General features: G+C 71.3%; 106 protein-coding genes and 4 pseudogenes (1 of these 110 running past the window's edge). 53 read left to right on the top strand and 57 right to left on the bottom strand.

Annotation, left to right across the window (positions count from 1 at the left end):
- Positions 1-5,836: the 3' portion of a type I polyketide synthase gene (locus AAW14_RS04430; protein ID WP_322741007.1), read on the top strand. 668 nt of this gene lie to the left of the window's left edge; the window shows 5,836 of its 6,504 coding nt (coding positions 669-6,504); the start codon falls outside the window, past its left edge; its stop codon occupies positions 5,834-5,836.
- On the opposite strand, the gene AAW14_RS04425 is transcribed toward AAW14_RS04430, so the two are convergent.
- Positions 5,831-6,967 carry a PP2C family protein-serine/threonine phosphatase gene (locus AAW14_RS04425; protein WP_265560101.1) on the bottom strand — a complete coding sequence of 379 codons (1,137 nt, stop codon included), beginning with the start codon at positions 6,965-6,967 and terminating at the stop codon, positions 5,831-5,833. The genes AAW14_RS04430 and AAW14_RS04425 overlap by 6 nt on opposite strands.
- A 208-nt stretch (positions 6,968-7,175) precedes the next feature.
- On the opposite strand from AAW14_RS04425, the gene AAW14_RS04420 reads away from it, so the two are divergent.
- Entirely contained in the window at positions 7,176-7,772 is a 597-nt protein-coding gene (locus tag AAW14_RS04420; RefSeq protein ID WP_265560099.1) for a hypothetical protein, read from the top strand.
- 168 nt (positions 7,773-7,940) lie between these two features.
- On the opposite strand, the gene AAW14_RS04415 is transcribed toward AAW14_RS04420, so the two are convergent.
- A complete protein-coding gene (locus tag AAW14_RS04415; protein WP_265560097.1) occupies positions 7,941-8,867 on the bottom strand; it encodes an MBL fold metallo-hydrolase in 927 nt (308 codons plus the stop codon).
- A gap of 165 nt (positions 8,868-9,032) precedes the next feature.
- On the opposite strand from AAW14_RS04415, the gene AAW14_RS04410 reads away from it, so the two are divergent.
- On the top strand, positions 9,033-9,599 hold the full coding sequence (locus tag AAW14_RS04410) for a TetR/AcrR family transcriptional regulator (protein ID WP_265560094.1): 567 nt from the start codon (positions 9,033-9,035) through the stop codon (positions 9,597-9,599).
- 111 nt (positions 9,600-9,710) lie between these two features.
- Here the strand turns inward: AAW14_RS04410 and AAW14_RS04405 are convergent, their stop codons facing one another.
- Positions 9,711-10,679: a pyridoxal-phosphate dependent enzyme gene (locus AAW14_RS04405; protein WP_265560093.1), complete on the bottom strand. Its 969-nt coding sequence runs from the start codon at positions 10,677-10,679 to the stop codon at positions 9,711-9,713.
- Positions 10,680-10,897: 218 nt separating this feature from the next.
- Here AAW14_RS04405 and AAW14_RS04400 point away from each other — a divergent pair, with 218 nt between their 5' ends.
- On the top strand, positions 10,898-11,623 hold the full coding sequence (locus tag AAW14_RS04400; RefSeq protein ID WP_265560091.1) for a helix-turn-helix transcriptional regulator: 726 nt from the start codon (positions 10,898-10,900) through the stop codon (positions 11,621-11,623).
- 22 nt (positions 11,624-11,645) lie between these two features.
- Here AAW14_RS04400 and AAW14_RS04395 read toward each other — a convergent pair whose 3' ends face one another.
- From AAW14_RS04395 to AAW14_RS04385, 3 genes are all read right to left on the bottom strand, one after another.
- Positions 11,646-14,555 carry an ATP-binding protein gene (locus AAW14_RS04395; protein ID WP_265560089.1) on the bottom strand — a complete coding sequence of 970 codons (2,910 nt, stop codon included), beginning with the start codon at positions 14,553-14,555 and terminating at the stop codon, positions 11,646-11,648.
- 188 nt (positions 14,556-14,743) lie between these two features.
- On the bottom strand, positions 14,744-15,754 hold the full coding sequence (locus tag AAW14_RS04390) for a (-)-alpha-amorphene synthase (RefSeq protein WP_265560087.1): 1,011 nt from the start codon (positions 15,752-15,754) through the stop codon (positions 14,744-14,746).
- 42 nt (positions 15,755-15,796) lie between these two features.
- Entirely contained in the window at positions 15,797-17,179 is a 1,383-nt protein-coding gene (locus tag AAW14_RS04385; RefSeq protein ID WP_265560085.1) for a cytochrome P450, read from the bottom strand.
- Positions 17,180-17,576: 397 nt separating this feature from the next.
- Here AAW14_RS04385 and AAW14_RS04380 point away from each other — a divergent pair, with 397 nt between their 5' ends.
- Positions 17,577-18,251 carry a lytic transglycosylase domain-containing protein gene (locus tag AAW14_RS04380; protein WP_265560083.1) on the top strand — a complete coding sequence of 225 codons (675 nt, stop codon included), beginning with the start codon at positions 17,577-17,579 and terminating at the stop codon, positions 18,249-18,251.
- Positions 18,252-18,302: 51 nt separating this feature from the next.
- Here AAW14_RS04380 and AAW14_RS04375 read toward each other — a convergent pair whose 3' ends face one another.
- On the bottom strand, positions 18,303-19,094 hold the full coding sequence (locus tag AAW14_RS04375; protein ID WP_265560081.1) for a DUF429 domain-containing protein: 792 nt from the start codon (positions 19,092-19,094) through the stop codon (positions 18,303-18,305).
- A 454-nt stretch (positions 19,095-19,548) separates the two neighbouring features.
- Here AAW14_RS04375 and AAW14_RS04370 point away from each other — a divergent pair, with 454 nt between their 5' ends.
- Positions 19,549-19,956, top strand: a complete 408-nt coding sequence (locus AAW14_RS04370) for a cupin domain-containing protein (RefSeq protein ID WP_265560080.1) — start codon at positions 19,549-19,551, stop codon at positions 19,954-19,956.
- Between the two features lie 77 nt (positions 19,957-20,033).
- Positions 20,034-21,050 (top strand): zinc-dependent alcohol dehydrogenase family protein, encoded by a 1,017-nt coding sequence (locus tag AAW14_RS04365; protein ID WP_265560079.1) that lies wholly within the window; start codon positions 20,034-20,036, stop codon positions 21,048-21,050.
- Positions 21,051-21,066: 16 nt separating this feature from the next.
- Here the strand turns inward: AAW14_RS04365 and AAW14_RS04360 are convergent.
- From AAW14_RS04360 to AAW14_RS04350, 3 genes and pseudogenes are all read right to left on the bottom strand, one after another.
- Positions 21,067-21,156 (bottom strand): annotated as a pseudogene (locus AAW14_RS04360) (3-ketoacyl-ACP reductase); the annotation flags it as partial.
- A gap of 253 nt (positions 21,157-21,409) precedes the next feature.
- Positions 21,410-22,924, bottom strand: coding sequence for a glycerol kinase GlpK (glpK, locus tag AAW14_RS04355; protein ID WP_265560077.1), 1,515 nt, complete (start codon positions 22,922-22,924; stop codon positions 21,410-21,412).
- 41 nt (positions 22,925-22,965) lie between these two features.
- Positions 22,966-23,733, bottom strand: coding sequence for an IclR family transcriptional regulator (locus AAW14_RS04350; RefSeq protein WP_265560075.1), 768 nt, complete (start codon positions 23,731-23,733; stop codon positions 22,966-22,968).
- A gap of 147 nt (positions 23,734-23,880) precedes the next feature.
- Here AAW14_RS04350 and AAW14_RS04345 point away from each other — a divergent pair, with 147 nt between their 5' ends.
- Complete coding sequence (locus tag AAW14_RS04345; protein ID WP_265560072.1) at positions 23,881-24,309, top strand: ATP-binding protein; 429 nt, start codon at positions 23,881-23,883, stop codon at positions 24,307-24,309.
- A 244-nt stretch (positions 24,310-24,553) separates the two neighbouring features.
- On the opposite strand, the gene AAW14_RS04340 is transcribed toward AAW14_RS04345, so the two are convergent.
- A complete protein-coding gene (locus tag AAW14_RS04340; protein ID WP_265560071.1) occupies positions 24,554-25,501 on the bottom strand; it encodes a hypothetical protein in 948 nt (315 codons plus the stop codon).
- 418 nt (positions 25,502-25,919) lie between these two features.
- Entirely contained in the window at positions 25,920-26,552 is a 633-nt protein-coding gene (locus AAW14_RS04335; protein WP_265560069.1) for a hypothetical protein, read from the bottom strand.
- Between the two features lie 324 nt (positions 26,553-26,876).
- On the opposite strand from AAW14_RS04335, the gene AAW14_RS04330 reads away from it, so the two are divergent.
- The gene (locus AAW14_RS04330) at positions 26,877-27,164 is read left to right on the top strand and encodes a hypothetical protein (protein WP_265560067.1); all 288 of its coding nucleotides are present in this window, start codon (positions 26,877-26,879) and stop codon (positions 27,162-27,164) included.
- Between the two features lie 290 nt (positions 27,165-27,454).
- On the opposite strand, the gene AAW14_RS04325 is transcribed toward AAW14_RS04330, so the two are convergent.
- Complete coding sequence (locus AAW14_RS04325; RefSeq protein WP_265560065.1) at positions 27,455-27,922, bottom strand: hypothetical protein; 468 nt, start codon at positions 27,920-27,922, stop codon at positions 27,455-27,457.
- 120 nt (positions 27,923-28,042) lie between these two features.
- On the opposite strand from AAW14_RS04325, the gene AAW14_RS04320 reads away from it, so the two are divergent.
- Both AAW14_RS04320 and AAW14_RS04315 read left to right on the top strand, forming a co-directional pair.
- Positions 28,043-28,738 (top strand): hypothetical protein, encoded by a 696-nt coding sequence (locus AAW14_RS04320; protein ID WP_265560063.1) that lies wholly within the window; start codon positions 28,043-28,045, stop codon positions 28,736-28,738.
- Between the two features lie 331 nt (positions 28,739-29,069).
- Positions 29,070-29,915: a DMT family transporter gene (locus tag AAW14_RS04315; RefSeq protein WP_265560393.1), complete on the top strand. Its 846-nt coding sequence runs from the start codon at positions 29,070-29,072 to the stop codon at positions 29,913-29,915.
- A gap of 201 nt (positions 29,916-30,116) precedes the next feature.
- Here the strand turns inward: AAW14_RS04315 and AAW14_RS04310 are convergent, their stop codons facing one another.
- Positions 30,117-31,865: a glycoside hydrolase family 15 protein gene (locus AAW14_RS04310; protein WP_265560060.1), complete on the bottom strand. Its 1,749-nt coding sequence runs from the start codon at positions 31,863-31,865 to the stop codon at positions 30,117-30,119.
- Positions 31,866-32,307: 442 nt separating this feature from the next.
- Here AAW14_RS04310 and AAW14_RS04305 point away from each other — a divergent pair, with 442 nt between their 5' ends.
- The 4 genes from AAW14_RS04305 to AAW14_RS04290 all read left to right on the top strand — a co-directional run bounded on the left by AAW14_RS04305 (position 32,308) and on the right by AAW14_RS04290 (position 36,275).
- Complete coding sequence (locus tag AAW14_RS04305; RefSeq protein ID WP_265560058.1) at positions 32,308-33,270, top strand: NAD-dependent epimerase/dehydratase family protein; 963 nt, start codon at positions 32,308-32,310, stop codon at positions 33,268-33,270.
- Between the two features lie 160 nt (positions 33,271-33,430).
- Complete coding sequence (locus AAW14_RS04300) at positions 33,431-34,045, top strand: hypothetical protein (RefSeq protein ID WP_265560056.1); 615 nt, start codon at positions 33,431-33,433, stop codon at positions 34,043-34,045.
- Positions 34,042-35,007 (top strand): glycosyltransferase, encoded by a 966-nt coding sequence (locus AAW14_RS04295; protein ID WP_265560054.1) that lies wholly within the window; start codon positions 34,042-34,044, stop codon positions 35,005-35,007. Before AAW14_RS04300 ends, AAW14_RS04295 begins: the two co-directional genes overlap by 4 nt.
- The gene (locus AAW14_RS04290) at positions 35,004-36,275 is read left to right on the top strand and encodes a glycosyltransferase (RefSeq protein WP_265560052.1); all 1,272 of its coding nucleotides are present in this window, start codon (positions 35,004-35,006) and stop codon (positions 36,273-36,275) included. The genes AAW14_RS04295 and AAW14_RS04290 overlap by 4 nt, the downstream gene beginning before the upstream one ends.
- A gap of 52 nt (positions 36,276-36,327) precedes the next feature.
- Here AAW14_RS04290 and AAW14_RS04285 read toward each other — a convergent pair whose 3' ends face one another.
- Positions 36,328-36,849, bottom strand: coding sequence for a hypothetical protein (locus AAW14_RS04285; RefSeq protein ID WP_265560050.1), 522 nt, complete (start codon positions 36,847-36,849; stop codon positions 36,328-36,330).
- Positions 36,850-37,114: 265 nt separating this feature from the next.
- On the opposite strand from AAW14_RS04285, the gene AAW14_RS04280 reads away from it, so the two are divergent.
- From AAW14_RS04280 to AAW14_RS04255, 6 genes are all read left to right on the top strand, one after another.
- Entirely contained in the window at positions 37,115-38,527 is a 1,413-nt protein-coding gene (locus AAW14_RS04280) for a cytochrome ubiquinol oxidase subunit I (RefSeq protein ID WP_265560048.1), read from the top strand.
- Positions 38,528-38,584: 57 nt separating this feature from the next.
- Positions 38,585-39,601 (top strand): cytochrome d ubiquinol oxidase subunit II, encoded by a 1,017-nt coding sequence (locus tag AAW14_RS04275; protein WP_265560046.1) that lies wholly within the window; start codon positions 38,585-38,587, stop codon positions 39,599-39,601.
- Positions 39,602-39,677: 76 nt separating this feature from the next.
- Positions 39,678-40,241, top strand: coding sequence for a hemerythrin domain-containing protein (locus AAW14_RS04270; RefSeq protein ID WP_265560044.1), 564 nt, complete (start codon positions 39,678-39,680; stop codon positions 40,239-40,241).
- A gap of 364 nt (positions 40,242-40,605) precedes the next feature.
- Positions 40,606-41,487 (top strand): fructosamine kinase family protein, encoded by an 882-nt coding sequence (locus AAW14_RS04265; protein WP_265560042.1) that lies wholly within the window; start codon positions 40,606-40,608, stop codon positions 41,485-41,487.
- A 94-nt stretch (positions 41,488-41,581) separates the two neighbouring features.
- Positions 41,582-42,373 (top strand): N-formylglutamate amidohydrolase, encoded by a 792-nt coding sequence (locus AAW14_RS04260; RefSeq protein WP_265560040.1) that lies wholly within the window; start codon positions 41,582-41,584, stop codon positions 42,371-42,373.
- A 313-nt stretch (positions 42,374-42,686) separates the two neighbouring features.
- On the top strand, positions 42,687-42,893 hold the full coding sequence (locus tag AAW14_RS04255) for a hypothetical protein (RefSeq protein WP_265560038.1): 207 nt from the start codon (positions 42,687-42,689) through the stop codon (positions 42,891-42,893).
- Positions 42,894-42,998: 105 nt separating this feature from the next.
- Here AAW14_RS04255 and AAW14_RS04250 read toward each other — a convergent pair whose 3' ends face one another.
- Positions 42,999-43,265, bottom strand: a complete 267-nt coding sequence (locus AAW14_RS04250) for a DUF5133 domain-containing protein (protein WP_265560036.1) — start codon at positions 43,263-43,265, stop codon at positions 42,999-43,001.
- Positions 43,266-43,640: 375 nt separating this feature from the next.
- Here AAW14_RS04250 and AAW14_RS04245 point away from each other — a divergent pair, with 375 nt between their 5' ends.
- Positions 43,641-44,843 carry a hypothetical protein gene (locus AAW14_RS04245; RefSeq protein ID WP_265560034.1) on the top strand — a complete coding sequence of 401 codons (1,203 nt, stop codon included), beginning with the start codon at positions 43,641-43,643 and terminating at the stop codon, positions 44,841-44,843.
- 354 nt (positions 44,844-45,197) lie between these two features.
- Entirely contained in the window at positions 45,198-45,575 is a 378-nt protein-coding gene (locus tag AAW14_RS04240) for an STAS domain-containing protein (RefSeq protein WP_265560032.1), read from the top strand.
- 280 nt (positions 45,576-45,855) lie between these two features.
- Here the strand turns inward: AAW14_RS04240 and AAW14_RS04235 are convergent, their stop codons facing one another.
- Entirely contained in the window at positions 45,856-46,287 is a 432-nt protein-coding gene (locus tag AAW14_RS04235; RefSeq protein WP_265560030.1) for a MarR family winged helix-turn-helix transcriptional regulator, read from the bottom strand.
- Positions 46,288-46,485: 198 nt separating this feature from the next.
- Here AAW14_RS04235 and AAW14_RS04230 point away from each other — a divergent pair, with 198 nt between their 5' ends.
- The 6 genes from AAW14_RS04230 to AAW14_RS04205 all read left to right on the top strand — a co-directional run bounded on the left by AAW14_RS04230 (position 46,486) and on the right by AAW14_RS04205 (position 52,437).
- Positions 46,486-47,652: a PP2C family protein-serine/threonine phosphatase gene (locus tag AAW14_RS04230; protein ID WP_265560028.1), complete on the top strand. Its 1,167-nt coding sequence runs from the start codon at positions 46,486-46,488 to the stop codon at positions 47,650-47,652.
- A gap of 211 nt (positions 47,653-47,863) precedes the next feature.
- Entirely contained in the window at positions 47,864-48,763 is a 900-nt protein-coding gene (locus tag AAW14_RS04225) for an STAS domain-containing protein (protein ID WP_265560026.1), read from the top strand.
- Positions 48,760-49,179, top strand: a complete 420-nt coding sequence (locus tag AAW14_RS04220; protein WP_265560024.1) for an STAS domain-containing protein — start codon at positions 48,760-48,762, stop codon at positions 49,177-49,179. Before AAW14_RS04225 ends, AAW14_RS04220 begins: the two co-directional genes overlap by 4 nt.
- A 47-nt stretch (positions 49,180-49,226) precedes the next feature.
- Positions 49,227-49,622, top strand: coding sequence for an anti-sigma regulatory factor (locus AAW14_RS04215; RefSeq protein WP_265560391.1), 396 nt, complete (start codon positions 49,227-49,229; stop codon positions 49,620-49,622).
- A complete protein-coding gene (locus AAW14_RS04210; protein WP_265560022.1) occupies positions 49,619-50,689 on the top strand; it encodes an ATP-binding SpoIIE family protein phosphatase in 1,071 nt (356 codons plus the stop codon). The genes AAW14_RS04215 and AAW14_RS04210 overlap by 4 nt, the downstream gene beginning before the upstream one ends.
- A complete protein-coding gene (locus AAW14_RS04205; protein ID WP_265560020.1) occupies positions 50,686-52,437 on the top strand; it encodes a PP2C family protein-serine/threonine phosphatase in 1,752 nt (583 codons plus the stop codon). Before AAW14_RS04210 ends, AAW14_RS04205 begins: the two co-directional genes overlap by 4 nt.
- Before the next feature lie 43 nt (positions 52,438-52,480).
- Here AAW14_RS04205 and AAW14_RS04200 read toward each other — a convergent pair whose 3' ends face one another.
- Positions 52,481-52,954, bottom strand: a complete 474-nt coding sequence (locus tag AAW14_RS04200) for a MarR family winged helix-turn-helix transcriptional regulator (RefSeq protein WP_265560018.1) — start codon at positions 52,952-52,954, stop codon at positions 52,481-52,483.
- 310 nt (positions 52,955-53,264) lie between these two features.
- Here AAW14_RS04200 and AAW14_RS04195 point away from each other — a divergent pair, with 310 nt between their 5' ends.
- Entirely contained in the window at positions 53,265-53,696 is a 432-nt protein-coding gene (locus tag AAW14_RS04195; RefSeq protein WP_265560016.1) for an ATP-binding protein, read from the top strand.
- Positions 53,697-53,732: 36 nt separating this feature from the next.
- Here AAW14_RS04195 and AAW14_RS04190 read toward each other — a convergent pair whose 3' ends face one another.
- The 4 genes from AAW14_RS04190 to AAW14_RS04175 all read right to left on the bottom strand — a co-directional run bounded on the left by AAW14_RS04190 (position 53,733) and on the right by AAW14_RS04175 (position 55,836).
- A complete protein-coding gene (locus AAW14_RS04190) occupies positions 53,733-53,990 on the bottom strand; it encodes a hypothetical protein (RefSeq protein WP_265560014.1) in 258 nt (85 codons plus the stop codon).
- Positions 53,991-54,058: 68 nt separating this feature from the next.
- Positions 54,059-54,664, bottom strand: a complete 606-nt coding sequence (locus AAW14_RS04185) for an ATP-binding protein (protein WP_322741006.1) — start codon at positions 54,662-54,664, stop codon at positions 54,059-54,061.
- A gap of 261 nt (positions 54,665-54,925) precedes the next feature.
- Positions 54,926-55,288 carry a PRC-barrel domain containing protein gene (locus AAW14_RS04180; protein WP_265560012.1) on the bottom strand — a complete coding sequence of 121 codons (363 nt, stop codon included), beginning with the start codon at positions 55,286-55,288 and terminating at the stop codon, positions 54,926-54,928.
- A gap of 74 nt (positions 55,289-55,362) precedes the next feature.
- Complete coding sequence (locus AAW14_RS04175; protein ID WP_265560010.1) at positions 55,363-55,836, bottom strand: hypothetical protein; 474 nt, start codon at positions 55,834-55,836, stop codon at positions 55,363-55,365.
- Positions 55,837-56,134: 298 nt separating this feature from the next.
- On the opposite strand from AAW14_RS04175, the gene AAW14_RS04170 reads away from it, so the two are divergent.
- Both AAW14_RS04170 and AAW14_RS04165 read left to right on the top strand, forming a co-directional pair.
- Positions 56,135-56,365 carry a DUF397 domain-containing protein gene (locus AAW14_RS04170; protein ID WP_265560008.1) on the top strand — a complete coding sequence of 77 codons (231 nt, stop codon included), beginning with the start codon at positions 56,135-56,137 and terminating at the stop codon, positions 56,363-56,365.
- Between the two features lie 99 nt (positions 56,366-56,464).
- Entirely contained in the window at positions 56,465-57,385 is a 921-nt protein-coding gene (locus tag AAW14_RS04165; protein WP_265560387.1) for a helix-turn-helix domain-containing protein, read from the top strand.
- A gap of 14 nt (positions 57,386-57,399) precedes the next feature.
- Here the strand turns inward: AAW14_RS04165 and AAW14_RS04160 are convergent, their stop codons facing one another.
- Positions 57,400-58,218 (bottom strand): SAM-dependent methyltransferase, encoded by an 819-nt coding sequence (locus AAW14_RS04160; RefSeq protein WP_265560005.1) that lies wholly within the window; start codon positions 58,216-58,218, stop codon positions 57,400-57,402.
- A 438-nt stretch (positions 58,219-58,656) separates the two neighbouring features.
- Between AAW14_RS04160 and AAW14_RS04155 the strand changes: the two genes are divergently transcribed.
- Complete coding sequence (locus tag AAW14_RS04155) at positions 58,657-59,037, top strand: DoxX family protein (RefSeq protein WP_265560003.1); 381 nt, start codon at positions 58,657-58,659, stop codon at positions 59,035-59,037.
- Positions 59,034-59,501: a peroxiredoxin gene (locus tag AAW14_RS04150; RefSeq protein ID WP_265560001.1), complete on the top strand. Its 468-nt coding sequence runs from the start codon at positions 59,034-59,036 to the stop codon at positions 59,499-59,501. Before AAW14_RS04155 ends, AAW14_RS04150 begins: the two co-directional genes overlap by 4 nt.
- 99 nt (positions 59,502-59,600) lie before the next feature.
- Here AAW14_RS04150 and AAW14_RS04145 read toward each other — a convergent pair whose 3' ends face one another.
- From AAW14_RS04145 to AAW14_RS04120, 6 genes are all read right to left on the bottom strand, one after another.
- Positions 59,601-60,116 (bottom strand): YceI family protein, encoded by a 516-nt coding sequence (locus AAW14_RS04145; RefSeq protein WP_265559998.1) that lies wholly within the window; start codon positions 60,114-60,116, stop codon positions 59,601-59,603.
- 225 nt (positions 60,117-60,341) lie between these two features.
- Positions 60,342-60,992 carry a DUF4360 domain-containing protein gene (locus tag AAW14_RS04140; RefSeq protein WP_265559996.1) on the bottom strand — a complete coding sequence of 217 codons (651 nt, stop codon included), beginning with the start codon at positions 60,990-60,992 and terminating at the stop codon, positions 60,342-60,344.
- A gap of 412 nt (positions 60,993-61,404) precedes the next feature.
- On the bottom strand, positions 61,405-62,079 hold the full coding sequence (locus tag AAW14_RS04135) for a hypothetical protein (protein WP_265559993.1): 675 nt from the start codon (positions 62,077-62,079) through the stop codon (positions 61,405-61,407).
- A gap of 141 nt (positions 62,080-62,220) precedes the next feature.
- Positions 62,221-64,113, bottom strand: coding sequence for a hypothetical protein (locus AAW14_RS04130; protein ID WP_265559991.1), 1,893 nt, complete (start codon positions 64,111-64,113; stop codon positions 62,221-62,223).
- Positions 64,114-64,194: 81 nt separating this feature from the next.
- On the bottom strand, positions 64,195-64,413 hold the full coding sequence (locus AAW14_RS04125) for a hypothetical protein (RefSeq protein ID WP_265559989.1): 219 nt from the start codon (positions 64,411-64,413) through the stop codon (positions 64,195-64,197).
- A gap of 205 nt (positions 64,414-64,618) precedes the next feature.
- Positions 64,619-64,834 carry a hypothetical protein gene (locus tag AAW14_RS04120; protein WP_265559987.1) on the bottom strand — a complete coding sequence of 72 codons (216 nt, stop codon included), beginning with the start codon at positions 64,832-64,834 and terminating at the stop codon, positions 64,619-64,621.
- 231 nt (positions 64,835-65,065) lie between these two features.
- Between AAW14_RS04120 and AAW14_RS04115 the strand changes: the two genes are divergently transcribed.
- Positions 65,066-65,458, top strand: coding sequence for a transcriptional regulator (locus AAW14_RS04115; RefSeq protein ID WP_265559985.1), 393 nt, complete (start codon positions 65,066-65,068; stop codon positions 65,456-65,458).
- A 150-nt stretch (positions 65,459-65,608) separates the two neighbouring features.
- Positions 65,609-65,869: a hypothetical protein gene (locus tag AAW14_RS04110; protein WP_265559983.1), complete on the top strand. Its 261-nt coding sequence runs from the start codon at positions 65,609-65,611 to the stop codon at positions 65,867-65,869.
- A gap of 420 nt (positions 65,870-66,289) precedes the next feature.
- On the opposite strand, the gene AAW14_RS04105 is transcribed toward AAW14_RS04110, so the two are convergent.
- On the bottom strand, positions 66,290-66,820 hold the full coding sequence (locus AAW14_RS04105; RefSeq protein ID WP_265559981.1) for a hypothetical protein: 531 nt from the start codon (positions 66,818-66,820) through the stop codon (positions 66,290-66,292).
- Between the two features lie 249 nt (positions 66,821-67,069).
- Here AAW14_RS04105 and AAW14_RS04100 point away from each other — a divergent pair, with 249 nt between their 5' ends.
- Entirely contained in the window at positions 67,070-67,570 is a 501-nt protein-coding gene (locus AAW14_RS04100) for a hypothetical protein (RefSeq protein ID WP_265559978.1), read from the top strand.
- Positions 67,571-67,614: 44 nt separating this feature from the next.
- On the opposite strand, the pseudogene AAW14_RS04095 reads toward AAW14_RS04100, so the two are convergent.
- Positions 67,615-68,519: pseudogene (locus AAW14_RS04095) on the bottom strand (LysR family transcriptional regulator).
- 115 nt (positions 68,520-68,634) lie between these two features.
- Between AAW14_RS04095 and AAW14_RS04090 the strand changes: the two are divergent.
- Both AAW14_RS04090 and AAW14_RS04085 read left to right on the top strand, forming a co-directional pair.
- Positions 68,635-68,853 carry a hypothetical protein gene (locus AAW14_RS04090; protein ID WP_265559976.1) on the top strand — a complete coding sequence of 73 codons (219 nt, stop codon included), beginning with the start codon at positions 68,635-68,637 and terminating at the stop codon, positions 68,851-68,853.
- A 158-nt stretch (positions 68,854-69,011) separates the two neighbouring features.
- Positions 69,012-70,742: a phospholipid carrier-dependent glycosyltransferase gene (locus AAW14_RS04085; RefSeq protein WP_416223253.1), complete on the top strand. Its 1,731-nt coding sequence runs from the start codon at positions 69,012-69,014 to the stop codon at positions 70,740-70,742.
- 1 nt (position 70,743) lies between these two features.
- On the opposite strand, the gene AAW14_RS04080 is transcribed toward AAW14_RS04085, so the two are convergent.
- Positions 70,744-72,168, bottom strand: coding sequence for a M1 family metallopeptidase (locus tag AAW14_RS04080; protein ID WP_265559974.1), 1,425 nt, complete (start codon positions 72,166-72,168; stop codon positions 70,744-70,746).
- 416 nt (positions 72,169-72,584) lie between these two features.
- On the opposite strand from AAW14_RS04080, the gene AAW14_RS04075 reads away from it, so the two are divergent.
- Positions 72,585-73,550 (top strand): ATP-dependent DNA ligase, encoded by a 966-nt coding sequence (locus tag AAW14_RS04075; protein ID WP_265559971.1) that lies wholly within the window; start codon positions 72,585-72,587, stop codon positions 73,548-73,550.
- A gap of 52 nt (positions 73,551-73,602) precedes the next feature.
- Here AAW14_RS04075 and AAW14_RS04070 read toward each other — a convergent pair whose 3' ends face one another.
- The 3 genes from AAW14_RS04070 to AAW14_RS04060 form a co-directional block, all read right to left on the bottom strand.
- Positions 73,603-73,974 carry a DUF6479 family protein gene (locus AAW14_RS04070; protein ID WP_265559970.1) on the bottom strand — a complete coding sequence of 124 codons (372 nt, stop codon included), beginning with the start codon at positions 73,972-73,974 and terminating at the stop codon, positions 73,603-73,605.
- Between the two features lie 83 nt (positions 73,975-74,057).
- Positions 74,058-75,371: an MFS transporter gene (locus AAW14_RS04065; protein ID WP_265559968.1), complete on the bottom strand. Its 1,314-nt coding sequence runs from the start codon at positions 75,369-75,371 to the stop codon at positions 74,058-74,060.
- Between the two features lie 111 nt (positions 75,372-75,482).
- Entirely contained in the window at positions 75,483-76,094 is a 612-nt protein-coding gene (locus AAW14_RS04060; protein WP_265559966.1) for a LysE/ArgO family amino acid transporter, read from the bottom strand.
- Positions 76,095-76,164: 70 nt separating this feature from the next.
- Here AAW14_RS04060 and AAW14_RS04055 point away from each other — a divergent pair, with 70 nt between their 5' ends.
- Positions 76,165-77,082, top strand: coding sequence for a LysR family transcriptional regulator ArgP (locus AAW14_RS04055; protein ID WP_265559964.1), 918 nt, complete (start codon positions 76,165-76,167; stop codon positions 77,080-77,082).
- Positions 77,083-77,294: 212 nt separating this feature from the next.
- Here AAW14_RS04055 and AAW14_RS04050 read toward each other — a convergent pair whose 3' ends face one another.
- Positions 77,295-78,782, bottom strand: coding sequence for an FGGY-family carbohydrate kinase (locus AAW14_RS04050; protein WP_265559961.1), 1,488 nt, complete (start codon positions 78,780-78,782; stop codon positions 77,295-77,297).
- 260 nt (positions 78,783-79,042) lie between these two features.
- Between AAW14_RS04050 and AAW14_RS04045 the strand changes: the two genes are divergently transcribed.
- Positions 79,043-79,717 carry an AIM24 family protein gene (locus AAW14_RS04045; protein WP_265559959.1) on the top strand — a complete coding sequence of 225 codons (675 nt, stop codon included), beginning with the start codon at positions 79,043-79,045 and terminating at the stop codon, positions 79,715-79,717.
- A gap of 63 nt (positions 79,718-79,780) precedes the next feature.
- Here the strand turns inward: AAW14_RS04045 and AAW14_RS04040 are convergent, their stop codons facing one another.
- The 3 genes from AAW14_RS04040 to AAW14_RS04030 form a co-directional block, all read right to left on the bottom strand.
- A complete protein-coding gene (locus AAW14_RS04040) occupies positions 79,781-81,559 on the bottom strand; it encodes a M4 family metallopeptidase (RefSeq protein ID WP_265559958.1) in 1,779 nt (592 codons plus the stop codon).
- A gap of 332 nt (positions 81,560-81,891) precedes the next feature.
- Positions 81,892-82,926, bottom strand: coding sequence for a polyprenyl synthetase family protein (locus AAW14_RS04035; RefSeq protein WP_265559956.1), 1,035 nt, complete (start codon positions 82,924-82,926; stop codon positions 81,892-81,894).
- A complete protein-coding gene (locus tag AAW14_RS04030) occupies positions 82,923-83,969 on the bottom strand; it encodes a tetratricopeptide repeat protein (RefSeq protein WP_265559954.1) in 1,047 nt (348 codons plus the stop codon). Before AAW14_RS04030 ends, AAW14_RS04035 begins: the two co-directional genes overlap by 4 nt.
- A gap of 364 nt (positions 83,970-84,333) precedes the next feature.
- Between AAW14_RS04030 and AAW14_RS04025 the strand changes: the two genes are divergently transcribed.
- On the top strand, positions 84,334-84,960 hold the full coding sequence (locus tag AAW14_RS04025; RefSeq protein ID WP_265559952.1) for an alpha-ketoglutarate-dependent dioxygenase AlkB: 627 nt from the start codon (positions 84,334-84,336) through the stop codon (positions 84,958-84,960).
- Positions 84,961-84,966: 6 nt separating this feature from the next.
- Here the strand turns inward: AAW14_RS04025 and AAW14_RS04020 are convergent, their stop codons facing one another.
- Positions 84,967-85,608 carry a TetR family transcriptional regulator gene (locus AAW14_RS04020; protein ID WP_416223257.1) on the bottom strand — a complete coding sequence of 214 codons (642 nt, stop codon included), beginning with the start codon at positions 85,606-85,608 and terminating at the stop codon, positions 84,967-84,969.
- A 188-nt stretch (positions 85,609-85,796) separates the two neighbouring features.
- Complete coding sequence (locus tag AAW14_RS04015) at positions 85,797-87,347, bottom strand: MFS transporter (protein WP_416223252.1); 1,551 nt, start codon at positions 87,345-87,347, stop codon at positions 85,797-85,799.
- Positions 87,348-87,714: 367 nt separating this feature from the next.
- Between AAW14_RS04015 and melC1 the strand changes: the two genes are divergently transcribed.
- Together melC1 and melC2 are read left to right on the top strand one after the other, a co-directional pair.
- Positions 87,715-88,116, top strand: coding sequence for an apotyrosinase chaperone MelC1 (gene melC1, locus AAW14_RS04010; RefSeq protein ID WP_265559950.1), 402 nt, complete (start codon positions 87,715-87,717; stop codon positions 88,114-88,116).
- Between the two features lie 34 nt (positions 88,117-88,150).
- Positions 88,151-88,975 (top strand): tyrosinase MelC2, encoded by an 825-nt coding sequence (gene melC2, locus AAW14_RS04005; RefSeq protein ID WP_265559949.1) that lies wholly within the window; start codon positions 88,151-88,153, stop codon positions 88,973-88,975.
- Between the two features lie 72 nt (positions 88,976-89,047).
- Here the strand turns inward: melC2 and AAW14_RS04000 are convergent, their stop codons facing one another.
- The 6 genes from AAW14_RS04000 to AAW14_RS03975 form a co-directional block, all read right to left on the bottom strand.
- On the bottom strand, positions 89,048-90,286 hold the full coding sequence (locus AAW14_RS04000; protein WP_265559947.1) for a cytochrome P450: 1,239 nt from the start codon (positions 90,284-90,286) through the stop codon (positions 89,048-89,050).
- Positions 90,287-90,343: 57 nt separating this feature from the next.
- Positions 90,344-91,738, bottom strand: coding sequence for an NAD(P)/FAD-dependent oxidoreductase (locus AAW14_RS03995; protein WP_265559945.1), 1,395 nt, complete (start codon positions 91,736-91,738; stop codon positions 90,344-90,346).
- Entirely contained in the window at positions 91,728-91,973 is a 246-nt protein-coding gene (locus AAW14_RS03990; RefSeq protein ID WP_265559943.1) for a ferredoxin, read from the bottom strand. Before AAW14_RS03990 ends, AAW14_RS03995 begins: the two co-directional genes overlap by 11 nt.
- Before the next feature lie 171 nt (positions 91,974-92,144).
- On the bottom strand, positions 92,145-92,822 hold the full coding sequence (locus AAW14_RS03985; protein ID WP_265559941.1) for a hypothetical protein: 678 nt from the start codon (positions 92,820-92,822) through the stop codon (positions 92,145-92,147).
- 248 nt (positions 92,823-93,070) lie between these two features.
- Positions 93,071-93,757 carry a ribonuclease H family protein gene (locus AAW14_RS03980; RefSeq protein ID WP_265559939.1) on the bottom strand — a complete coding sequence of 229 codons (687 nt, stop codon included), beginning with the start codon at positions 93,755-93,757 and terminating at the stop codon, positions 93,071-93,073.
- An 87-nt stretch (positions 93,758-93,844) separates the two neighbouring features.
- The gene (locus tag AAW14_RS03975; RefSeq protein WP_265559937.1) at positions 93,845-94,642 is read right to left on the bottom strand and encodes a VOC family protein; all 798 of its coding nucleotides are present in this window, start codon (positions 94,640-94,642) and stop codon (positions 93,845-93,847) included.
- A 137-nt stretch (positions 94,643-94,779) separates the two neighbouring features.
- Between AAW14_RS03975 and AAW14_RS03970 the strand changes: the two genes are divergently transcribed.
- Both AAW14_RS03970 and AAW14_RS03965 read left to right on the top strand, forming a co-directional pair.
- The gene (locus AAW14_RS03970) at positions 94,780-95,784 is read left to right on the top strand and encodes a zinc-binding alcohol dehydrogenase family protein (protein WP_265559935.1); all 1,005 of its coding nucleotides are present in this window, start codon (positions 94,780-94,782) and stop codon (positions 95,782-95,784) included.
- 82 nt (positions 95,785-95,866) lie between these two features.
- The gene (locus AAW14_RS03965) at positions 95,867-97,075 is read left to right on the top strand and encodes a SpoIIE family protein phosphatase (RefSeq protein WP_265559933.1); all 1,209 of its coding nucleotides are present in this window, start codon (positions 95,867-95,869) and stop codon (positions 97,073-97,075) included.
- Positions 97,076-97,099: 24 nt separating this feature from the next.
- Here AAW14_RS03965 and AAW14_RS03960 read toward each other — a convergent pair whose 3' ends face one another.
- Complete coding sequence (locus tag AAW14_RS03960; RefSeq protein WP_265559931.1) at positions 97,100-97,963, bottom strand: Cof-type HAD-IIB family hydrolase; 864 nt, start codon at positions 97,961-97,963, stop codon at positions 97,100-97,102.
- A gap of 445 nt (positions 97,964-98,408) precedes the next feature.
- Here AAW14_RS03960 and AAW14_RS03955 point away from each other — a divergent pair, with 445 nt between their 5' ends.
- Positions 98,409-98,597, top strand: a complete 189-nt coding sequence (locus AAW14_RS03955) for a hypothetical protein (RefSeq protein ID WP_265559929.1) — start codon at positions 98,409-98,411, stop codon at positions 98,595-98,597.
- Positions 98,598-98,732: 135 nt separating this feature from the next.
- Here the strand turns inward: AAW14_RS03955 and AAW14_RS03950 are convergent, their stop codons facing one another.
- Complete coding sequence (locus tag AAW14_RS03950; protein WP_265559927.1) at positions 98,733-99,167, bottom strand: protease inhibitor; 435 nt, start codon at positions 99,165-99,167, stop codon at positions 98,733-98,735.
- A gap of 373 nt (positions 99,168-99,540) precedes the next feature.
- Here AAW14_RS03950 and AAW14_RS03945 point away from each other — a divergent pair, with 373 nt between their 5' ends.
- The gene (locus tag AAW14_RS03945) at positions 99,541-100,086 is read left to right on the top strand and encodes a hypothetical protein (protein WP_265559925.1); all 546 of its coding nucleotides are present in this window, start codon (positions 99,541-99,543) and stop codon (positions 100,084-100,086) included.
- Between the two features lie 277 nt (positions 100,087-100,363).
- On the opposite strand, the gene grpE is transcribed toward AAW14_RS03945, so the two are convergent.
- Together grpE and dnaK are read right to left on the bottom strand one after the other, a co-directional pair.
- Positions 100,364-100,825: a nucleotide exchange factor GrpE gene (gene grpE, locus AAW14_RS03940; RefSeq protein WP_265559923.1), complete on the bottom strand. Its 462-nt coding sequence runs from the start codon at positions 100,823-100,825 to the stop codon at positions 100,364-100,366.
- On the bottom strand, positions 100,822-102,687 hold the full coding sequence (gene dnaK, locus AAW14_RS03935) for a molecular chaperone DnaK (RefSeq protein ID WP_265559921.1): 1,866 nt from the start codon (positions 102,685-102,687) through the stop codon (positions 100,822-100,824). The genes grpE and dnaK overlap by 4 nt, the downstream gene beginning before the upstream one ends.
- A 127-nt stretch (positions 102,688-102,814) precedes the next feature.
- Between dnaK and AAW14_RS03930 the strand changes: the two are divergent.
- Together AAW14_RS03930 and AAW14_RS03925 are read left to right on the top strand one after the other, a co-directional pair.
- Positions 102,815-103,379 (top strand): annotated as a pseudogene (locus AAW14_RS03930) (cytosine permease); the annotation flags it as partial.
- A complete protein-coding gene (locus tag AAW14_RS03925) occupies positions 103,379-104,059 on the top strand; it encodes a cyclase family protein (protein WP_265559920.1) in 681 nt (226 codons plus the stop codon). The pseudogene AAW14_RS03930 and the gene AAW14_RS03925, both read left to right, overlap by 1 nt.
- Before the next feature lie 30 nt (positions 104,060-104,089).
- On the opposite strand, the gene AAW14_RS03920 is transcribed toward AAW14_RS03925, so the two are convergent.
- On the bottom strand, positions 104,090-105,259 hold the full coding sequence (locus tag AAW14_RS03920) for a PucR family transcriptional regulator (RefSeq protein ID WP_265559918.1): 1,170 nt from the start codon (positions 105,257-105,259) through the stop codon (positions 104,090-104,092).
- A 114-nt stretch (positions 105,260-105,373) separates the two neighbouring features.
- On the opposite strand from AAW14_RS03920, the gene AAW14_RS03915 reads away from it, so the two are divergent.
- Together AAW14_RS03915 and AAW14_RS03910 are read left to right on the top strand one after the other, a co-directional pair.
- Positions 105,374-106,543, top strand: coding sequence for a lactate 2-monooxygenase (locus tag AAW14_RS03915; protein WP_265559916.1), 1,170 nt, complete (start codon positions 105,374-105,376; stop codon positions 106,541-106,543).
- Positions 106,540-107,517, top strand: coding sequence for a 2-hydroxyacid dehydrogenase (locus AAW14_RS03910; protein WP_265559913.1), 978 nt, complete (start codon positions 106,540-106,542; stop codon positions 107,515-107,517). The genes AAW14_RS03915 and AAW14_RS03910 overlap by 4 nt, the downstream gene beginning before the upstream one ends.
- Positions 107,518-107,550: 33 nt before the next feature.
- Here the strand turns inward: AAW14_RS03910 and AAW14_RS03905 are convergent, their stop codons facing one another.
- The 5 genes and pseudogenes from AAW14_RS03905 to AAW14_RS03885 form a co-directional block, all read right to left on the bottom strand.
- Positions 107,551-109,386: an RICIN domain-containing protein gene (locus tag AAW14_RS03905; protein WP_265559911.1), complete on the bottom strand. Its 1,836-nt coding sequence runs from the start codon at positions 109,384-109,386 to the stop codon at positions 107,551-107,553.
- A 457-nt stretch (positions 109,387-109,843) separates the two neighbouring features.
- Positions 109,844-110,221: a toxin Doc gene (locus AAW14_RS03900; RefSeq protein ID WP_265559910.1), complete on the bottom strand. Its 378-nt coding sequence runs from the start codon at positions 110,219-110,221 to the stop codon at positions 109,844-109,846.
- 3 nt (positions 110,222-110,224) lie between these two features.
- Complete coding sequence (locus tag AAW14_RS03895; RefSeq protein WP_265559909.1) at positions 110,225-110,470, bottom strand: hypothetical protein; 246 nt, start codon at positions 110,468-110,470, stop codon at positions 110,225-110,227.
- Positions 110,471-110,564: 94 nt separating this feature from the next.
- Positions 110,565-110,797: pseudogene (locus AAW14_RS03890) on the bottom strand (hypothetical protein); the annotation flags it as partial.
- Between the two features lie 45 nt (positions 110,798-110,842).
- The coding region (locus AAW14_RS03885) for an RICIN domain-containing protein (protein ID WP_265559907.1) at positions 110,843-111,764 on the bottom strand (922 nt) is incomplete at its 5' end.

Below are 111,764 nucleotides of genomic sequence, written 5' to 3'. Positions count from 1 at the left end.
ACCGACCGGGCGCTGCCGCGCGTTCGATGCGCAGGCCGACGGCTTCGTACGCGGTGAGGGCTGCGCGGTCGTCGTCCTGAAGCGACTGCGTGACGCCGTGCGGGACGGCGACCGGATATGGGCCGTGGTCCGGGGCTCGGCCGTGAACCAGGACGGCCGGTCCGACGGTCTGGCCGCACCGTCGGCGGCGGCCCAGGAGGCGCTGCTCCGGCAGGCTCTCGCCCGTGCCGGGGTCGATCCCGGGGAGATGGGCATGCTCGAGGCGCACGGCACGGGCACACCGGTCGGCGATCCGGTGGAGTTCACGAGTCTGGCCCGTGTTTACGGGCAGGGCCGGGACCGCTGCGCGCTGGGCTCGGTGAAGACCAATCTGGGGCATCTGGAACCCGCCGCGGGCGTCACCGGTCTGATGAAGGCGGTGCTGTGCCTGCACCAGGGTGTCGTCCCGCCGAGTCTGCACTTCACCCGCTGGAACACGGACATCAGCCCCGAGGGCACTCGGTTCTTCGTGCCCGACCGGCCCACGGACTGGCCCGCGCGGACCCCGTCCCGGCTGGCCGCCGTCTCCTCGTTCGGTTTCTCCGGCACGAACGCCCATGTGGTGCTGGAACAGGCGCCTGCCTCGGCCGTACGCCGCCTGCCGGGTCCGCGCCCGTCCCGGCCGCGGCCCATGGCCGCGCAATCGTATGTCCTGCTGGTGCCGGCGGGCTCCGCGGACGCCCTGCCCACGGCGGCGCGGCGGCTCGCGGACTGGCTGGAGGGCGACGGCGCGAGCGTGCCGCTCGAGGACGTCGCGCACACCCTTGCGCTGCGTCGCCCGGCGGGACTCGGGCGGCTCGGCGCCGTGGCGTCCTCGCGCCCGTCCCTCGTACGTGACCTGCGGTCGTACGCCGCCGGGCAGGTGGTGCCGGGCGTGGTGTCGGGGACCGTGGCGCCCGGGGTGTGCAGGCGCCCGGTGTGGGTCTTCTCGGGGCAGGGTTCTCAGTGGCCGGGCATGGCCCGCGGGTTCCTCGCGCATGAACCGGCCTTCGCCGCCGCCCTGTCCGAAGTGGATCAGCTGATCGCCGCCGAGGCCGGCTTCTCCGTACTGGACGTCGTGCGGGAGGGCCGGGCCGTGACCGGGTGCGGACGGGTGCAACCGGTGCTGTTCGCCCTGCAGACCGCGCTGGCCGCGACGTGGCGGGCCTACGGTGTGGAGCCCGCCGGGGTCATGGGCCACTCGATGGGCGAGGTCGCCGCCGCCGTCGTCGCGGGGGCGCTCTCCCTGCGGGACGGCGTCCAGGTGATCTGCCGAAGGTCCGCCCTGCTGACGCGGATCGCGGGCGCCGGCGCGATGGCGACCGTGGCGCTGGGCCGCGCCGAGGTGGAGGCGGAGCTGGAGGCCGCCGGCGCCGGGGCATCGGTCTCCGTCGCGGTCCTGGCCGCGCCCGGCTCGACCGTCGTCGCCGGGGACACGGCCGTCGTGGAGCGGCTGGTCGAGCGCTGGGACGCGCGGGGCGTTCCCGCTCGCACGGTCGCCGTGGATGTGGCCTCGCACTCCCCCCAGGTGGAGCCGCTCCTGGGCGAACTCGCCGCGAAACTCGCCGATCTGACGCCCGGTCCGCCCCTCGTTCCGTTCTATTCCACCGTCCTCGACGACCCGCGTCTGACACCGGCCTTCGACGCCGGGTACTGGTGCCGCAATCTGCGCCGCCCGGTGCGGTTCGCGGACGCCGTGCGTGCGGCCGTCGAGGACAGGCACACGGTGTATGTGGAGGTCTCCCCACATCCGGTGATCACCCAGTCCGTCACCGGCAGCCTGCGGGGTCTGGTCGACGACCCCGTCGTGCTGCCGACCCTGCGGCGCGGAGAGAACGAGCAGCTCACCTTCCGCACCCAGCTCGCCGCCCTGCACTGTTCGGGCGTACGCGTCGACTGGGCCGCTCTGTATGGCGGCGGGGCCCTGGCCGATGTGCCCACCATCGCCTTCGACCGCAAACGGCACTGGGTCGAACCGGCCGACCGCCCCGAGGGCGGCCGGTCCCCCGGGGCGGCCGGTGTCCCCGCGAACTCGACGGTGGACGGCGGGAGTTCACTGCCCGGAATCCATGGAAAGGTGCCGGGGCGTCCCGTCCGGCACACCTGGCGCGGAGAAGCCGGGACCCGGGCCCATCCATGGCTGGCCGACCACCGGGTGAACAACGCGGTGGTCCTTCCGGGAGCCGCCTACTGTGCTCTCGCCCTGAGCGCTGCGTGTCAGGCCTTCAACGCGGCGCCGCGCGATGTGGAGGTCCGTGACGTCGTCTTTCATGAACTGCTTCATCTGGGCGGCGACCGAGAGATCACCATGACGGCGGACCTGACCGCCCAGCACCGCGCCACCTGCGAGATCTTTGCGCGCGCCGACGCCGATGCCGATCGCGCCGAGGGCGGAGACAACGGCCGCGGCGACACCGACGAGAGGGCGTGGGTGCTGCACGCCAGTGCCACCCTGACTCCGGGCGGAGCACCGCGGAAGCCCGCGCCCGTCCCCCTGCACGCCCTGGTCACGGAACACCCCGTCGCCCTGCCGACCGCCACCTTGTACCAGCGTCTGCGCTCGCGCGGCCTCTACCACGGGGCCGCCTTCGCGGGGCTGAGCGATGTGCGTCTTTCGGCCGCCGGTGACAGCGTCTGGGCGCGGGTGGCGGTCCCGGCAGCGGCGGGCGCCACTCCGGGCTCCCTGTGCGTCCATCCCGTCCTCGTGGACCTGTGCGCCCAGTTGGCGGTGGCTTCGCCGGCCCGCGAGGAGGCGGCGAGCGGCCTGATCCTCCCGGTGGGCGCGGGGTCGCTGAGGATCTACGGAGATCCCGCCGCGGCCGTCCAGGGCCACGCGAGGATCAGGCGGGACCAGCCCGGTGGCATCACCGCGGACGTCCGGCTACTGACCGCCGACGGACATACCGTGATCGCCCTGAACGGCCTGCGGCTGCTGCACCGTGAAGTCACCGAGGGGGCCGACGTCGACCGGTGGTTCTACGCCGTCGACTGGCAGCCCCTGCCTCTCGCCGCAGCGGCGCCTGCCCGGGCGGTGGCCACCGCGCAGGCCGGTCCCTGGTTGGTGGTGGGCGAGCGCGGGGCCCACGCGAAGGTGCTCGCCGAGGCTCTGCGCGCGGCCGGGGCCACCGCCCGGGCGCTGGTCCTCCCGGAGAACGAGCACCGTGTTCCCGCACTGCGGGCCCACCTTGCCGAGCGGGAACTGAGGGATCCGCCGGGCGCCGTGGTGTTCCTGTGCGCGCCGACCGGCGTGCCCGAGAGGTCCGCCGCCGCGGTGCCCGCCTCCCTGGGAGCGACCGGTGCCGGTGAGCGTGTGGCCGACCCCACGGTGGACGCCCTGGAACGCACACGGCGCCTCCTGGGTGTCGTCCAGGCGGTCGCGGACTGCTCCCCCTCGCCCAGGCTGCACGTCGTCACGCGGGGCGCCCGCGCGGTCGAGCCGGGCGAGACGGGCGACCCCGCCCAGGGCCCGGTCCGCGGCCTGGTTCGCGTGCTGGCCCACGAGCACCCGGAGTTGCGTCCCGTACTCCTCGACCTGGGAGGGTCCGACGACGACCTGCGGCAGACAGCCGGGCTGCTGCTGAGCGGCGCCCCCGGGGACGAGATGACGGTGCGCGGTGCGGATCGCCGCATGGCCCGGCTCGTCCCCGCCTCGCTGACGGCCGCCGAACGCCTGACCGCGACCGCCCTCACCGTGCACTACGGGGAGGACCGCTTCCGGCTCCGTGCGGGCCGGACCGGGGACCTGGGTTCCCTGCGGCTCGTGGCGACGGAGCGGCGCGCTCCGGGCCCCGGCGAGGTGGAGCTTCGGGTACGCGCGGCCGGAGTGAACTTCCGTGACGTCCTCACCGTCATGGGACTCCTGCCGACCACCGGCCGGTGCGCGGGCGGCGGTGACCGTATCGGTTTCGAGTGCACGGGGACGGTGACCGCCACCGGCCCCGGCGTCGAGCACGTCCGCCCCGGGGACACCGTCCTGGCCGTCGATCTCGCAGGCGGTGCCTTCGGCTCGTTCACGACGGTCCGCGCCGACTTGGTGGTCCCCGTGCCGTCCGGTGTGGACGCCGTCGCCGCGGCGGCGGTCCCGACAGCGTACCTCACGGCCTGGTACGCGCTGCGTCATGTGGCGCGACTCGCCGAGGGCGAACGCATACTGGTCCACTCCGCCACCGGTGGCACGGGCCTGGCCGCAATCGCCGTGGCCCGCTACCTGGGGGCCGAGATACTCGCCACGGCCGGCAACGACGAGAAGCGCGGCTATCTGCGTGGCATGGGCATCCGGCACGTCATGGACTCCCGCTCACTGGATTTCGCCGAGCAGGCGCGCGAGGCGACCGGCGGCAAGGGCGTGGACGTCGTCCTCAACTCGCTCTCGGGTCCGGCGATCCGCGCGGGTCTGGAGGCGTTGCGTCCCTTCGGCCGGTTCGTCGAGCTGGGTGTCCGTGACATCCTCGCCGACACCTCGCTCGGTCTCGGGCCGTTCCGGCACAACGTCACCTTCAGCAGTGTCGACCTCATCCAGCTCCAGCAGAACCGCCCGAGGGTCTTCCAGGACCTCCTGGGCGAGGTCATGGACCTTTTCGCCGCTGGGCACCTCAAGGCGCTGCCGTACCGGGAGTTCCCGCTGGCCGAGGCCACGGACGCGTTCCGTCTCATGGCGGGCGCCGGTCACATCGGCAAGCTCGTACTGACCGTGCCCGCGAGAGGGGAGACGGCCGCCGTGCGCGCCGAGCCGCCCTCGCCGGTCCGTTCCGACGGGTCGTACGTCGTCGTCGGGGGCCTGGGCGGCGTGGGTCTGGCCACGGCGGCCCGGCTGGCCGAACTGGGCGCCGGACACATCGTCCTCAACGGCCGTACGAAGCCGGGCGGAGCCGCCGATGCAGCGCTGGCACGACTGCGTGACGCGGGCGCCCGCATCACCGTCGAGCTGGGGGACGCCTCCCGGCCCGGGGTGGCCGAACGGCTCGTGTCCACCGCGACGGCGGGCGGGCTGCCGTTGCGGGGAGTGGTGCACTCGGCGATGGTCCTGGACGACGCCGTGCTCACCAACATCACCGACGAGCAGCTGGAGCGTGTCTGGCGGCCCAAGGTGACGGCGGCATGGCGGCTCCATGAGGCCCTTGGGGACCACGCACCGGACTGGTTCGTGCTCCACTCCTCGATGGCTTCGCTGCTGGGCAACCCGGGCCAGGGCGCGTACGCGGCCGCCAACGCCTGGCTGGACGCGTTCGCCGCGTGGCGAACCGGCCTGGGGCTGCCCACGCTGGCCGTCAACTGGGGGCCGTGGGGACAGGTCGGTGCCGCGACCGACTTCGCCGGGCGCGGCTACGAGACCATCTCCACCAAGGACGGCCTGCGCGCCCTCGAGGTTCTGCTCACCCACCGGCGGGTGGTGACCGGTGTACTGCCCGGCCGGCCGGAGACATGGATCCTGCCCAAGGTCCGCAGTGCCCCCTTCTTCGCGAGCCTCGTGGCAGGCCAGGAGGGTCCGGGCGCCGCATCACCGAAAGGCGAACACGCCACCGGATCCGACATCCGTGCACGCCTGGCGGGACTTGACTCCCCGCTCGCCCGGCGGACGGCCCTGGAGGCCTATCTCGCAGAACAGATGGGCGCGGTCCTGCAGTTCGGGAGCGCACGGCTGGACCCGCAGACACCGCTGCGCAGTCTCGGCTTCGACTCGCTGCTCTCCATGGAACTGCGTACCCGCCTGGAGGCGGCACTGGGCGTCAAGCTCGCCGGCGACTTCGTCTGGAGGCACCCCACGATCGCCGCGCTCGCGACCGGTTTGGCCCAGAAGATGGGGGTGGACCTGTCATGAGGAACCGCGCCCGGCCGTCGGGAGGTCGCCGGGACGGTGTCCGATCGCGACGGCCGCGGCGTCGTCGGAGAGCCTGCCCTGTGCGTGGGCGATCAGGTCGTCGCCCAGGTGTTGCAGCACCTGCCCCGGGGGCTCGGTGCTCCAGGCGGCCGCGCGGAGCGAAAGCGGGTAGAAGTCGCCTTCCGGACTACGCGCCTCCAGTACGCCGTCGGTGTAGAGGAGCAGCACGTCGGAGGTGCGGAAGTCGAAGGATTCGACCGTGTACTCGTCTGCGGTCAGTCCTGCCAGGCCGAGGGGCGGGGCGATCCATTCGACGGGAAGCGTCTCGGCATGACCGTGGTCGAGGAGCAGCGGAGGCGGGTGACCGCAGGTGACGATGTGGACCACGGATTCCTGGTCGGGGATGTCCAGGATCAGGGCAGTGGCGAAGGCCTCGTCGGTGTCGGGGGCCTGGTGCGGCTGCCATTGTCTGCGGTCCCAGCGCATGGCGCCGTCCAGATGGACGGCGAGTCTGGGCAGTGTGGGCTGGCGGTGGGAGGCGGCGCGGAAGGCTCCCAGCAGGAGGGACGCGTGACTGATCGCGGGCAGCCCCTTGCCCCGGACATCGGCGATGAGCAGCCGGGTGCTGTGCGAGGTACGGGCCGCCGCGAAGAGGTCCCCGCCCATGGAGGCCTCGTCCTGGGCGGCGAAATAGAGCGAGGCGATCTCCAGGGTGCCGCTGCGCTGGGGCAGCGGGGGGAACAGCACCTCCTGAACGGCTTGGGCAACGGATCGACTCTGGGTCAACTGATGTTCGTGTCTGTCCCTGAACAGGCAGAACGCGACGATCATGGCCGAGACGAGTATCAGAGCGGCGATCTGCGCCTGCAGGTTCTCCGTGGTCAGTACGCCTCGTGCCGCTCCGATGGCTATTTGGCCTCCGACGGCGAGGAAGCCGATCAGAGTCGTCAGCCGCGGTCCGGCGAAGGCCGAGGTGATGGCGGGTGCAGCGACCAGCAGGGGGCCCAGATGGATGTCCGGCGGTGCCAGGACGTCCACCGTGCAGACGGCGGCGATCAGCCCCAGCGGGATCAGCACAAATGCCCGCCCGGACCTCGGACCCCGCAGGTCGAGCAGCTCACCGAGGGTCACACGCCATGATCTCACGTCCGGCCGTTCGCCCGGCAGGGTGATCCGTCCCGGGTTCCTCCCGGAGTTTCGAAGAAAGCCGCGCGGACTCTGCGGCGGACGTCACCAGGTCGGCCCTATTTCTGATGTCGCTGCCCGGTTTTCCGTGCGGCGTTCGGATTCTCCGGTACAACAAACGCTCGAGAAACGCCATGACACTCCAGGAGAATTCATGAGAATCGGCCGCGCAGGCAAGGCACTGCTCGTGATCGGGACGACGACGGCCGCGATCTCCCTACCGGAGGCCGCCGTTGCCTCCGCCAAGCCGGGTGCCGTCCCCACGCCCGCCGTGACCTGCTCGGTGTCCGGCACGGCCTCTTTCAGCAACACCGGCGAGCCGCAGCAGGGAATCAACTATGTGCCGCGGAACGTGACGGTCGCGGGATTCGCCACGGCCCAATCCTGTGTGGACTCGCGCGGTGACAAGACGGCGACAGACGGGCACTCGGTCATCGGATACACGGACAGGTTCTCGGGGTCCTTCCCCAGCAGTTCGTGCGTGTCCGCCGGCGGCACTCTGAGCCTCGCGATCACCTGGATCCTTGACAACGGCAGCACGAGGACGACCAGGGTTCTGGAGAACTTCCAGCGGGGGAACATCTTCGAGGACCTGCCTGGCGCCGGTATCGCGACGAAGGGCCTTTTCGCCGGGGCGCTCTTCGAGAGCAACGCGTTCCTCGACAACCCTGTCAGCCACGCCCTCGAGTGCGCCACCGACGCGGGAGTGACGGACACCGGCTTCACATCCACCATCACGGTCCTGCAGTAGGAACCGGCAGGCCGTGAATTGGACGGCTCGGCGGCGAGGCGCCTGCCGCCGTCGGCACGGCGGCGGACAGGCTCTCCCAGGCCCGTTGAACCACCTCCTCGCTCCCGGCCGCGGCCTGTGACGTACATCTGCCCGGAATGTCAGAACGGCCTCCGCGGAGAGGTGAGTTCAGCGCGGGAGAACCCGCCGCACGGCGGGGACGGGCGAAAGCCGGTAGGTGTTCTCGTGCCTGATCACGCGGCCTGCGGTGGGCGGCGGGAAGTGGGTGCCCAGCACGAGGGTGTGCGTGTCGGCGAGGGAGCCGAGCAGGGCACGGCGTGTTGCCTCCGACTCTGCGGGGTCGATGTCGACGCAGCTGCCGATGGCGGGGTCGGCGAGCTGGACGGGGTGGTGGATGCAGTCGCCGGTGATCAGCCCCGATTCACCGTGGCTGCTGATCCGGACGGCGATGTGGCCCGGGGTGTGGCCGGGGGTCGGGATCAGACGCAGACCGGGAGCGATGTCGGCGCCCTCGGCCGGTACGTCGACGAGGTCGAGCAGACCCGCGTCCTCGAGGGGGTCCACGGAGTCTCGGAACATCTGCCTGCGCGGCTCGTCCATGTCGTGCCCGGCCCAGAACTCCCGCTCGGTGCGGGAGATGACATGGCGGGCGTTGGGGAAGGTGGGGACCCAGGCACCGTGCTGTTTCCGCGTGTTCCAGCCGACGTGGTCGGTGTGCAGATGCGTCAGGACGACCAGGTCGACGGAGTCCGGGGGGAATCCGGCGGTGGCGAGGCGCTCGAGGTAGTCGGTCCGCAGGTTGTGCCAGGCGGGGTTGGCCCGTGTCTTGCCGTTGCCGATGCCGGTGTCGACGAGAACGCGCAGCCCGCCGGCCGACAGGGCGAAGCTGTGGCTGTCGATGCGCAGGACGCCTTCGGGGTCGGCGAAGTCGGGGCGCAGCCAGTCCTGTCGTGCGACCACGTCCTTGGTCGCGCCGGGCAGCAGCCAGGGCCCGGTCGCGGGCGGCAGCGGGACCTCGTCGATGCGGTGGATGATGATGTCACCCACGGTCCAGGAGGGGCTGGCGGTGGGTTCTTCGCCCGATGACGCGTGCACGGTCCGTCGTTCCCTTCGGTCTGTCCGGCGGATGCGGTAGCCCGCCACCAAACGCAACTCGTTTGCTTTAAGTCATCGTAGGACTTGAGGTCAACTAAAGCAAAGCATTAGCTTTTGCACGCCCGAGCGGCCCTTGAAGCTACAGATTTGCTTTAAGCTGGAGGCATGAGCCGTAAGCCGATGGTGCGCCCCGGGGGCCGAAGCGCCAGGGTGCAGGCCTCGGTGCACGCCGCCGTACGCGAACTCGAGGCGGAACAGGGCCGCGAGGCACTGACCGTGCCCCTGGTGGCCGCCCGCGCCGGGGTCACCCCCTCCACGATCTACCGCCGCTGGGGCGACCTTCAGGAGCTGCTGTCCGACGTGGCGGTCGAGCGTCTGCGGCCCGAGGCGCCACCGGAGGACCGGGGCGACCTGGCGTCCGATCTTCAGGCCTGGGCCGAGCAGTTCCTCGAGGAGATGGCCTCTCCCCCGGGCCGCGCCTACATCCGAGACGCCCTTCTCGGGGACCCGGACGGCAGCAATGCCGGACGGTGCTCCGCCTACGCGGCCGAGCAGGTCGACGTCATCCTGGCCCGGGCGGTGGACCGCGGGGAGAGGGCACCCGAGGTCGAGGCGGTCATGGACCGCGTCGTCGCTCCCCTGATGTACCGCATCCTCTTCCGCCCGGACCGCCTGGACGCCGCATTCGCGCGCGGGCTGGTGGCCGGGCTCCTCGACTCCCCGGTCCGGTGACCCGGTGAGCACCCGGGCATGTGCCGCCGTGCGGGAGATGCCCGAGCGGTTGGCTTCGGGCGGGCACCGGCAGGCCGGACTCGTACCGGTGCCCCGTCCGGTGACGCGCCGTCAGCCATGGAGCATCTCGGCGAACCGCTCGGCACCGATGTTGCCCCCGGAGACGATGACGCCGATCCTGCGCGGCCCACGGTCGATCCGGTGGGCCAGCAGTGCGGCCAGGGCGGTCGCGCCACTGGGCTCGACGACGATCTTCAGGCGTTCGAAGGCGAACCGCATGGCATCACGGATCTGGTCGTCACCGACGAGGGCGATCTCGTCCACGAGCCGCTGATTGACGGAGAAGGTGAGCTCGCCGGGGATGTCCGCGGCCTGACCGTCGGCGATGGTGCGGGGCACGGGGATGGAGACGCGTCGCCCGGCCTCCAGGGACCGCTTGGTGTCGTCGCCGTTCTCGGGCTCGACACCGATGACCCGCATCGCGGGGAGGAGCCCCTTCGCGGCCGTTGCCGTACCGGCGATCAGGCCGCCGCCGCCGACCGGCACCACCACGGCGTCCAGGTCACCGGCCTCCTCCAGCAGTTCGAGGGCGGCCGTGCCCTGTCCGGCGATCACATGCGGGTGCTCGTACGGAGGCACGAGCGCCAGGCCGCGCTCGGCCGCGAGCGCCTCCCCGATCGCCACCCGGTCGCCGGTGTAGCGGTCGTAGGTGAGGATCTCCGCCCCGTAACCGGCCGTCGCCTCCCTCTTCGAGCGCGGAGTGTCCTCCGGCATGAGGATCACGGCGGTGGTGCCGAGCTCCCTGGCGGCCAGGGCGACCGCCTGCGCGTGGTTGCCGGAGGAGTACGCGGCGATTCCCTTCGCCAACTGCTCGGCGGACAGCCGGGAAGCGGCGTTGTACGCCCCGCGGAACTTGAAGGCGCCTATCCGCTGGAAGTTCTCACATTTCAGGAAGACCTCCGCGCCGACCAGGTCGTCCAGGGTGCGCGACCGCAGGACGGGAGTGCGGTGGGCCACCCCCTTGATCCGCGCGGCAGCGTCACGGACGTCCTCCAGGGTGACGAGCGGGGTGTCGGTCATGTACCTACTCCGTTCTGGGTGCTGCCTTCGGTCCGGCGGATGTCTCTTTGGAATTATTGTCTACACCCTATACTCAGAGTCCAGACCCTGAGCCGATTGCTTCGACGTCCTCGGAGGCGGGCCGATGACCCACGTACGGACAGACCTGAGCCGCGTCGACGGCGTTGCCGAGATCGAGGCTGCGGCCGGGTTGCGCGACGAACCGCAAGGGGCGTGACATGCCGGCCGACGAGCAGGACACCATCCTCGCCGCGCTCACTCCGGTGATCGACGGGATCGCGGCGACCCTCGGATCCTTCTGCGAAGTGGTGATCCATGACTTCCGGCGCCCCGAGCGCTCCGTCGTCGCCCTCGCGGGCTCGGTCACCGGGCGCGGAGTCGGCGGGTCGATGAGCGAGATCGGTATGAAGCTCCTTGCGGCCGGTGACCAGGCGCGCGACGAACTCAACTACATCACCCGCACACAGGACGGGAAGATGGTCAAATCCTCGACGATGGTGCTCCGCGATTCGAGCGGTACGGTGTTCGGCGCCCTGTGCATCAACCTCGACGTCACCGCCGTGAACCAGGTGCATGCCCTGACCGGGGAGATGGCCGGTGTCTCCGCTGCCGCCACGGCCCTGCCGACCACGACCTTCGGCGACGACATCGGCGCGGTCCTGGACGCCATCGTCGACGCCCGCCAGCTGCGCGAGAACAAACCCTGGTCCCAACTCAGCCGCGCCGAACGGCTGGAGCTCTTCCGCGACCTCGACCGACGCGGTGTGTTCGCCGTGCGCGGCGCCGTCCAGCAGGTCGCGTCCCGACTCGGTATCTCCCGCGCCTCCGCCTACAACTACCTCGCCGCGGCCCGCACCGCCGACGACGACGGCGGCTCCGGCTCCGGCTCCGGCTCCGGCTCCGGCTCCGGCTCCGGCTCCGGCTCCGCAGGAGATGCTCCGTGAGAACTCCCGGCACGGGCAGGGGTCATGGCAGAGGGCGGGGAAAGGTTTCCAGGGCTCTGGCGAGGCCGACGGCATCGGTGCCGACCTTGCGGTAGACGGAGGACAGGAGCTGCCTCACGCCTTGCTCGGTGAGGCGCAGTTCCGTCGCGATCGCCGCCGACCGGCCGCCCTTGGCGGACATCTCGGCGGCTCTGCGTTCATGGGCGGTGAGTGTGTCCGTCTGCGCGTAGCGCAGCGGCAGTGGCCGCAGCCCGGCCGCGGAGAGTTCCTCCCTGGCGCGCGCGGCCAGGCCCTCGGCGCCGCAGTGCACGGCGACTTCCAGGCCCCGGTAGAGCCGGTCGGCGGCATCCTGCGGCTGGCCGTTCCGGGACAGCGCGGCGCCGTGGCCGACGAGGGCACGGGCCAGTTCATACGAGGCCGGTGAGCGTTCCAGATGCCCGACCGCCTCTGCATACAGCTCGAGCGCGGCCGGTCCGCCGGTCACCTCGGCCTCGGTGTGGAGCGCCTGACCGACGGTGGAGGCCGCCCCGAAGTCCCGTGCCCTCTTGACCGCGTCGCCGGCGAGGCGGACCGCCCGCTCGGGAGCGGTGGTGGCGAGGGCGGAGGCGAGGTCCAGCTCCCAGGGGCACCACGCCGGATTGCGCCAGGCCCGTGACTCCAGCCACTCCCCCACGGCGGACAGCAGGCTACCGGCCTCTTCGCGCCGCCCCTCGGCCAGAAGCAGTTCGGCGTACACCGTACGGGGGTTGGGGTAGATGACGGCGTTCGGCAAGGTCTCACCGTAGCGGTACGAGTCGGCGAGCCGGCGAGCTTCGGCGGTGCGGCCACGGGCCAGCAGGATCTGGATGAGGATGCCGACGGCGAACAACTGGGCGGGTACTCCCTCCTTGACCCGGTTGGCGATGCGCAGGCCTTCCCGGACCAGTTCCTCCGCCTCGGCCAGACAGCCCCGGCGGTGCCGGATGTACCCGAACAGGGTCTGGCCCAGGGCGAGGTGGGAGCCGCGCCAGCCCTTCGCCGCGCACTCGGCGATACCCCGGGTGAACAGCTCTTCGGCGCGTCGGGGCTGGTCGCAGTACATGAACACCAGGGCGGCCGAGACCGGCACCTCGAAGCCCCGGTTCTCGTCGGTCCAGCTCAGTCCGCCGCGCAGAGCCTCCTCGGCATACTTGAGGGCGGTCGTGCGCGGCTCACCCCGCAACAGGGCGTCCCAGGCCCTGAGGCCAAGGATGTAGCGTTCCTCCGGACCACGGCCGGTGAGGCGCTCGGCCAGCCGTGCCAGCCTGCGTGAGCGGGCGGCCGGGTCGGGCTCGTCGGTTCGGCAGGAGCTCCATTGGAAGTGGTCGGCCTGCATACGCAGTCGGGTGCGCGGATCGGCGGCCTGCCGTGCCTCGTCCGCGGCCACGGAGGCGGCCTCCGCGACTCTGTCGGTGTGGGCCAGCGCCTGGGTCAGCCGGTAGACGATGCGGGCACGCAGCTCGCGGTCGATCACGGGTTGCGCGAGCGCAGCGCGCAGATGGCGGACCGTGGCCGTGGGTTCGATCAGGAAGGTCGCCCCGGCGAGTTCGTAGAGCAGCATCGCGCGGTCCTCCGGGGCGGGTGGCTCCCGCAGTGCCCGGACCAGCACGCGCCGGGCGGCCTCCGGTGCCCCCGCGCGCAGGTACTCACGGGCGGCCTCCCGCAGACACTCGACCGCCTCCCCGTTGCCCTCGCAGGGAACCTCCAGCAGATGCCGGGCCGCCGCGGTTGCCCCGTGCCCGGCCGCGCGGACCGCCTCCGCGGCCGCATTGTGCAGTCCGACCCGCAGGGCCGGGGGGATGGCCCGGTAGACGGCGGTGGCGATCAGGGGATGCACGAACTCCAGGTGGCCGCAGGGTGCCTGGCCGACGGTCAGGATCCGGGCGGCACGCAATTTCTCCGTCGCTTCGGCGGCCTGCTCGGTGCCGAGGACCGCGATGGCGGCGGCGAGGTCGGGTGAGATGGACGTACCCAGTACGGCGGCGGCCCAGGCGAAGCGCGTGGTGGACGTGCCGAGCCAACGCAGACACTCGATCAGGCCCGTCCCCTTGACCGCCGAGGCGAGGTCCCGCATCACACCCAACTCGTCCTGGGTGCCCTTCACCTGCCGTTCGCCGAGCCGGATGGCGAGCTCGACCGTCTCGAACGGGCTGCCACCGGTGATCGCCCAGCATTCGCCGCAGAACTCGTCCTCGGCTTCCTCTCCCACCCTTTCCCGGACGATGCTCGCCACGCCGTCCGCGGTGAGTGGGGCCAGTGCGTAGGGACGGTTCCCCTGACGCTCGGCGAGGGAGCGGAAAGTGGTGGCGCCGGGCGGCAGTTCGTCGGGCCGGTAGGCGACGACGATCAGCAGCGGAAGGTCCGCCACCCGTGGCGCGAAGGAGGCGAGCCAGCTCAGGGACTCCTCATCGGCCCAATGCATGTCGTCCAGGAGCAGGACCACGGGCGCCTTCGTCACCGTCAGCCGGGTCATGACCCAGTCCAGACCGTCACGCACCCCGGAGGGATCCGGGATCCGGGAGGTGTCCTGCGCCTCGATGCCGAGAGCGGCGGCAACGATGTCGTACCAACTGCCCAGCAGCTCCCGGCGATCCGTCCCCTCCATCGCCGCCAGGACGGGCTGGGCGAGCTGGCGGACCACGTGGAAGGCCAGGCCCTGCTCTTTCTCGCCGCCCTTGGCCGACAGCACCGTGAATCCGTGTGCCGTGGCGCAGGAGCGCACCTCGCCGAGGAGAGTCGTCTTTCCCAGCCCGGCCGAACCGGTGAAGGCGAGCAGTCCGCCCCGTGGCGCCCGCGCGACGCCGTCGACGAAGTCGTGCAGGTCCGCCAACGCAGAGTCGACCGCGTCGAGTTCCCGATGGCGCTCGAGCAACACCCGCTGCCCGGCGACCGGTTGCCGTGATCCGTTCGCCATGTACCCTGCCGCTTCCTGCCGTCAGCCGTCGGAAGACAGGGTTGAGCGTACGCTCACCGGGACGCGCGGTAGAGGCTTTGGGAATCAGCTCATATGGAAAGGATGAATCATTCAACTCGGTGGTTTGTCCCTGCGTAGCTCGGGTAGCGAGGCTGTTCCGGTCTCCCTCCGGGGAGGTCGGTGGTTCTTCAGGGGCCGACGGGTACGGTCGCCGTGTCCGCGTAGCGTGGCACGCTGCGGGACCAGTGGTAACAGCCGCCGATCCACCCGGCCACGCCCTCCACATAGCCGATGGCGTCGGGGCTCAGCTCCGGCCGGGTCTCCTCGAAGAGCCGCTCGAACTCGCGGATGGTGTCATTGATCCGCCGGATGGCCAGTCCGACGGCCTCCGGCAGGGAGCAGTCGTATGCGTGGTGGTAGGCGAGGGCCAGATTGATCACTCCGCCGGCCCGTCGCTCCTTCACCGCGGAGAACAGGTCGGGTATCCACACAGCCGCATCGGCCGACAGCCTCCGCAGGCGCAGCACGGCGGGATGAAACAGCTCCTCGGGCGGCAGTTCGGCGGGCTGCGCGGCCTCGCACAGGGGGTGGAAGGGCTCGACGCCCGCGGTGAGCGACCGTATGGAACCGCACAGACCGATTCGTATTCGGCGGGGATCGGTCTGGGCCACCGCCTCGTACAGCAGGCCGTGTACGTATTCGCGACTGTTCCACGCCCATCGCGCGGCCTGTGCGGGGGTGCAGCGCTCCCGGACCTGGCGGTGGAGATCGGCCAGGGCGGCGCCGAGGGGCGTGCTGGGAGGCTGGTCGTCGCGCAGGATGCCGATGCTCTCGCAGAGCATCGGCAACAGCCGGCTCGGCCGCCGTCGGCCGACGTCCTCCGCGTGGTCGTCGAACACGAACTGGTAGGCGATCTGGTTGGCCGCGATCTGAAGAAGACCGGGGTCCATGGTGGGGTTGCTGCGGGAAGCGAGTTCGGCGGGACGTGTGTAGGCGATCATCGCCGTCACCTGGGGGTCGTCGCTCAGCCCGCGGTCGCGCAACCAGTTGTCGACACCGGCCGCGACCTCCGATTCATGCGGACTGCTCAGAAGGGGAAAGGGCATGTGGAGCTCGGCCTCGATCAGTTCCTTCAGACTTCGGGCTGCAACTCCGGCGTCCGATGCGGCCGCGGTACCTTCGCTGGTCGTGCGCACCATGGTCACCTTCCCTTCGGTAGTCCCGCAGGCGGGGTGTCACCGTCATTCGGCCTGCGCCACAGTGGTGTTCGGATCACGTGAGACCCCCGCGGCCGGCACACGGCGACGCGGTTCGCAGATCATCTCCAGTGCCCTGGGCCCGAGGGTCGCCGCCGGACGCGGCTGCTCCACATGTCCGGGCAACGGGCGCAGCCGCCAGCGACGGGCGATCGCCGCGACGGCCAGGGTGGCCTCCGCCATGGCGAACGTGTCACCGATGCATTTGCGGCTGCCGGCCGCGAAGGGCAGCATCGCGCCGTTCGGCGCCGCCGCGGTCTGTCCGGGCAACCAGCGTTCGGGGAGGAACCGGTCGGGGTCCGCGAAGGACCCGGGGTCGTGGTGCAGGAGATAGGGGCTGTACAGGACGGTGGCGCCCCCGGGGAGCCGAAGTCCGGCGAGCTCCGTCTCCCTGGTGGTGGTCCGGGTGAAGAGCCAGCCGGGCGGGTACACACGCAGGGTCTCCATGACGACGCTGCGGGTGTGGACCAGGCCGGGCAGTTCCCGCAGGCCGGGACGGAGCCCGTCGGTGAGCACGGCGTCGGCTTCGGCGTGCACTCGGCGCTCGACCTCCGGATGAGCGGGCAGGAGGCTGAAGACGGAACCCAGACACATCGCCGTGCTTTCGACTCCGGTGAGCAGAAGAGTGATCAACTGGTCGTGTATTTCCCGGCCGGTGACCCCCGAGGCTCCCCCGCGGTCTGCCTCGGCTTCCAGTAGGGACCCCAGCAGATCGTCCCGGGGAGTGCCCCTCCGACGCTCGTCGACGACCGAGTCGATGATCGCGTGCAGGCGGTCGAACGCCCGCCGATAGCGGCGGTTTGCGGGCGTGGGAATGCGGAACAGGGGGCCGAGCGGCACGACCGTACGGATGAACAGCCCCTGGACGAGGGCGGCGAGACAGTTCCGCACCTCGGCGACGGTCGCGGCGTCGAGGGAGTCGGAGAGGAGGACCCGGCTGGTCACCCGTGTGGTCAGGGCCAGCATGGCCGCACTGACGTCGACCTTCGTCCCGGACCGCCACGCCCGGCACGTCGACTCGGCCTCCTCGCCCATCACCGTGGCGTAGTCGGCGATCCGGGAGGGACGGAAGGTGGGCTGAATGAGCCTGCGCTGCCGTCGATGTCCCTCATGGCCGCAGGTGACAAGGCCGTTGCCCATCAGCGGCCGCAGTCTCTCGTACTGCGGACCGCCCTTGTCGAAGGTGCGGGAGTCCATGAGTATCCGGTGGACCAGCTCCGGGTGGCACGCCAGCCAGGCACGCCGGGGGCCGAGGCGTATCTCGACCAGATCTCCGTGCGCGGACAGGGATTTCAGAAAGTCCAGCGGTCGGCGGACCAGGGTGATACCGTGACCGACGACTGGGAATATGCCTGGCGCAGTACCCACCGTCCATGCTCGCTCCGGTTCGGGCGGGGCACCACTCATCGAATACCACCTGTCTCGGTAGGCGCATGGACATCGGTGACGGAACATTCCACCGATGTGACGCTCAGGTCATGCTCTGCCCAGTGCAACGCGCCGCCGGCTTCTGGAATCCCCTTTCGAAAGGGGCGCACGGGAGCACAAAGGAGCATGGGCGCACGGCGTTTATGGACGGCCGTTTATGGGAGCTCCCCTTCGTCCGCGGCGGCACAGTAAGTACCGTGAGGGCCCTGCGGATCGAGGCGGCTGCCCTGATGAGCCGGGGTTCGATTCTTCACGCGCGCCTTAGTCCGGCTGTTGTACAAGGGAGTGTTGGCACTATCGGTACCAGGACGTAAACGCCGTGAGGAGAAGGCGCGACATGGCCGATTCCCGGACGCGGCGGCGATGGCGGTGGCTTCCGCTCGCAGTGTTCGCCCTGGCCCTCTACGTCATCGTGCGCGCCGCCCACTCCCCGCAAGCCGGCACGCCTCACCCGCCCAAGGCGTCCGCCTCCGCGCCGGGGCCCTCGGCCGGCTCGGCCCGTCCGTCCCCTTCGGCGACGCCCTCGTCGTACGACCCCGCCGACTACGCCTCCCAGGTCCGTGCCCGAGCCCACCAGACGGGCGTCAGCGCCCAGTTGCTGATGGCGATCCTCTACAACGAGGCATACAAACCGCACGATCCGCAGTTGGAGCGGGCCTGGCAGCGGTACAAGCCGGACGCCTCCTTCGGCATCGCGAACATGCACCACGCCACCTTCGACGAGGTCAAGCAGGGCCGGGATTTCGCCGGCCGACGGTGGGAGGAGTTGCCGGACGACCGGGACCTCGCGATTGAGGCCGAGGCCTGGTATCTGCGTGACCTCTCGACCCGGCTGCCCGCCCGGTGGTCCGGTTCCTACAGCAGGGAGGACCTGCTGGCTCTCGGCTACAACGCGGGTGCGGGCAACATGCTCGCCTTCGCCCGCGGTGTCCCTCCGGGCAGTCAGGCGCGGTCGTACCTGGACCGCCTGCACGCCAACTGGGCCAAGGCCGGAGGTGTCCTGGCGAGGTAGGCCGCCCGCCGTGCCGGGCATGGCGGAGGCGGGACGGGGCCGCCAACCGGGTCAGCGACACAAGGCCGCGAGATCGGTGCTCGGCAGATGGATCCAGCCCTCCCGCCCCGCGGCCGCATGTTCGTCCTGGGTGTGCGGCCAGGCGGTGTCCCCGATCTGGACGGCCCGGGCGACCAGGGCGCAGACCAGGGCGTCGAGATGGTCGTGACTGTCGGCGCACTGCGCGCGCACCGGTTCGGGGAGAAGCAGGCCCAGGCCCGCCTCCACCGAGCGAACGATGTGCTCCCGGAGCGCTCGCGCCTGCGGCGTGGCGGTTTTGTAGCTGCGGGTGAGATGGATCCCCCACCGACGCAGTGCGGCAGCGGGGTAGACCTCGGCGACGGCTCCGGACCCGTCCCGGGGCACGGGAACACCGGTCGCCGCGAGGGCATCCAGGAGATAGGCCGCGCGCAGGGCGACGACACCCAGAAGATCCGTGGACACCGACAGAGGAGGCCGCATGGAGGTGGCCTTCCAGGTGAGGTCGTCGGTCAGCCGGAACCGCAGCGCATCCAGACCGGGCCGTCCGTCCGCCCTCTCCTCGAACCTGACGGGAGGCGGCAGCCGCATGCCCTGATGGTGGGCCTGGACCGTGGCCACGAAGTCCGACGGCCAGCCGAGGGGACAGTCGAGACCTGTCTTGTCGGCCGCCCGGACGACGGCCAGGAGATCCTCGTCCGCCTCGGGTACGAGGAGCTCCACGGTCAGACCGTCCCCTTCGCCCCACACCGCCCGGCACACCGCGGTACGCCGTGCGCTCGCTGCGAGGTCGACCCCGACCGTCACCGCCTGTGCTCGCATCATGCCGAAATCCTGCCGCAACCGGCCGCGCCTGCCGTCAGTTCGCGGTGTCGGGGGCGGGTCGGCGGCTGTCGGCGGTCCAGGACGCGAGGGTCCGCAGGCCCCGTGCTCGAGCAGCCGCAGGACCCCGTGCTCGGGCAGCCGCAGGACCCGTGCGACGGCGGGCAGCACGGGCTCGGACACCGGTTGCGACCCTGTTCCACCCGCGTGCAGTAGTCGGTGCCGATCGCTGCCGCCTGGCCGGTGCATCGGGCCGGTAGGCGGAGAGCGTTCACCTCGATGGCGGAGTCCACGCGCGAATTGCGAAGCCTTCCTCGGCATGGCCTGGATCGTTGGACGCGCCCGGCCACGACGACACGCAGCCACCCGCGGCCGGACACGCCCAGCCCGCTCCTCCCCCCACGTACGGCTGCCGCGGCACTCGCGCGGCAGTTCAGCCCACGAAGAGAGCAACAGCATGGAACTACTGACGCCGCCCCCGACCATGAAGCTGCCCGCCGAGTGGTTCACCGGCGACGCCTGGGCGGACGTGATCTACCGCGGCGAGGAGCCCTCCCGTACCCGGGCCAACATGGTCCGCTTCTCGCCCGGCGCCCGAACCGCCTGGCACTCGCACGGCCTGGGCCAGACCCTGTACATCGTCGAGGGCATCGCGCTGATCCAGTCCCGCGGCGCCGCGATCCTCGAGGCCCATCCGGGAGACGTCGTCCACACGCCGCCGGGCGAGGAGCACTGGCACGGCGCCGCCCCCGACCAGTTCATGATTCATCTCGCCCTCTGGGAGACCGACGAGGTCGACTGGCTCGAGCACGTCAGCGACGCCGACTACGGCGGCCCGCGCGTCAGCACCCGAACCCGCCCGTAATCCCCAGGGGCCGACGGCTCGGGAACCGCCCGGCCGGTCCGACATCCGGCCCCGCACCACAGAACCGAGAAGCCATCATGCGTGCAACAGTGATCCACAAGCCCCGTGACATCCGGCTGGAGAACCTCCCCGACCCGAAGATCGCCGACCCGGGCGACGCGGTCATCCGTACCGTCGTCACCTGTGTGTGCGGCTCCGACCTGTGGGACTACCGCGGGATCAACCCGGTCGACGAGCCCCACCCGATCGGCCACGAGTACGTCGGCGTCGTCGAGGAGGTCGGCAGCGAGGTCACCGGTGTCAAGCCCGGCCAGTTCGTGATCGGCTCCTTCTTCGCCTCCGACAACACCTGCCCCCACTGCCGGGCCGGGTACACGACCTCCTGCCAGAACCGGGAGTTCATCAACGGCTGCCAGGCGGAGTACGTCCGCATCCCGCTGGCCGACGGCACCCTGGTCGCCACCCCGGAACAGCCGGCCGACGAGCTCGTCCCCAGCCTGCTGAGCCTCTCCGACGTCATGGGCACCGGCTGGTACGCCGCCGTCGCCGCCGAGGTCGCGCCCGGCTCCACCGCGGTCGTCGTCGGTGACGGCGCGGTCGGACTGTGCGGTGTGATCGCCGCCGGAGAACTGGGTGCTGAGCGCATCGTCGTCATGAGCCGCCATGAATCCCGCCAGCGGCTCGCCCGTGAGTTCGGCGCCACCGACATCGTCACCGAGCGCGGGGAGGAAGGCATCGCCCGCGTCAAGGAACTGACCGACGGCGTCGGCGCCGACTCGGTGCTCGAGTGCGTCGGCACCCAGGAGTCGATGCAGCAGGCCCTGCGCTCCGCCCGCCCCGGCGGCAATGTCGGCTTCGTCGGCCTCCCGCACGGCGTGGCGATCGACGGCGAGGAGCTGTTCTACTCCCACGTCGGCCTGCGTGGAGGCCCGGCCCCGGTGCGTGCCTTCCTGCCCGATCTCATCGACCGGGTGCTCAGCGGCCGTATCGACCCGGGCAAGGTCTTCGACATGACGCTCCCCCTCGGCGAGGTCGCCGAGGGCTACCGCGCCATGGACGAGCGCCGCGCCATCAAGACGCTGCTGCGGCCCTGACACGTCCGTACCGGTCAGGGCCCGGGGCGACCGCGTTGACGGAGACGTCCCGGCCGCGCAGCTCGCGTGCCAGGATCATGGTGAGCGCCTCTATGGCGCCTACGCCGCCGGCAGTGCCCCGCCCGGTACCGAAGGCGCCGCCCAGCTGGAACCGCTCTCCGTCATCGGTACGCAGTCCACGACGAGCAGCGAGAGCGGACTACGCGGTGTCTGACCCTTCGCGTCGGATCGGCGCGCGGCTCTGGTGGACGGCCGAGGGCCTGAACGAGGGGATGCCGACGCGTCGTGGAGGGCGGGCCGGGAGGCTCGGCCGATGGGGCTGCCCGGCGGCTTGTGAGAGCCGAGAGGCCGGGCCGGCCTCACTTGCCGCTACGCGGCTGGATCCACCCCAGGGACCGCTCGACGGCGCGCTGCCAGCATGCGTACTCCCACTCCCGCCGCTCGGGGTCCATCTCCGGCATCCACTGCGCGGCCCGGTGCCAGTTGCTGCGCAGGACCTCCAGGTCCGGCCAGTATCCGGCCGCGAGCCCGGCGGCGTAGGCCGCGCCCAGCGAGACGGTCTCCGCGACCAGGGGCCGTACCACCGGGACGTCGAGCACATCGGCCAGGAACTGCATGAGCAGGTTGTCGGACGTCATGCCTCCGTCCACCTTGAGCCGCTTCAGGGTGAAGGGGGAGTCCGCGTTCATGGCGTCGACGACCTCCCGCGTCTGCCAGCCGGTGGCCTCCAGGACGGCCCGAGCCAGGTGCCCCTTGGTGATGTACGAGGTGAGGCCGACGATCACGCCCCGGGCGTCGCTGCGCCAGTGGGGCGCGAACAGACCGGAGAACGCGGGAACGATGTAGCAGCCGCCGTTGTCCTCGACCGTGCGCGCCAGGGTCTCGATCTCGGGTGCGCTGTGGATCAGGCCCAGCCGGTCGCGGAACCACTGGACCAGTGAGCCGGTGACGGCGATCGGGCCTTCCAGGGCGTAGACCGTGGGGTGGTCGGCGATCTTGTACGCGACGGTGGTGAGGAGCCCGTGCCGGGACCGCACGGCGTCGGTGCCGGTGTTCATCAGCAGGAAGCTGCCGGTCCCGTAGGTGCACTTCGCGTCTCCGGGCGAGAAGCAGGTCTGTCCGAACAGGGCCGCCTGCTGATCGCCGAGGGCCGCCGTGATGGGGACGCCGGGGAGCACGGCGTCAGCCTCCCCGTAGGTCTCGGCCGAGGACCGGATCTCAGGCAGCATCGCCCGCGGGACCCCGAAGAACTCCATCAGCTCTTCGTCCCAGTCCAGCGTGTGGATGTTGATGAGCATGGTGCGACTGGCGTTGGTGGGGTCGGTGATGTGCAGGCCGCCGTCCCGTCCGCCGGTGAGGTTCCAGATCAGCCAGCTCTCGATGGTGCCGAAGAGCACCTCCCCGTTCTGGGCGCGTCGCTCCAGTCCATCGACATGGTCGAACAGCCAGCGGATCCGGGGCGCGGAGAAGTACGTGGAGGGGGGAAGGCAGCAGCGTTCGAGGAAGAACTCCTCGCCGGGCTGCTTTCCCAGTTCCTCGACGAGCGAAGCCGTGCGGGTGTCCTGCCAGACGATCGCCCGGCCCAGGGGGGCACCGGTCCTCCGGTCCCAGAGCACGGTCGTCTCGCGCTGGTTGGCGATGCCGATGGCGGCGATCTGATCGGGGTCGGTACGGGCGCTGGTCAGTGCCTCGGGCACGACCCGCTGAAGATTGCGCCAGATCTCGACGGCATCGTGCTCGACCCAGCCGGGCCGGGGGAAGTGCTGCTCGTGCTCGCGCTGAGCGACCGACACCAGTCGCCCGCGGTGGTCGAACAGGATGCATCGTGTGGACGTGGTGCCCTGGTCGATGGACATCACATACCGTTCAACCATGATCGGGCCTGCCTTCCGATGCGTCGCGCAGGCGCCGGCGCCTACCAGCGAGCCGCGCCCAGGTCTCTGGAAATCGCACGTGCAGCTTCCCGGAGCAAAGTGATGAGAGCCGGCTGGGGCCGGCGCTGGGTGTCACAGATCCGTTCGACCGGGCCGGACACGCCGATCGCGCCGACCACGAGGCCGCCGTGGCCCCGGATCGGCGCGGCGATTCCGGCCTCGCCCATGGCCATTTCCTGCACCTCGGCGCCCCAACCGAGTTCCCGGATTTCGCCGAGCACCCGCTTGACCTCCTCCGGGTGGACCAGGGTGTGCCGGGTGTACGCCGCCAGCCCCTCCTCCAGCAGCGGTTCGACGGGCTCCGCCCCGAAGGCCAGCAGAACCTTGCCGAGCGAGGAGGCGTGCAGGGGCAGCAGGGCACCCACATCGAGGGTCTGGAGGGTGTCGTCCGGCCGGAATACGTGGTGAATCACGAGCACCTGGCCCTCCAGGGGCGTGCCCAGCCGGACGGCCTCACCGCTGCGGGCGGCCAGCGCGTCGGCCCAGTTGAGGGAGCGGGACCGCAGCTCGTTGACGTCGAGGTAACTGGTGCCGAGGTGCAGCAGCGCCGCCCCGAGCTGGTATTTTCCCGTCGCCTCGTCCTGCTCCACGAAGTCCACGTGCTGCAGGGTGCGCAGAATGCCGTGGGCGGTTCCCTTGGCCAGCCCGAGTGACGAAGCCACCTCACCCAGCCCCAGCCGACGAGGACCGCCGGCGAGCAGACGCAGGATCGCCGCCGCCCGTTCGATGGACTGGACTGGGCCGGCCATGCAGCGAGCTTAGTCCGAGTTCTCCCCGCTCACGACTGGCGTTCGGTAATGCCGACCCCTGTTCATTGACCGGTGGGCCCTTCCGTCCCTAACGTGCCATAACGCCCGGCCTCCGGCCGGAGGCGCTGCACGGAGAAAGGAGGGCTGATGACCATAGCGCAACTCGTCACCGCGCCCCGCGACGGAGTCGAACACGTCTTTCCGCTGCCGCACGACCCCAGGGCCGTCCCGGCAGTACGCCGCCGCGTGCGCGCAGTCCTCACCACCTGGAACCTGTCCGAGGACGTCGTCCAGGACGTGCTCGTGGTGGTCTCCGAGCTGGTCACCAACGCGGTGATCCACGCCCTGCCGCCGGCGGCCCTCCGGCTCTCGCAGTCCCTGGCGGAAGGCCGCAGGGCAGTGCACGTGGAAGTGAGCGACGCGGGACCCGCGGCTCCCGCCGGGCTGTCGGCCCTGTCGGTCGATCCGGACGAGCACGGCCGGGGCATCGACATCGTCAGGACCCTGTCGGCCCGCTGTGGCGTACGAGCACACTGCGGCCGGACCAGCCGATGGGCAGAGGTGCTCGCGGGGTGAGCGGCCCATCACCATGGGCCGGGGCGCCCGGTGGCGGCGGTAAGCCACGACGCCTCTCGGGCAGTTCGGCCCTGATGTGCCGCTGAGCCGGCCCGGTCCGTGCCCGGGGGCCCGTTGCTCCGGCGGGTCCGTCCGGCCCGGACACTCACCTCCGCGCCGTACGCCACGGCCGGTCGGCTGCCCGGCTGCCCACGGCTACAGCGAGCGGCGCCCTGCGGACGAGGGACGGGTTTCCGGCATCCGGTCAGCCGGTGCCCGCCGGTGAGGGATCGTCATGGGCGCTTCTCTCCGCGTCGTGCCGTATGTCGTGTCGTATGTCGTGAGGTGCCGAGGACCTCGCTGAATCGCTGTGCCGCGGCCCCGCGCCCCCGACAGGGGCCCGCTCGCCGTGGCGTGACGGACCCTGGGGCAGTACGTGCGTCGGCGCCGACAGGACGGACTCGGTGCGCGCGGGCGGAACCCGGACCGGTATCGACGCTCCGACGGGGCGGCGCCGACGCGGCCTCCACCCGATCACCAGATTGGCCCATATCCGCCGCAGCCCGCGTCCGCGCCCGTGGAGCAGGCCCAGAACGATCGCGGCGCCCACGGCGATCAGATGCTCGCGGCCTGCCAGATTGGGCTTGGCGATCGACTCCCACACCATCGACCCGCCGGTGAGTGTGAACACGACGGGAGCACGCCGTATGACGGCCAGATAGGTGAACAGGCCCACGACCGCGGCCGATGGTCCGGTGTCGAGCACCTGCCCGACCTCGGGCGGCAGGCCAAGACCCCACCAGCCCGACCCGAGCGCGATCATCACACGCACGGTGAGGGTGCCGGCCAGGGTGGTCGCATACGCGAGGGTCAGCGTCCGGCTCCGGCCCAGCGTGAGTTCGGCCAGGGCGAAGGCGAGGAACAGTTGGGTGATGCCCGCCCACACCGGCAGGTCCAGGGCGGGGACGTACAGCGACACCGGAGTGCGCAGCAACGCCAGCCACAGCGGTAGGTCGGCCTTGACCCCGCCCAGGATCCGCACCGCCACCTCGCCGGTCGGCCGCTGCGCGACGGCGTGGAAGAAGATCACACCGAAGGCGGCCACAAAGCCCAGTACAAGCCCGGACAGCCCACGCCGCAGTAACTGCCGCACCGGATGGATGACGATGTCGTGCCACTCACCGCGCAGCGTGCGCACGACGAACAGCGCCACCCGGACGCATGCGCCCCCCAGTGGCCCCGGCTCCCGGTGGCTCGCGGTGGTCGGCAGTCCATGGTCATTTGGCCCGCCGCCACGCATGCCGTCGCCCCCGGTACGGCCCTGATGCCTCTCTGCCTCTTGAAGCAAGGATTCCCCCCAACGCCCACACAATGCGCAATCCTATGGACCGGCATCCGGAAACGGGCCAGGTGGTACCGGACAGCGGAACGTGTCGCCCGGATCGAGCGCGCCGTTGCTGTCGCTCATCGCCCTGTCTCCGCGGCCCCGCGCTCAGGGCACGTGCGTGTCGCACCGAAGGCTTAGGCTCGAACCCGAGCACGCCGGTCAGGGCCGCACGACCGGAACCCCGGCCCGATTCCGGCGGGCCGGGGTTCTGGCTCTTCTCGATGTAATACGTGAAGGGTCCGGGTCACTTCCCTCCGCGCTCGCCACGCTCGCCACGCTCGCCGCGCTCGCCACGCTCGAAGAACTCGTGGTGACGAATAACGCGGAAGCTGGCCACAACGCCGTGCTTGACCTTCACACCACCCTTGACGTGGCGGGGGTGCAGCCCGTCGCTCTGGCTCCACGGGCCGACGGTGGCAATGGGAGCCCCGTTGTCGCAAGTGGCACCGTTGAAGACCTCGACGGTCTTGTGGCTGTCGTTGCGGACGTTGATGCTGTTGGAACCGAGGCCGCTGACGACCGTGACGCAGCCGTCCGGGATGGCGGGGTAGTCCCGCTCGTTGATCCGGATCTTGCCGAACTCCTCGCGGCCGAAGCCGAAGCCCTCGTCACGGCCTTCGTCGAACCTGCCTTCGTTACCCCTTCCCTCCTCGCCCCTTCCCTCGTTGCCCCTTCCCTCGTTGCCCCTGTCGTTGCCGTTGCCGTTGTTGCCCTCGGGGGCGGCGACGGGAGCGGCGGCGGGAACGGCGGCGGCCTGCTGTGCGAGCGGAGCCGCCTGACCCGGCTCGGAAGCCGCGGAGGCGTAGGTGATGCCGGTGGCCACGAGAGCCGCGCCGGCAGCGATCGCGGCGGAAACTGCGATGGAACGCGTTGCCATGTCACTTCTCCTGTCTCAGACACGTCGGCTGTTAGCCGATGCGAGATTGAACATATAGATCATCTTAAGGCGTGTCATGTCGGACATACGGAAAATATGACGAACCATCCGATTGGCCTAGCCGTGGCACTGACGCCCCGTCATTCCGGAGCCGTCCGGGTCAGGTGCGGAATTCCCCGCACCATGCCCGGTTGAGCAGGTACTTCGGCAGATACGGCGACGTGGTGTCGACCGGAAGGTCCCCGTCCTGTGCGTGACACACCACCGCGAGCGGCCCAATGCCACCCGGATGCGCGACTCGCTCGAGCCGCTCCAGTAATGCTCGTGACGGACGAGCGCCTCGGAGAGCGCCTGGGCAAAGGCTTCCTGGTCCTGCGTGATGAGACGGTGGCATACGGCGCGGGTCCGGGGGCGCGCAACGCCGGCACGCGGTCGCCGATGCGGCATCCCACCGTGCCGTCCTGTTCGAGCGACGTGGCGAACAGCGCGGTACCGACCTGCATGGCCGTGACCCACCTCCCGGGTCTCCAGCTCGCCCGCGTCGGGGCCGTCCCGCAGCGCGCGTGGGCGTGCGCGACAGCCAGCTCGAAGACGGCGCCGCAGCTTCCCTGATCCTGCGCCAGACGCTCGCACAACTCCCCCGGCTCGAAGGCGCGTTGTCGGACGTCAGAGCCTTCCGGCACATCGGGTACCCGGTGTCGGGTCGCACTCGAGGGCCTCTCCGCCGACTGCCGGGCGCACACCGTTTCGGGTGGGGAGGTGTTCGGCCGTCAGGTTCCGTAGATGGGCCGCCCATTGCACGGTGAGCATGGGCAGATGGGGGTCGGGCACGTGGTTCTGGGCCAAGCGCAGACTCCATGAAGTCGAGGTGCCGTCCTGGGAGCCGCCTCGGCCAGTGCAGCTCACCGCACCAGCGGAGCGGCGTGGGACACGAACTCCTCAATGGCCAGCCGCGCTTGCACGTCCCGGGTGTCCCGGTCCGCCGGAGTCTGCGCATGCGACACATCGCGGGTGCACTGATAGGCCCACTCGGCCGCCAGGACTACTTCGCGGTCATCAGTGAGCAGTCTGACGCGGTAGAGCGCCTGCCGGGCCGCCGTACGGAGGCGGTGTGCCGCGTCCCGCGAGGCGAGGAACGCCTCCCCCTCCGGCTCCTCCTGTTTGCGGTACCAGCGCTCCGCCTGCCCATGGCGGTAGTCCTCCACTGCCGCGGCGAACTCACTGTAGACAGTGATGCGTTCCCGCCGGAGTGCCTCGGACCGAGTGAACAGTTCACCGCGCCTGGACGCCAGACGCTGGAAGGTGTGGGTGACCACCGAACCCAACAGCGTGCCCACCACCGCTACGACACTTGTCCATATGGCTTCCACGGCATCAGTCGATCACAAGGAGCCCTGGAACTGGCATCCTTGTGAGGAACGACTGGCTCCGGTCGTGATGCACGGCCCACGGTTCCTTCACCACGGCCGAACCACCGAAAGGTCAACACCATGTCGGAGAGCACCACTGCCACCACGGACCTGACGTCGCAGTACACCGCGCAGGTGACCGTCGACCTCGAGCAGAACGTCAAGGAACAGGAGCGCATCAGTGCTGAGATCGCCGCACTTCAGGAACAGCTGACCAACCTGCAGCGCGACCACACCGTGCTTGTGAACATGCAACGCGCGCTGGGTGTCGCACCGGCACCCGCCGAGTCCGCGGCCACGACCACCGCCGCCACCGTGCCCGCTCCCCGTGGGAAGACCTCGGCCGAGACCGGTCCGAGCAGGAGGACTCGAGCGAAGAAGGACACCCCCGCGCCCAAGACGGCCGAGAAGCCGAGCGCCAGGAGGGCGAACGCCAAGAAGGCGGCGGGCAAGGCCTCGGCCACGAAGACGGCCCAGCCCACGCTGGTCGAACTCGTGCGGAGTCATCTCGGCCAGCAGAGCGAGCCGCGGTCCGCGGCGGAGATCGCCACCGCGCTCGGTGAGGCCCATCCCGAGCGGAGCGTCAAGGTCACCGTCGTACGCACCACGCTCGAAGGGCTCGTCGCCAGGAACCAGGCTCAGCGGAGCAAGCAGGGCGCCTCCGTCTTCTACACCGCGTCGGACACCTCTTCCGACACCCCTTCCGACACCTCTTCGGATGCCTCGGAGCCGACGACGGCGCCCGAAGCCGAGGCCCAGCCCGACCAGGCCGGGTGACGCCTCCGACGCGAGCGCAGAGCGGTGCCGACCGGAGTCGACCGCCTCGCGGCGCGATGAGGGTCCACCGCGCAAGGAGTGTTCCCCACCAGAAGAAGTCGGGCAGTTCCCCGGCCGGTGTGAACGGTGCGCCGGCAGAAAGGCGGTGGCTGCGGACGACGGCGTGCTCGAACTGCGAGTACGAGAATCCGTCCGGTCCGCGAGCCACACGAACGGCGCCGATCCACTGCGGATCGGCCGCTTCGTCGCCGCAGGCTCCCGGGCAGGTTCTCCGGCGGCCCTCGCCATGGCCCGGAGGGCCCTGGTCGTCTCCCCGGGGCATGCTGGAGAGGTGATCGTGCTCGCCGCGTTGTTCGCCGTCATGGGAGCCGCCAGCAATGCGGCGGGAACCGCCTTCCAGCGCAAGGCGGCGTCCACGGTCGCTCGCGGCGGAGGCCTGCGTCTGCTGCGACAGCTCGCGCACCGCCCCGCCTGGGCGATCGGTGTCTGCGGGGTCGTCGGCGCCGCCCTGTTCCAGGCTCTCGCCCTGGTGAACGGGCCGATGGCGCTGGTACAGCCGCTCTTCGTCCTGGAACTGCCCTTCGCGCTGCTGATCGCCGCGCCCCTGATGCACCGCCATCTGCCGGGCGCGGCCTGGTGGGCCATCACCGGCGTGGTCATGGGGCTGGCTCTGGTCCTCGGGTCCGCCGCGCCCTCCGGTACCGAGAACCAGGCGCCCATGGTGCGCTGGATCCCGGCCCTGGCGCTGTGCCTCGGGATCATGGGCGCGGCGGTCGTCCTGGCCCGCCCGGAACGCCCTCCGTTGTTCCGGGCCGCGGTGCTGGCCACCGCCTCGGCCGTCGGCAATGCCCTCACCGCCGCGTTGCTGAAGTCCGCCTCGGGCACGTTCTCGGACGGCGGTCCCGTCGCCTTCCTCTCGTCCTGGCAGACCTACGGGTTCGCGCTGACGGGTGTCAGCGCGATCCTGCTGCTGGAAAACGCGCTGCAGGCCGGCTGGCTCGCCGCGTCACAACCGGCGCTGACCATCGGTGACGCCACGGTGAGCCTGCTGCTCGGCGTCACGTTGTTCGGGGAGGAGATCCGGACCGGCTGGTGGCTCCTGCCCGAGGCGATCGGGGTCGGGCTCATCGCGTGGGGCGTGCTGAGGCTCAGCCGCGTGGTACCCACCATGCACTGACTGACGAGACACAGACCGGTCGGGCCGACTGCGCGTCAAAGCCGTTCCGCCTGGCGGAGGAGGACTCGGGGGCGGTGCGCAGTCGGCCGAGGGCTGATGACCGGTCGCGCCGGGGATGCCGGGCCGGGCGCGGGAGATGCCGGGCGGGCGCGGGAGATGCCGGGCCGGGCGCGGGAGATGCCGGGCGGGCCACGGCCACGGTCAGGTGCGGTCCGGGTCCTCGGCGAGGCGGGCCGCGGTCTCCAGCAGCAGCGCGTGGACGAACGCCTGCGGAAGGTTGCCGCGCAACTGGCGCTGGGCGATGTCGAACTCCTCCGCGTACAGACCCGAGGCTCCGCAGGCGGCGCGGTTGCGTTCGAACCAGCGGTGCGCCTCGACCGGGTGGCCCTGCTGGTGTTCGGCGAGCGCCATGACGAACCCGCACAGCAGGAACGCGCCCTCGGCTTCCTCGAGGGGCCGGTCGTCGTGGCGGAAGCGGTAGACGAAGTGGTCGTGGGAAAGCCGACGGTGGCAGGCGGTAACGGTGGCCCGGGTGCGGGCGTCGTCCGCGGGCAGCGCGCCGCGTACGGAGGGCAGCAGCAGCGCGGCGTCCACGTCGGGGTCACCGGGCGCGCGCTGCCAGTGGCCGTCGGCGTGCAGACAGGTCCTGGAGGTGGCGGCGAGGACGGTGTCGGCGAGACGGGTGCAGGTGTCGGCGAGCGGATGGCGCGGCGCCGCGGCGGCCATGGCACGCAGTCCTGCCACGCAGGCCAGCCGGCTGTGGGTCCACTGCCTGGCGTCAAGCTCCCAGATCCCGGCGTCGGGCTGCCGCCAGCGTTCCGCGATGGCGCTCACCGCGAGGTCGACCGCCCGCCACGCGTCGGCGTCCAGCCGGTTGAGGCGTTCGGCCGCCGCGAAGAGGAGGAGGGCTTCGCCGAAGCAGTCGAGCTGGAACTGCTGCCTGACCCGGTTGCCCACCCGGCTGAAACCGCCCGGGTAGCCGGGCAGGTCCAGTTCACGCTGGTTGGGGACGGGCGTGCCGTGCACGGTGTACGCGGGTGCCAGATGCGGGCCGTCGGCCCGCAGGCGCTCGCCGACGAATCGTACGGCGGCGTCCAGGAGCTGCGGAGTCCCGGCGGCCGCCGCGGCCTGCCCCGCGTAGCTCTGGTCGCGGATCCACACGTACCGGTAGTCGTAGTTGCGCCCTTCCTCGGCGCGTTCGGGCAGGCTGGTGGTGGCCGCCGCGACCATCCCGCCGCCGGGGGTGGTCAGGCCGCGCAGGACGGCATATGCACGGCGCGCGTCAGGCGTGGCGATGGTGTGTTCGAGCGCGGGCACGGCCTTGCGCCACGCCTCTTCGGTCGCGTCCCAGGCCTGTTCGGCCTGCGGGGGCGTGCGGGGCAGCGGCGACGCGGAACATTCCAGGACCAGGTCGTGCCGCTGACCGGGCTTCAGTTCGATCTCGGCGGCCAGGCCCTGGCCGCGAGCGACGGCCAGGGCGGCGCCCTGCCACCGCAGGCGGTGGGACCCCGAGTTCAGGTACCACAGGCCGTCGTCGCTGCGGTGCACGGAAGTAAGGGAGCCACGGCCGTAGTCGGCGTGCGGGTCGAGTACGGCCCGTACGTGGGCCGGACCGTCGACGGCGCGCAGCTGCCGCAGCAGGACGAGGCGCTCCGGCTCACCGGGGAAGGCGAGGGCCTCGCGGCACTCGAGCAGACCTTCCGTGGTGACCCAGCGGCTGCGCCAGATCAGGGTGCCCTCCTCGTAGTACCCGCCGAAGACATGGCGGGCGCGCGGGGTGACGGCGTACACGCCCCGGCCGCCGATGAGGGAGGCGAAGACTGCGTCGTCGTGCCAGGCGGGTGCGCACAGCCAGGCGATGTCGCCGTCCGGACCGATCAGCGCCCCGCGCTCCCCGTCGGCCAGCAACGCGTAGTCGTGCAGCGCGTGGGGCGGAAAGGGTGTGCTCATGGGTGCTGCCTCCTGGTTCAGGATCGACCGGGCGCCTCGTCGCCGCCTGCCGACGAGGCCCGCTCGAGACGCTCCAACGACTCGGGCCGTACGGCTACCCGTTCTCGCGAGGCGCAAGGATCGCTGCTCACAGGGCCGGTGCGGGTACCGGACGGGTGGGGACGCGTGTCCCTTCGACGGCTCCCCGGCCGGGGGGGCCACTGGTGCGGACCGCTGTGTGCCCTCCTCCGCTCCCCCTCTGCGCAGCCACCGGTCCTCGCTCTGCGTGAGTCACCTGGATGCCGTACACCACCGAGCTTCCCGCGCTCCGGCGACGGACGCTGATCGGAGTACGGACTCCGATCGCAGGCGCGCGCTGATCGGGGACTCGAGGGCCTTCCGCGACGTCAGCGACCCGGCATCGAGCAGGCCCGATACGAGGCCGCGCAGGGAGGAGATCGGCATGGGCACCGCCTTGTCACGGGAGTGGGAACACGCCGTCGTCACCGGCGGCGCCGGGTTCGTCGGTTCGCACCTGTGCGCCGCCCTGCTGGACGCGGGCGCGGCTGTCACCTGCGTGGACGACTTCAGCACCGGCCGCCCCGAGAATGTGTCCGCCCTGCTGGACCGCCCCGGATTCACGCTGGTACGGGAGAACGTCGCCGAGGGGCTCACCGTCGAGGGACCTCCCGATCTCGTACTCCATCTCGCTTCCCCGGCCTCCCACGCCGACTATCTGCGCCTGCCCCTGCACACGATGGAGACCGGCAGCCTCGGTACGCGCAACGCCCTGGAGCTCGCGCGCCGCTCCGGAGCACGCTTCCTGCTCGCCTCGACGTCCGAGGTCTACGGCGACCCGCAGGAGCACCCCCAGGACGAGCGGTACTGGGGCCATGTGAACCCGGTGGGACCACGGAGCGTGTACGACGAAGCGAAGCGGTTCGGTGAGGCCCTCACCACCGCTCATTCCGATGCGAAGGGCACCGACACCGCCATCGTGCGGCTCTTCACCACCTACGGCCCGCGGATGCGGGGCAACGACGGCCGTGCGGTGCCGACCTTCGTCCGGCAGGCGTTGCAGGGCCAACCCCTCACCGTGACCGGGGACGGCCACCAGACCCGCTCGCTGTGCTACGTCGACGACACCGTCCGCGGCATCCTCGCGAGCGCGGCGCACGGCATGCGCGGCCCCGTCAACATCGGCGGTCCCGCCGAGCTCACCATGCTCGACCTGGCACGCCTCGTCATCGAGCTCACCGGATCGAGGTCGGAGATCCGCTTCATCGAGCGGCCGACGGACGACCCGGCCGTGCGCTGCCCGGACATCACCCTGGCCCGCGACAAGCTCGGCTGGGAACCCGAGGTGGCCGCTGAGGAGGGCCTGCGGCGCACGATCGACTGGTTCCGCGCCACTGCCGGCCGTTGACCGTCGCGAGCGCCCGCCTCCCGGCCGACGCCCCGGAAGCGGCACCGGCTCCGCCCGGTCCGCCGCACCCCGGCTTCGCTCCGGTCCCGTCACGTCGGTGGCCATGTCCCGACCGGTTTGGACACCCGGCTCATCGCATCGCCGAAAGGCCTCGGACCCCATGCGCATCCTCGGAAACCACGCTCTCTGCCAGGACCCCGCCGCCGCCCGCCCGGAGCGGGCGGCCCGGGCGGCGACCGCCCTCGCCGCCGTCGGTCGTCGGGTCGTCGTCACCAGGGGCCACGGCGAACGGGAGCCCACCGCGAAGGTCGCGTGGACGCACGGTCGCGGCCTCGGCCGGGTCATGGATCCCCGGCAGCCGACAGGGGTGCCGGCCGGATCCCGGGGGGCGGTGGCCGACGGCACCGGACCCGCCGGTCCCGCCGCAGCGGCCGGGACGCCGGTCGTCTCGCTGTTCGCGCCGGTGGTACCGGCCGAGCGACGGCGCCCCTTCGGCGTACCGCACGTCCTGCTCGGGGATCGGACGGCGGCGGGCACGAGCAGCAGGACCCGGCACTGCCCGGCGTCGGGTCGTCCATGCCCCGAGGGGACGAGCGACGCCGCGGTGCTCGCCGTCATGACGACTCTCTGTGAGGAACGACCGGCCGGGACCGGGAACTCTCCGCCTGCCCGTGGAACGCGCCGGGCGCATCCCGACGCGGACGCCTCGCCGCGGCCCTGCGAGGTTCCCGCCCCGGGCGGCGGGCCCGAAACGGAACGAGGAGCGACCGTATGAACATCCTGTTGTGGCATGTGCACGGCTCCTGGACGACGGCTTTCGTCCAAGGCGCCCACACCTACCTCGTTCCCGTTCCCCCGGCCCGCGGCCCGGACGGACTCGGGCGGCCCCGCACCAGCTCCTGGCCCGCCTCGGTACGGGAAGTGACGCCGGAGGAGCTGCGGGACACTGAGGTGGATCTGGTCCTCCTCCAACGGCCGCACGAGCTCGAGCTGGCCGAACGCCGGCTCGGCGGTCGCCGCCCGGGCCGTGATGTGCCCGCCGTCTATCTCGAGCACAACGCGCCGGACGGCGCCGTCCCCGACAGCCGCCACCCGTTCGCCGACCGCGCCGATCTGACGCTGGTTCATGTCACCCACTTCAACCGGCTGTTCTGGGACTGCGGTACCACCCGTACCGAGGTGATCGAGCACGGCATCGTCGACCCGGGGCACCAGTACACCGGCCGGCTCGCCCGTGCGGCCGTCGTCGTCGACGATCCCGTCCGGCGCGGCCGTCGTACCGGTACGGATCTGCTGCCCGCCCTGGCGCAGGCGACACCGCTGGACGTCTTCGGCATGCGCACGGAGGGTCTCGCCGCGCACCTCGGTCTCAGCGAGGAGGAGTGCCGTACCGCCGACCTGCCCCAGTCCGAGCTGCACAGGGCGATGGCGGAGCGCCGTCTGTATCTGCATCCGGTGCGCTGGACGTCCCTGGGCCTGTCGCTGCTGGAGGCCATGCACCTCGGCATGCCGGTCGTCGCGCTCGCCACGACGGAGGCGGTCGAGGCGGTCCCGCGCGGCGCGGGCGTGCTGTCCACCCGCCCGCACATCCTGGCCCGGGCCGCGCGGCACTATCTGCACGAACCGGAGGCCGCGGCCGCGGACGGCGCCCGCGCCCGCCAGGCCGCCCTCGCACGCTACGGCCTCAAGCGCTTCCTCGACGACTGGGAGCGCGTCATGACGGAGGTGCGCTCATGACCTCATCCCTGAAGCCCTTTCGCACGGGCTTCCCCGACTCCGAGGGCCCCGGCTCGCTCGAGATCGCGCTCGTCTCGGAACACGCGAGCCCGCTCGCCGCCCTCGGCGGGGTGGACGCGGGCGGACAGAACGTCCATGTCGCCTTTCTGGCACACGCGCTCGCCGACCGGGGGCACCGGGTCACCGTCTACACCCGCCGGGACTGCCCGGACCTGCCGGACCGGGTGGCGCTGCGAAACGGGGTCGAGGTGCGCCATGTGCCCGCGGGTCCGCCGGAGCCGATACCCAAGGACGAACTCCTCCCCCATATGGGGGCCTTCGGCCGCCATCTGGCCCGGACCTGGCAGGTGAGGGCACCCGACCTGGTCCACTCGCACTTCTGGATGTCGGGGCTCGCCTCCCTGCAGGCCGTGCGCGAGTTGGGGCTGCCCCTGCTGCACACGTACCACGGGCTGGGCACGGTGAAGCGACGGCATCAACGGCTGGCGGACACCAGTCCGTCCAACCGGATCACCTTGGAGACGGAGGTCGGCCTGGCCTCGGACCGGATCATCGCCACCTGCCGGGACGAGGTCGTCGAACTGGGCAGAATGGGCATTTCCGCCGCCAAGGTGGACGTCGTGCCGTGCGGGGTCGACACCGAGCAGTTCACCCCGCGAGGACCGGCCGCGAAGCGCGGTGTCCATCCGTATCGGCTGATCCAAGTCGGCCGCCTGGTCGCGCGCAAGGGTGTCGCGGTCTCCGTCGCGGCCCTGACCCAGCTGCCGGACACGGAACTCGTCATCGTCGGCGGTCCCCCGGCCAACCGGCTCGACGGCGATCCCGAGGTGCGCCGGTTGCGTGACATCGCCGACGAGGCCGGTGTCGCCGACCGGGTCCGCTTCACCGGCAGGGTCCCGGGTCACGAGGTGCCCCCGCTGCTGCGCGGAGCCGACGTCGTGGTGTGCCCGGCGGACTACGAGCCGTTCGGCATCGTCCCGCTGGAGGCCATGGCCTGCGGCAAACCCGTCGTCGCCGGCGCGGTGGGCGGCCACCTGGACACCGTCGCGGACCCGGGCACCGGCCGGCTGGTGCCGCCCCGCGACCCCGGGGCCCTCGCCGGGGCGGTCGGTGAGCTGCTCTCCGACCCAGAGGCGCGGGCAGCCTGTGGCGCCGCCGGGCGGCGTCGCGTCCTGCGCCGGTACGGCTGGGCACGGATCGCCGCAGCGACCGAGGCGGCGTACTGCGCCGTACTCGAGGCACAGCCGTCCGCGGCGGTGATGGTCTGAGGCAGTCCCCTCCGTCCCGGCCCGCGCGGCGCCCGGGCCGGGACACGGCGATCTACCTGTCCACGGCCCGGAACACCTGCCGCGACTCCTGAAGGCGCAGCTCCTCCAGCGTGCGCAGCTGCCGCTGCGCTCGTTCGAACAGCTCCTCGAGATTGTGCCGGTCCAGACGTCCGTCGTCGTCCGCGAGCTGGAGCAACAGCCGCCATCCGGCGGCCTTTCCCTCGACGCCGAGCCGAAGGAACTCAAGTTCGAGCACATTGCTGAGCGGAGAACGTCCTACCAGACGGCCGTTGGTCTTCAGGCGTCCCGCCTTCTCGGACGCCCACGCCGCGCCGACCTTGTAACGGTGTGAGGACACCCCGAGCCGCCTCATGATGTCGAGCAGGCTCCTGCGGTCCTCCGCGATCTCGGCGGCGATCGGCGCCAAGGCCCTGCCGAGCGGCGAGCCGTGAAGGGCCCGGACCGTGTACTGGGCGCGCTCGCAGCCGATGGTCGAACCCGCCAGATGGTCGTTGAGGTAGACACCGAGCAGGTCCGTACGGATGCGCCCGCCGTGCCGAGCCTGTGTCGTCATGGGCTGTCCCCTTTCCCGGCGCTTACCGGTTTCCCGGTGCTTCCCGCCGTCCCGGCCGCCCGAAGGCGGCGAGACCGCACGGGTACCCGCTCCGCCCGGAGCCCACCCGTCCCGCGGCACCCTCCGTATCGCCGCCATGCCGGCGTCAAGCACGCCTGGGCCGATGGGGAACGGTGCGTGTCGCACGGCGCATACGGGTCCCGGTGCCGCGAAGCTGAGCCGGGGGATGACGCGGGAAGCCGGGTGGCGAGAGAGGACATGTTCGATGGAGCCGGTCATCTTGGTGCCTCACGCCCTGGCCGCCGCGGCCGTCACCCCGGAAAACCTGGACGCGGCGCGCGCCCAGATGGGCTTCTCGCTCGCCTGGCACATCGTGCTGGCCTGCCTCGGCGTCGGCCTGCCCCTGCTGACCATGATCGCGGAGTGGTGGGGTCTGCGGACCGGTGATCCCTCGTACCGCCTGCTGGCCCGACGGTGGGCGCGTGCCATGGGCGTGCTCTTCGCCGTCGGGGCGGTGTCCGGCACCATCCTGAGTTTCGAACTGGGCCTGCTGTGGCCCGGCCTGATGGGAATCTACGGTCAGGTCATCGGCCTGCCGTTCGCCATGGAGGGCATCGCCTTCTTCATCGAGGCGATCTTCCTGGGCATCTATCTGTACGCGTGGGACCGGCTGCCGCCACGCACCCATCTGCTCACGGGCGTGCCCATCGTCGTCGCCGGTGTCGCGTCCGCCTTCTTCGTCGTGGCCGCCAATGCCTGGATGAACCAGCCGCGCGGCTTCACCGTGCGGGACGGCAAGGTGGTGCACGTCGACCCCTGGGCGGCGATGTTCAATCCGGCGACACCACCGCAGACGACGCACATGATCCTGGCGGCGCTCATGGTGGCCGCATTCCTCACCAGCAGCGTCTACGCGGTCGCGCTGCTGCGCGGCCGCCGGGACCGCTACCACCGCCTGGGCCTCACTCTTCCCCTGGCCCTGGGCGCGGTCGTCACCCCGGTCCAGTTGGTCGTCGGGGACTGGGCCGCACGGTTCGTCGCGCACTACCAGCCGGTCAAACTGGCGGCGATGGAAGGCGTCTACGGCACCGGCAGCCACGTACCCCTGACCGTCGGCGGGATCGCGGGACACAACACCCTGCAGTACGGGCTGAAGATCCCCGACGGGCTGTCCCTGCTGGTCGGTTACAGCCCGAACACGGTGATCAAGGGACTCGACCGGGTACCGCCCGGCCTGCGTCCCCCGGTCACCGGGGTTCATCTGGTTTTCGACCTCATGGTCGGCTGCGGTCTCTTCCTGCTCGCGGTGAGCGTGTGGCTGCTCGTACTCGCGCTGCGCCTCAGGCGCCACCCCGGCCCCTGGCTGGAGGGCGCGAGCCGCACGCTGCGCTTCTTCCTCGCGCTCGGGGCACTCTCCGGACCGGCGGCGGTCATCGCCCTCGAGTGCGGCTGGACGGTGACCGAGGAAGGACGCCAACCGTGGGTCGTATGGGGCCTGCTGCGGGTCCAGGACGCGGTGAACGTCGCTCCAGGGCTGCTGGCCGGACTGTGGCTCGTGGTGGGCGTCTATGTGCTGCTGACCGTGGGCACGGTCTACGTGCTCCGCCGGCTGACACGCGAACGGCCCGTCCCCCTCGCTCCCCAGGAGCACGACGTCCGGGAGTACCCCGTTGTCTGAGATGTCCGACCGCTCGCACACCCCGCCCATGGGCACCATGGCGACAGGGGGACGCTGATGCTCGCCGACGCGGCTCTGGCCGTCATGTGGATCGGCCTGACCTGTTACGCCCTGTTCGGCGGCGCCGACTTCGGTGCCGGCCTGTGGGACCTGCTCGCCGGTGGCGTCCGGCGCGGCCAGGCCCCCCGCCGGCTCATCGAGCACAGCATCGGCCCGGTCTGGGAGGCCAATCACGTCTGGCTGATCTTCGTCGTGGTCATGCTGTGGACGGAGTTCTCCCCGGTGTTCGCGGCGGTGATGTCCACGCTGTACATCCCCCTGACCCTCACCGCCCTGGGCATCATCGCGCGCGGCGCCGCGTTCGCCTTCCGCAAGGCCAGTTCCGAGGTGTGGCAGCAGCGACTGTTCGGCGGCTTCTTCGCGCTCTCCTCGGTCGTCACGCCCTACTTCCTCGGCTCGGTCGCCGGAGCCGTCGCCTCGGGGCGCGTTCCCCCCGGACTGGCGAAGGGAGACCTGGTCACCAGCTGGCTCAATCCGACCTCGGCGCTCGGCGGCGTACTCGCCGTTCTCACCTGCGGATACCTGGCGGCGGTCTACCTGAGCGGTGACGCCGTCCGGGCCGGCGATCCGGATCTGTCGGCCTACTTCCGGCGCAGGGCGCTGGTCATTGGAGGGGTGACGGGCGTCGTGGCGCTGATCGGCATCGTGGTGCTCCGTGCGGACGCCCCGGGCCTCTTCCACGGGCTCACCCACCGGGCGCTGCCGCTGGTCGGGGTGTCCGCCGTGCTGGGCGCGGTCGGTCTGGCCCTGCTCCTGCGCGCGAAGCTGACGCTCGTGCGTGTCACGGCGGCCGCAGCCGTCGCCGCCATCCTGTGGAGCTGGGGCGCCGCCCAGTACCCGCTGATGCTGCCCCCTTCGGTCACCGTCGCCGACAGCGTCTCCCAGCCCTCCGTGCTCGTCGTCACCCTCGCCGCCCTGGGGGTGGGCGCGGTACTGCTCGTTCCGTCGCTGCTGTGGCTCTACGCGCTCTTCCAGCTGCGCCTCGTGCCCGAGCAGCCACAGGACGGGAGTTAGCCGGTGGCCGCCCGGGGCACCCGGCGTCCCGGGCGAGCCCGACCGGGGCCGCCATGGCGAACCGGAGGTGCTGAAGGTGGGACACGGAGGCAACGTCGTCAACGAGCTGGTGACGGACCACCGCGAGGTGGAAGAGCTGTTCGGCAGGATCGACGCGCTGCCGCCCGGCGACAAGGACCGCAAGGTCTACGCCGAGCAGGTCACCATGGAACTCGTGCGGCACTCGGTGGCCGAGGAGGCTCACCTCTACCCGGCCGTGCGCGAGTACCTGCCCGACGGGGACACGATCGCCGACCGGGAGATCCAGGACCACTCCAGGGCCGAACAGATCATGAAGGACCTGGAGAGCCTGGAGGCCGGCGATCCCGAGTTCGACCGTCTGATCGGCAGGTTGATGACCGAGATCCGCGCGCATGTGGCCGACGAGGAGGAGAACCTCTTCCCCAAGCTGATGCAAGCGGCTCCCACGGAGGCGCTCGACGAACTGGGCGAGAAGGTCCGGCGGGCGAAGAGGACGGCGCCGACGCGTCCGCACCCGTCCGCCCCGGACACGCCGCCGGCCAACAGGCTGCTCGCCCCCGGGGCCGGAGTCGTCGACCGGATCCGTGACGCGCTCTCGGGCCGCGGGGAGAGGGACTGAAGGTCGCCCGGAGCAGTCACGCCGCCGGGGAGATCACCGAGCGCATCGACCACCTCGGCAAGAGCTCCCCTCCCCGCGGTGCTCACTCGCGTGTGCACGTACGCACGCCGGGCACCAGGTCAGTGCCGCCTTCCGCGTGCGCTTCGTGCGGTATCGTCCGGCCCGTTGGACGGAGCGCCGCGGCGCGGCGGGCCCGAGCCGACGGAGCCGACGAGCACGCCCCGCACGGCGCAGGGCGAAGGCCCGCACGGCGGCAGGGCTGAGCCCCTACGGCGACAGTGCGGAGGGATTTCGACGAGGTGCCGACCATGACCCACACCGCGATGCCCGGCCCGCCTGCCCGGGTACACCGGCGCCTCGACGGATGACCCCCCGTCCCGAGCCGGGCCCGGGTGAGGGCCCGGGTGCCGCGGCGGCCCGGCTCACCGGGCGTCCGGTCACCCGTGTGCGACAGATGTCCGGGGCACTCACCGAGGTCACCCTCGACGGCGACGGTGTGGTGATGGTCAAGCGCGGCGAGGACCCCCGCGCGGTCCGGGCGGAGGCGGCGGGGCTGCGCTGGCTGGCGGAGGCCGGAACGGTCCGCCTTCCCGCCGTGCACGGCCAGGACCCGCACTGGCTGGTGACCGACCGCGTCCCGCCGGGCCGTCCTGGCGCCGAGGCCGCGGCCCGGCTCGGCCGGGAGCTGGCCGCCCTGCACGCCTGCGGCGCGCCCGCGTTCGGCGCGCCGCCACCCGACGGCCCCGAGGACGCGTACATCGGCCTCGCCCCGATGCGCAACATCCCGAGCGCAGACTGGCCGGTCTGGTACGCCGAGCACCGGGTGCTTCCCTATGTGCGCCGCGCGGTGGACAACGGCGCGTTGCGCAAGGCCGAGGCGAGCGTCATCGCAGCGGTCTGCGACCGATTGCCCGAACTGGCCGGGCCCGCGGAGCCACCTGCCCGACTCCACGGCGACCTGTGGAACGGGAACCTGCTGTGGGGCGCCGACGGCCACGCCTGGCTCATCGATCCGGCCGCGCACGGCGGACACCGGGAGACCGATCTGGCGATGCTCCACCTGTTCGGCTGCCCGTACCTGGACCAAGTGCTCGACGGCTACCAGGAGGTGGCGCCGCTCGCCGAAGGGTGGGCGGACCGCATCGCACTGCACCAACTCTTCCCGCTGCTGGTCCATGCGGTGCTGTTCGGCCGCGGATACGGCACGCAGGCGGTCGAGGCGGCGCGGGCCGCGCTGAGCCGCTGACCCCGAGCATGCGGCCACGGGAACGTGCACCGCGTGCCTGCCGCGGATGGCAGACGGGTACGGTCGCCTGACCAGCACGCCGGAAGGAGACTCGATGTCCCGCGCCGCCGCATCGTTCGCATTGCTGCCCGGCGCCGACGACTCGCCCGTGATCCTTCATGTGCCGCACTCCGCACGCCGGATACCCCGGGCCGTGCGCGCGGGCATCCTTCTCGACGACACGGCCCTGGCCCAAGAGCTGGACCACATCACGGACGCACACACCGCCGAACTGGCCGGTCTCGCCGCCGAGGCCGCCGTCGTCACGCCCTGGCGGTTCGTCAACCGCCTGTCGCGGCTGGTGGTCGACCCGGAGCGGTTCCCGGACGAGCGGGAGGAGATGCTCGCCGTGGGGATGGGCGCGGTCTACACCCGTACCACGCACCTGGGCCCCTTGCGGGCGGCGGACACCGACCCGCAGCCGGTGCTCGGGCGCTACTTCCACCCGTATGCGGAGGCCATGACGGCGGCGGTGGCGGACCGGCTGGACGCCACCGGCCGGGCCGTGGTCCTCGACGTCCACTCCTATCCGACCACCCGCCTGCCCTACGAACTGCACGACGGACCCCGGCCACCGATCTGCCTGGGGACCGACCCCTTCCACACGCCGCCCGAGCTGCTCGCGTCGGCACGGGAGGCGTTCACCGGGTTCGGGGGGACGGGGATCGACAGCCCGTTCTCAGGGGCGTATGTGCCGCTGAAGTTCTACGGCACGCGGCTGGAGGTCACCGCCCTGATGGTGGAGATCCGTCGCGACACCTACATGTCAGAACCGGGCGGAGCCGCCGGACCCGGCATCACCCGTCTCGCGTCCTCGCTGGCCGCTCTGGTCGACGCGCTGTCCTGACTGCGTACGGACTGCTCGGGGCAGCAGGGGAGCCTTCCGACGACCTTGTTTGATGCGGTCGCGCGACGTTCGATGCGGTTGCGCGACCCGACGATGCTCGCTGCGGCGCCGCGGGCGCGCAGGGCGCGACAACAGCTGAAACGGCAACCCGGGGTGGTCATCCCGTCACAGGATGTTCGATCCCGCACGGAGTCCGGCCTTCGGGATTGCGCGCGGCGCCATCTCGATGAAAGGTGAGGAGAAGGGTGGCGTCCCGCCCTCGCGACGACCTGTCGGGTGCCACCGCTGCGGATCGACTCGCATAGGAGACCTCATGTCGACGTCACAGCCTGATGCGTCACGTCGTCCGTCCGATGACCGGGCCACGCCGGACGAGCTGCTGCATGTGGCTCCGCCGGAGGCCGCACCGGATGACCTGGTCCTCGCCTCGGGCAGGGACATCACCCCCAGCGCCCTCGCCTGGGCGGAGCGCAAGCTCGCGTCCGAGGGGCGGGCCGCGCTCGACAAACTGCTGCCCTAGCGGTTCCCGGTCCCGGTACGTACCGGGACCGGCACGGCCCGTGCCGCCGACCGGTCCTTGTACGACCGTCGGGGTCCCGGCAGGACCGCCCTCGGGCAGCCGCGTTCAGACGGCCACCGGCAGACCGTTCTCGCCGTCCGTCTCGTCCGCCGTGTCCTGCGCCGCCCTCTTGCGGTGGCCCGCCAGGAGCAGCGCGTCCGCGGCCGCCACTGCCTCGTGCGCGTTCCGGGTTCCCGTCATGACGCACAGCGTGTAGCTGACGTCCTCCAGCTCTCGTGCCGTTTCCAGCGTCTCCCTCTCGGCGAGCGCGATCTGCAGGGTGGCGTACCGGGTGAGCAGCCCTCTTACGACCTTCGCGTCCGGAACGAGCACAGTGAGGCCCTCTCTCTCGATTTTCGAGCCGTGTGCCCCGGCATGGCCGGGCCATGCACAACTCGGTCCACAGGGGGCCACTTTGGCACGATCTCGACCCTCCGGCGCACAACCCGACGCCCCAGAGGTCGTGCTGAATCGACAATGAGCAACGGAATCTGCAGTCGATACGGTCGAATCGTGCGTGTCACGGTCGCGTCCCACCCCGGACAGGCCCCGAAGGCCGGGGGTTTCCTCCTGGGTTGCGGTGTGCATCCACCCGTCGGCGGGGAATACGGTAGGGAACGCGATCTTGACCGAACTCGCCTCCTGGTTCCGTGACGTGCGCGGACCATACTGGGAGGCGGCCCTCACCCCGATCCCCCAGAGTGATCCATGGCTAAGTCCTCCACCGCCCGCGCCACGGCTCCCGAGACAGTGTGGCTGGCACGCGGGCGCCACCTCGGCACAGGCGCCGAGGAGACGGTCCGGCAACGGCTGCAGGAGCTGAAGAGCAGCGCCGTCATCCAGGACCATCTCGAGTTCGACGGCTCCGGCGACGACACGCCCGAGCGCGCCTTCGAAGCCCGCTGGCTGGTCGCCGACGACATCGTCGTGCGGGCGCGTCTGAACCTGGGCGCGCCCGACACCAAGGACGACGTGCAGGACTGGGTGCTGGTGGCCGAGGCGGACCGGCCCTGGAAGCTCGACTGGCCTTCGCCTGCCACCGTCTTCTGGCCCGAGGACGCCGACGCCCCCTGGGACCACGACGTGGTTCCCGGACTCCGCTTGCGGGACATCAACCCGCTGCCCACGGACGACCGTGCGCTTCGGCGTCTGCTCAAGGAGTGCGCGCGCCACAGCTGGAGCATCCACGTGGTCGTACACGAGGCCATGACGCCCGACGAGAACGGGCGGCGCCCGCTGGCGCCGTTGCTGCCGCCCAGCCTGCGGCACCGGATCGTGGAGCACCGAGCCGCGCCCGAACAGTTCCAGGTGGTCAACTGGGCTCTGTACGACCTCGGGGTGCGGGTGCCCCGCGGCGGCGCCGTCGTACTCCCCGCGGCGCCCGCCGGCCCCGGTGTCGACGACAAGACCTTCAGCGTGCGCTCCGTGTTTCTCGACGGTACGGAACCCACGGATCTGCTCGACACCGTGCGGCGCTACGCCGACCAGCCCGGTCCCCTGCCCGACGGGGCCGGCGAAGCCCTGTCCGGACTGCGCGAGCAATGGCACCTGACGACCCTGGAGGAGGAGCTGGACCAGGCGCGCCGCCAGCTCGCCTCGTACGCCGAGGCACTCGACGCCATGACCAGGTCGCGCGACCTGTATCGGGAGGCGGCCGAGCTCGCCCATGAGGCACTGGAGGCTTACCGGGAGTCCGGCAGGCTGCCGTCACCGCGCCAGGAACAGCGCAAGCGGGAAGGTTTCTCCTTGCGCGCCCTGGCCAAGCCCCTGGAACGCGTGCGGGACGGCGCCAAGCTGCTCCGCCCGCCGGGCGTCGAGGACCACACACCCGGCACCGCCGCCCCGGACGAAGAGCCCGAGGCGGCCGGACACCGGGCGGAGCCTGCGGACGCCGGGGAGCGGGACCGCTGAGCAAGCGAAAGGGCCCCGCCGAGTGCCAGGGGGAGGGCATCGGCGGAGCCTGGCGGCCCGGGGTCGCCAGGAGCGAGGGCGCCCACGGGCGGTACCGATGCTGCTGCCCGGCTCGTACGGAGTATGCGCCGCCGCCTGGCCGGGCGGCACACGCCCGGGACCGAACGCGGGGCCTGCTCCGGGTCCGAACTGCCACGTGTAGAGAGTGAATCGGAGGGTACCTGGAGCCGGACTCGCCGCCGGGCACCTGCCCGGCGGCGAGAAGTTGATCACTTCCGGAGCGCGGCCCGCGGTGCATCGGGCGCACGCACCGGGGTAGGCGAGCCCCGCACGCAGTACGTATGGGAGGACATTGTGTCGGCTGAGCAGACCCCCCTGACCATCGAGGTGACGATGCCCCGGGAGGACGTCGCGCTGGTCATCGTGAACGGTCACCTGGACGTCGACACGGCGACGGAGCTGCACCACCACCTCGCCAACCAGATGCACCACGGGCGACGACATCTGCTGCTGGATCTCTCGTCGGTGCCGTTCATGGACTCGTCCGGAATCAATATCATCCTCAAGTCCTACAAGGAGACCCGGCAGGTCGGCGGCTCCGTAGGACTGATCGATCCGGCCCCCGCGGTACAGCGGATCCTCGATCTGACGGGGGTGACCCTGACCGTCCCGTCCTTCAAGAACGCCGAGGACGCGCTCTTCGGGCTGGGGGATGCGGTGAGCCGACCGTAACGGAAGAGCACGCCTCGGGTGCACCGGCGCCACCAGCCGGAATGCTCGGGTCGGGCCCCTGGATCCACGGCCGTCCGCGTGGGCAGTGCGCGCACGCGGACGGTCCACACACCGGTAATACTTGCCGTTTGACAACTATAGCCGTGAGGCAACAAAGTGTGGGAGGCATCGAACGCACGGAGGGAACTGGAATGTTGCGGTGGGCGGAGCCGGCTCTGCACGCCGACCGGCCGCGGCACGCGCTCGACGTCCCCACGGGGAGAGCGGGCCTGCCCTCGGCTCACGCCGAACGGGCGTCCGTCCCGTCTTCCTCCTGGATCTGCGCCGCCGCGGTGGCGCAGAGGGCCTCCAGGCCCTGCAGCAGGGCCGTGCGCTTGGCCACGGGCATCTGGGCCAGCACGGACTCCAGGGCGCGCTCGCGCCGTGACCGCAGCTCGGCCAGGAAGGACCTGCCCCGTCGGCTCAGGTGCAGCTGCAGCTCGCGCCGGCTGATGGAGCTGGCCGCCCGCTCCACGTACCCGACCGCCTGCAGGCGGTCGCACAGTCGGCTCGTCGACGGCGGGGTCGATCCCAGCGCGTCGGCGAGCGTACGCAGGTTGATGCCCTCCTGGTGCTCCAGGATGAAGAGCACCCGCAGCTGGGAGGCGGAGACGGGCGCGGTCGAGGCACGTCCCCACAGGACTTCCAGCAACTCCGCCGCCTCTGAGGTCACACGCGCCACCTCGCTCGGCTCAGGACGCAGGCTGGAGGAAGGCACCGTCTCACTCTCCCAGGCTTCTCGGATGCTGTCGGCCTGCAGGGACCACAGCTCACGGACAACGATAGATACAGGCACCGGCGCACGGGTGGACGACCCCTCCAGGGCATGAGTCCGGAATCGTACTAGTGGAAGAATGGCGTATCCGACATCGTGAACAGATTCGTGGCAGCCGAGAGGGCGCTTCGGAACGCGGCTCCGCACCGGTTGGTGCATGCGCTCCGGGAAGTGCTGGGCGGGCAGTACACGGCCGAGGCCGTCGAACTGCTGATGGCCGACTACGGGCGCACCATCCTGCAGCCCGTCTCCACGGGGCCCCACACCTGCGAACCCGTATCGATGCACGGCACCACGGCGGGCCGTGCATTCGGCGCGCAGGACCCGGTCGTGGAGGAGACCGGCGACCTGTCCCGGGTTCACCTGCCGGTGACCGTAAGGGGGGACCGGCTCGGTGTGCTGGTGGTCACACTGCCGTTCGAGGGCGTCGCGGAGGCCCTTCCCGATCTCGTCGAGATCGCGGAGGTCCTGGGCCACGAAGTGGTCGTGGCCGATCGGGACACCGACGTCTATCTGCAGGCCAGACGCAAGGACCGGCTGACGCTCGCCGCCGAGATGCAGTGGCAGCTGCTGCCCGGCCACTCGTGTGCGCGCGAGGAGTACGCGCTCGGCGCTCAGCTGGAGCCCGCCTACGCGATCTTCGGCGACAACTTCGACTGGTCCGCCGACCCGGACCGCCTGATGCTGTACATCACGAACGGGATGGGCGAGGGCATCGAGGCGTCGCTGCTGACCAGCCTCGGGATCAACGCACTGCGCAACGCCCGGCGCGCCGGGATCCCCATCGAGGACCAGGCCGCCCTCGCCGACCAGGCCGTCTTCGCCCAATACCGGGGCGCCTCCTATCTCTCGGTCCTGCTGCTCGACTTCGAACTGACCACCGGGCGGGTGAAGGTCGTCGACGCGGGCTCCCCCCGGATGCTGCGGCTGCGCGGCAGGACAGTCGAACCGGTCGGCCTCGAGGCCCAGTTGCCGCTCGGCATGTTCGAGGAGACCGACTACGTGGCGCAGGAGATCCACGTCGAACCGGGCGATCGGCTCGTCTTCGTCAGCGACGGCGTCCACGGGGCCGTCGCGCCGGGGGGCGAGGAGTACGGCGAAAAGGCCCTGTCCAAGGCGATCGCCTCGACGCGGCTGCTGCCGGCCCCGGAGGTGCCCCGCGCCGTCCTGAGAGCGCTGTCGGCTCATCGTGGCGTTCCGGACCCGGAGGACGACGCGCTCGTCGTGTGCCTTGACTGGTTCGGACGGCGGCGCGGGTCATAGGCTTTCCGTGTCCGTTGCCCGCTCGAGCGGCCCGAAGCCATACATCCGGACGGCAGTTGGCCAGGTCCCCCGATCGTTGGACGATCTTCCGGGCAGGCCCAGGTGCCATGCGCGATCTCCCATGATTACAGTTGTCGCGCGACAATGAACCGCGCTCTCCGAGGAGGCTCCCTGAAAGCCGGGGGAGCGTACGTACGAAGGAGACAGGGACGTGACGGACCAGGAGACGGCAGCGAATCGAGGAGCGTCGGCACGCGCCGTCGGGGACTTCTTGCAACGCCGTCGGGAACAGATCTCCCAGCGCTGGGCCGACGAGACGCTGTTCCGGACGGTGTTCACGGTCTCCCGCGACGAGGCGGTGGAAGCCGCCGGCGCCCTAGTGGAGGCGCTTGCCGTGGTGGCTGCCTCGGGACGGATCGAGGATCTGCGGGCCCCGGGCTTCGCGGGGGTCGCCGAGCAACTCGCGCGCATGGCGGCCTCGCGTTCGCGTGCGGGCGCCGCACCGGCCCAGATCGCCGACGAGGTGGCGGCTCTGCGCCCGTCGGTCACCGAGCTCCTGACCGCGGACCTGTCCGGGGCGGACGGCGAGGCGACCGGATCACATGTGGTCACCCTGACCGCCCTGCTGGGGACGCTGCGGCTGTTCGTCATGGAGACAGTGCTCAGTGCGGGCGAGGAAATCATCGAGCGGCAGCGTCTGCAGCTGCTCGAGGTGGCCACGCCCGTGATAAAGCTGTGGAGCGGTATCGTCGCCGTCCCGCTCATCGGCACGCTGGACAGTGCCCGCAGCCAGGTCGTGATGGAGAGTCTGCTGGAGGCCGTCGTCACCCAGCAGGCCCGGTTCGCCATCCTCGACATCACCGGAGTGCCGACGGTCGACTCGCTGGTCGCGCAGCATCTGATGAAGACGGTCGCGGCCGCGCGCCTCATGGGGGCGGAGTGCATCGTCTCCGGCATTCGGCCGGCGATCGCCCAGACCATCGTGCATCTGGGGATCGACCTGGGCTCGGTCGTCACCCGTGGGAGCCTGGCCGACGCCCTGGCCTATGCCCTGCATCAGCAGGGTACCGTGATCGTCGATCGCGCGGCCGGCGGAGGAGACCCCCGATGACCTGGGGTCTCCAGGGCCCAGCGGGCATCCACGTCCCGGTCCTCAAGCTCGGCGACGTGCTGCTCGTGACACTCCACGGTGAACTGGACGACAAGACCGCCGAACAGCTCCAGCAGGACATCGGCGAGGCCGTTGCCGGCAGTTCCGCGCGGGGTGTCGTCCTCGACGTCTCCGGGGTCGAGATCGTCGACTCCTTCCTCGGCCGGGTGTTCGCCGAGATCGCCTCCCACGCCAAGCTGCTCGCCGCGGAGACCGTGGTGGCCGGAATGCGCCCCGCGGTCGCCATCACACTGGTCGAGCTCGGCCTCACCCTGCCCGGCCTTCGCACGGCGCTCGACACCGACGAGGCTTTGCGGATGCTGAGCCGGGCGTCCACGCCCCTGTCCGACGATCCAGGACGCCGGGAGAACGCGTGACGGAGACATCGGGTCGCCTCGCCGCATGCCTGCCCATCCGCTCGGACATGGATCTGGCGTGGGTACGACAGCATGTGCGGCAAGCGGCTGCCGAGGTCGGCTTCGGCCTGGTGGAGCAGACCAAACTGATCACCGCGGCCAGCGAACTCGCGCGCAACACGCTCGTCCACGGCGGAGGCGGACAGGTCGAGTCCGCCTACCTCGACAACGGCCGCGCCCGTGGCCTCCGGCTGACCTTCACCGACGAGGGCCCCGGCATCGCGGACGTCGAGCGGGCGCTCACCGACGGCTACACCTCGGGTGGCGGCCTGGGTCTCGGCCTGGGCGGAGCGCGGCGACTGGTCCACGAGTTCTCGATCGAAACCTGTCCCGGCCATGGCACGTCCGTCACCGTGGTGTGCTGGGCCGCCGTGCCGCCGCGCCCGCGGGAGGAGACTCGATGACCCGTGTCTGGGACGTGCCCGTGCACGACTCGACCCGGCTCAGGGACGTCCGGATGGCGGCGAGGGACGCCTGCGGCCGTGCCGGGTTCGACGAGGACCGGGCGGCCGCCGTGGAGCTCGTCACCACCGAACTCGCCACCAACCTGCTCAAGCACGCCGGGGGTGGCCAGATACTCATGGAGACGGTGGACGCGGATCTCGACTCCGGAACGCCCTCTCCCCGGCCCGCGCTGCAGATCGTCGCGATCGACCGCGGCCCGGGCATTCCCGATCTCTCCGCCGCGCTGGGAGACGGCTTCTCGACCACGTCCTCACTGGGCGCGGGCCTCGGTACATGCGGACGTCTCGCGGACGACTTCTCCCTGCACAGCTCGCCGGGGCGCGGCACCGTCGCCCTGGCTCGGATAGGCGCCTCGGCGGGTCACCGGGGCGGACCGCAGAGCCGGCGCACCCCCGCACCGGTGCGGGCAGGAGGGATCAACATCCCCTATGCGGGGAACGACTCGGGCGATGCCTGGGCCTGCGTACGGTCCGGCGAGCGCATCACTCTGCTCCTCGCCGACGGGCTGGGGCACGGGCCGAAGGCGGCCGAGGCCTCCGACGCCGCTGTCCGGCAGCTGCGTCTGAGCGCCCATCTGGCGCCGCCGGAACTGCTCGGGGTGCTGCATGAGACGCTGCGCGCCACCCGGGGCGCCGCGGTCGCGGTCGCCCAGCTCGACCTCACCGCGCAGTGCCTCGAGTTCTCCGGCATCGGCAACATCGGTGCCCGTTTGCGCTCTGGCGACAGCTGGCAGCACCTTCTGTCGCACCCCGGCATAGTCGGTGCCCACCGACCGGCGCACATTCCCCATCTGCGGCTTCCCTGGTCGCCCGACTGCCTTCTCGTCCTGCACAGCGACGGCCTGCCCAGCCGGTGGTCCCTGCGCCCGGACATCCCCTCGGCGGTCCTCGACCCAGGAGTGACGGCAGCTCTGATCGTGCGTGACGCCAGCAGTTCGGCCCGGCCCGTCCGCGACGACACCGCGGTGACCGTGCTGTCCCCCACATCGTCGGATCGTGAACCATGACCCACACCTGGCAGATCACCAGCGTCCTCGACGCCGCCCGGGCCCGGATCGCCACCGCCCGGCTCGCGGCCGAACATGGCGTGTCCGTTCTCGACCGCACCCGGCTGGTCACCGCGGTCAGCGCACACCTGCGGCAGTGCCTCACCAAGGGCGGAACCTGGCGGCTCACCCTGGAGACCACATCTCCCTCGAAGCGTGGGCCGCAGCTGCGGCTCACCCTCCGCCCCAGCCCGGACGACAGCACCGACGCACCTACGTGGCAGGCCGCCGTCCCGGCGACGGAACGGGGCGCAAGCGGTGACATGGCGCCGGTGCGAACCGGTCCGACGGCCCTCGCCGAGTCGCTGTTCGGCGCGGACGAGGACACCGCGAGGGTCCTGGACGCCCTGACGGAACGGGAGGAGCTGGTTGCCTTCCACCGCGAGGAACTCCACCAGACCAATCAGGGCGTCCTCGCCCTGCATGCCGAACTGGACGCTGCCGGGCAGGCACAGCGTGAGCTGTTCGCGGCCGAGCGGGCCGCTCGTCACGAGGCGGAGGAGGCACGCCGACGGCTCATGTTCCTCGCCGACGCCAGCGCGGCGCTGACGGCATCCCTCAACCACGGGGAGATCGTGCGCCTGCTCCCGGAGCTGCTGACACCGACGTACGCGGGGAGCGTCCACGTCTGGCTGCTGGGCGACGAGGACGCGCAGCAGGGGCACGACCCCCGCCCCGCCGCCGCCGTGCTCGCGGCCCGTACCGGCCGTCCGCAGTACGCGGCCGCCCACCCCGGCGGCCTGCCCGGCGTGGACGACCGGCCTCCCTCGGCCCTCCACCCGACCCTGCCCCTGCTGTGCGTCCCCCTGCTGGCCCGGCGGGCACCCCTGGGCGTGCTCACCCTCACCCCGCCCGGCGACCGGTGGAACCCGGACGACGCCGTGATGCTGATCGAACTGGCCCGCAGGGCCGGAATCGCCATCGACAACGCCCAGCGTTTCGAGCACAGCCGCGACATCGCCGAGACGCTCCAGCGGGCGCTGCTCACCGACCTGCCCACCACCCCTGGGCTGCAGTTGGCCGCCCGCTATCTGCCGGCGACCCACGGTCTCAACATCGGCGGGGACTGGTACGACGCCTTCCGCCAGCCCGACGGGAGTCTGATCGCGGTCATCGGCGACGTCACCGGGCATGGTCTGCGCGCGGCGATGATGATGAGTCAGCTGCGCACTGCCCTGCGCGCGTACGCCGTCGACGGCGGCAGTCCGGGCCAACTCCTGACCCGGCTGCACCTGTTCCTCCACCATCTGCAGCCGGACCTGTACGCAACGGCGGTCATCGCGCGTTTCCGCCCCGACGAACCGGTGCTGACCTGGGCCGCCGCCGGACATCCGCCACCCGTGCTGCGCACGCCCGACGGCCAGGTCCACACCCTCGATGCCAAACCGGGTGCCATGCTGGGCATTCCGCTGAAGCAGGACATCGAGGACCACACGGTCGCGCTGCCGGCCGGCTCGACCCTCGCCCTTTACACGGACGGCCTGGTGGAGCGGCGGGCGCAGGGCATCGATCCGGGTATCGAGCGCCTCACCGAGGCGCTCTCCTCGCTCGGGGGGCCGTACCTGGACGGCGATCTGGAGAACGCCGCCGACCGGGTGCTCGACCCGATGCTGGTGGACTCGGAGGGCGACGACGACGTGTGCCTCCTGCTGTGCCACATCAACAGCGCGTCGGTGACCGCGCCGACGGCACCGGGCGGACACTCCTGAGCCGTCGCCGGGGCCACGCCCGGCGGGAATCGTCGGACACCGCCTAGGGCTGCTCCTGGTCCTCCTCTGCTGTACGGGCCTGGCGGAAGGCGTGCAACCCCTCTGCGAGAGAGGCCCGTTGTGCGGGAGTCATCGCGGCGAACACGACGGCCAGGCTCTCGGACCTCCGCTCGGCGACCTCGGCGAGCGCCCTCCGCCCATGGGCGGTGACCCGCAACTGAAGCTCCCGACGGTCGCGGGGATGGGGCACCCGTTCCAGCAGTCCCGCGGCCTCCAGACGGTCACACAGTCTGCTCGCGGCGGGCAGCGCGATACCGAGGGTCTCCGCCAGCGCCGTGAGATTGAGCTCGGAGCGGCGCCGGACGGCCGTCAGCGCTTTCAGTTGATGAGTGGACAATCGCGGAGTGACCGCCTCGGCCGCCGCGGTCCACAGTGTCACGAGGTTGTCCACCGCGTCCGCGAGCTGCCGGGCCAGTGCCGTCGGGCGACCACCCGTTTCCTCTGCTGCCTCCGTCACCTCACGGTCATCTCCCACCCCGCATCCCACGCCTGCCACGCCCGTCCGCTTCACGTCGACCGGCCTGGTCGACGGCCGGTCCGATCGGCGCCCCTACCCAGGTCGCTCGCGAGTACGCGGATGGGTACCCGTTTCTTCACCGGATGGGTGCATCGAACACCGGATCGGGCACCTCGCGGAGGCCGGTCCGGTCGTGCCACGATCTCGGATGCGTAGCCGTCGGCTTTTTGGTAACCGTCATAAGGGGGGCCATGCGACAGTGCGACGAACGACGACAACCGGCCGGCGCGCCGGCCGGGGGAAGGACCGCATGGCGACCGAGCCGCGTTGGGACAAGGCCTGGCCGTTCGACACGGTCGACAACCTCATGGTCGGCTTCGACGGCGAACTGCACGACGTCACGGACGCACGGCTCGCCGCAGAGAGGTTCCTGCGCCGACTGGCGCGGGCCTCGCCACCGACGAGTGCGGAGCACTGGAACGACATACTGCTGGTGGTCGACGAGCTGGCCGCCAACGCCGTCCAGTACGCGCCCGGACCCTTCACATTGGCGATGCGGCCGACGTACGACGGGGTCCATGTGACGATGCACGACACCAGTACGACCCCTCCCGCCCCGCGGCCGTTCAAGCCGGGCAGGGCCGGGGGCATCGGCTGGCATCTCGTGAACACTCTGTGCGATCAGGTGAGCGTCGTGGTCCAGCCGGACGGCAAGGACGTGCACGTCTTCCTTCCCTGGTAGGCGTCACACGCGCGCCCGCAGGCGTGGACACATGCGTCAGGCGGCCCGCTGCCGCGTCCTCGAGCTGCCCGGCGTGGTGCGTGTGCCCTTCGGCGCCGTGGGTTCCGCCGGGAGATGCGGACCGGGGCCGTCCGCGGACGGTGACGGTTCGGGCACGGCACGCAGTCGGCGGCCGGGCAACGCACCCTGGTCCTGGGCGTCGCCGTGCGGAGTAAGCATGCGCTCCTCGTACCGGCCGAGGGCGAGCAGCAGGCACAGCATGGACGCCGGCAGGAGCAGTGCTACGGCAATCATGGGAGCTCCCTCCACGGGGGTGTCCCATTCCGCGTTGCCCCCCTTCGCCCAGGGAAACCCCTCGTGCTTCACCGGACCGGTCGCTGGGTACCTTTCCCGGAGCGGGCATGCGTCGGCGCGACCCCTGGCGTGCCGGTGTCCAGGGGCGCGGACTCGGCGACGAGGGGAACCAGAACGCTGACGGTCTTGCCACCGCCCGGGCACCGCTCGACGGCGATGTCGCGGGCCAGTCGGATTATCAACGGCCATCCGTACCCACCGCCCTCGTGCCCCGAGGGAAGCTCGCCGGAGCCGTAGGCCGCGCAGGGGATGTCCGCGCTGTGGTCGTGCACGCGGAGGCGGACGCCCGCCGGTGTGGGCGTCGCCTCGAAGGCCACGAGACCTCCGCCGTGCCGGATGGCGTTGGACACCAACTCCGAGGTGACCAGCAGCAGATCGATGACGGCTCGCTCGGCCGGCCGGATGCCCAGGGTGTCGCCATGGCCTCGCATGACCCCCAGCACATGGGCGCGCGCCGACGCCGCGCTCGTGACGGGGGAAGCGGACCAGGACGCCTCGTTCCCCGGCGCGCAGTCGCCCGGGGGCAGATGGTAGGCGCAGCCGACTGTCTTCCGGTCTGCCCCTTGACCGTCGGCGGCGGCCGGGCTCTCGCCCTCCGGGTGGGGCAGTTCCATGGACCTCATCGCTCGCCCGGGGGGACGGGCGGCTCCGGCACGGCCCCGGCGCCCTGGGCACGGACGAGGATTCCCGCGGACTCCCAGGCGTCAGGGCGACGGCCGTCCGGGCGGGGGGCCGGGTCCGGTGTGGTGTGGTGGTGTGCGTTCATCGTTCCCCCTCTACCCGGCCGCGCACGAGCCATGGGCCCGATCGCAGCCGCTGCCGGAACGGGCGAAGCCGTGCCGGGCGGAACGGCATCCTGGGCGGCCTGCGCGCGGTCACTCGGAGCTCGGCGGCAGGTCGCGGTAGTACCCCTCGACCCTGGCCAGGTACTCGGGGTCCAGTGTCTCGCGGTCGGTGCGGAAGACGGGCGCGGCCTTCACCTCCTCCTTGGAGCAGGCCAGGGTGATCTGCCGCGTCTGCGGATCGATGCGGGTGACCAGGCCTGCGGGGATGAGGACACTCTTGCCGAAGACCCACACCCCGGTGTCGACGATCAGATGCCGCATGCCCGGTCCGTCGGCCTGTCGGTCGACGTGCCCCACGATGCCGTCCCGGGCCTCGACGGTGAAGCCGGTGAGGTCCTGCCCTTCGCTATGGCCGGTTCCCGGCTGGTACGTCCACGGACTCTCGATGGTCACGACGCTCCCTCCCTCGGTGGGTGTGTCGCAGCGGATACCCGCGACCGAGGGGGGCATTCGAGGTGTGGAGGCCCTCAGCCGGCCAGTGCGGAGGCGAGTTCACCGGCCGCCTCTACGAGTTCGGCGTCCGGTTCCGCGAGCAGTTGCCGCAGGACACCTCGGTCGGCACGGACGGCACGACGGGCCTCCCGCTCCCACCCCACGTAGTCGTGACGGTAGTTGAGCAGCTTGGGGTAGGCGGAGGCCGTGCTTTCCCACTGGCGGGCGTCGGCGATGCTCTTGAGCAGATGGACGATCTGCACACGGCACGTCACCTGGGGAAGCCTGGCCAGCTCCCACAGGAAGGGGACCGTGGCGGCCGTCGCCTGGTCCACGACGAAACCGTACTGGCAGATTCGTTCCCTCAGACCGCCCAGCGCCGCCCTGGCAGTGGTTTCGTCACCCCAGGCAACGTCATGGAGCAGGATGGGGATGGCCTCCGCGGATCCGCTGGAATCCTTGATGGTGTCCCACGGCACGTGCCCCAAGCCGTTCAGTGGTGTTGCCATGTCCGCTCCCCGCAAACAGTCCGGGGCCACGCCCCGAGGGTGGTCGTCCCCGGCCTTGCGCAGCCTTGAGGCGGCTCGGCATCCGATGCACAGGTGATGGCACGGCATCTCCCTGATGCGACGTCAGCATGCGGCGTCGGTACTGCGATTGACGCCCTCGCTATTATTCACGCTGTCAGCGCCGTCATGCAATTGCATGGGAAATTGCACGACGGGTAGGAAGATCGGGGGATCCCATGGGTGCACTCCGCTCGCATACGCCGGTGCCCCGTGGCAGAACGTCGACGAGGAGACTGTGGTGCCGTCAGTGCCGAACGGAGTGCGGGCCAGCGCGTTGGACGCCGGCTGGATCAAGAGCAGGCACAGCAACGCGGAGGGCAACTGCGTGGAGGTGGCCCCCTTGGCCAACGGGGCCATAGCGATACGCAATTCACGCGATCCGGACGGACCCGCCCTCGTGTACACGCCCTCCGAGGTGGCCGCCTTCCTGGCGGGCGCGAAGGACGGGGAGTTCGACCACTTGGTGTGAACCGGACGGGACAAAGCGGTCCCGTTCGGCCCGTGCGGCAGGGCTCGGCCGAATGCGATAATGCCGGGTCTGTTGTCCGTCGGCCAGCTGGGAGCCACGATGTCCGCCGAGTCGCACCGCATCTCCCGCCTCGAACCGTATCTGAACCGGACGGAGCCCGCTCCGACTCTGCTGAAGATGCTGGTCGGGGTGCAGTTGGCCGGCATCCGCGAGGACGCGGGTCTCTCCCAGGAACAGGCGGCGCGGGCCCTCGGGTTCAGCCCCGCGAAGCTGTCGCGCATCGAGGCCGGCAAGGGTCGCAGGCCGCCCACGGAAGGCGATGTCCGTGCGCTGCTGGGGCTGTACGGCGCCGATGACTACGAGGCCTCGGTGCTGGTCAAGCTGTTGCATCGGGCCGGTGAACCCGGCTGGTGGCAGCGCTACGACAAACGGCTGATGCCCGAGTGGTTCGACCGCCTGGTCGGGCTGCAGGAGGCAGCCGCCGCCATCCGCACCTTCGAGATCCAGTACGTTCCCGGGCTGCTGCAGACCGCGGCCTACACAAGGGCCGTGGTGGAACGCGGCCTGCCGACGGCCTCGGCCACCGAGGTACAGCGCCGGGTGGATCTGCGGATGCGGCGTCAGGAGATGTTGCTCCGGCCGGACGCTCCCCAACTGTGGGCCGTCGTCGACGAGTCGGTCCTGATGCGCGTGCTGGGCAGCCGCGAGGTGATGCGCGAGCAGCTCGAGCACCTGGTCGAGATGGCTCAGCGTCCCCATGTGACCGTGCAGATCGTGCCGTTGGACGTGACGAACGCGTCGGCCCCGGCGATCCCGGTCACCTATCTGCGCTTCGGCGGACTCGATCTGCCCGACATCGTCTACCTGGAGCACATCAGGAGCGCCAATTTTCTGGAGGACCGCGACGAGACCGAGGAGTACCGGGTGGCTCTCGACCGACTCGCCGACGAGGCCCTCAACCCCCGTGAGTCACTGGACCTGCTGCACAAGACACTGGAAGCGCGTTACCCCGCGGGGTGAGCCGGGGCCCGGCGTCAACGTATGCGGCCCACTCCCCCGAACTCGATCCACTCCTGGGTCAGCTGACGGGGTGCAACTTCGGAGTCGGGACGCCAGGTGGACACCTCCACCAGGCCCGGTTCCAGGATGTCCATCCCCTCGAACCAGCCCGCCACGTCCTTCTCCTGGCGTACCCGCCCCCAGTGTCCCTGAGTGGCCTGGTCCATGAAGCCGGTGACGAAGTCCCGGACCGCGGCGTCCTCACTGACCAGCTGGCACATCACCATCAGGCTGCCGGGTACGAGACGTTCGGCCACGCGGCGGACCAGGGCGGGCGGTCCGTCGGTCTCGCTGTCCGGGATGCAGTGCATCACCGAGTTGAAGAGCACGGCCACCGGCTGTGAGAAGTCGATCAGTCGCCGGGTCTCAGGGTGGGAGAAGATCGCCTCCGTGTCCCTCATGTCTGCCTGGATGACGGCCGTGCGCTCGTCCTGCTCCAGCAGCGCCCGGCCGTGCACCAGCACCATCGGGTCGTTGTCCACGTACACCACGTGGGAGGCGGGGTCGACGCGCTGCGCCACCTGGTGGACGTTGTCCTGGGTGGGCAGTCCGGAACCGTGGTCGAGGAACTGCCGTACGCCGTGCTCCTCCGCCATCGTCCGTACGGCCCGCTGCAGGAACCGCCGGTTGTTCAGCGCGAGCGCCCGCGTGCTGGGAACGACCTTGTCCAGCTCCTCGCAGGCTGCCCGGTCGGCCGCGTAGTTGTCCTTGCCACCCAGGTAGTGGTCGTACATTCGGGCCGCCGTCGGCACCGTCGCGTCGATCGACTTGGACAACTGCCTGCCAGACTGCATCGTTCCCCCAGATCCGGGCCGCGCCGTCGGAACCGGCTCGGCGGGCACCTCATCCTAGAGAAGCGGCGATTGCCGGTGCCAGTCCCCGAACGAAGTACGCGCAGGCTGTCAACTCCCCCGTGAACAGCACGCGATGGGGCTGAGCCGCAGGTGCACGGCGGCGTCGACGGTGTGGCTCGCCCGGTAGCCGACGGTCATACCCGCGGCGGGTCGACGGTTCCGCCGTGCGAGGCGTCCGTGGCCGTCACGATCCGGGCGAGGGGCGCGTACGTGACGCCAGGCCGGAGAGCGACGGGTCGGGACGGAGGACGGCCTGAAAGTCCCTTCGGCGTCGAGGGCGCGGCGGGGTTCTGCGCCCCCACGGCCACGGGGGCCCCATGGGCACCGCCGCGCATACCGTCAAGTACTATCGGCGCGCCCAGGCCCCAAGGAGGAACTGTGTCGCGGTCGGAACGCTCACCCCTGTTGCTCGCGGGCCTGTTGGCCGCCGCGGGCGTCGGTCACCTCGTCGCGCCGCGGCCGTTCGACGCGATCATCCCCCGATGCCTCCCGGGCAGGGCCCGGACCTGGACCCGTGCGAGCGGCGTGGTCGAACTGGCGCTGGCGGCCGGGGTCGCGCTGCCCCGCACGCGCCGCGCCGCCGCCCGCGCGACCTCCGCCTTCTTCGTCGGCGTGTTCCCGGCCCACGTCCAGATGGCCGTGGACTGGCGCCACCGCCCCGCACCGCTGAGGGCTGCGGCCCTGGCCCGCCTTCCGCTGCAGGTGCCGCTCGTGCTGTGGGCGAACGGCGTGGCCAAGAAGGCGGAGGTCACGTCATGACGAGCCGGGTCGAAGTGGGCAGCAGGGTGGACGACTTCGCCCTGCCGGACGAGACCGGTACACTGCGCCGACTGTCGGACCTCCTGGCCGAGGGGCCGGTCGTGCTGTTCTTCTACCCCGCCGCCCTCACCCCGGGATGCACCGCCGAGGCGTGCCACTTCCGGGATCTGGCCGCCGAGTTCGCGGCCGTCGGCGCGCAGCCGGTCGGCATCAGCGGCGATCCGGTCGACCGGCAGCAGGAGTTCGCGGGTCGGCACACGCTCGGCTTCCCGCTGCTGTCCGACGAGGACGGAACGGTCCGGGAGTACTTCGGGGTCAAGCGCGGTTTCTCCATCGCCCCCACCAAGCGGGTCACCTTCGTCATCGGCGAGGACCGCACGGTCCTGGAGGTGGTGCGTAGCGAACTGCGGATGAGCGCACACGCCGACCGGGCGCTGGCCACCTTGCGCGCCCGCAGGAGCTGACGGCCGCCGCCCACACACCCGCACGCACGGGCCGGACCGCTCCACAGCGCAGATCGAGCGGTCCGGGCCCGCGCGTGTCCGGAATCTGCGTCCCCCGGTTCACGCCCCCGTACGGGCGAGGCGGAGGGTGGCGTCGACCGTGGTCAGGCCGCGCATCATGCCCAGCTGGTTCCAGCCCATGCCGAACTGCTCACGGTCCACGGTGAATTCCGCCTTCAGCGTGACGGCGTCCGCGTCGGCCCCCGCGATGCGCGCGGTGAAGGACTGGGGCCGACTGATTCCGCGCACCGTCAGCTGACCGGTTATCCGAGCCGTCTCACCGGACTCAGCCTCGGCGCTGCGCACCACGAAGGTGATCTCGGGGTGGCGGTCGGTGTCGAAGAAGTCGGCCGAGCGCAGGTGCTGGTCACGCTTGGCGTTCTTGGTCTCCAGGGAGGAGGCGTCCACCGTGATGGTGCCCTGGGCGGTGCCGTCGGGCTTGACCTCTCCCTGGCCGGTCAGCGCGGTGAAGGAACCCTTGACGGTGATCAGGCCCCACATCGTCCTGTGCCGTACGGCAACGGTGGAGGCGGTCGGGTCGAGCTGCCACAGGCCGGTTTCGACGGCGACGGTCATGGCGTTCTCCTGGCGAAAAGAAGGGGTGAGGGGAAGTGACACCGGCCGACGACGGCCATGTCATCCAAATTTGGATGACCCCACGCTATCGCCTTCTTCAAATTTGAACAACTAGTCGATCCAAAAATGGACGACCGCCGGACCGTGCGCCGGGCGCCGACGCCAGACCCCGCGCCGTCACCGACTCCGGTGCGAAGAAGCCGGTGACGGCATGCGAGCGGAGCGTCAGGTCGCGGGGCACTCCTTCCATGCCAGGTGGTAGACGGTGCTGATGTCACCGTCCGTCGAGTCCATGGTCATGAAGCTCGTGCTGCCGGGCGCCGATGTGCCGGCGTTGACCCGCAGCTCGGTGTTGATGTTGAAGTTCCGCTGCACACCACAGGGAGCCCAGACCAGCTGGGCCCAGTCCGTGGTGTCCGTCGCCTGCCAGTTGTCGTTGTACGGGCCGGTGTACGGGTGGGTGATCGCGGCGGTGCTCGACGAGCCCTGGAAGTAGTACGACGCCTTCTCCGTGCTGGTTGCCCCGCGCTGAAGGGAGGCGAAGCCGCGGTAGTCGGCACTGGCGATGGCGTACGTGAAGCCCTGAGGCACATGAACGATGAGGTTGAGCTGGCAGTTCTTGCGGAACGCGGTGGGTTCGGAGTCGCCCCCGACCTGGGCGAGGTAGTTGCTGTAGGTCACCGTGAAGGCGGTGTTGTCCGGGGACACGGCGACCGCGGCGGTGCCCCGGGGACACCCGGAGCCGTTCACCGTGGCGATCTTGATGACGATCTTGTCCGGGGGCGGGTCGACGATCCCCGAGGAGGGGTCCTGCACGGGTAGCGCGGTGGCGAAGAGCGCCGTCATCGCGGCGCTCAGGAGCAGTCCACCAGCCATGGTTCTCCCATCCGTTGCATCGGTGTACCGGCGGCCTGCACCGCCGGATGTCGGGGGGTGCGGCCCCGCGCATCCGTGCGGGGCCGTCGCGGACCAGTGCGTTGGATCAGGTACCGAACGTCATGCGCATGCCAGGGCAGCGCATGCGCATCTGCCGACCTTGTGAAAGAGCTGTGAAGGCCGGGAGCGACCGAATCGTATGTACTCCGGCGCGGGACCGGAACGGCGATCTCCGGCCAATCGCCGCGCATGCCCTGGCACTCGAGGCACCCCGCGGTCGCGGCCCGGGTCTCCCGCCGAGCGGGCCGGTCGCGGCCGGGTCTCCCGTCGAGCGGGCCGGTCGCGGGGCGGCGGGCACACCGAGGCCCGCCGCCCCGGACACTCCCGGGGCGGCGGGCGGGGGCCGGCCCGGTCAGTGGGCGGGCCAGCCGTCGAGGTGGCGATGGAGGGTGACGGTGGGTTGCTCGGCTCCCTGGGGAGCCTTGGCGACCGCGTCGTGGAGGACGGTGTTCACCTCCGCGGCCAGCGCGTCGGCCCGTGTCTTGAGATCGGTGGCCGGAAGGGTCGAGCGGGTCAGGGCGTCCAGCCGCTGGTGGATGTCGGCGAGCCGCCGCCGGGTCTCCGCGTCCAGCGTGAAGGGGTGCGGTGTCGAGACGACGAACTGGTAGGCACCGGCGAGGGTCTGGCAGCCGTCGCAGTGCTCGTTGACCGCGTCGCCGCGGTTGACCGCGTTCAGGTGCGTGTGCTCCCCGGCCATCGTGACGATCTGGAAGGAGAGCGCGACCGAGCGGCAGTGGTCGTCGACCGAGCAGCCCACCCCGACGGCGTTCGCCTGATTGCGCACACTGGCGGCGTCCACGTTGCCGAACTGGCGCACGGTGAAGGAGTCCTTGGCCTGCGTGTGGTGATGGAAGTCGGCGCGGCTGAACGTCTGATCGGCAGCGACCGCGGTGTGCTGCGGCAGCCCGGTCGCCGCCTGCGCGGGAACGGCGGTCGCAAGGCCGGCCGCGCCGGCGGCGAACAACCCGACGCGGACGGCGCGTTGGGTGAAGACGGAATGCGTACGGGGTTTACGGTGATGGTTCACATGGATCTCCTGATGGAGTGATGTCGACGGACGGAGCGCCGCCGGACACGGGGTGCACGGCACTCCCGCGCCGGCGGCGGGGACCGGCCCGGGTCAGGACCGGGCCGGTCCGCAGGCCCCCTGGGCCGTGGCCCGGGGCGATCAGGACGCGGTGGGCGTGGGCGAACCGGCCGGCGTTTGACTGGAACTGACCGGCGCGGACGGGCTCTGGACCACCGACGACGACGCCGAGGGTGAGCCGGAACCGGGGCCGACGGGCACGGAGACCGGGGGCTGACCGCTCGCGACGGGGCTGCCGCTCGGCTGCCCGATCACGCCCCTGGACGACGGCTTCGAGGAGCTGGGCTTCGGACTCGCGCTGCCGGAAGGGCTCGCCGAGACCGAGCGGGCCGCCGAGGCGTTCGGGGACGCCGTGCCGACGGGCGCGGTCCTCGCCGTGGACGGCGGCGTGGCACCGGACCGGTCCGGCGTCGTGACCCGCCGGGCCGGTGGAGGCGAGGTCGACACACCGGGCTGCAGGATCGGGGCGATCGGCGGCTTCTTCGGCAGCGGCTCCGGGGTCAGGCCCGACACCCAGGCATAGCTCAGGCCCCCGAGTCCGACCAGGAACAGCGCGCACAGCGCCACGCGCAGCCGGGGCCGGCCGGCCGTCGACTTCACGGCGCCCCGCCACAGTCGCCCGCCGAGTTTCACCGACAGATAGACGACACCCGCCATCGGGCACAGCAGCATGACGCAGCCGACCACGCCCATCAGACCCGCGGCGATCTGACCCTGCACGAACGCGTCACCGGTTCCGACGAGTTGTTCGCTCAGCGAGCGGATCATCGTCGCGGTGATCCGCGGCAGGTTCCACAGCGCGTAGCCCAACTCGCCCACGAGCAGCGGCACCATCGTCAGGACCCAGGTGGCGACGATGGTCCGGGCCGACTTCTTCAGCGCGGCGACCTCGGCGCGGGCCTTGCGCCCCTTGGCTCCCGGGACCAGGCTCAGCAGGATCGGCTTGATCTTGCCGTAGAGGTCGGGCACCCCGGCGAGGTCGCCGAGGATGTAGTAGCCGTCCAGGCGGACGGCGGGCATCAGTTGTTCGAGGATCTCGAAGTGTCCCAGATATACGGCGGCCAGGAAGAACGCCTGCCCGCTCAGGGCGTATGCGCCGGCCATGGCCAGCATGAAGACGACGTTGAAGTAGACGCCGCCGAGGTCGGTGCGGAGCCGTCCGGCCCGCCCGATGCGGTAGACGTCCGTGACGTCCGTGTACATCGAGGGCCAGATGAGGAAAAGGCCGCAGCCGATGCAGCCGGGCCGTGCGCCGCCGTAGCGGCAGGCCGAGGCGTGGCCGAACTCGTGGAACACGAGGGAGGCCACGGTCAGCACGAACACCACGAGCAGCAGGACCGGCTGGTCCAGCACTTCGAGCACGGGTGTGATCGCACCGAAGAACACGAACAGCCATACGTCCAGGGCGGCGATGCCCACGAGGACGGCCGCCACGACCAGGGGACGGTGCAGCCAGGCCAGCGCACGGGCGATCGCCGTCACCCTGCGTTCGTTGAAGAGGACGCGATGGCCCTTGAGCGCGAGGAGCAGGTCCGAGCGGGGCGCGGAGACCTGGTCGTCCTCCTGTCCCTCGGGGACCGTCACCCCGAGCGGGTCCAGCTTGTTCTCGATCAGATAGCGGATGTTCTCCGCGCTGACCTCGCGTCCGAACCGGGCGCTGACCCGGTGGGCGATCGTCTCGATGTCGCGGCTGCCGTCGACGGACGACGCGACCAGGTGCAGCAACCGCGACAGCTGCACGACCTGCCCGTCCCCCCGACGGGCGATGTACCGGGGCTCGGTGAAGCCCGATCCCTGGTATTCGCCGTGCAGTTGAAGCCCGGCGCTCAGCCGCGGTACGACCGGCTTCTCCATGCCGACGACGGGCAGGCCGCCGGAGGCGACCTGCTCGTACGTCACCGGCATCCCCCCCGGACCCGGCACCGGCGTACCGGTTTCGTACAGTGCCGCGGCGTTGTCCCCCAGCAGCGTCATGTGCGCTTTCCTCCCCCAGGGGCGGACCGCGCAGTGCCCCGTGCGCGGTCCGCCGAATGTGCCCTCGTCGTAAGGGGGTTGTTACTGCTGGATGTTGATCGACTGCGCGGCCTGGGACTCGGCGACCGACCACGAGGAGTGGTTGTTGAGCGCGGCCGACTCGTTGTGCGCGGAGACGTTGGCGACGTGCTTGGTGACGTTCACCGTCTTGCCGAAGCTGAACTTCAGCCGACCCAGGGCCTCACGGCCCGGCAGCAGCTCCGCAGACTCGGCGTCCAGCTCGTGGGCGTTCATGCTCATGGCGTGTCCTTTCCTGAAGACCTTCGTTGTAGGTGTGACGAGACCGGGCGGACGCGATCGCCGCCCGGGAAAAGCTCAGTGACGGTTCGTCAGATACCGGCTCGGAGGTGGTACCGCCGCGGCGGGCGGAGGTGTGTGGTGATGCGTCGCCGCGGCGGTACCGGGTGCCGCACGGTGCCGGGGCGTCGGACCGTGCGGCACCGGATCACTGGGCGATGTTGATGGACTGGGCGGCGCCCGAGTCCGCCACCGACCACGAGGAGTGGTCGTTGAGCGCGGCCGACTCGTTGTGCGCGGAGACGTTGGCGACGTGCTTGGTGACGTTCACCGTCTTGCCGAAGCTGAACTTCAGCCGACCCAGGGCCTCACGGCCCGGCAGCAGCTCCGCGGACTCGGCGTCCAGCTCACGAGGATCCATCATGATCGTTTCCCCCTCAGGGTTCGAGATGTGTTCCCGTCGGACACGGTCAGGTCCCCCCGGATCGTGTCCAACTCCGTCGGACGGGCTGTCCAACGAAATTGGACACTAGGCGCCGGGACGGCTGTGACGCAAGCGGTTCGGGAGAACACCTTCCGTCACTCACCCAAGTCGCCCCTAGAATGATCCGACGCGGAAGAGTTCCGCCTGGCGGCGAGCAGGAAGTGACCATCAGTGGCCAACGCACTGCAGCAGATCATCCGTGACCGGCTGGACAGCGAGCACTGGTCGTACGGCGATGTGGCCCGCCGCGGAGGCATCCCCCGCTCGACGGTGCACCACCTGGCGACGACCGATCACATGGCGCGCATGCCCCAGCCGGCCACCCTCGAAGGACTTGCCCTGGGTCTGGGTCTGCCGCTGGGCACCATCCGACAGGCCGCCGCGGAGGCCTGCGGCATCCACCTCTACGCCCCCGCCGAAGAACCGGCGCTCCCGTCCGGCGCCCCCACCGACCCCGAGGTGGACGTGCTCATCGCGAGCGTCCAGCGTCTGTCGGCTCAGGACCGCCGCCATGTCGCCGCGCTGGTCGAGTCACTGCTCAACCGCGCGCCGGACGCCTCCTGACGCCGGCGACGATACGCAGAGCGCACTCCCACCTCACCGGTCACGTGCACCAAAAGAAGCCACTTCCGCCCAAACACACATGATCCGCCGCTAGTCTCTCCTCCAGCCTGGACCCGTGAGCCGCACGCCCCAGGCTCTCTGGGGGGAACCTTGCTCTTCGTACACGGCGGCCCCACCACCGCCATCGTCAAGGGACCGACGGGAGAATCCGTGGTCCTGCTCTCCGGCGAACTGCCGGCCGACCTCACCGACTCCGCCATCGGTGAACTGCTCGATCTCGCGGCGGCAGTGCTCAGCGAGGAGGAACTCGCGCTCTTCTACCAGTGCCTTGCCCTGCTCCGGCGCGGCGAGGGCCCCACGCCGCAGCGCATCGAGATCAACGGGGCCGTGCTCACCGTCTACCGCGAGTGAACGGCGACCCGTCGAGTGCAAGGGGGTGCCCTCGTACGCAAGTCCGGGCGTCAAGACCATGGCTGCGCGGCCCCGGGCAGGGCACCATCACGCCATGGCAACATCCGCGCACCCGTACCCCCGCCGCACCGACCGGACGACCGTATGAGTCCGGCCCGCGTCCCCGGCCTGATCGTGCCGCTCGTCTTCCTGTTCGCACTCGTGGTCGGCGCCGTGTGGTACTGGCGGCACCGCGGGGATTAAGGGCTGTCCCGTAATCCCCGGTGGATCGGCGCGCGGCGTCAGATGCGGTGCATCGCAAGGCGGAGGGTCGTCCTCATACTGGGCGTATTCGGTCGATGATCCGACAACGCAGCGAGGTGCCGCAGCTGTCGTCGTGCGCCCGCCGGGGATTACGGGACAGCCCTAAGGCGGGGCGGTTCAACCCTGCCCCCGCTCCGCCTCCTCGCGCAGGAAGGTGCTGATCTGGCAGGCAAGGCTCTCGGACCCGACGTCGGGACGGGCGCCCGTGCCGGGCAGACCGTCCGGCACCGTCAGATCGCCGGACCACAGATACCGGTCGGCCCATTCCTCGTCCGCTTTCAATTGCACCTGAATGTCGACGAGGTTCAGGAAGTGCTCCGGAGCGGCGGCGAAGAGAACGGCCGTCGCGCGGCGCAGAGGGTAGAGGTCAAAACCCTCGATGAATTGCGAGTTGCGCCAGTCGAGGAATGCACTCTCACCGTCGGGGCCCGTGCGGATGTCGAGCTGACCGTCTTCGAGCAGGATTCCGACCGGCTCCCTCATTCGGTTTTCGACGGTCACCCGGAAGCGGAAATAGGCCAGACCTTCGGCGGCCTCGTCACGCCCGCGCGGCGGCTCGGCCTTTTCCAGGCCGTGGACCCGGACACGCAGACCGGCATGCACGTCAGCGCATTCCTGCCAGTCGCCGATCACATTGGGCTCGCGCACAGTCCACCTCTCCACTCCGCGGCTTGTTTCCTATCCGCGTACGCAACAAAGTGTCAAATGCACGGAAGCCCTCATGGCCAGGGGATTTGCCGTTCTTGATCGCCGATCAAGCCGTGCGCAGCACGGATCCCCCGGGAGGCGTGGGAAGGACGGAGACACACGTGTCGCACATCACGTCGGCCGTCGGCGGGGCGGACCGGAGCCGAAGGCCCGCCGAAGGTCACAGACACGGCTGGCACACTGCACGCCATGGCCACGATCACGCCCGCCCGCGCCCTGCTTCTGCTCGTCAGCGGGCTGGTCTGTCTGACCACCGCGAGCGGCGCCCTCATCGGCGCGCTCTTCGGTGGCGCGGGCCTCGCGCTCATCGCCGCTCTGTGCGCGGGCGCCGGGGGCGCGCTCGGTGCCCTCTTCTTCCGTCGGCGCGCGCTGGCGCACTTCGCGGCTGCCCAGCGGCAGGCCGGTGTCCGGGGCTACGCCGAAGGGATCGCGCACGGAGTCCTCGTCCATGTCGCGGCGTACGAGGCCGCGGTCTTCCCGTGTACGGGACCCACGGGAGTCACCACCGAGGAACGTGCCGCGCGGCGCACCCTCGCCTACCGGATGGCCGCGCTGGACGAAGTACCCCAGCCGGTGCGCGAGGCCGCCGCCGACGCGCTCGCCGTGCTGGACGCGGCCGACCGCAGCGGCACCGAGGAGGCCCTCGCCCAACTCGCCGCCGTCGTAAGGCAGGAGTACGCCCGCCCGTGAGCGGTCGGGAGCACCTTCCCCCGCTCACGGCCCGGACGTGAGCGTCACGCCACGGCCGACGGGGCGAGCTCCCGCAGCTGGGTCAAGGCGGCGGCCACGGCCGGACGGTCGTGACCGCCGGTGCGGGTGCAGGTGAGCAGCTTGCGGTGCGGATTGCCGGTGCAGCGCACCCGGTTGATCGGCAGATGCGGGGTCAGATGCACCAGCCGTGGCATCAGGGCCACTCCGAGGCCGTGGGCGACCAGATGGGCCGTGACGTTCCCGTCCAGCGCATGGTGGACGACGTCCGGGGTGAAGCCGGCCGCGCCGCACGCCGACATCACATGCGGCCGGCAGGGGCTCTTGGGCACCGGCGCGATCCACTCCTCCAGGGCCGCGTCGACGAGGTCGACTCGTGTGCGTCCTGCGAGGGGGTGTCCGTCGGGTACGACCAGGTCGAACGGGTCGTCCAGGAGCGGCTGTTGGTCGAAGTGTGCGTCACCGCGGGGCGGGTTGTGGGGCGTCGACTCGACCACCGCCAGGTCGGTCTCGCCCTCGAAGAGCAGGTCGAAGCCGTCGGGAACCCCCGCTTCCCGGATCCGCACGGTCAGCCGGGGGTGACCCTCACGCAGGTGCGCTGCCATGGGGGCGAGCAGCCCGGAGACGGCCGCGGGGAAGCCGGTCACGCGCAGCACACCGGCGGGCTCCCCACGGCCGTCGCGCAAGTCGTCTTCGGCCTGCTCCCAGCGTGTCTGGATGGCGTCGGCGTGGGCCGGCAGCCTGCGGGCGGCCGGTGTGAGGCGTACGCCGCGGCCCTGCGGCTCGAGCAACTCGACTCCCAGTTCCCGGCCAGCTGGCGGATCTGCTGGGAGGCGGCGGACGTGGTGAAGTGCAGGGCGCGGGCCGCGGCGGTGACGGTGCCGTAGTGCGCGACGGTCCGCAGGACTTGAAGCCGGCGCAGATCAATCATGAAGGCCACGCTTCACGGTGTGATCCACTAAGTCAACGTGGACATGAACGGCCGTGTGCGCCCACGCTGGTGGAGTCGAGAGGTTCACCCGCCCGGCAGCCGAAGGGAGTCCGTGATGACCTGCGCGAACACCGTGTCCTGCCCGCACTGCGGCCGGCCCGACCACGCCGAACCGTTCCAGGTGGTCTCCCGGCACGCCACGGCCGATGGCCACACCGTGTGGACCCGCTGCGGATGCGGCTCGCTCCAGATACGGCTCGTCGACGCCCGCGGTATGCGCGTCGTCTCCCGCAGCCGGCCCGCGGCGCCCGTGCCGCATCCGTGCGGCGGTTGAGGCGGAGGCGTCCGGCCTGCCTGGGTGTCTTCCCGGTCACGACACGCGCGCGGTTGAGCAAGCCCGGGCAGTGCCGACGTAGCAAAGGGCATGGCAGCATGCAGGGGCGCCGGGTGCGCCGAGGGCCCGGGCGGGACGTACACCTGGGAGCGCGGACGATGACGTACAAACAGGGGTCGCTCCTCGCGCCCGGCGGCGGGCGGGCAGCGGCGGCCGGTGCGGCCGCGACGGGTCCTTCCTCGGCGGCGCGGGAGGCCCGTGGACGCTGGGCGCGGCTCGGGCGGCACCGGCGGCCACTGCTCCTGCTGGCGGTGTGCGCACTGCTGACGCAGATGGCGTTCGCCATGGTCACCACCGCCGTGGAACAGACCCCGACGATCGACGAACCCGTGTACGTGGGGACGGCGGTCGTGTATGTGCGCGAGCACAGTCTGCGGTTCAACCCCGAACATCCGCCGCTGGGCAAACTGATCATCGCAGCGGGCACGGTCTTCGCGCACCCGCATCTGGCACCCGGTTTCCAGGGCGACCAGGGGCAGTTGGGGAGACGGCTGCTGTACGAGTCCGGCAACGACCCCTGGCGGGTGATGGTCTGGGCCCGGCTGCCGGTGATGGTGGTGACACTGCTGTTCGGGCTGGTCGTCTTCGGCTTCGCCCGCGACCTCCTTGGCTCCGGAGGCGGGCTCGCGGCGCTCGCCCTCTACGCCTTCTCACCCGACCTGATCACGAACGGCTCCTTGGCCACCCTGGACGTGCCCGCGGCCGGTTTCGTGGTGACGGCGGCGTGGATGCTGTGGCGGGCGAGGCGGCGGCCCCTGGTGTACCTGCCGCTCGCCGGGGTGGCGGCGGGTGCGGCCGTCGCCACGAAGATGAGCACCCTGCCCGCGGTGCCCGTGCTGCTGGCGCTGGCCGCTTGGTCCTGCTGGCACGCGTGCGGGAACACGGCTCCACGGGCGAGGCGTGCCACGCGGTCCATGGGGGCGGCTGTCGGTGTCGCGCTGATCCTGGTCGGTGTCGTGTGGGCCGTCTACCTCGCCGTCGATCCTCTGCTGCGGTGGACCCCGCCCGCGAACCTGCCCGCGGTGCACGGCCTGCGCGCGCTGCTGATCGACTGGCTTCCCTTCCCCGACGCGTACCTCGACGGGATGCGCATCCAGTTCGGCTTCGAGAACGCCACCTGGCGCGGCTATCTGTTCGGCCGCCTCTACTCCGGCTCCCTCTGGTACTACCTGCCGGCCGCGCTGCTGGTGAAGACGCCGCTCGGCATGCTCGCACTGTGGCTCGGCGGCGTCCTGGCCATGGGGGCGGTGCCGCGGCTGCGCGCCGCCGTCCCGTATGTGCTGCTGCTTCCGGCGGTGCTGCTGGCCGCGGCCATGCAGGGCTCGCGCGATCTCGGGGTGCGCTATGCGCTCTTCGTTCCCGTGTTCCTGGCCGTGGCCGCCGCCTGTGTGGTCGCGCTGCGACGGCGGTGGGCGTACGCCGTGACGGCGGGTCTGGTGCTCTGCGTGGCGGTCAGTTCGCTGCGGACGTATCCGTATTATCTGCCGTACTCCAACGAGGCGTTCGGCGGTCCCGCGCAGACCCGTCTGCGGCTGCACGACTCGAACGTCGACTGGGGCCAGGACCTGGGACGGCTGGCCGACCGGCTGCGCGAGCGCTACCCCGACAACAGGGACGTCTGGCTCGTGTACAAGGGCAGCGGGGTTCCCGCCTGGTACGGCATCCACGGGCACGACCCGCTGAAGGTGCCGCCGAGCCGGGTGCACGGGCTGCTCGTCGTGTCCGACACGTCGATCGCCAAGGCCCAGGGGCGGCTGGCGCAGCTGATCCACGGCAGCAGGGCGATCGACGACGTCGGTCACTCCGTCACGATCTTCCGACGGCCCTGAGTCAGGGGGCGGACGGCTTGCCCGCGGTGGCCGTCCAGGTGCGGAAGAGCGCGCCGAGGTCCCTGCCGGACAGCCGCTCGGAGAGCTGGACGAACCGGGCCGTGGTGCCGTGGCCGCCCCGGTGGTCCGCCGTCCAGGTGTGCAGGATCCGGAAGAAGGCGGCGTCGCCGACGGCCGTGCGGAGCTTGTGCAGGGCCATGGCGCCGCGGACGTAGACGGGCGTGCCGAAGAGACGGGCTCCGCTGCCGGGGTCGGCGGGCGGGTACGCCCAGAGGCCGTCGCTCGCCGGTCGGGCGTAGAAGGCGTCGAAGGCCTGCTGGGACGTCTTGCCGCCGTGCTGCTCGGCGTAGAGCCACTCGGCATAGGTGGCAAAGCCCTCGTTGAGCCAGATGTCCTGCCAGCGGGTGAGGGTGACCGAGTCGCCGAACCACTGGTGGGCGCTCTCGTGGACGAGAATGCTCAGGCGGGGTGCGCGGTCGTAGACCGGCCGGCTCTGGGTCTCCAGCGCGTAGCCGACGTTCGGCGCCCTGTCGACGATGGCTCCGGCCGCACGGAAGGGATAGGGGCCGAAGAGCTTGCTCTCCCAGGCGAGGACGGACGGCAGTTGCTTGAGCACGGGAGCCGAGGCGGACGCCAGGCGGGGATCCACGGCGTTGTAGACGTCGACGCCGTCCCGGGTGGTGTAGCGCTCGACCTTGAAGGTCCCGACGGTGGCGGTGGCCAGGTAGGCGGCCATCGGTTCGGACTGGCGCCAGTGGAACGTGGTGCGTCCGTGGGCGGTCCGCTGGTCGACGAGGACACCGTTGGAGACTGCGGTGCGGCCCTGGGGGACGGTGATGGTGATGTCGTACGACGCCTTGTCCTTGGGGTGGCTGTTCGCGGGGAACCAGGTCATGGCGCCCTGCGGCTCGCTCGCCACGAACGCGCCGTCGTCGGTGGGGATCCAGCCGTCGAGCGCGCCGTCGGGATCGGTGACCGGCTTCGGTGTGCCCTGATAGTCGACGGCGACCCGGAAGTCCTGACCGGAACGCAGCGCGTGCCGTGGCGTGATGACCAGTTCCTGTCCCTGGTGCCGGAAGGACGCCTTGATGTGGTCGACCGTGACGCCGGTGACCTTCAGGCCCTTGAGGTCGAGGTCGAATCGGGTGAGGCGCTGGGCGGCGCGGGCCCGCAGGACGGCCCGGCCGTCGAGGTGGCGGCTGCCCGGGTCGTAGCCGAGGGTCAGGTCGTAGTGGCGCACGTCGTAGCCGCCGTTGCCGGCGAGCGGGAAGTACGGATCGCCCGCCCCGGACGAGCCGATGGTACCGGCCGCCGCCGGGCCCGCGGCCGCGAACAGGGCGGCGAGGGCGACGGGCACCGCTGCGGCGACGGCCCCTCGGGGAAGGACGGTGGTGCGTCCGACGGTCTGCCGACGGGGTGTCGTCACGGGCGCTCCTGTGGCTGGAGGGACGGGTGGCGGTCAGCTTAGGGGGCGGCACCCTCCTCCGAACTGCTCGGTTCGGTCAAGTTGCCCGGTGTCCCCGGAGGTTCACGCGAACCGGGGAACCGTCTCCGTTCAAGGCCCTGCCGCTGTGTTGGAGTTCCTTGCACGGCGGAGGCGGGGTGGTCTCCCAGCTCGTCCTGAGCAACCGTTACCACCCGGCGGCAACGCGGTTTCCGGCTGCCGTCCGGACCCGTCACCCGCGTACGGAGAAGCTGAGACCCCGCCGCCGGGTGGAGCCGACCGCACGGGCGACCGGAGAGGCGGGGTGCCGGAACGCGCCGGGGTCCGCGGAGCGCCGTTCAGGGGAAAATGCCCGGCCGGCAGGCGTGGGAGCGGGCGGCGCCGTCGACAACTGACCCGTGAGACTGCCGCTGATCGCCCCCATGCTGGCCACTCCCGGCACCCTGCCGCCCGCCGGGCAGGACGCGCAGTGGGCCTACGAGACGAAACAGGACGGTCAGCGGGTGGTGGTCTATCTGCCCGGCGACGGCGGTCTGGAACTGCGCGCGCGGTCGGGTGAGGTCATCACCGGCGCATACCCGGAGCTTCGTCCGCTGGGCGGCGTCCTGGGCGCGATGCCCGCCGTGCTGGACGGGGAGGTGGTGGCACCCGACGAGCGGGGGCACGGCGACTTCCAGCGGCTGCAGTCCCGTATGGGGCTCGCCCACTCCCCCGCGCTGGCGGCGCGCCGGGCGGCGCAGACGCCCGTGCACCTCGTGCTGTTCGATGTGATGTTCCTGGGGCGTGACATCACCACGCTGCCCTACGCCCGCCGACGGCACGCCCTGGAGGGTCTCGCGCTGGCCGGACCGCACTGGTCGACTCCCGGCGCGCTCGTGGGACACGGCGCACAGGCCTTGGAGGCGACCCGGAAGAGCGGTCTGGAGGGGCTGGTGTGCAAGAGGCTGGACTCGGTGTACGAGCCAGGGGTGCGCTCCCGGTCCTGGATCAAGATCCGCAACATACGGGCGGCGGACGTGATCGTGGGCGGCTGGCTGCCGGGCCGGGGCCGGCTGTCGGGACTGCCAGGAGCGTTGCTGCTGGGACAGCGGGAGGCGGGCCGACTGCGCTATGTCGGCCGGGTGGGGACGGGCTGGAGCGAGGCGGAGCGGGCCGAACTCGCCCGGCTGCTCCTGGTCGTGGAGACGCGCGTATGCCCCTTCGACCGCGACCCGAGGGTGCCGGGCGCCCGCTGGGTCCTGCCGAGACTCGTCGGCGAGGTCCGCTACAGCACCCGTACCCGGGACGGTCTGCTCAGGCAGCCGTCATGGCTGCGGCTGCGTCCCGACCTGGCGCCGGAGGACTCGGCGGCCGATCTTCCCTGAGCCGCGCCCTGTCGCACGCAGTGTGTCTCCCCGCCCGAGTGGTGCCACCGGATCAGACGTGACCGGGACCGCCGCTGCCGAACGCGCCGCTGGATCCCGGGAGCCAGCGCTTGCGCTCCTGGTCGTCACATCGTTTGCTGGCCGCGTGGTGGAGCTGGTACGGCATGAGCCGTTCGCTCTCCTGCGCCGCGTGCGGCATCTCCTCGGGCTCGCGTACTTCCTGTTCCTCGTGCACCGCTCCGCCGTCGGGCAGATGGGGCTGCTCCTCCGGGCTGGGCGGTGCCGGTTCCTGGTCCCGGACGGTCATACCGAGCCGAACGGCCCAGATCAGTGCCCCCGAGACGACCATGCCGCCGAGGAAGGCGAAGAACACGTTGAGTTGTTCCTGCGATACAGCCAGTACTGCATAGCTCGCCGTATTCATGCCATGACGATACCCCCGTTGAATTCGCATTGCCCCTGGAGATTTACCTGAACGGGAATTCGGGTTTCTCGGGTTGTCGGGACTCAGATCCGGTATTCGCGAAGGGCCGGTGTCGCCACGGCAAGTCCGAGAGTTGCCACGATGACGAGGAGGCCGCCGCCCGAGATGGCCGTGCGTGCCCCGAGTGCAGATCCGACCGTGCCGTGCAGAACGTCGGCGAGGCGCGGGCCGCCCGCGACGACGACCGTGAACACGCCCTGCATCCGGCCCCGCATCTCGTCGGTGGCGGCGGACAGCAGGATCGCACCGCGGAAGACCATCGAGACCATGTCGGCGACTCCGGCGGCGGCCAGGAAGGCCACGGCCGCCCAGAGGTTGGCGGTCAGTCCGAGGCCGGTGATGGCCGCGCCCCAGGCGATCACCGCCGCGATGACCATGAGGCCGTGCCGCCGCGCGCGGGAGAACGTGCCGGACAGCAGGCCGCCGAGCACGGCGCCGACGGGGATCGCCGCGAAGAGCAGACCGAGTGCGAGACCTTCCCCGTAGGAGGCGTATGTCCGGGCCGCGAGTTGGGGGAACAGGGCCCGGGGCATGCCGAGGACCATCGCGATGATGTCGGCGAGGAAGGACAGCAGCAGGACCTTGTGCAGCGAGATGTAACGGAAGCCCTCGGCCATCGCCTGCCACCCCGCCCGGTTCTGCGCCGCCGCCGTCGTCAGGGGCGGCAGGGCGGGGAGCCGGACGACCGCCCACACAGTCACGCTCAGGGCGAGGGCGTCGATCAGGTAGAGGTCGGACAGGCCGATGACGGGAATGAGGACGCCGGCGAGGAGAGGGCCTGCCACCAGGCCGGTCTGCATGACCGTGGAGCCCAGCGCGTTCGCCGCCGGGAGTTCGTCCGCCGGGACCAGACGGGCGATGGAGGCGTTGCGGGCCGGGGAGTTGAGACCGAAGAAGGCCTGCTGGAGGGCGAGCAGTGCCATCAGCACGACGACCGAGTCGAGGCCGGTGGCGGCCTGCACCCAGAAGAGCACGGATGTGACGGCCAGACCGGAGTTGGTGATCAGCAGCAGCCTGCGGCGGTCCATGCTGTCGGCGATCGCGCCGCCCCACAGCCCGAAGACCGCGAGTGGCAGGAGGCCCGCGAGGCCGGCGTAGCCCACCCATGCCGAGGAGCCCGTGATGTCGTAGATCTGCTTGGGCACGGCAACCGCGGTGAGCTGGCTGCCGACGGATGTCACGATCGTCGACGACCACAGGCGGCGGTAGGCGGGGCGGCGCAGCGGCCGGGTGTCCATCGCCCAGCGGCGCCAGCCTCGGCGACTGGCTCCGCTGTCGTCCGGCCGGTCGCCGTCCGGTGCCGCTCCGCCGTCGGTCGTACTCTCGCTCGTGTCCACGGGGTTCCCAACTGCCTCGTACACCTTTCGATTCCGGGTTCACTATCAACGATCCCCCCGTTCCCCCGGCATCCGGGGCGCCGTTCGGCGGCCGGTCACCGGCTCCGCGGCTCAGGCGCCGACGATCAGCATGCCGCCGGTCGCGATCATCGTCGCCGCCACCAGGGCGTCCAGCAGCCGCCAGGAGGAGGGGCGGGCAAGGAAACGGCCGAGCAGCCGGGCACCGAACCCGAGGGAGGCGAACCAGCACAGGCTGGCCAGGGCCGCACCCAGGCCGAAGGTCCAGCGCAGTGAGCCATGACCGGCCGCGATCGAGCCGAGCAGAAAGACCGTGTCGAGGTAGACGTGCGGGTTGAGCCACGTCATGGCCAGGCAGGTGAGGACGGCACGTCGGCGGGAGCGCTCGGATTCCCCCTCCACCCGCAGCGCCGAGGGCCGAAAGGCCCGGCGGGCGGCGAGGGCGCCGTATCCGAGGAGGAACACGCCGCCGGTCAGGCCGACGGCGGTCAGTGCCGCGGGCCAGGCCACCACGACCGCCCCGACCCCGCCGACACCGAGCGCGATGAGGAGTGCGTCGGACAGGGCGCAGATGCCGACCACGGCGAGTACGGCGTCCCGGCGGATGCCCTGGCGCAGGACGAAGGCGTTCTGGGCACCGATCACGACGATGAGGGAGAGGCCGGTGCCGAATCCGGCGGCCAGGGAGGCCAGAGCGTGGGTCATGACAGGGACGCTAAGGAGGGCGGACGCCTGGAGTACAGCTAAAGATTTTTACGTATGATTAGTATTCGTGATGACAGAGCTTCCCCTCGACCAGGTGCGGACGCTGCTCGCGGTCGTGGACGAGGGCACGTTCGACGCGGCCGCCCAGGCGCTGCACGTGACGCCCTCGGCCGTCAGCCAGCGGGTCAAGGCGTTGGAGCAGCGCACCGGGCGGGTGCTGCTGACCCGGACGAAACCGGTGCGCCCTACCGAGTCGGGGGAGGTCGTCGTGCGGTTCGCGCGCCGGCTCGCCCGGCTGGAGCGCGACGCGCGCGCCGAGCTGGGTATGACCAGCGCCGGAGAGCCGACGCGGCTGTCGATCGCGGTGAACTCCGATTCCCTGGCGACCTGGTTCCTGCCCGCGCTCACCCGGGTGCCCGAGGAGCTGCGGATCACCTACGAGCTGCGCCGGGCGGACCAGGACCACACGGCGGCGCTGCTGCGCGAGGGACAGGTGATGGCCGCCGTGACCTCGTCGCCGGATCCCGTGACGGGCTGCAGCGTACGGAGCCTGGGGCGGATGCGGTACCTGGCGGTGGCGAGCCCGGCCTTCGTCGCCCGCTGGCTGAGCGGATGGCCCGAGGTGCCGCTGCGCGAGGTGATCGCCGACGCGCCCGTCGTCGGCTTCGACCGGCACGACGACCTGCAGGACCGGTTTCTGCGCGGGCTGCGCCTGGCCGACGGCGCTGGGGCGACGCGGCATTTCGTGCCGACCTCGGAGGGTTTCGTCGATGCGGTGGCGGCCGGGATGGGGTGGGGAATGGTCCCCGAGCAGCAGGCCGAACCTCTGCTGCGGTCCGGAGGGCTGCTGCACCTGGCGGCGGACCGGCCGGCGGACGTCCCGCTGTACTGGCAGCAGTGGAAGCTGGAGTCCCCCGCACTGGCCGCGGTCGCCACGGCGGTCGTGGCGGCGTCGGAGCGGTCGCTGGGCCTGGGCTCACACACCTGACACACGGCCCCGCCGGCCCTGCGCCACCACTAGGACGAGCGGGATGGCGTCGCACGGGACCAGCCGCAGCCCGTCATGGCTGCCCGGCCGCGCCCACCCGTGCGCGAAGAGCGAGGGCGCCAAGGTCAAGGCCGTCCTGCCCCAGGAGGGTGCCTGCCCTACGCCAGGCGGGTGCAGGCCTGGGCCGAGATCAAGGGCTGAACCGCAGGCCCTCACCCGAGTGGAGCGTCCGCGGTGGAGCGCTGGTGGCGGGCGAGGGCGTGGCCGATGTCGCGGGTCGCCGGGTACAGCCGCAGATAGAGGTCGTACAGGTCGTCGTACACGTGACGGCGGCGGTCGTCGGGTGCGATGCGCTCGCGCACCGGGTTCCAGGCGTCGATGTCCGGGTCGCCGATCGCGGCGGCGGCCAGGAACGCCGCGCCGTAGCTCGCCCCCAGTGTGACGGTCCTGATCTCCTGTTCCAGGCCCGTGACGTCGGAAACGATACGGGTCCACAGTCCGCCCCGGGTGCCTCCGCCGACGGCGACGACCCGCCGGATGTCGGCGCCTGCCGCGCGCATCGCCTCGACGTTGTGCCGCACACCGAAGGCGGTGGCCTCCAGGGCGGCGCGGTAGAGGTCGCCCCGGGTGTGCTCCACGGTCAGTCCGGCGATCACGCCGCGGGCGTCCGGGTCGGAGACCGGTGTGCGCTCCCCGGCGAAGTAGGGCAGCATCAACAGGCCCTTCGCGCCGGGGCCGGACGCCTCGGCCTCGGCGAGCAGCGCGCCGTGGTCGGGCGTGCCGAGCAGGTCCCGCAGCCAGTCGGTGATCGCACCGGAGGTGGCCATGCCGCCCGCGAGGCTGCGCGTTCCTTGCAACACGCCGACCGTGCTCCACAGTTGGGGCACCAGAAGCCGCTCCGACACCGTGTTGATCAGGAACATGGTGCTGCCATACATGAGCATCAGGTCGCCGGTGTGCTGGGCACCCACACTCAGCGCCTCCGACCAGGCATCGATTGTCCCCGTCACGACCGGAACACCCGCTGGGAGCCCGGTGACGGATGCCGCGTCGGCAGTGACCCGGCCGGCGACGTCGCCGGGCCAGAGCAGGGGCGGCAGTTCGATGTCCGGCGCGATCCGGCGGGACCAGGGGCGGTACCACTCCTCGGCGGTGGAGTCGTACAACGGTAGGGACTGGCTGGCCGAGTGGTGGTCGAGGACGTATGCGCCGGTGAGCCGGTGCACCAGGTAGGAGCTCGGCATGTAGAGCCGCCGGGCGCGGGCGGCGACATCGGGGCGGTGCTCCGCGAGCCAGACGATCTTGGGGCCGACCGCCTGGGTGGACAGCAGGGAGCCGCAGCGCCCCAGGACGGCATCACGGCCCAGTTCGGCCTCGAGCCGGGCGATCTGTGCCGTGGCGCGGGTGTCGACGCCATACAGGATGGCGGGGTGCAGCGGTGTGTCCGTCTCGTCGGTCAGGGCGACGCACGGCCCCATGCCGCTGACGCCGACCGCGTCGACGACGGTGCCGGGCGTGACAAGTTCACGGGCGAGCGAGGCGAATTCGTCCCACCAAAGGTGTGCGTCCATCTCGACATGGCCGGGTCTGGGACGGCTGACCGTGTGCGGGCGCACCGCGGTGCCCAGAACCGTCCCGTCCGCCCCGACCAGCACGCCTTTGCTGCTGGACGTACCGATGTCGACACCGAGCACCGTCATGCGCTGTCGTCCTCCGCCTCGAGACTCCCGGGACATCGTTCCCCTCTTCCGCGGTGATCACCGGCCGAAACGGAGAAGTCGCTGCCGCCCGCCCGGAACGTCGCGGACGCCTCCGGGCGCTGTGGTCCCCGGCAACCGCGGTCATCGGCGTCCCGCCGGGCGGGGTGCGGCCGAATCGGCGCCCGGGTATGCCGATTTGTTGCTGATTCCCGACACCTGCGATCTTGGCGGAATTCCCTCCTCCGGGCCAGGATGCCCGCATGAAGGGTGATCTCTTTTCCAGTGACCACATGGTGCAGCCGGCCGGCGCGCCGGGCATGTCGGTGCAGAACGCCAAGTCCATCCGCTATGTCGTGAACGGCGAGATGGTGGCACGGCAGGGGGCGATGGTCGCCTACCGAGGCAACCTGCAGTTCGAGCGCAAGGGCCAGGGTGTCGGCGGGATGCTCAAGCGGGCGGTCACCGGTGAGGGGCTGCCGCTGATGGCCGTGCGCGGCCAGGGCGAGGCGTGGTTCGCGCACGAGGCGCAGAACTGCTTCGTCGTGGACGTCGAACCGGGCGACGAGGTCACCGTCAACGGGCGCAACGTGCTCTGTTTCGACGCCACCCTGTCGTACGAGATCCGGACCGTGAAGGGTGCGGGGATCACCGGCGGAGGGCTGTTCAACAGTGTCTTCACGGGGCACGGCAGGCTGGGCCTGATCTGCGAGGGCAATCCGCTCGTCATACCCGTCTCCCCGCAGCAGCCGGTGTACGTCGACACCGACGCGGTGGTGGGCTGGACGGCCCGGCTGAACACCTCGTTGCACCGGTCGCAGTCCATCGGTTCGATGCTGCGCGGCGGTTCGGGCGAGGCCGTTCAGCTGAAACTGGAGGGTGAGGGATATGTGGTCGTACGGCCCAGTGAGCTGACAGTGCACAAGGAGCACCACTGACACGGGGGCCCCGCTCGTCGAGCGGGGCCCCCGTTTCGTCAGCGTCCGTACCCGGACTGCGCGTCAGCGCCCGTTTGCCGACGGCGCGTTGGCGCCGGTCACGTTGACGGCCGCCCACGCCTTGTCGACCGTCCTGTACTCGGTGCTGTGGGCGCCGTACATGTCGGCGGCGGCCTTCAGCGTCGCGCTGCGCGCGTCGTGGAAGTCCGTCGTGGAGACCATGTAGCGGGTCAGCGCCCGGTAGAAGATCGCCAGGGCCTTGGCCCGTCCGATGCCGGTCACCCGCAGGCCGCCGTAGGCCGGCGAGTCGTACGCCACCCCGCCGATCGTCTTCCTGCCACTGCCCTCGGCCAGCAGGTAGAAGGCGTGGGAGGAGACGCCGGAGCCCGCGTGCACCTCGGTGTCGTACGCCGCGGGCGACCAGTAGTCGATCGTGCCCTCGAGCTTGTCGAGGGACGGGTGGTCGAGGCGGCGCAGGAACTTCTGCCGCAGGCCGAGCTTCTCGCCCATCAGGTAGTTGGGCGGGTTCTTCGGGTTGTTGGTGGCGAACTCGACGCCGGTGCCGAAGATGTCGGCGAGCGACTCGTTCAGGGCACCCGGCTCGCCGTGCTGGTTGCCGTCCTGGTCCACGCGGGTGGGCTCGAGGCCGGCCGTGGCGTCGACGACGCCGTGGGTCAACTCGTGGCCGGTCACGTCGAGGACGACGAGCGGCTTCTTGAACAGGTCGCCGTCTCCGTCCCCGTACAGCATGCAGCCGCACCGAGAGTCCCAGAAGGCGTTGCCGACCTTGTTGCCGAAGTGGACCATCGCGTGGGCACCGGCGCCGTTGTTCCTGATGCCCTTGCGGCCGAAGGTCTTCTGGTAGAAGTCCAGCGTCTTGGTGATGCCGTACTGGGCGTCGACCGCCACGGTGGCGCGGCTGGAGACGGTGCCGGTGCCCCACTTGTCGGTGGTGCTGGTGAACGTGGTGCCGCGCGAGAACACCTCCAGCACCCGGCCCTTGGCGTCCCGCGTCTCGGTGTCCCAGCGCGTGGGGTCCTTGAGGACGAACGTCCTCCGGGCGGTCTGCGTGGTGGTCAGCGGCACCGTGCCCACGAAGAGGGAGGCGCCGGTGCCGTTCGCAGGGGCCGGGTAGCGGGCGGCCGAGGAGGCCGTCGCCGCCGTGAGGGCGGAGGCGGCGGGCACCACGTCGGTCTCCGGGGACGCCGACTCGCCCCGCTTGCGCAGGGTCTCCACGAGGGAGGGCGAGATGAACTCGTCGCTGTCGGGCGTGTTGCTGCGGATCCGGCCGGTCAGCGCGTCCACGACGACCGTACGGGAGCCATCGGCCTGGGTGGTGCGGCTGTCCGTGACGCGCACCTGATAGGCCAGGTCGGAGCCGCCGTCGCGGGCGTCCACGACCAGTTCGGCGGCGCCGGCGTCGCCCTGGGCGGCCGCGGCGGCCTTCTGCTCGGCCTGCCCGGCCGTCAGCTTGGCCTGGGTGGTGGCCGGCTGGACGGCGTGGGCGGTGGCCCGGGTCACGTCCAGGTAGCCGCCGTGCCGGTCGAGGTGGATGACCAGGTCGCCGCCCAGGACGGGCATCCCCTGGTGGGTCCGGACGAAGCGCACGTGCTGCTTGCCGTCCGGGTCGGTCATGACGTCCTTCGCCTGAAGGGTGTCCCCCCGGGTGACACCTGTGGCGGAGGCGTGTGCGAATGCGGCGGCCCGGGCCGCGTCCACCGGCGAGGAAGCCGCTGCCACCGTGGTTGCGGGGGCGTCGGCGAGCGCCGGGACGGCCGGCAGCGTGGCCGCCGTCGTCACGGTGACGGCGACGGCCAGGCCGCGTATGTGGGGTCTGCGCACGAAGTTCCTTCGGAACGGGGCGGAAGGTTCGCCAACCGCCCGTCGTCACAGCGCTGTTGAGCGCCGCGGGGGCTGGTCGGGCCCCGGAGCGCCACCCTCTTGGATTCACCATGTACATGTAAAGACGGAAAGATCCCTTTCACGGCCTTCAAGGTGATCTTTTTACGAATGTTCATGCCTGGGTGACCAGTTGGTGACCAGCCGTGCGTCGCAGGGTGAGATGACCCAGCGCCTGGGCGGGTTGCGTGCACCGGTGGCTCAGGGAATGGATGTGATCGACGTCGCACCGCCTCCGGCCCGGTTCCCCGTCGGCAGCCGGAGGCGAGGGCGCGTCAGACCGTGCGCCTGGACAGGGCTGCGACCAGGGTGCGCAGCTCGGCGGCGGGTCGCGGCGAGCACGGCACGGAGTCCAGGAGGGAGTTCGCGGCGGCGAGATGACGGCGCGCCGCACGCAGGGCGGTCGCACGGCCGCCCGCCTCCGCAACCGCGGCCGCCGCCCGCCGTACGCCCGAGTCGTCGCGGGCGGCGAGCAGTTCGGCCAGTTCGGGGCCCCGGGTGGTGTCCAGGGCGACGAGGACGGGGAGGGTCTTCTTGCCCTCACGCAGATCGCTGTGGACGGGTTTGCCAGTGACGTCGGGATCGCCCCAGATCCCCAGCAGGTCGTCGACGATCTGGAACCCCACGCCGAGGTGACGGCCTGCCCGGTCGAGCGCGGACGCCGTCTCGTCGCGCGCACCGCCGAAGTGGGCGCCCAGGGCGAGGGCGCAGCCGAGCAGGGCTCCCGTCTTGCGCTCGGCCATCGCCTCGTACTCCCCGATGGACACCGACTCGGGGCCGGTCCAGGGGCGGTCGGCGAACAGGAGGTCGTCGGCCTGGCCGTGGACCAGGTCGCCGAGGGCGACGGTCAGTCGGCGCACGGCCGCCGGGGCGGTGCTCAGCGTCTGCACCGCGAGGGCGAACAGCGCGTCGCCCGCCAGGACTGCGGGACCGGTGCCGTACGCCTTCCACAGGGCGGGACGACCTCGGCGAAGGGCGTCGCCGTCCATGATGTCGTCGTGCAACAGGGAGAAGGTGTGTACGAGTTCGACGGCCACGGCGGCCGGTACACCGGCGGTGGCGGGCGCGCCCGGCAGTTCCGCGCCGAGGACCGCGAGCGCCTGGCGGACGCCCTTGCCCTGGCGGCGGCCGGAGTCCTGCTCCTGCCGTCCGAGCGCGTAGTCGGCCATCTCGGCGACCCAGGGGTGCAGGGTGGCGACCGACTCCGCGAGGGCGGGGGCGACGAGATCTCGGGCACGGTTCAGGATGCGGCCGGCGTCGGCGTCCGTCCGCGGGGAACCAAGGACGCCCGTCGCGGTGGGGGCGGTCATCGGCCGGCCTCCCCGGTTGCGCCGAGGCCCAGTTCCTCGTACGCCCGCTGGACCATCTCGCGTCCGTGCCGCAGCCCGATCCCGTCCAGGGTGTGGGCGAGCGCGTCTAGGTCGGCGGTGGTCTCGGCACGGTCGCGGCCCAGCCGGGCGAGCGACTTGACCAGCCCGAGGCGGGCGAGGGTCCGGCCGCGGGGCTCACTCATCCCCTCGAACTCCGCGAGCGCCTGGGCGTAGACGTCACGCGCCTCCTCGTAGCGCCCGGCGCGGTACAGGACGTTGGCGCGCATCTTGTGGTTGTAGGCGAGCGCGCCGGTGAGGTTCATCTCCCGGCAGGTGGCCTCCGCCTCGGCGAGCAGTTCCAGGGCACGCCCGGTGTCCCCGTCGCGGACCGAGAGGATGTCGGCGAGGCCGCGCAATGCCCAGGCGTGGCCGCGGCGGTCGTCGGCGCGCTCGGCGATCCCGGCCGCCTCCTCGAACATGGCGTAGGCGGTGTCGTAGGAGCCGGTGTTGCGGTGTATCTGGGCGATGCCCTCCAGCGCCCAGACGGTGTGGCGCGCCTCGCCGCGGCGGCGCGCCTCGGCCAGGAGCTGTTCGTGCAGGGCGGTCACGGCCTCGTAGTCGCCCTGGATGCGACCGGTCTCGGCCATTCCCGCGAGCGAATACCCACGGACGACGACGTCCCCGGCCCGCTCGCCGAGGTCGGCCGCGAGCCTCAGCAGCCGCCAGGCCAGCGGCAGCGCGCCGCGCTGCCTGGCCAGGGTGCCGCCGCTCCACAGGGCCCAGGCCATCGCACCTGTGTCGCCCGCCTCACGGGCGGTGCGGTAGCTCGCCTTCCAGGCCCGGTCCGCGTCGGCGACCTGACCGAGCCTGCGATGCGCCTCGGCAACCGCCAGTCCGGAGCGGGCGGCCTCCTCCCGGGCCCCGGCACGCTCGGCGGCGCGCAGTTGCTCGGTGCCCGCGGCCAGCACGTCCGTGAGCGAGGAGTTCACCGACAGGGAGGTGAGGGCGCCCTGGTACTCCGGGGCGAAGGCCTTGCCGTACATGAGTGCCTTTCGGTCTGCCGCCGGCCGGGCTCATACGCGCGGTTCGGCGGGTCTGGAATGTCAGCGACGGGAGGCACATCGCCGGCTCGCCAGGGGCGCGCATAGACGCGCCATCGCGTGTATGCGCGTCATCTATGCACATTGTGTACAGACGACGTGTATACACGGCGCGTATAGCGTCCCGGACATCCGCCCGGGACTTCGTCCGGTGATCGGTCGGGCCACCCGCCCGTTGTTGATCAGGACGTCACCCGCGCCCCCAAGGTTGCTTCGCAGCAAAGGAGTTGACTCACGCCACGCGAGGAGTCGGCCGCAGGATCTCCAAACAGAACATATTTTCGAAACAGGGGGTACGCTGCCTGGTATGTCCGTGCATCTCCAGGGCTCGCTGTTCGACCAGACCGACGACCTCCGTCTCGGCCCGCTCGACGGGCTGCGCCGCACTCGGCTCTCTGCCGGGGCGTGGATCGATCTGCTGCCGGGCTGGCTGAACGGGGCCGACGCGCTGTTCGAGAAGCTGGCTGCCGGGGTGCCGTGGCATGCCGAGCGGCGGCAGATGTACGAGCAGACGGTGGACGTGCCGCGACTGCTCTCCTACTACCGCGCCGGCGACCCGCTGCCCCACCCCGTTCTCGAGGAGGCTCGCGACGCCCTGTCGGCGCACTACGCGGAGGAGCTGGGCGAGCCCTTCGTCACGGCAGGGCTCTGCTACTACCGGGACGGCCGGGACAGCGTGGCCTGGCACGGGGACCGGATCGGCCGGGGCGCGCGCCAGGACACCATGGTCGCCATCCTCTCGGTGGGCGCGCCCCGCGATCTCGCGCTGAGGCCGCGCGGCGGCGGACAGAGCATCAGGCGCCCCCTCGGGCACGGCGACCTGATCGTGATGGGCGGCTCCTGCCAGCGGACATGGGAACATGCGATCCCCAAGAGCACCCGGGCGACCGGACCGCGGATCAGCATTCAGTTCCGGCCGCAGGGCGTGAACTGACCCGGGTCAGGGAGTCAGCTGCCCCTGCACGAGCGGTGCGTAGCGGTCCACGATGTCATCGACGTCGGCGGCGCGCAGGTGTGTCCCGCGCGCGATGCCGAACATCACCCCGAGGCCCAGCAGCGTGCCCACGGCGAGCTCCGCGCGCAGGCCCGCGTCCGGACCGCTCAGGCGCGCCGCGAGGCGGTCGCCGACCTGGGTGCGGAAGTTGGCGCGCAGAATGTCGCCCTGCTCTCCGTGCAGAGGCGCGAACACGATGCGCAGGAGGGGGTCGGCGCCGTGTTCGGCCTGACTCACCAGAACATGGCGGACCATGTGCCGGCCGAGGTCGGCGAGCGGTGCGTCCAGCAACGCGAGGGCGTCCGTCTCGAAGGACATGACCTGGGAGAAGAGCGTCTCCTTGTTGCCGAAGTACTTCAGGATCAGCGGCGGGCTGACCCCGGCCCGGTCGGCAACAGCCTTGAGCGTGATGTCCGCGTGGGCGTGCCGGGCGAGGAGGTGGCGGGCGGCACGGAGGATGGCAGCCCTGGTCGCTTCGGCGTCGCGACGGCCGGGGGTTCTGGTTCCTTCGGCGTCGCGACGGCCGGGGGCTCTGGTCCCTTCGGCGTCGCGACGGCCGGGGGCTCTGGTCCCTTCGGCGCGGCGCAGTGCCGGGGGCCGGGGTGCGTCGTCCCCGTGGGATGCCGGGGGCTCGGACCCGGCGGCCCCGTGCCGTGCCCCGGCCCCGGCGGTCGTCGCGGCGTCGCGGCCGACCGGACGGTCCCCTTGTTCCGGTGTTGAGGTGTCCGAGGTGGAGTGATCCGTCCGGGCTGTCATGGGCGAGGTGCTCACCGTACTCAGGCTCCTTCCAGCGCCTCGTCGTGGGACGCCGCCGCACTCCCGCGCAGACGGCGTACACCGCCGGCACCGTCCGCAGGGATGGCGAGGGCGACGGCACAGGCCACCAGTGCGACGCTACCCGCCATCGCGAACGCCAGCAGATAGCCGTGGAGCGTGGGCACCGGCGCACCGGAGACCGGGCTGGTGTGGTGGACCAGGATCGCGGCGACGGCGGCGCTGCATGTGGCCTGGCCGATGGTGCGCATCAGCACGTTGACACCGTTCGCCGATGCGGTCTGGCCCGACGGTACGGCGCGCAGGATCAGCGTGGGCAGCGCCGAGTAGGCGAGGGTCGTACCGGTGGCGACCGTCGTTGCGCCCACGATGATCATCCAGAGGTCGCGGCTGTCCGCGATGCGCACCGCGTAGCCGAGGGCGAGGACGGCCGCGCCGAGGGCGAGGGTGACCCGGGGGCCGCGGGCGGCCGAGATACGGGCCGAGAGCGGCGAGAACAGCAGCATGATCACGCCGCCGGGCAGCAGGCACAGACCGCTGCCCACGATCGACAGACCGAGCCCGTAACCGGTGGCCTTGGGCGCCTGGACCAGCTGTGCCGTCACGAGCGAATTGGCGTAGAAGCCGAAGCCGACGAGGAGTGCCGTGAGGTGGGGCAGGGCGACCCGGGTGCGGGACGCGAGGCGCAGGTCGACCAGGGGCCGCTCGGCGCGCAGTTGCTGGAGGCACCACAGTGCCAGGATCAGGACGCAGCCGGCGAACAGCCCGGCAATCCTGGGGCTTCCCCACCCCCAGTCGCCCCCCTGGGACACGGCCAGCAGCAGGCAGACCAGCCCGGCGGCGAGCCCCAGCGCCCCGAGGACGTCGAAGCGGCCGGGTGTCCGCACGGGCGACTCGCGCACCGCCCACCAGGCCAGCAGGAGACCGACGGACCCGAGGCCGGTGGTCACCCAGAACATGGCGTGCCAGTTCACGTACTGGATGACGAGCGCGGCCAGCGGCAGGCCGAGCGCCGCGCCGATGCCGACGGTGGAGCTCATGAGCGCGACAGCGGATCCGGTGCGCTCGGGCGGGAGTTCGTCGCGCAGGATGCTGATCGACAGCGGGACGACGGCGGCCGCCGCGCCCTGCAGGGCACGTGCCGTGATGAGCACGCCGACGTCGGACGTGAGCGCGCAGAGCAGCGAGCCCAGCGTCATGAGAGCGAGGGCGATCAGCAGCACGCGCCGCTTGCCGTACATGTCGCCGGCGCGCCCGAGCACCGGGGTGAGGACCGCGCCGGACAGCAGTGTGGCAGTGACCATCCAGGAGACGGTGCCCGCGGAGGCGCCGGTGAGCCGGGGCAGGTCGGGCAGCAGGGGCACGACAACCGTCTGCATGACGGCCATGAGCGCGCCGCCGAGGGCGAGCACCGGGACCGTCAACCGACCCCGTATCCCCGGCCGCCCGGCCGGTCCTGCAGGGGGCGCGGACCGGGCGGGCGGGACGGGTATCGGGGCCACGGGGCGCTCCAGCGGTCGGTACGGGAATTCAGGTGAATACCCATTCACCATAGCGAGTGAATGACTGTTCACCAAGGAAATCAACGACGTCCGGCGCCCGCCGGGCAGGGATGGCGGGCGGCGCACCCTGCCGAGGGCGGCCGAGGATGGTTCGCGTCATTTCGCGGACGTGAGCGGGACCACCCGTCGGGCCCGAGCCACGAAGGATCCCCCTCGAGGACTCCACAACGGGGCGGAACTTTCCCGTCCGGCGCACCCCCGACGCCCCTCACAGCAAGATCATCTTTGTTCAACTTTGCACGGCATATGGGCAATTGTCCTGATCATAGCCAACCTGCCGTCTGTGATTTCCCGGTCGCGCCGGTCGGCCGATAGGCAGGACGGGTCGTCAACCCGCCGCGATCCAGGAGGACTTCCTATGTCCGAACGCCCCCGCAGCCAAGATCTCACCCGTCGACGCGCCCTGGTGGCCGGGGCGGCCGTCACCGCCACCGCCGGCCTGGGGGTCCAGGCCGTCACGGCCTTCGCCGCCGGGCAGCCCTCGTCCACCGGCACTTCCGGACACGACCACGGCGGCCCGGAGTCCTTCGACGAGGTGTACCTGGGCCGCCGGATACAGGGGCGCCCGGCCTTGGGCGGTCACCACCACGGCTTCGGGTACGGGGTGTTCATCGACGGTGTCGAACTGCATGTGATGCGGAACGCGGACGGCAGCTGGATCAGCGTGGTCAGCCACTACGAGCCCGTGCCGAGCCCCCTGGCCGTCGCACGCGCCGCCGTCGTGCAGTTGCAGGGCGCCGCGCTCGTCCCTTTCAGCTGACCGCCCGCACCCAGGACTTCAGGAGTTCCCGCACATGACCGTACGCAAGAACCAGGCAAACCTCACCGCCGAGGAGAAGCGGCGGCTGGTCGCCGCGTTCGTGGCGCTCAAGCGCGACGGCCGCTACGACGCCTTCGTCACCACGCACAACTCCTTCATCATGGGCGACACCGACACCGGTGAGCGGACGGGCCACCGGTCGCCTTCGTTCCTGCCATGGCACCGCAGGTTCCTGATCGAGTTCGAGCAGGCCCTGCAGTCCGTCGACTCCTCAGTCGCGCTGCCGTACTGGGACTGGACCACCGACCGCTCGCCGCGCTCGTCGCTGTGGGCACCAGACTTCCTCGGCGGCACCGGACGCAGCCTCGACGGGCGGGTGATGGACGGCCCGTTCGCCGCGGCCACCGGCAACTGGCAGATCACCGTGCGCGTGGACAACCGTACCTACTTGCGGCGCGAGCTCGGCAACGGCGGACGCGAGCTGCCGACCCGGGCCGAGGTCGACTCCGTGCTGGCCATGTCCACGTACGACATGGCGCCCTGGAACAGCGCCTCGGACGGCTTCCGCAACCATCTCGAGGGCTGGCGAGGCGTCAACCTGCACAACCGCGTCCATGTATGGGTCGGTGGTCAGATGGCCACCGGGGTCTCCCCCAACGATCCCGTCTTCTGGATGCACCACGCCTACATCGACAGACTGTGGGCCCAGTGGCAGCGGCTGCACCCGCGCTCCGGCTACCTTCCGCTGCGCGGCACCCCGAACGTGGTGGACCTCGACGAGCCGATGAAGCCGTGGAACGACGTGCGCCCCGCGGACCTGCTGGACCACAGGACCTACTACACGTTCGACACCGACTGAGGCCGCGGCAGCGCCGTGTTCGCGGTGTGCGCCCCTGACCAGGGGCGCACACCGCGGCCGGGGCCCATGCGGTCATCGGGGACGCACACCGTCGATGGCGATGTTCAGATGGCGCGGGCCGCGCAGCACCGCGTTCCGCCGGTAGGGCGGCGGGTCCTCGACCAGTCGGGGGTTGTCGAGCCGGCGCGCCAGTTCGTACAGGGCGATCTGTGCCTCCAGCCGGGCCAGCGGCGCGCCGAAACAACTGTGGACACCGCTGCCGAAGCCCAGGTGCTGGATGTCCCGGCGGTCCGGGTCGAAGCGGTCGGGGTCCTCGAAGCGCTCCGGGTCCCTGTTGCCCGCGGCGAGCACGAGCCAGATCCTCGAGCCCTTCGGAATGGTGATCCCGCGCACGTCGATGTCCGCGATGCAGGTGCGCTGCGGCACGAGCTGCACCGGCGGCTCGTAGCGCAACAGCTCCTCCACGATGTTCACGGCCAGGCCGGGCTCGTCGCGCAGCCGCCGCAGGACCTCCGGGTGGCGCAGCAGGGTGAGCATGCCGTTGGTGATGAGGTTGACCGTCGTCTCATGGCCCGCGATCAGCAGCAGCACCGCGGTGCTGAGCACCTCCATCGTGGTCATGGGGCCGTCCGGGCCGTGGCTGGTCACCAGCTGGGACAGCATGTCGTCACGGGGTTCCTTGCTTCGCTGCTCCACCAGCCCGGCCAGGTACATGCCCAGCTGAAGCCGTGCCTCCTGCGCGGTCTTCTGGCGCTCCGCGTCTTCCCTGCCCGTGTCCGGGTCCAGGCCTGCGACGATCGGGTCGACCCAGCTGCGGAAGCGGGGCTCGTCCTCGCGCGGCACCCCGAGCAGCCGGCAGATCACGGTCACCGGGAAGGGGTAGGCGAACTGGTCGACCAGGTCGATCTGCCCCTCGCCCGAAAGGCCGTCGATCAGACCGGAGACGATCTCGGCGAGTTCGGGCCGCATGGAGTCCATCTTGTGGGGGCTGTGCGGCGGGCCGAAGGGACGGTTGGCGATGCGCCGAAGCCGGTCGTGTTCCGGGGGGTCGAGCCGGATGAAGCTCGGCGGCAGTCCCGTAGCCTCCGGGCCGCCCATTTCGTCGGCGCCCGCGGCGGCAAGGTTGGCGGCGTCGGAACTGATCCGCGGATCGTGGAGCAGACTCTCGATGTCCCAGTACGAACTGATGAGGTAGGGGCCGCCGTCCCCTTCGTGCAGCACCGGGGTCTTGCGCAGTTCCTCGTACAGCGGATAGGGGTTGGCGCGATTGGCGTAGTCGGTGATCTGGCGCAGGAGCGAGGCTTGCGTCATGAGGGGTCCTTGGGGCGTGAAGGGCCTAGGGGATCCGAGCGGACCGCCGGCCGGCGGTCAGTGGCGGCCCGGCGTGAAGACCAGCCGCCGGTCGGCAGGTGAGTAACCGCTGAGGGTCACGGTCGGGCCGTGACTCGGCAGGGACGGGTCGGGGAAGTCGGCCGGCACCGGCTGCCGGCCCTCGGGACGGCGGTCCACCGTCGGGAACTCCACCGGGAAGGGCGCGCCCGACTCGATCAACCGCTGGTAGAACTCCAGCCATCGCGTGTTGTCGAAGCTCACGGCGGCGATGACACGGCCCTGGTAGCCGTACACCCCGATGAACCGGCGCTCCGCGAGCGACCCTTGTGTGATCATGATCTGCTCGCCCAGGGACGGGACACCGACCGACTTGATGTTCACGCCGAACTGTGACGACCAGAAGGCGGGGACCCACATGTGCGGTTGCCGCTCGGCACTGGCGCTGATCATGTTGTGCGCGGCGACCTCGGCCTGGGTGACGGCGTTGCCCCAGTGCTCGAGGGACAGGAACTGGTAGTTGAACAGCGGGTGCGGGGACCGGGCCACATCACCGGCGACGAAGATGTCGTCGGTGACGATGCCCCGGAAGTCGAAAGCCCGGCAGCCCGCGTCGCAGGCGATGCCCCGGGGGCCGGCCCCGAGCCCGGACCCGGCCAGCCACTCGGTGTTGCGGGTCGCACCGAGCGAGACGATCACCACGTCCGTCTCGACCACCGTGCCGTCGGAGAGATGGGCGGCCCGCACCCGGCCCGACGAGTCACCCTCCAGGGCGGTGACCATGACACCGGTGCGCAGGTCCACGCCGTTCTCCCGGTGCAGTTCCGCGGCCACCGCGCCCACCACCCCGCCGAGGGCGCCGACCAGGGGGGCGCCCGCGCGCTCCGCCACGGTGACCGCGACGCCCTGCTCCCGGCATGCGGAGGCGATCTCCGAACCGGTGAAACCGGCGCCGATCACGAACACCCGCCGCGGCGAGGCCTTCAGCCGCCGGTGCAGGCCCGCCGCGTCGTCACGTGTGCGCAGCACGAACACCCCGTCCAGCTGCGCCTCCGACTCCTTCGGCCACGGCCTGGCGCGTACTCCGGTCGCGATCAGCAGCCGGTCGTACTCCACCTCGTCGCCGTCGGCGAGCCGGACCCGTTTGGCCGCCAGGTCGAGGCCGGTCGCCGCGACGCCGAGGCGCCACTTCGCGTCGATCTCCCGGCGCCGGGGCAACTCGGTGTGCTGCGGGGACGCCTTGCCCAGCAGGACCGCCTTGGACAGCGGCGGACGGTCGTACGGCTCGTACGGCTCGTCGCCGATCATGGTGAGCGATCCGGAGAACCCCTCGGCGCGCAGGACTTCGGCGGCCCGCAGCCCCGCCAGCGAGGCACCCACGATCACGATCCGGCCCTCGCGTCTGAGCCACTCGAGGAATGCGTCACCGTCCATGGGCCGCCTCCTGCCCGGGCTCGGCGGGCGGCTCGCCGGCGTCGTCCAGTCCGTCGGCCGTGATCGCCTGCACCGGGCAGGCAGCGACGGCGCGCGCCACCCTCTCCCGCTGCTCCTGTTCGGCGAGTGGGTTGTACACGAGCGACTCCTCGCCGTGCATGGCGAAGACATCCGGCGCGAGAAACGCGCACTGGGCATATCCCTGGCACTTGTTGAGATCGACGACAAGCCTCATCAACGTTCGGCCCCTTCGGCTGCCAGGTCCGTCGGGGCGCCGCCCGCTCGGCGGGCGCCCCGACGGACGGCGGTCATCTGCCCCCACGCCACAGCATCGAGGGCCGGACCGGGCCGCGCTCGCCAAGGCACGCCGAAGGGGTGACGGGGCACGCCGCCACCCGCTTCCGCGTCAGGACACCGCCGGGGTGCCTGGCCGGGAGCGGCGGTTCGCCACGAGGATGTGCAGGCTGATGATCAGCGACCAGGCCGGAAAGACCAGCTCCGACCAGGGCACGTTCGTCGCGACGAAGAGCAGCGTGAGTGCGGTGAGGAGACCCAGCAGGGTCAGCGGGCGCGGCAGGACCCCCAGGCGGTGCCCGATCGTGGACATGGAGGCCGCGAAGACCGCAGCCATCCGCATCGCGTATCCCGTCATCAGCGTGTACGCGAAGTGGCGGCCGAAGTCCCAGGTGGGCGGGCCGGGTGGGCTGCCGGACGGGTTGGCGGTGGCCAGCACGCCATCGGCGGCGGCCGCCGCCCCGAACATGGTGGCCACGAAGACCAGCCCGCTGCCGAGGAGCACCGTGGCGAGGAACTTGTCCTCGGCGTCGCCGACATGGGTCCGAATGACGCCGAGGAACCAGAGGAAGAAGATGCCGGCGAACGGTACGAGCGCGAGTGCCGCCCGCACCGCTTCGCGCCGCGCGGAGTCGGTGAATCCCTGAGGGGGGACCGCTTCGGCGCCCTCGGGGATCCCCAGCCGGATCAGGATGATCGCCGCCGCGAGGAGCAGCGCGAAGACGACTCCTGCCAGCCCGGCGGCCCGCGGAGTCTGCAGCACCTGCCGCGTGGGCCCCGTTCTCGACATGCACGGCTCGCTTCCACTCGGCGGCTCCTGGCACCAGCAAGCCGCCGCACGGGGAGCGCCGCCACCGGAAGGCGGCCGAACGGCAGGGGACCGTCACGAGGTACGTCGCAGGACCGGTCGTGCCTCGGCGCGGTGCCCCGCCTGCGGGCCTGCCCGGCGCCGTGCCCGTCCCGTCGACCGGGCAGGACGCCGCCAGGAGGTGTCCGCCGATGCCCGCCGGGCGGGCGCCGCGTCTCGTCGGAGACCGCCTAGTCGCCGGTCGTCCGGCACTCCGGGTGGCCCCAGCCCTGGGCGTTCCTGGCGATGGGGTCGCCCGCCGCATAGGAGCGTCCGCAGACGCAGCGGCCCGGGAACTTCGCCTTGATCGTGCGGCTGGAGGTGCGTTTCCTCGCGGGCGTGCCGCGGCGGCCCGGTGCGGAGGCGACCGGGTCGGGCGACGGTGGCGGCTCCGGCGAGCCGTGGTTGCTTCCCGCCTGCTCCTGGAGGGTGGCCGCCTGGCTTGCGGCGCGGTCCGCGAAGTCGTTGAGGGGGTCGCCGCCGACCTGGTGTGCGGGGACGTAGCGGAACTCGACCTCACGGCCGTCGAGCAGCTCGTCGATGTGCGCGACCAGTTCCTGGTTGGCGACGGGCTTGCCGGCGGCGGTCTTCCAGCCGTTGCGCTTCCAGTTGGGCAGCCAGGTCGTGACGGCCTTCATCGCGTACTGGGAGTCCATCCGGATCTCCAGCGGGACATCCCGGGCGACGGCGGTCAACAGGCGTTCCAGCGCCGTGAGTTCGGCGACGTTGTTGGTCGTCGTGCCCAGCGGGCCGGCCTCCCAGCGGCCGGGGACCTCGTCGTGGTCGGCGACCACCCAGGCCCATCCGGCAGGTCCCGGGTTTCCCTTCGAAGCCCCGTCGCAGGCGGCCACAACACGTTCAGCCATGCCCCCGATCATGCCACGGTCCTGCCACCGCTCCGGGCCCGGGGCACGAAGCCCCTTGCCGGGCGGCCCGCGGGCCGGGGCGATGGCGGATTCCGCCGGTCAGGACACGTCCGTCGACTTCGGCATCTCGCCCTGCGTGGTGGTGACGTCGATGACCGAGAAGTTGGCACCCTGCGGGTCGCTCAGCGCGGCGAACCGGCCGAACGGGCTGTCCAACGGCCCGAACCGCAGGACACCGCCCTGTTTCGTGGCCCGCTCCACGGCCGCGTCGCAGTTGTCGACGGCGAAGTACACGTTGATGTACGGCGGGACCTCGGGCGGGAAGTCGTCCGTCATCTTCATGCGGCCGAGCACGGGGCCCCCGTCCAGCTCGAAGATGCGGAAGTCGACAGCCGCGTCGTCGATCTGCTTGGCGCGGTAGGGGAAGACGGCGGGGAAGAACGCGTCGGATTTCTCCGGTTCGCGGGTGAAGACCTCGGCCCAGCAGTACGCACCGGGCACGCCCCTGGCCTCGAAGCCCTCGTGGGTGCCCGCCTGCCAGAGGCCGAAGACGGCACCGCTCGGGTCACGCGCCAGGGTCATGGTGCCGAAGTCGCCGACCTGCATCGGCTCCATCAGCACCTCGCCGCCGTTGTCCCTGATCTTCCGTGCGGTCGCGGCGGAATCCGGCGAGGCGAAGTACAGGCACCAGGCCGAATGCCCCTCCTGCCCGGGCATGGGCGGTACGACGGCGGCGACCGCCTTGCCGTCCGCGTACGCCTGCGTGTAGTTGCCGTACTCGGCCGAGGACTCGCCGAACGTCCAGCCGAGGACATCGCCGTAGAAGCGCTTGGCCCCCTCGAGATCGCTGAACATCGCGTCGGCCCAACAGGGTGTTCCTTCGGGTTGTACCGCCATGGCATTCGACCTTCCCCGATCGACAGCTGGGGTTGCGCTCCTCACGCTAGCCAGGCCCGGACCGCGCCGCGCGCCGAACCGTGGTCCTGTCCGACACTGGAGCGAGGGGGTCGTGGACGGGAGACGGGGCACAGACGATGCGCGCATGGGTGGTGGAGCGGCCGGGGCCCCTCGAGCGGGAGCCCCTGCGGTTCGTGGAACGGCCGGTTCCGGTGCCGGGGCGCGGCGAGCTGCTGGTACGGGTGCGGGCTTGCGGTGTGTGCCGCACGGATCTGCACGTTGCCGAGGGCGACCTGCCGGTGCGCCTGCCGGGGGTCGTGCCCGGGCACGAGGTCGTGGGCGTGGTGGCGGAGGCCGGTCCCACAGTGAGCGGATGGGCGGTCGGCGACCGGGTGGGGGTGGCGTGGCTGCGCCGCACGGACGGCACGTGCCGGTACTGCGTGCGCGGGGCCGAGAATCTGTGCCCGGGCTCCGAGTACACCGGCTGGGACGCCGACGGCGGCTACGCGGAGTACACGACCGTACCCGCCGACTTCGCCTACCGGCTGCCCTCGGATGTGGACGACGTCGCGCTGGCGCCGCTGCTGTGCGCGGGCATCATCGGTTATCGCGCGCTGCTGCGGACGTCGCTGCCGCCTGGCGGGCGCCTCGGGCTCTACGGGTTCGGCGGCAGCGCCCATCTGTGCGCCCAGGTCGCCCTGGCACAGGGCGCCACCGTGCACGTCCTGACACGGGACGAGGCGTCGCGGCGGCTCGCGCTGGACCTGGGGTGCGCGTCGGCGGGCGGCGCCTACGACCAGCCGCCGGAGCCGCTGGACGGGGCGATCCTGTTCGCGCCTGCCGGCGATCTCGTGCCGGTGGCCCTGCGGGCGCTGGACCGGGGTGGAGTGCTGACGGTCGCGGGCATCCACCTGAGCGACGTTCCGTCGCTGCGCTACGAGAGCGAGTTGTTCTACGAGAAGCAACTGCGCAGCGTCACCTCGAACACGCGGGAGAACGGCCGGGAGTTCCTCGGCCTCGTGGCCCGGTACGGTGTGCGGGCCACGACGCACGGCTATCCGTTGTCCCAGGCGCATCGGGCCCTCGGCGATCTGAGGGCGGGCCGCTTCGAAGGGGCGGCGGTGCTGGTGAACGATCTCTGACGGGGTCGGTGCCGCGCTGGTGCGGCCGGGGCTGTTGAATGCGTGGGTGGACTCTGAGACGGGTGGTCGCGGAGGTGACGCGGTGGGCGCTGAGGACTCTGCGGACCTGCCGTACGGCGCGGAGGACGCTCTCGAGTCGATCGGTACGACGCTCGACGAGCAGACGACGTGCGAGGAGTTGGCCGCATACGTCTGCCGCCGTGTGTGCGACGCCGCAGCCGTGGACCTGCTGCCCGAGGAGGCCCCGTCCGCGCCGTCGGCCGCCGAGGCGGGTCTGGAGCGGGTGGCGGCGGGCGGCCTTGCCGAACTGCTCGAACCGTGGAGCGCGAACGGCGCCCGCTCCCTGTACCTGCAGGCGCTGGAGAAGGGGCATCCGGTCACGGCGTCCATGGACCTGCCCGGGCGTGTTCCGCGCCAGGTCATGACCGTGCCACTGCAGACGCACGAGCGGTCGTACGGGGTGCTGGTGGCGGTGCGGCAGGGTCCGCCGTTCACGGACCGGGAGACCTCCCTGGTGCAGTTCGCTGCCCGGCTGGCGGCCGTTCACCTGGGGCACGCGCAGCAGTACACGGCCGTGCGCGGCACGGTGTTCCGCCTCCAGCGGGCGCTGCTGACCGAACCGGGACGGCCGCATCCGAACCTGGACCTCGCCACGCGCTATCTGCCCGCGGGCGGAGGGGCCTTGGTGGGCGGGGACTGGTTCGAGACGGTGCGGTTGCACTACGGGCGGACCCTGCTGGTGCTGGGCGACGTCATGGGGCACGGGCTGGACGCGGCGGTCGACATGACCGCATACCGCTCGATGCTGCGGTATGTCGCCTCCACGGACCTGCCGCCGCACCGCGTGCTGCGTCGGCTGGACGCCGCCGTCGCCGAGAACGGCACCCGGCGTCCGGCCACCTGTCTGCTGGTCCGGGTCGACCCGACGCGGCGCAGGGCGTCGCTGGCCAGCGCCGGCCATCTGCCGCCCGCCCTGTTCGGTGGGGACGGGACGGGCGAACTGCTGGACGTGCCGGTGGGACCCCCGCTCGGGACGGGAGTCGGCGGTTATGAACTGGCAACGCGGGAGCTGACGACCGACGACACGCTGCTGATGTTCACGGACGGGCTCGTGGAGCGCCGTGAGGAGGACATCGACGTCTCGCTGGCCCGGCTGGCCGGGCTGCGGCTGCCGCCGGGGGCGGGCGTCGACGAACTGCTCACGGACGTCCTCACCCGTCTCGACGCCGACCATGCGGAGGACGACGTCGCGGTTCTGGCCGCGCGCATCCACTCACGCCACGAGGGGTGAGCAGCCGCCGGCCGGGGGCCGAGCTCAGGGGGTGGGCAGGCCCAGGACACGGATGATCGTGCGCAGGACGCCGTTCTCGGTGTTGGGCGGTGCCAGGTAGCGGGCCCGCCGGATCACCTCCGGGTGGGCGTTGGTCATGGCGAAGGACCACTCGGCGGTGTCGAGCATCTCGAGGTCGTTGAGATAGTCGCCGAACACCATCGTCTGCGCGGGCGTGATGCCGAGGTCGCGCTGGAGCCCGCGTATGGCGGCGCCCTTGTTGGCGGTGGGATTCATGATGTCGACCCAGTGCTCGCCCGAGACGACGACCTGGTGGGTGGCTGCGAAGGGCTCCAGGGCGGGAGCCGTGGTCCGTTCCGCGGTTCCGAAGTCGAAGACGGCCACCTTGAGGAACTCGTCGTCGACCGCGGTCAGGTCCTCGACCGGCCGCAGCCGGGCGTAGTACTTCCTGGCCTCGGTCAGAAAGGCGTCGTCGGCTCGCTCCACATAGGCGGACCTCTTCCCGCACAGGACCGCTCCCACGTCCACACCGTCGGCCGCGAGCCGCCGGGTGGTCGCGACGACGCGGGCGGCCGTCGGGGCGTCCAGGGGGTCGGAGCTGAGCTCCACGCCGTCGCGCACCACGTAGGTGCCGTTCTCGGCGACGAAGACCATGCCGTCGCCCGCCTCGGCGAACTGCCGCTCCAGGGTGGCGCACTGGCGGCCGCTGGCCGGGCTGAACAGCACGCCGCGCCGGCGCAGTTCGGCGAGGAGCGGCCACAGCCCCTCGGGGATCCGTCCGGTGGCGTCGAGGAGCGTGCCGTCCATGTCGGTGACGACGAGCCGGACGTCGACGGGGCCGCCGGGAAGCTCAGGGGTGGTCACGAGGCACGAGGGTGGGGCGGACATGTCCTGCTTTCCATGGGACGACGGGTGGGCCAGGGGCCTCGGCGAACAGCCCTCCCGGGTAAGGGGAGTCGCAGGACGATCACGCCAGGTCGGCGGCGCACAGCCGAGTCGTTGTCTCGCCCCGGGCTCAATGGTAAGGGAACCTGCCTTACCCATAGGCGGGCGCCTTTGCCGATCGGCCTCGCCGCCTCCCGCACGGACGTTCCGCCACACCGTCGCGCCGACGCTCACGGGTGAGAAGCAACAGTCGGGCGCGACCACGGGTTCGAGTGCGGGGTGAGAGTGAAGCGGCCCGGTCCTGCCCGGCCCTGGATCCGACGACCGCCGGGGCCACGGGCCTGCCCTGTCGCTGAATCGCTCAACCAACTACCAAGTCTCAACAAGCAGTTCAATGAAATGATGGAAGGAAGCGGCAGGGATCACCACCGGAGAGGAAGGCTCGTAGATGAAGTTCGTTCTCGAAGTCGGCATGGGAGAGACGGGCTGGGACGGCAACGCCGCCAAGGAGTTGGGGCGGATCCTGCGGTACTGGGGCGGGAACCTCGATCACTACGATTTGAAACCCGGCGACGAGTCGGTCGTATACGACTCGAAGTACCGCGAAGTGGGGCGCTGGTCGATCACGTCCGAATGATTGCGGGGTCGGCCGGACGGCCCCACTCCGTCCGGCCGACCCCGCTGCGGGATCACTCGGTGTTCCGCGTCAGGGCTCGCACTCCCCAGCCACGAGCCCCCGTTCGACGCTCGCGGACACCGCGCATCCCGGTCCTCAGAACGTGAAGACGGCGGTCCCGTAGGAGTCCTTCACGCACGAGTTCGCAAAGGTGCGCTCGTAGTCGACGCGCTTGCCCTGCCAGACGCCCTGGACCGTGACGACCACGGGGTCCCACAGCCTGGTACATAGGACGCCCTCCCTGGCCCTCAGGGCATTGAAGTCGCCTCCGACGGCGCGCAGGTCGGCGCAGGCCTCGACGGCGGCGGGGTGGCTGCCGGAGGGGGTCGGGGCGCAGTTCAGCGTGACCGCACGCTCGGGCGTGACGGTCGCGGCCGTCTGGCCGTGGCCCACGGTCATGACCAGGGCCGAGGGGGCGTAGAGAGAGGCGGGCGCGGGGCTGGGGGCGGCGAGGGCGGACCCGGTGAGGGGGCCGCAGACGGCGGTGGCAGTCAGGGTGAGGGTCGCTGCCCAGCGCGCGGTGTTCGGCATTGTGTGCATCCTTCCGCTCGTATCGGAGTGACGTTTCGGCTCCGGCCGTATGTGGGCCCGGAGACCGTCCCGTCGAGTGCCGGTTCGGCGTGCCGGAGTCTGCCGAGTCCGGGCGGGAAACTCACATCGACCCCATGGGTTTCGGTAACTTTGAGTGTTGAAACAGTGGCGTGAAGTTACGGAATTCGAACGTCCGGACCCCGCTCCTGCACGGGCGCCGGTCACTCGGCGCATCCACCTGGCTGGATTGGCACGCCTCTGCAATAGGCCTGAAACATTCCGCTTGCGGCTTCGGGCAAGCGCTCTCTTCCGCTCACGGCATACACCGCGGCAGGCCCTTGCTTTTGGCCCTGGCGGGCGTAATCGTCATTACATGATTACCGCAGAGCAACGTGAGAAGCTGCGCGGCTGGTTCGCCGGCCGACTGCCCGACGATCTGTTCGAGAGCCTGCTGGAGGTCACGGTCGACCGGGAGGAGATCACCGTCGTCGGCCGTATCCCCGAGCCGCGGCTTGCCGAGGACGCCCCGCCCGCCGAGAGGGAGGCGGCTGTCAGGGCCCGTATCCAGGAGTTCCGCGAGCGCACCCGTCAGGACCGGGTCGAGGTGGCGCGTGAGGCCGAGCACCGGTTCGAGCGGAAGGTCTCCTGGGGCGTGGAGTGCGGCGGGGAGCGGGCCCTGTTCACGCACGTCGCGGCGCCCGTGATGACCCGGCTGCGCCAGCCCGAGCGTCAGGTCCTCGACACGCTCATCGCGGGCGGTGTGGCCCGCAGCCGGAGCGAGGCGCTGGCCTGGTGCGTACGCCTGGTGCAGAAGCACACCGACGACTGGCTCAGCGAGCTGCGCGAGTCACTGGAACATGTGCAGCGCGTCCGGTCCCAGGGACCGGACGCCGAGCCCCGGGACACGACGACGGAGTGACCGCGCCAGAGCCTTGGACACGCAAGGGGCGCCGGGCACGGCCACGGGGGCCCAGGACGCCGAGCCCCCGGGCACGACGGCCGAGTGACCGCGCCCGGGGGCCTTGGGCGCGGGCATGGGCGGGGGCGCCGGGCACGGGCGCGCGGCGTTACGGGGCGCCGGGCACGGGCACAGGGCAGCGAGCGCGGACACGGGCGTAGGACGCTCCATGCCGGGCACAGGGCACCGAACAACCCGGCACGGAAAGCCACGCCCGGTACGGAACGCCGGGCGCCGGTCACGGCCGCCGGGCGGTCGGTGGGCCGGTGACCGTGACGCGTGCGGCACGCAGCAGCCGGTCACCCACCCGGTATCCGGGGCTCAGGATCTCGCCGCAGGTCAGACGGTCGGCGTTCGGGGACACGACGTGTGTCACCGCCTCGTGCCACAGCGGGTCGAAGGCCTCGCCCTCCGCTCCGAACGACTCCAGTCCGAGGGAGGCCAGCTGCGTCTCCAGCACGTCGGCAACGGCCTTGAGACCGGGCGTCATGGCCTCCAGCCGACGGGCTCCCTCGACGGCGTCCAGGACGGGCAGCAGCGCCCGCAGAACGTTCTCCATGGCAACCTCGCGGACCGCCATACGGTCGCGCCGCACCTGCTTGCGGTAGTTGTCGTACTCGGCCTTCACCCGCTTAAGGTCGGCGGTGCGCTCGTCGAGCAGACGCCGCAGTTCCTTGGTCTGCGGGCGAACCGGGTTCATGGCCGGCCCGCCTGTGACGAGTCGTCGTCCACGATCTCGGCGTCCACGACGTCCTCGTCGGACCGGTTGCCGCCGCTCGCCGCGCCCGGCTCCGACGCCGTGCCGGGCTCGGTGCGCGCCTGCCCGTACAGGGCGCTGCCGATCTTCTGGGCCGCGGCGGAGGCCTTGTCCACGGCCTGCCGGATCTGTGCGGTGTCCTCGCCCTTGAGTGTCTCCTTCAGCTCGGCGACGGCACCCTCCGTCTCGCTTCTCACATCGCCCGGAATCCTGTCCCCGTTCTCCCTGATGAGCCGCTCGGTCTGGTAGACGAGCTGTTCGGCCTGGTTGCGGGTCTCGGCGGCCTCGCGTCGCTTGCGGTCGTCCTCGGCGTGCTGCTCCGCCTCGCGGACCATGCGGTCGATGTCGTTCTTCGGCAACGCGGAGCCGCCGGTGACGGTCATCTTCTGCTCCTTGCCGGTGCCGAGGTCCTTCGCCGTGACGTGCATGATGCCGTTGGCGTCGATGTCGAAGGACACCTCGATCTGCGGGACGCCACGCGGCGCCGGCGGCAGACCGGTCAGCTCGAACATGCCGAGCTTCTTGTTGTACGCCGCGATCTCGCGCTCGCCCTGGTAGACCTGGATCTGCACGGACGGCTGGTTGTCCTCGGCCGTGGTGAAGATCTCCGAGCGCTTGGTCGGGATCGTGGTGTTGCGCTCGATGAGCTTGGTCATGATGCCGCCCTTGGTCTCGATGCCGAGGGACAGCGGGGTCACGTCGAGGAGCAGGACGTCCTTGACCTCGCCCTTGAGGACACCGGCCTGGAGCGAGGCGCCGACGGCGACGACCTCGTCCGGGTTCACACCCTTGTGCGGCTCCTTGCCGGTGAGTTCCCGCACCAGGTCCGTCACCGCGGGCATACGCGTCGAACCGCCCACCAGGATCACATGGTGGATGTCGGACAGCTTGATCCCGGCGTCCTTGACCGCCTGGTGGAACGGCGTCCTGCAGCGCTCCAGCAGGTCGGCCGTCAACTGCTGGAACTGGGCGCGGGTCAGTTTCTCGTCGAGATGCAGCGGGCCCTCGGCCGAGGCCGTGACATAGGGCAGGTTGATGGTCGTCTCGGACGAGCTCGACAGCTCGATCTTCGCCTTCTCGGCGGCTTCGCGCAGCCGCTGCACCGCCATCTTGTCCTTGGACAGGTCGACGCCGTAGGCGTTCTTGAACTGTTTGACCAGGTGGTCGACGATCCGCTGGTCCCAGTCGTCGCCGCCGAGGTGGGTGTCCCCGTTGGTCGCCTTGACCTCGATGACGCCCTCGCCCATCTCGAGCAGGGACACGTCGAACGTGCCGCCACCGAGGTCGAAGACGAGCACCGTCTGCTCGTTCTCCTTGTCGAGGCCGTACGCCAGGGCGGCCGCCGTCGGCTCGTTGATGATCCGCAGGACGTTCAGACCGGCGATCTCCCCGGCCTCCTTGGTGGCCTGCCGCTGCGCGTCGTCGAAATACGCGGGCACGGTGATCACCGCGTCGGAGACGTCCTCGCCCAGGTAGGCCTCCGCGTCCCGCTTCAGCTTCTGCAGCACGCGTGCGGAGATCTCCTGCGCGGTGTACGTCTTGCCGTCGATGCCGCCGCTGTCCGGGAAGCGCCACCCCTGGTCGCCCATGTGGCGCTTGACCGAGCGCGCGGTGCGCTCGACGTTCGTCACCGCCTGCCGCTTGGCGACCTCGCCGACGAGCACCTCGCCGTTCTTGGCGAAGGCGACGACCGACGGCGTGGTCCGGCCGCCTTCGGTGTTGGTGATGACGGTGGGCTCGCCGCCCTCGAGGACCGAGACCACCGAGTTCGTGGTCCCGAGGTCGATACCGACAGGACGTGCCATGGAGCTCCCTCCTCGTCCCTGGTTGTCCCTCACTGCCGTTCGGCCCTCCCCACCTCCACCGTCCCACTTCCCCGGCGACCTGGCCTTTCGTGCACCGCGCGGCACCGCGGGTCTCCTCGTCCGCACCGTCGCCGGGCAGGCGCCGAAGTACGTCGATCCGGCCGCCCCCGACTTCGTCGGCGGACTGCTCGCATCGGCTGTTTTGGCCGAACCCTGTGCAGTCCGACTCCATGTTTGCCACGATGATCATCACCTGCACCACTCCGTGGATGGGCGTGATGATGCTCGGCTTCTACACCGGGCGCGGCTGGTACGACCCGGACGCGCTTCAGGTCTTCGACTGCCGTCGGCGCGGTGGCCGTTACCGGTTCACGCACTGCTGGAACGGGCGGGGCATGACCGCCTGGTGGGTCTCGGCGGTGGTCGGCGTGCTGTTCACCGACATCCCCGGCCAGTTCGTCGGCCCCCTCGGCGATCGGGCGCACGGCGTCGGCATCGGCCTGCCGCTCTCGCCGGCGGTCACCGCGGTCCTCCTCCTGGCGCTGCTGCGGATCTTCCCCGAGCCGCGCGCGGCCTACGGTCCGCGGGGCGCGCGGCCGGCCCGTACGGTCAAGGCGCCGGTGCCCCCGATCACCGGACCGGGCGCCGGGCCGGACGGCGCCCCCGCCGCGCTCGTGGGCGAGGGCGGCTGATGGAGTCCTGGCTCGATCTGTCGGTGCCCGTGGTCACCGGGATGCCCGTGTGTCCCGGTGACCCGCAGGTCGAGGTGGAGCGGGCGCTGCGGGTGGCCACGGACGGGGTGAACGTCCTGTCCCTGCACATGGGTTCGCAGTCGGGGACGCATGTGGACGCGCCGTATCACGTGAACTCGGCGTGGCCCGCGCTGGACGAGCTGCCGCTGGAGCGGTTCGCGGGTCCGGCGGTGGTGGCGGACGTACGGGGCCTGTCGGCGAGGACGGCGATCACGCCCGAACTGCTGGCGCCCGCCCTGAGCCTGCTGCGGCTGCAGCCGGGCGCGATCCTGCTCGTGGCCACGGGCTGGTCGGCGTACTGGGGCACCGACGCCTACCTGGCCCACCCCTGGCTGACCCCGGAGGCCATGCAGACGGTGGTCAACGCGAGCGTCCGCACGATCGGCGTGGACGCACTCAGCGTGGATCCGGCCGGAGATCCCGATCTGCCCGCCCATCGCGTGCTGTGCAGCACGAGCGGCGTGATCGCCGAGAACCTCACCGGCCTCGACCGCGTCCTCGCCGCCCAGCGGGCCGGACGCCCCGTGGAGGTGTTCCTGTTCCCGCTGCACCTGCCCGGCGCGGACGGCGCCCCGGTCCGGGCCGTGGCCCGTGTAGGCGGCCCCGCGGGGTACGCGTAGCCCGGTCGGAAACCGCTGGGGAGACCCGGCTCAGGTCCTGATCGTGCGGGCGATGTCCAGCGTCAGGCGCTGCCAGGGGTCACGCGGGTCGCGGGACGTGAGGGCGTTGATACGGCGCAGACGGTAGCGCAACGACTGCGGGTGCAGATGGAGCGCGCGGGCCGCGGCGGTCGCCGAGCCCGCGTCGACGTACGCGGTCAGCGCCTCCAGCAGATGGCGCTGTTCCGGGTCGGTGAGCGGGCCGAGGACCAGGCGGGCGATGTGGTCGGCGGTGGCGGCCGGGTGCCCGGCGAGCAGCGCCAGCACGTGTGCGTCCGCGTCCGTGAGGATCCGGCCGGGCCGGTGGGCGTGGGCAGGCGCGGTGTCGAGGGCGTCCGCGGCGAGCCGGTGCGCGACGGCGATCCGGTCCAGCCCCTCCCCCGTGATCGCGCAGCCCCGCCAGGCCCGCTCGCCGAGGAGGTCCGCCACGCGGCCGACCGCCGTCGCGGGCAACAGCAGGACGGCACGGGAGCCTCGTACCGTCGACAGCGACGTACCGCCGTCGCCGAGCGCCGCGAGGAGTCCGGCGGCGGCCTCGTACGACATGTCGGGGCCGCCTCCGTTCGTCGGCTCAGCCACCAACAGGCAGTACGGGTCCGGGAGATGGACGCCCAGCCGGGCCGAGCGGTCGGTCAGCGCGCCCACCGAGGCGTGCCGGCCGGCGATCAGATCGTCGAGCAGCAGCCGTAGCGCCCGGTCCCGGTCCCCGGCAAGGTCTTCGGTGGTCGCCGCGTACGCCGTGGCCATCTCCTCCGACAGAGTGTCCAGGGCCGTCAGCAGCGTCCGGGCGAGGGCCAAGCCGTCTTCGGCCGTGAGGCCGGGCGCTCGGGCGGCGACCTCGTCGGTGAGGACGGTCGCCGCCACCCGGTAGGCCCGCAGCACCGCCTGGACTGGCCGGCCGTCGGCCGCGCGGGCCGCGGCGATGCCGCGGAACCTGCGCAGGTCGGCGCGCGACAGCGTGCCGTCGTTGGCCCAGAGGTGGAGCAACCGGTCCATGCCCCAGGCGGCGATGGCCCGCACCTCCGGCAGCCGGCTGTCGTCGAGCGCGGCGTACACGGGCACCTGCTCGTGGACGGCGGCCACGACCGCCTCCACCACATGGGGGTCGGCGACGACCTCGTCGCGGACCCGGATCCTGGAACGCCGGGGCGGGTTTGTCACAGGGTGATGATCCCAGCCGCGCGATGTGCGCACCACGGTGGACGGCTCTTGTCACGGTCGCAAGGATCGTCGGCGTACGGCGCGGTCTCAGGGACGAGAGGCGGGAGGTACGGGATGGCGAAGCACTGGGCGGACTTCCAGTACGAGATCTACCTGAACGGAATGACGGGCGCCGTGCCGCGGCTGCCCACCGATCTGACGCGGCTGGAGGAACTCGCCGAGGGGCGGCTCGGGCCCGGCCCGGTCGGCTATGTGGCGGGCAGCGCGGGCAACGGCAGCACCGCCCGGGCGAACCGGGCCGCGCTGGAGCGGCGCCGGATCGTGCCGCGCATGCTGCGGGACGTCCACGAACGCGACCTTTCGGTGGAGTTGCTGGGGCGTCGGCTGCCCGCCCCACTGGCCCTGGCGCCGGTCGGGGTCCTGTCGATCATGCATCCGGACGCGGAGTCGGCCGCGGCCCGGGCCGCGGCGGCGCAGGGAATCCCGTACATCCTGTCCTCGGCCTCCAGCACGCCGATGGAGCAGGTGGCGGAGGCGTCGGGCGACGGGGAACGCTGGTTCCAGCTGTACTGGGCCAAGGACCGCGAGGTCACGCGGAGCTTCCTGACCCGGGCGAAGGCGGCCGGGTTCACCGCACTGTTCGTCACGCTCGACACACCGCTGCTGGCGTGGCGGCCTCGCGACCTCGACCAGGCGTACCTGCCCTTCCTGCACGGGGTGGGCACCGCGAACTACTTTTCCGATCCGGCGTTCCAGGCGGGCCTGGCGAAGCCGGTGCACGAGGATCCCAACGCCGCGGTGCTGCATTTCGTCGGCATGTTCGCGGATCCGGGCAAGACCTGGCCGGATCTGGCGTTCCTGCGGGAGAACTGGGACGGGCCGATCGTGCTGAAGGGCGTGCTGCATCCGGACGACGCCCGCCGGGCGGTCGACGCGGGCATGGACGGCGTGGTGGTCTCCAACCACGGTGGCCGGCAGGTGGCCGGTTCCGTGGCGGCGGCGGACGCGCTGCCGCGGGTGGCGGAGGCGGTCGGGGACCGGCTCACCGTGCTGTTCGACAGCGGGATCCGCACCGGCGACGACCTGTTCAAGGCGCTCGCGCTGGGCGCGCGTGCGGGCCTCTTGGGACGGCCGTACGCGTACGGGCTCGGGCTCGACGGGCAGGCGGGCGTCGAACACGTCATCCGCTGTCTGCTGGCCGAGTTCGATCTGACGCTCGCGCTGTCCGGACACGCCCGCCCCGCAACCGTCGGCGCCGCCGACCTGATCGAGGAGACCGCATGACCGGAACCAAGAACGTCCTGGCCGTGGTCTCGCCACACGTCGGTGGGCGCCGGGCGGGCGCCGCGCTCGCCACCGTCTTCCCGGGACAGGCCGACGTCACCGTGGTGGAGAGAACCGACGAGGATCCGGCGGCGCTGCGCGCGGCGCACGTCATCGTCACCGGGCTGGGCCCGGTCACCGCCGAACACATCGCCGCCGCACCGGAGCTGGAGCTCATCCAGTGCGCGAGCCACGGCTTCGACTACGTCGACGTGGACGCGGCCCGCGCCCGCAACGTGCCCGTGTGCAACATCGGGTCCAGCGGTGCCGAGAAGCAGAACGTGGCCGAGCAGACCTTCGCGCTGATGCTCGCCCTGGCCAAACAGCTGGTACCGGCGCACACCGCGCTCGTCGACGCCGACTGGGCGCTGCCGCGGCTGCAGCAGTCGATCACCGAACTGTCCGGCAAGACACTCGGCATCGTGGGACTGGGCCACATCGGCGAGGAGGTCGCGCGTCGGGGGGTCGCCTTCGACATGACGGTCCTGTACACGGGGCCCCAGCGCGTGGACGCGGAGACGGAAGCGCGTCTCGGCGGCGCCCGGTACGTCGGTCTCGACGAACTGCTGCGCACCGCGGACTACGTGTCGCTGCACGCGCCGCTCACCGACGCGACCCGGCATCTGCTCGACGCCGGGCGCCTTGCGCTCCTGAAGCCCACCGCCTTCGTGATCAACACCGCGCGGGGCGCCCTGATCGACCAGGACGCCCTGGCGGACGCACTGGAGCGCGGCGCGCTGGCCGGGGCGGGGATCGACGTCTTCGACCCCGAACCGCCCACCCCGGCCCTCAGGTTGCTGCAGGCGCCGAACGTGGTGCTGTCCCCCCACGTCGCCGGTGTCACCCGCGAGACCCTGGTGCGGATCGCCCTCGCAGCGGTCGGGAACGCGGGAGACTTCCTGGCCGGCAACGAGCTGCGGGACATGGTTTCCTGACACCCACCGCACGGAGAACCACCTGACGACCCATCAGAGACGGATCCCGGGCAGCACGTCCGGCGGCCGGGTCGGCAGGGGCGGGGAGGGAGCGGGGCGGCGACCGTCCCGCTTGTCCCGGACGGCGAGGGCGCGATCCTGGTGGGCCCGGGCCGGGGGCGCCGACGGCGTGGGGCGAGCCTCCGGCGGCTCGCGGCCCGGTGGGGCGGGAGAGGTCGCGGCGGGGGACGGCTGGGTGCCGGCAGGCGTGGTCGACGGCTCGTCCGTTCCGGAGATCGACATTGACTGGGGTTCGGCCGACTCTCCGTCGGTCGCCCAGCGCTGGTCGTCGGAGCCGTCGCGGACCTTGACGACGATGTCGGCGTCCTGGTCGGTGCGCGCGGGAGTGACGGCGAGGTCGTCGCTCCGCCGCGGCAGCAACTCGCCCTGCACCGTGAGGTCGTAGCGGACGTCGCCGGCGTCCGGCCGGCCGGCGCCGACGCACCCGGCGAGCCTGACGACCCCGTCGGTGGCGTGGGAGTCGAGGCACAGCCCCGGATCGGCGACGCTGCGCAGCAGGCCGTCGCTCTCGTAGGACCACTGCTGGGTCCACGTGGACGAGCACCCCGCGAGCCGGGTACCCGCGCCGGTCCGCACCGTGCCGCGGATGTCGAGGCAGAGGCCGGCCGCGACGTTGCGCAGTCTCGTCTGCTGCGGGGCGGCGGGAAGACCTGCGGTGCCGGGCGGCGAGGCCGTGGCGGGCGGTACCTGGGAGCCGGACCCGGGCGAGAGGGTCGTACGGCCGCCGCTCGCGCTGGTGGAGGCGACCGGCTGGGCGCCGTCGTCGTCCGAGCACAGCTTCGTGACGAGGAGTGTGGCGAGCACAGCCGCCGTGGCGATGCCGACGCCCGCCAGCAGCGCCCTGGTGCTCCACTCCCCCGCCAGGACACGGCGGCCGAGCGTGGGCACCCCGGAGATCAGCCGGTGGCGCCCGCCGCCGCCCGCGCGTCCGAGGCCGGTGCCGGATCCGCCTCGGGCGCGGGCGGTGTACGGGGTGCGGCCGGGCCGGGAGTCGAGATAGCGCCGGGCGCCCCAGCCGAGGACGGCTTCCGCGAGTATTCCGCCGAGGCCGCCCTCGAAATGGCTCAGTTGCTCGGCGGCGAAACGGCAGTGGCGGCACTGCAGGAGATGCCGTTGCACATCGGGCAGCAGGGAGCCGCCTCGTCTGATCGGGACGTCGAGGAGCCGGTTGTGGAAGCGGCATTCGTCGGTCGGAGCAAGTTCCAGGTGGGCGCGAACACAACCTGCCCGGAATTGTTCGCGCGCCTGTTCAAGAGCGGCTCCGGCGGTCCCGGAGTCCATGCCCAGCAGAACAGCCGGGACGGATATCTGCTCGGCCTCGACCTCGGTGTGCCACAGCAGACACCGGGCCAGGCCGGGCAGAGCGTGGAAAGAGCGTTCGGCCAGGCTCCGGCTTTCGGGCGTCAGGGACTTCGCGGCGCGCATACCGCGGCCTCCCGCGGGTTTCCTCAGCTCCGGAAGTGCGCCGGATATCCGGTCCTCCGTGGACCACTCCCTGACCGTGTCGCGTACAGCGACCAGCAGCCGGGGCCGCAGTGCCGCCGTGGAACCCGAGCGCAGGAGGTCGCCGAAGACCCGGTGGAAGGCGGTGGCGGCGACCATCGAGGCGACGTTCGCCGAGGATGCGAGACAGATGACCGCATATTCGTAAGCGGGCTGCCAGTGCCGCGCCATCAGTAGCGCGACGGGCTGGGTGGCCTCGCCCGCAGGCCGGCCTCGGAGCCGGGCGGCAAGGCTCTCGTCGGGTTCCCCGGGGGCGATGCCGGGACGAGGGGGATAGGGCGGATGCGGGGGGTGGGGGGTGTGCACTGAGCGGATTTCCTTCCAAGGCGCAAGGAGGCACACGGAGTTCTGACCCAATGGAGCGCGCCGACGAGCCCGGAATGGCGATCCGGCCATTCGGGAGTCGGCTCATGCCCATGCTCAGGAAAGTCACCTTGGCACATGTCACTGACGGCGAACAAGGCACTTGAACAACATCGGCACCAAGCGAAGGCAAGTCGGCTTACCGACGCCAACTTCGCACATTCGTAAAGGGTTTCGACATTCCATGCGCCCCGTGTGAACCGTGCGCGCGCAGGGGTCGCGTGCGCACGCTCCCGGCCCGCGGATCTCCGTAGTCCACTGGGAAGCGGCCGTCTCCTCGGGGCCCGCGCGGAGCGGCGGCTCTCGCGCGCGAACGGGCCGCCGACCCGATCCTCCCGCCCTCGGTCGGCGGCCCCCGGGGCGGCCGGCCGGGGGCACGGGGAGGTCCTCTACCGGGAGGTCATATCTGCCAGGACCGCAGCCGGTCCGCGGCGCCGTAGACGTCGGTCCTGCCGGAGATCAGATCGCGCGCGAGGTCGACCAGCGCACCGTACGGCGGGTCGATGCCGACGCCACTGACGAACATGTACGCGACCGCGGTGGCACATGCGAAGCGCGCGTTGGCCGACGGCAGCGGCTTGAGCAGCGCCAGCGTGTGCAGCAGGGCGGCGGCGCGCCACGCCGGATCGGAATCCACGCCGAGGCGCGGAGGGTCCACCCGGTGGCGGGCGACGGCGGCGACCAACGCGGAGAAGTCGTTGATCACGGGCTGGTCGGGCAGAACCTCTTCGTGGCGCTGGAGCAGCCAGGGCACGTCGATATGGAGGACGGAGGCCATCGGTCAGGCGCCCCGCTCCTCATCCCGGACAGACGGTTCGTCCTCGGGGAAGGCGGCCGCGAACTCGTCCGCATGCGCCGCGAAGAACCTGCGGAACGCCTCGGCACCCTCCTGAAGCGCCCGGTGCCGCGCGATGTCGGCCGCCGCGGCCTCGCGCACCAGGGCCTTCATCGACGTGCCCCGTTCCTTGGCGATCTGCCGCAGGTCCTCCAGCTCGCGATCACTGAACTCCACGTTGAGGGCTGGCATGCCCCTCACCGTACCGCGCAGGTACTTACTCGTAAATACGACCAGGTCAGAAGAGAGTGAGAGCGGTACCGGAAGGTGTCCAGCCATATGGCACGAGCCCCGCGAGGGAGCCGCTGGTCGCATGGAAGGTGATCGGGCCCCCGGGGTGTCGGGGACCACCACGCCGTGCGTATCGACGACCTCGGCGGACACGAGGACGAACGACCGGCCGCCGACGGCCGGGGACGAGCGGTCCGGTGCGAGGCGAAGGGCGTGCGCGGCCCCGGCGGTGCACAGGACACCGGTGGCGACGGCCTTGCCGCCCCGTCGCGCCACCGCCTTCGACTCGCACGCGGCCACGCGCCCGGCGTCAGGGCGGCGTCCGGGTGGGTGTCAGCGTCCGCCTCCCTGGGCGCCATACGGCCCCCGGCCCCCGTACCCGCCGTCTCCCCAGCCACCGTATCCGCCGCGGCCTGCGGATCCGCCGCCCCGGCCGCCCGGCGTGCAGTACGGGCAGGTGCCCGGTGCCGGTGAGGAGGGCCGTCCCGTCGCCCGGGCGGGCCCCGACGGGGCGGGGGCCGGCCGGGGCGTGGTCCTGGCGGCCGGGGACCGCCGGGTGCTGCGCGACGGCGAAGCCGTCGGCTCCGCCTCGGCGCCCCAGTTGACCGTCTGCATCCGCACGGCGTTGGAGGTGTCGGCGGCCCAGCGCTGGGTGTCGTCCTCCGTGCGCGGCTTGAGCACCAGTCCCGCGTTCGGCGCGGACGAAGCCGGGGTGAGAGCCAGGTCGCGGTTCGAGCGCGGGACGAACGCTCCCTGGCGAGTGAAGTCGTAGCGGACGTCCTTCGTCCCGGACGTCGACCGGCCCGCGCACGCGGCCAGTTGGACCGAGTAGCCGAGATGGGAGTCGAGACACAGACCGGGGGCGGCGACGCTGCGCAGCAGTCCGTCGGCCCGGTAGGCCCACTGCTGGGTCACGGACGAGGTGCAGGGGACGAGTACGGCCTCCGTGCCCACGACCGCCGTCTTCGCATTGAGGCCGATGCACAGGCCGCTGTCGTGGTTGCGCAGCCGGCCCTCGAAGGCGCCGGTGGGCACGTCGGCGGCGGCGCCGATCCACGACGGTGTCCCGAAGCCGTTCGTCGTCCCCGGGGTTGGCTCACCGGGGGCTTTGCCCGCCCCGGTCATGGTGCTTCCGCCGGACCGGGTGCCGGACCACACCGCGAGCGGTACGAGGGCGAGCGCGCCGACCGCCGCCGCGGCCAGGGCGAGCTGCCGGCGGTGCGCCGGGCGTCGGCGGGCCCTGTGCGCGGCGCCG

The organism is Streptomyces hygroscopicus, assembly GCF_026168105.1.
Lineage (GTDB): Bacteria > Actinomycetota > Actinomycetes > Streptomycetales > Streptomycetaceae > Streptomyces > Streptomyces hygroscopicus_D.
The sequence above is the reverse complement of the archived record's forward strand: the minus strand, read 5'-3'. Positions and strand labels throughout refer to the sequence as shown.

Bases quoted from the DNA above. Each gene is read 5' to 3' on its own strand.
- AAW14_RS04350 (WP_265560075.1), bottom strand. From the start codon at position 23,733: ATGGCCGGCCCAGTCCAGTCCATCGAACGGGCGGCGGCGATCCTGCGT.
- AAW14_RS04195 (WP_265560016.1), top strand. From the start codon at position 53,265: ATGGCGACCGAGCCGCGTTGGGACAAGGCCTGGCCGTTCGACACGGTC.
- AAW14_RS03970 (WP_265559935.1), top strand. From the start codon at position 94,780: ATGCGCGCATGGGTGGTGGAGCGGCCGGGGCCCCTCGAGCGGGAGCCC.
- AAW14_RS04400 (WP_265560091.1), top strand. From the start codon at position 10,898: ATGCCGGCCGACGAGCAGGACACCATCCTCGCCGCGCTCACTCCGGTG.
- AAW14_RS04390 (WP_265560087.1), bottom strand. From the start codon at position 15,754: ATGGTGCGCACGACCAGCGAAGGTACCGCGGCCGCATCGGACGCCGGA.
- AAW14_RS03980 (WP_265559939.1), bottom strand. From the start codon at position 93,757: ATGATCGGGGGCATGGCTGAACGTGTTGTGGCCGCCTGCGACGGGGCT.
- AAW14_RS04260 (WP_265560040.1), top strand. From the start codon at position 41,582: ATGTCCCGCGCCGCCGCATCGTTCGCATTGCTGCCCGGCGCCGACGAC.
- AAW14_RS04165 (WP_265560387.1), top strand. From the start codon at position 56,465: ATGTCCGCCGAGTCGCACCGCATCTCCCGCCTCGAACCGTATCTGAAC.
- AAW14_RS04030 (WP_265559954.1), bottom strand. From the start codon at position 83,969: ATGTACGGCAAGGCCTTCGCCCCGGAGTACCAGGGCGCCCTCACCTCC.
- AAW14_RS04370 (WP_265560080.1), top strand. From the start codon at position 19,549: ATGGAACTACTGACGCCGCCCCCGACCATGAAGCTGCCCGCCGAGTGG.
- AAW14_RS04120 (WP_265559987.1), bottom strand. From the start codon at position 64,834: ATGATGGATCCTCGTGAGCTGGACGCCGAGTCCGCGGAGCTGCTGCCG.
- AAW14_RS03945 (WP_265559925.1), top strand. From the start codon at position 99,541: ATGATTACCGCAGAGCAACGTGAGAAGCTGCGCGGCTGGTTCGCCGGC.
- grpE (WP_265559923.1), bottom strand. From the start codon at position 100,825: ATGAACCCGGTTCGCCCGCAGACCAAGGAACTGCGGCGTCTGCTCGAC.
- AAW14_RS04035 (WP_265559956.1), bottom strand. From the start codon at position 82,926: ATGACCGCCCCCACCGCGACGGGCGTCCTTGGTTCCCCGCGGACGGAC.
- AAW14_RS04310 (WP_265560060.1), bottom strand. From the start codon at position 31,865: ATGAGCACACCCTTTCCGCCCCACGCGCTGCACGACTACGCGTTGCTG.
- AAW14_RS04070 (WP_265559970.1), bottom strand. From the start codon at position 73,974: ATGAATACGGCGAGCTATGCAGTACTGGCTGTATCGCAGGAACAACTC.
- AAW14_RS04280 (WP_265560048.1), top strand. From the start codon at position 37,115: ATGGAGCCGGTCATCTTGGTGCCTCACGCCCTGGCCGCCGCGGCCGTC.
- AAW14_RS04125 (WP_265559989.1), bottom strand. From the start codon at position 64,413: ATGAGCATGAACGCCCACGAGCTGGACGCCGAGTCTGCGGAGCTGCTG.
- AAW14_RS03995 (WP_265559945.1), bottom strand. From the start codon at position 91,738: ATGGACGGTGACGCATTCCTCGAGTGGCTCAGACGCGAGGGCCGGATC.
- AAW14_RS04025 (WP_265559952.1), top strand. From the start codon at position 84,334: ATGTCCGTGCATCTCCAGGGCTCGCTGTTCGACCAGACCGACGACCTC.
- AAW14_RS04100 (WP_265559978.1), top strand. From the start codon at position 67,070: ATGGCCACGATCACGCCCGCCCGCGCCCTGCTTCTGCTCGTCAGCGGG.
- AAW14_RS04255 (WP_265560038.1), top strand. From the start codon at position 42,687: ATGTCGACGTCACAGCCTGATGCGTCACGTCGTCCGTCCGATGACCGG.
- AAW14_RS04205 (WP_265560020.1), top strand. From the start codon at position 50,686: ATGACCCACACCTGGCAGATCACCAGCGTCCTCGACGCCGCCCGGGCC.
- AAW14_RS04265 (WP_265560042.1), top strand. From the start codon at position 40,606: ATGACCCCCCGTCCCGAGCCGGGCCCGGGTGAGGGCCCGGGTGCCGCG.
- AAW14_RS03915 (WP_265559916.1), top strand. From the start codon at position 105,374: ATGGCGAAGCACTGGGCGGACTTCCAGTACGAGATCTACCTGAACGGA.
- AAW14_RS04375 (WP_265560081.1), bottom strand. From the start codon at position 19,094: ATGATGCGAGCACAGGCGGTGACGGTCGGGGTCGACCTCGCAGCGAGC.
- AAW14_RS04395 (WP_265560089.1), bottom strand. From the start codon at position 14,555: ATGGCGAACGGATCACGGCAACCGGTCGCCGGGCAGCGGGTGTTGCTC.
- AAW14_RS04275 (WP_265560046.1), top strand. From the start codon at position 38,585: ATGCTCGCCGACGCGGCTCTGGCCGTCATGTGGATCGGCCTGACCTGT.
- AAW14_RS03910 (WP_265559913.1), top strand. From the start codon at position 106,540: ATGACCGGAACCAAGAACGTCCTGGCCGTGGTCTCGCCACACGTCGGT.
- AAW14_RS04140 (WP_265559996.1), bottom strand. From the start codon at position 60,992: ATGGCTGGTGGACTGCTCCTGAGCGCCGCGATGACGGCGCTCTTCGCC.
- melC2 (WP_265559949.1), top strand. From the start codon at position 88,151: ATGACCGTACGCAAGAACCAGGCAAACCTCACCGCCGAGGAGAAGCGG.
- AAW14_RS04245 (WP_265560034.1), top strand. From the start codon at position 43,641: ATGGCTAAGTCCTCCACCGCCCGCGCCACGGCTCCCGAGACAGTGTGG.
- AAW14_RS03985 (WP_265559941.1), bottom strand. From the start codon at position 92,822: ATGTCGAGAACGGGGCCCACGCGGCAGGTGCTGCAGACTCCGCGGGCC.
- AAW14_RS04285 (WP_265560050.1), bottom strand. From the start codon at position 36,849: ATGACGACACAGGCTCGGCACGGCGGGCGCATCCGTACGGACCTGCTC.
- AAW14_RS04410 (WP_265560094.1), top strand. From the start codon at position 9,033: ATGAGCCGTAAGCCGATGGTGCGCCCCGGGGGCCGAAGCGCCAGGGTG.
- AAW14_RS04405 (WP_265560093.1), bottom strand. From the start codon at position 10,679: ATGACCGACACCCCGCTCGTCACCCTGGAGGACGTCCGTGACGCTGCC.
- dnaK (WP_265559921.1), bottom strand. From the start codon at position 102,687: ATGGCACGTCCTGTCGGTATCGACCTCGGGACCACGAACTCGGTGGTC.
- AAW14_RS04185 (WP_322741006.1), bottom strand. From the start codon at position 54,664: ATGGAACTGCCCCACCCGGAGGGCGAGAGCCCGGCCGCCGCCGACGGT.
- AAW14_RS03925 (WP_265559920.1), top strand. From the start codon at position 103,379: ATGGAGTCCTGGCTCGATCTGTCGGTGCCCGTGGTCACCGGGATGCCC.
- AAW14_RS04000 (WP_265559947.1), bottom strand. From the start codon at position 90,286: ATGACGCAAGCCTCGCTCCTGCGCCAGATCACCGACTACGCCAATCGC.
- AAW14_RS04320 (WP_265560063.1), top strand. From the start codon at position 28,043: ATGTCGGAGAGCACCACTGCCACCACGGACCTGACGTCGCAGTACACC.
- AAW14_RS04420 (WP_265560099.1), top strand. From the start codon at position 7,176: ATGAGAATCGGCCGCGCAGGCAAGGCACTGCTCGTGATCGGGACGACG.
- AAW14_RS03990 (WP_265559943.1), bottom strand. From the start codon at position 91,973: ATGAGGCTTGTCGTCGATCTCAACAAGTGCCAGGGATATGCCCAGTGC.
- AAW14_RS04215 (WP_265560391.1), top strand. From the start codon at position 49,227: ATGGATCTGGCGTGGGTACGACAGCATGTGCGGCAAGCGGCTGCCGAG.
- AAW14_RS04085 (WP_416223253.1), top strand. From the start codon at position 69,012: ATGACGTACAAACAGGGGTCGCTCCTCGCGCCCGGCGGCGGGCGGGCA.
- AAW14_RS04365 (WP_265560079.1), top strand. From the start codon at position 20,034: ATGCGTGCAACAGTGATCCACAAGCCCCGTGACATCCGGCTGGAGAAC.
- AAW14_RS04335 (WP_265560069.1), bottom strand. From the start codon at position 26,552: ATGGCAACGCGTTCCATCGCAGTTTCCGCCGCGATCGCTGCCGGCGCG.
- AAW14_RS04150 (WP_265560001.1), top strand. From the start codon at position 59,034: ATGACGAGCCGGGTCGAAGTGGGCAGCAGGGTGGACGACTTCGCCCTG.
- AAW14_RS04190 (WP_265560014.1), bottom strand. From the start codon at position 53,990: ATGATTGCCGTAGCACTGCTCCTGCCGGCGTCCATGCTGTGCCTGCTG.
- AAW14_RS04380 (WP_265560083.1), top strand. From the start codon at position 17,577: ATGGCCGATTCCCGGACGCGGCGGCGATGGCGGTGGCTTCCGCTCGCA.
- melC1 (WP_265559950.1), top strand. From the start codon at position 87,715: ATGTCCGAACGCCCCCGCAGCCAAGATCTCACCCGTCGACGCGCCCTG.
- glpK (WP_265560077.1), bottom strand. From the start codon at position 22,924: ATGGTTGAACGGTATGTGATGTCCATCGACCAGGGCACCACGTCCACA.
- AAW14_RS03975 (WP_265559937.1), bottom strand. From the start codon at position 94,642: ATGGCGGTACAACCCGAAGGAACACCCTGTTGGGCCGACGCGATGTTC.
- AAW14_RS04345 (WP_265560072.1), top strand. From the start codon at position 23,881: ATGACCATAGCGCAACTCGTCACCGCGCCCCGCGACGGAGTCGAACAC.
- AAW14_RS04145 (WP_265559998.1), bottom strand. From the start codon at position 60,116: ATGACCGTCGCCGTCGAAACCGGCCTGTGGCAGCTCGACCCGACCGCC.
- AAW14_RS03950 (WP_265559927.1), bottom strand. From the start codon at position 99,167: ATGCCGAACACCGCGCGCTGGGCAGCGACCCTCACCCTGACTGCCACC.
- AAW14_RS04015 (WP_416223252.1), bottom strand. From the start codon at position 87,347: ATGGTGAATGGGTATTCACCTGAATTCCCGTACCGACCGCTGGAGCGC.
- AAW14_RS04055 (WP_265559964.1), top strand. From the start codon at position 76,165: ATGACAGAGCTTCCCCTCGACCAGGTGCGGACGCTGCTCGCGGTCGTG.
- AAW14_RS04220 (WP_265560024.1), top strand. From the start codon at position 48,760: ATGACCTGGGGTCTCCAGGGCCCAGCGGGCATCCACGTCCCGGTCCTC.
- AAW14_RS04295 (WP_265560054.1), top strand. From the start codon at position 34,042: ATGAACATCCTGTTGTGGCATGTGCACGGCTCCTGGACGACGGCTTTC.
- AAW14_RS03900 (WP_265559910.1), bottom strand. From the start codon at position 110,221: ATGGCCTCCGTCCTCCATATCGACGTGCCCTGGCTGCTCCAGCGCCAC.
- AAW14_RS04300 (WP_265560056.1), top strand. From the start codon at position 33,431: ATGCGCATCCTCGGAAACCACGCTCTCTGCCAGGACCCCGCCGCCGCC.
- AAW14_RS04060 (WP_265559966.1), bottom strand. From the start codon at position 76,094: ATGACCCACGCTCTGGCCTCCCTGGCCGCCGGATTCGGCACCGGCCTC.
- AAW14_RS04290 (WP_265560052.1), top strand. From the start codon at position 35,004: ATGACCTCATCCCTGAAGCCCTTTCGCACGGGCTTCCCCGACTCCGAG.
- AAW14_RS03895 (WP_265559909.1), bottom strand. From the start codon at position 110,470: ATGCCAGCCCTCAACGTGGAGTTCAGTGATCGCGAGCTGGAGGACCTG.
- AAW14_RS03955 (WP_265559929.1), top strand. From the start codon at position 98,409: ATGAAGTTCGTTCTCGAAGTCGGCATGGGAGAGACGGGCTGGGACGGC.
- AAW14_RS04090 (WP_265559976.1), top strand. From the start codon at position 68,635: ATGACCTGCGCGAACACCGTGTCCTGCCCGCACTGCGGCCGGCCCGAC.
- AAW14_RS04050 (WP_265559961.1), bottom strand. From the start codon at position 78,782: ATGACGGTGCTCGGTGTCGACATCGGTACGTCCAGCAGCAAAGGCGTG.
- AAW14_RS04130 (WP_265559991.1), bottom strand. From the start codon at position 64,113: ATGACGCTGCTGGGGGACAACGCCGCGGCACTGTACGAAACCGGTACG.
- AAW14_RS04160 (WP_265560005.1), bottom strand. From the start codon at position 58,218: ATGCAGTCTGGCAGGCAGTTGTCCAAGTCGATCGACGCGACGGTGCCG.
- AAW14_RS04210 (WP_265560022.1), top strand. From the start codon at position 49,619: ATGACCCGTGTCTGGGACGTGCCCGTGCACGACTCGACCCGGCTCAGG.
- AAW14_RS04175 (WP_265560010.1), bottom strand. From the start codon at position 55,836: ATGGCAACACCACTGAACGGCTTGGGGCACGTGCCGTGGGACACCATC.
- AAW14_RS04045 (WP_265559959.1), top strand. From the start codon at position 79,043: ATGAAGGGTGATCTCTTTTCCAGTGACCACATGGTGCAGCCGGCCGGC.
- AAW14_RS03960 (WP_265559931.1), bottom strand. From the start codon at position 97,963: ATGTCCGCCCCACCCTCGTGCCTCGTGACCACCCCTGAGCTTCCCGGC.
- AAW14_RS04305 (WP_265560058.1), top strand. From the start codon at position 32,308: ATGGGCACCGCCTTGTCACGGGAGTGGGAACACGCCGTCGTCACCGGC.